The 101,761-nt window shown below is 72.7% G+C and carries 80 protein-coding genes; 33 read left to right on the forward strand and 47 right to left on the reverse strand.

What is annotated here, in order from left to right; genetic code table 11:
• Positions 1-141: 141 nt before the first annotated feature.
• Complete coding sequence (locus ACFWJB_RS21895; protein ID WP_386924156.1) at positions 142-630, reverse strand: phage holin family protein; 489 nt, start codon at positions 628-630, stop codon at positions 142-144.
• 71 nt (positions 631-701) lie between these two features.
• On the opposite strand from ACFWJB_RS21895, the gene ACFWJB_RS21900 reads away from it, so the two are divergent.
• Positions 702-1,052 (forward strand): VOC family protein, encoded by a 351-nt coding sequence (locus tag ACFWJB_RS21900; protein ID WP_385458663.1) that lies wholly within the window; start codon positions 702-704, stop codon positions 1,050-1,052.
• A gap of 30 nt (positions 1,053-1,082) precedes the next feature.
• Here ACFWJB_RS21900 and ACFWJB_RS21905 read toward each other — a convergent pair whose 3' ends face one another.
• Positions 1,083-3,071 (reverse strand): DUF5107 domain-containing protein, encoded by a 1,989-nt coding sequence (locus tag ACFWJB_RS21905; protein WP_386924158.1) that lies wholly within the window; start codon positions 3,069-3,071, stop codon positions 1,083-1,085.
• Between the two features lie 147 nt (positions 3,072-3,218).
• Between ACFWJB_RS21905 and ACFWJB_RS21910 the strand changes: the two genes are divergently transcribed.
• Entirely contained in the window at positions 3,219-3,566 is a 348-nt protein-coding gene (locus ACFWJB_RS21910) for a DUF6204 family protein (protein WP_385458667.1), read from the forward strand.
• Here the strand turns inward: ACFWJB_RS21910 and ACFWJB_RS21915 are convergent.
• The 5 genes from ACFWJB_RS21915 to ACFWJB_RS21935 are packed head-to-tail and all read right to left on the reverse strand — an operon-like array spanning position 3,538 to position 9,220.
• A complete protein-coding gene (locus tag ACFWJB_RS21915; protein WP_385458669.1) occupies positions 3,538-4,089 on the reverse strand; it encodes a GNAT family N-acetyltransferase in 552 nt (183 codons plus the stop codon). The genes ACFWJB_RS21910 and ACFWJB_RS21915 overlap by 29 nt on opposite strands.
• Before the next feature lie 37 nt (positions 4,090-4,126).
• Positions 4,127-5,053: an LD-carboxypeptidase gene (locus ACFWJB_RS21920; protein WP_386924161.1), complete on the reverse strand. Its 927-nt coding sequence runs from the start codon at positions 5,051-5,053 to the stop codon at positions 4,127-4,129.
• Complete coding sequence (locus tag ACFWJB_RS21925) at positions 5,050-7,005, reverse strand: prolyl oligopeptidase family serine peptidase (RefSeq protein WP_386924163.1); 1,956 nt, start codon at positions 7,003-7,005, stop codon at positions 5,050-5,052. Before ACFWJB_RS21925 ends, ACFWJB_RS21920 begins: the two co-directional genes overlap by 4 nt.
• 42 nt (positions 7,006-7,047) lie before the next feature.
• Positions 7,048-8,394 (reverse strand): M20/M25/M40 family metallo-hydrolase, encoded by a 1,347-nt coding sequence (locus ACFWJB_RS21930; RefSeq protein ID WP_386924165.1) that lies wholly within the window; start codon positions 8,392-8,394, stop codon positions 7,048-7,050.
• Positions 8,387-9,220 carry a M55 family metallopeptidase gene (locus ACFWJB_RS21935; protein WP_386924167.1) on the reverse strand — a complete coding sequence of 278 codons (834 nt, stop codon included), beginning with the start codon at positions 9,218-9,220 and terminating at the stop codon, positions 8,387-8,389. The genes ACFWJB_RS21930 and ACFWJB_RS21935 overlap by 8 nt, the downstream gene beginning before the upstream one ends.
• A 273-nt stretch (positions 9,221-9,493) precedes the next feature.
• Between ACFWJB_RS21935 and ACFWJB_RS21940 the strand changes: the two genes are divergently transcribed.
• From ACFWJB_RS21940 to ACFWJB_RS21960, 5 genes are all read left to right on the forward strand, one after another.
• The gene (locus ACFWJB_RS21940) at positions 9,494-10,000 is read left to right on the forward strand and encodes a DUF2617 family protein (protein WP_386924169.1); all 507 of its coding nucleotides are present in this window, start codon (positions 9,494-9,496) and stop codon (positions 9,998-10,000) included.
• On the forward strand, positions 9,997-10,404 hold the full coding sequence (locus tag ACFWJB_RS21945; RefSeq protein WP_385458681.1) for a DUF4247 domain-containing protein: 408 nt from the start codon (positions 9,997-9,999) through the stop codon (positions 10,402-10,404). The genes ACFWJB_RS21940 and ACFWJB_RS21945 overlap by 4 nt, the downstream gene beginning before the upstream one ends.
• 58 nt (positions 10,405-10,462) lie before the next feature.
• Positions 10,463-10,900, forward strand: coding sequence for a DUF350 domain-containing protein (locus tag ACFWJB_RS21950; protein WP_386924172.1), 438 nt, complete (start codon positions 10,463-10,465; stop codon positions 10,898-10,900).
• A gap of 12 nt (positions 10,901-10,912) precedes the next feature.
• Positions 10,913-12,511 carry a polyamine aminopropyltransferase gene (locus ACFWJB_RS21955; RefSeq protein WP_386924174.1) on the forward strand — a complete coding sequence of 533 codons (1,599 nt, stop codon included), beginning with the start codon at positions 10,913-10,915 and terminating at the stop codon, positions 12,509-12,511.
• Between the two features lie 251 nt (positions 12,512-12,762).
• Entirely contained in the window at positions 12,763-13,512 is a 750-nt protein-coding gene (locus ACFWJB_RS21960; RefSeq protein ID WP_386924176.1) for a dienelactone hydrolase family protein, read from the forward strand.
• Between the two features lie 172 nt (positions 13,513-13,684).
• On the opposite strand, the gene ACFWJB_RS21965 is transcribed toward ACFWJB_RS21960, so the two are convergent.
• Together ACFWJB_RS21965 and ACFWJB_RS21970 are read right to left on the reverse strand one after the other, a co-directional pair.
• Positions 13,685-16,081, reverse strand: a complete 2,397-nt coding sequence (locus ACFWJB_RS21965) for an MFS transporter (protein ID WP_386924178.1) — start codon at positions 16,079-16,081, stop codon at positions 13,685-13,687.
• Positions 16,082-16,230: 149 nt separating this feature from the next.
• Positions 16,231-16,674 carry an SRPBCC family protein gene (locus tag ACFWJB_RS21970; protein ID WP_385458691.1) on the reverse strand — a complete coding sequence of 148 codons (444 nt, stop codon included), beginning with the start codon at positions 16,672-16,674 and terminating at the stop codon, positions 16,231-16,233.
• A gap of 159 nt (positions 16,675-16,833) precedes the next feature.
• Between ACFWJB_RS21970 and ACFWJB_RS21975 the strand changes: the two genes are divergently transcribed.
• From ACFWJB_RS21975 to ACFWJB_RS21985, 3 genes are all read left to right on the forward strand, one after another.
• Positions 16,834-17,874: an Rv2578c family radical SAM protein gene (locus ACFWJB_RS21975; protein ID WP_385458693.1), complete on the forward strand. Its 1,041-nt coding sequence runs from the start codon at positions 16,834-16,836 to the stop codon at positions 17,872-17,874.
• Between the two features lie 47 nt (positions 17,875-17,921).
• Positions 17,922-18,107, forward strand: a complete 186-nt coding sequence (locus ACFWJB_RS21980; protein WP_385458695.1) for a DUF1737 domain-containing protein — start codon at positions 17,922-17,924, stop codon at positions 18,105-18,107.
• 78 nt (positions 18,108-18,185) lie between these two features.
• On the forward strand, positions 18,186-18,791 hold the full coding sequence (locus ACFWJB_RS21985; protein ID WP_385458697.1) for a dihydrofolate reductase family protein: 606 nt from the start codon (positions 18,186-18,188) through the stop codon (positions 18,789-18,791).
• Positions 18,792-18,809: 18 nt separating this feature from the next.
• On the opposite strand, the gene ACFWJB_RS21990 is transcribed toward ACFWJB_RS21985, so the two are convergent.
• Positions 18,810-19,229: a VOC family protein gene (locus tag ACFWJB_RS21990; RefSeq protein ID WP_385458699.1), complete on the reverse strand. Its 420-nt coding sequence runs from the start codon at positions 19,227-19,229 to the stop codon at positions 18,810-18,812.
• A gap of 80 nt (positions 19,230-19,309) precedes the next feature.
• Positions 19,310-20,002 carry a DNA alkylation repair protein gene (locus tag ACFWJB_RS21995; protein ID WP_385458701.1) on the reverse strand — a complete coding sequence of 231 codons (693 nt, stop codon included), beginning with the start codon at positions 20,000-20,002 and terminating at the stop codon, positions 19,310-19,312.
• A gap of 248 nt (positions 20,003-20,250) precedes the next feature.
• Here ACFWJB_RS21995 and ACFWJB_RS22000 point away from each other — a divergent pair, with 248 nt between their 5' ends.
• Positions 20,251-21,828, forward strand: coding sequence for an alpha/beta hydrolase (locus ACFWJB_RS22000; protein WP_386924182.1), 1,578 nt, complete (start codon positions 20,251-20,253; stop codon positions 21,826-21,828).
• A 96-nt stretch (positions 21,829-21,924) separates the two neighbouring features.
• The gene (locus ACFWJB_RS22005; RefSeq protein ID WP_386924184.1) at positions 21,925-22,452 is read left to right on the forward strand and encodes a GNAT family N-acetyltransferase; all 528 of its coding nucleotides are present in this window, start codon (positions 21,925-21,927) and stop codon (positions 22,450-22,452) included.
• A 19-nt stretch (positions 22,453-22,471) separates the two neighbouring features.
• Here ACFWJB_RS22005 and ACFWJB_RS22010 read toward each other — a convergent pair whose 3' ends face one another.
• The gene (locus ACFWJB_RS22010) at positions 22,472-23,065 is read right to left on the reverse strand and encodes an adenylosuccinate lyase (RefSeq protein WP_385458707.1); all 594 of its coding nucleotides are present in this window, start codon (positions 23,063-23,065) and stop codon (positions 22,472-22,474) included.
• A 376-nt stretch (positions 23,066-23,441) separates the two neighbouring features.
• Between ACFWJB_RS22010 and ACFWJB_RS22015 the strand changes: the two genes are divergently transcribed.
• The 9 genes from ACFWJB_RS22015 (at position 23,442) to pssA (ending at position 34,255) form a co-directional block, all read left to right on the forward strand.
• Positions 23,442-25,247, forward strand: coding sequence for a 3-hydroxyacyl-CoA dehydrogenase family protein (locus ACFWJB_RS22015; RefSeq protein WP_385458709.1), 1,806 nt, complete (start codon positions 23,442-23,444; stop codon positions 25,245-25,247).
• 139 nt (positions 25,248-25,386) lie between these two features.
• A complete protein-coding gene (locus ACFWJB_RS22020; RefSeq protein ID WP_385458711.1) occupies positions 25,387-26,199 on the forward strand; it encodes a TetR family transcriptional regulator in 813 nt (270 codons plus the stop codon).
• 323 nt (positions 26,200-26,522) lie between these two features.
• The gene (ccrA, locus tag ACFWJB_RS22025) at positions 26,523-27,866 is read left to right on the forward strand and encodes a crotonyl-CoA carboxylase/reductase (protein WP_386924187.1); all 1,344 of its coding nucleotides are present in this window, start codon (positions 26,523-26,525) and stop codon (positions 27,864-27,866) included.
• Positions 27,867-27,876: 10 nt separating this feature from the next.
• A complete protein-coding gene (locus tag ACFWJB_RS22030) occupies positions 27,877-29,904 on the forward strand; it encodes a protein meaA (RefSeq protein ID WP_386924189.1) in 2,028 nt (675 codons plus the stop codon).
• Positions 29,901-30,863 carry a CoA ester lyase gene (locus tag ACFWJB_RS22035; protein ID WP_350722995.1) on the forward strand — a complete coding sequence of 321 codons (963 nt, stop codon included), beginning with the start codon at positions 29,901-29,903 and terminating at the stop codon, positions 30,861-30,863. Before ACFWJB_RS22030 ends, ACFWJB_RS22035 begins: the two co-directional genes overlap by 4 nt.
• A gap of 5 nt (positions 30,864-30,868) precedes the next feature.
• Positions 30,869-31,381: a MaoC family dehydratase gene (locus ACFWJB_RS22040; protein ID WP_385458718.1), complete on the forward strand. Its 513-nt coding sequence runs from the start codon at positions 30,869-30,871 to the stop codon at positions 31,379-31,381.
• Positions 31,382-32,587 carry an acyl-CoA dehydrogenase family protein gene (locus ACFWJB_RS22045; protein ID WP_385458720.1) on the forward strand — a complete coding sequence of 402 codons (1,206 nt, stop codon included), beginning with the start codon at positions 31,382-31,384 and terminating at the stop codon, positions 32,585-32,587.
• A gap of 170 nt (positions 32,588-32,757) precedes the next feature.
• On the forward strand, positions 32,758-33,414 hold the full coding sequence (locus ACFWJB_RS22050) for a phosphatidylserine decarboxylase (protein WP_385458787.1): 657 nt from the start codon (positions 32,758-32,760) through the stop codon (positions 33,412-33,414).
• Between the two features lie 22 nt (positions 33,415-33,436).
• On the forward strand, positions 33,437-34,255 hold the full coding sequence (gene pssA, locus ACFWJB_RS22055; RefSeq protein ID WP_189868702.1) for a CDP-diacylglycerol--serine O-phosphatidyltransferase: 819 nt from the start codon (positions 33,437-33,439) through the stop codon (positions 34,253-34,255).
• A 241-nt stretch (positions 34,256-34,496) separates the two neighbouring features.
• On the opposite strand, the gene ACFWJB_RS22060 is transcribed toward pssA, so the two are convergent.
• Positions 34,497-35,633: a glycerate kinase gene (locus tag ACFWJB_RS22060; RefSeq protein ID WP_386924250.1), complete on the reverse strand. Its 1,137-nt coding sequence runs from the start codon at positions 35,631-35,633 to the stop codon at positions 34,497-34,499.
• 152 nt (positions 35,634-35,785) lie between these two features.
• On the opposite strand from ACFWJB_RS22060, the gene ACFWJB_RS22065 reads away from it, so the two are divergent.
• Positions 35,786-36,280: an NUDIX domain-containing protein gene (locus ACFWJB_RS22065; RefSeq protein WP_386924192.1), complete on the forward strand. Its 495-nt coding sequence runs from the start codon at positions 35,786-35,788 to the stop codon at positions 36,278-36,280.
• Between the two features lie 12 nt (positions 36,281-36,292).
• Here the strand turns inward: ACFWJB_RS22065 and ACFWJB_RS22070 are convergent, their stop codons facing one another.
• The 4 genes from ACFWJB_RS22070 to ACFWJB_RS22085 all read right to left on the reverse strand — a co-directional run bounded on the left by ACFWJB_RS22070 (position 36,293) and on the right by ACFWJB_RS22085 (position 41,304).
• Positions 36,293-37,144, reverse strand: a complete 852-nt coding sequence (locus tag ACFWJB_RS22070; RefSeq protein ID WP_386924194.1) for an LLM class flavin-dependent oxidoreductase — start codon at positions 37,142-37,144, stop codon at positions 36,293-36,295.
• A 185-nt stretch (positions 37,145-37,329) separates the two neighbouring features.
• Positions 37,330-37,821 (reverse strand): methylated-DNA--[protein]-cysteine S-methyltransferase, encoded by a 492-nt coding sequence (locus ACFWJB_RS22075; protein WP_385458726.1) that lies wholly within the window; start codon positions 37,819-37,821, stop codon positions 37,330-37,332.
• Positions 37,822-37,847: 26 nt separating this feature from the next.
• On the reverse strand, positions 37,848-39,323 hold the full coding sequence (locus tag ACFWJB_RS22080) for an AlkA N-terminal domain-containing protein (protein ID WP_386924252.1): 1,476 nt from the start codon (positions 39,321-39,323) through the stop codon (positions 37,848-37,850).
• Positions 39,324-39,390: 67 nt separating this feature from the next.
• Complete coding sequence (locus ACFWJB_RS22085) at positions 39,391-41,304, reverse strand: heavy metal translocating P-type ATPase (protein ID WP_386924197.1); 1,914 nt, start codon at positions 41,302-41,304, stop codon at positions 39,391-39,393.
• Positions 41,305-41,387: 83 nt separating this feature from the next.
• Here ACFWJB_RS22085 and ACFWJB_RS22090 point away from each other — a divergent pair, with 83 nt between their 5' ends.
• The 3 genes from ACFWJB_RS22090 (at position 41,388) to ACFWJB_RS22100 (ending at position 47,299) form a co-directional block, all read left to right on the forward strand.
• Positions 41,388-41,750 (forward strand): ArsR/SmtB family transcription factor, encoded by a 363-nt coding sequence (locus ACFWJB_RS22090; protein WP_385458730.1) that lies wholly within the window; start codon positions 41,388-41,390, stop codon positions 41,748-41,750.
• 58 nt (positions 41,751-41,808) lie between these two features.
• Positions 41,809-42,354 carry a hypothetical protein gene (locus ACFWJB_RS22095; protein WP_385458732.1) on the forward strand — a complete coding sequence of 182 codons (546 nt, stop codon included), beginning with the start codon at positions 41,809-41,811 and terminating at the stop codon, positions 42,352-42,354.
• Between the two features lie 73 nt (positions 42,355-42,427).
• Complete coding sequence (locus tag ACFWJB_RS22100) at positions 42,428-47,299, forward strand: hypothetical protein (protein WP_385458734.1); 4,872 nt, start codon at positions 42,428-42,430, stop codon at positions 47,297-47,299.
• Positions 47,300-47,306: 7 nt separating this feature from the next.
• On the opposite strand, the gene ACFWJB_RS22105 is transcribed toward ACFWJB_RS22100, so the two are convergent.
• Both ACFWJB_RS22105 and ACFWJB_RS22110 read right to left on the reverse strand, forming a co-directional pair.
• Complete coding sequence (locus ACFWJB_RS22105; RefSeq protein WP_386924200.1) at positions 47,307-48,215, reverse strand: DUF72 domain-containing protein; 909 nt, start codon at positions 48,213-48,215, stop codon at positions 47,307-47,309.
• A gap of 39 nt (positions 48,216-48,254) precedes the next feature.
• Positions 48,255-52,169, reverse strand: coding sequence for a glycoside hydrolase family 2 TIM barrel-domain containing protein (locus tag ACFWJB_RS22110; protein WP_386924202.1), 3,915 nt, complete (start codon positions 52,167-52,169; stop codon positions 48,255-48,257).
• Between the two features lie 282 nt (positions 52,170-52,451).
• On the opposite strand from ACFWJB_RS22110, the gene ACFWJB_RS22115 reads away from it, so the two are divergent.
• Positions 52,452-53,837, forward strand: coding sequence for a ricin-type beta-trefoil lectin domain protein (locus ACFWJB_RS22115; protein ID WP_386924204.1), 1,386 nt, complete (start codon positions 52,452-52,454; stop codon positions 53,835-53,837).
• Positions 53,838-53,993: 156 nt separating this feature from the next.
• On the opposite strand, the gene ACFWJB_RS22120 is transcribed toward ACFWJB_RS22115, so the two are convergent.
• The 4 genes from ACFWJB_RS22120 to ACFWJB_RS22135 form a co-directional block, all read right to left on the reverse strand.
• On the reverse strand, positions 53,994-54,503 hold the full coding sequence (locus ACFWJB_RS22120) for an O-acetyl-ADP-ribose deacetylase (RefSeq protein WP_386924206.1): 510 nt from the start codon (positions 54,501-54,503) through the stop codon (positions 53,994-53,996).
• Positions 54,500-55,909, reverse strand: coding sequence for a phytoene desaturase family protein (locus tag ACFWJB_RS22125; protein ID WP_385458744.1), 1,410 nt, complete (start codon positions 55,907-55,909; stop codon positions 54,500-54,502). Before ACFWJB_RS22125 ends, ACFWJB_RS22120 begins: the two co-directional genes overlap by 4 nt.
• Before the next feature lie 138 nt (positions 55,910-56,047).
• Complete coding sequence (locus ACFWJB_RS22130) at positions 56,048-56,896, reverse strand: inositol monophosphatase family protein (protein WP_386924208.1); 849 nt, start codon at positions 56,894-56,896, stop codon at positions 56,048-56,050.
• Positions 56,897-56,979: 83 nt separating this feature from the next.
• Entirely contained in the window at positions 56,980-58,818 is a 1,839-nt protein-coding gene (locus ACFWJB_RS22135) for a gamma-glutamyltransferase family protein (protein WP_386924210.1), read from the reverse strand.
• 145 nt (positions 58,819-58,963) lie between these two features.
• On the opposite strand from ACFWJB_RS22135, the gene ACFWJB_RS22140 reads away from it, so the two are divergent.
• Together ACFWJB_RS22140 and ACFWJB_RS22145 are read left to right on the forward strand one after the other, a co-directional pair.
• Positions 58,964-60,028 carry a biotin/lipoate A/B protein ligase family protein gene (locus tag ACFWJB_RS22140; RefSeq protein ID WP_386924212.1) on the forward strand — a complete coding sequence of 355 codons (1,065 nt, stop codon included), beginning with the start codon at positions 58,964-58,966 and terminating at the stop codon, positions 60,026-60,028.
• Between the two features lie 129 nt (positions 60,029-60,157).
• Positions 60,158-60,823, forward strand: coding sequence for a hypothetical protein (locus tag ACFWJB_RS22145; protein WP_385458751.1), 666 nt, complete (start codon positions 60,158-60,160; stop codon positions 60,821-60,823).
• 16 nt (positions 60,824-60,839) lie between these two features.
• On the opposite strand, the gene ACFWJB_RS22150 is transcribed toward ACFWJB_RS22145, so the two are convergent.
• From ACFWJB_RS22150 to ACFWJB_RS22185, 8 genes are all read right to left on the reverse strand, one after another.
• The gene (locus ACFWJB_RS22150; RefSeq protein ID WP_386924215.1) at positions 60,840-62,366 is read right to left on the reverse strand and encodes an NCS1 family nucleobase:cation symporter-1; all 1,527 of its coding nucleotides are present in this window, start codon (positions 62,364-62,366) and stop codon (positions 60,840-60,842) included.
• Positions 62,367-62,479: 113 nt separating this feature from the next.
• A complete protein-coding gene (locus tag ACFWJB_RS22155) occupies positions 62,480-63,502 on the reverse strand; it encodes a TIGR03842 family LLM class F420-dependent oxidoreductase (protein WP_386924217.1) in 1,023 nt (340 codons plus the stop codon).
• Between the two features lie 11 nt (positions 63,503-63,513).
• Positions 63,514-64,920: a dihydropyrimidinase gene (gene hydA / locus ACFWJB_RS22160; protein ID WP_385458757.1), complete on the reverse strand. Its 1,407-nt coding sequence runs from the start codon at positions 64,918-64,920 to the stop codon at positions 63,514-63,516.
• A 28-nt stretch (positions 64,921-64,948) separates the two neighbouring features.
• Entirely contained in the window at positions 64,949-65,791 is an 843-nt protein-coding gene (locus tag ACFWJB_RS22165; protein WP_385458759.1) for a nitrilase-related carbon-nitrogen hydrolase, read from the reverse strand.
• A 102-nt stretch (positions 65,792-65,893) separates the two neighbouring features.
• Positions 65,894-67,459 (reverse strand): PucR family transcriptional regulator, encoded by a 1,566-nt coding sequence (locus ACFWJB_RS22170; protein ID WP_386924219.1) that lies wholly within the window; start codon positions 67,457-67,459, stop codon positions 65,894-65,896.
• Positions 67,460-67,502: 43 nt separating this feature from the next.
• On the reverse strand, positions 67,503-68,786 hold the full coding sequence (locus ACFWJB_RS22175) for an aspartate aminotransferase family protein (protein WP_385458763.1): 1,284 nt from the start codon (positions 68,784-68,786) through the stop codon (positions 67,503-67,505).
• On the reverse strand, positions 68,783-69,625 hold the full coding sequence (locus tag ACFWJB_RS22180; RefSeq protein WP_386924222.1) for a nitrilase-related carbon-nitrogen hydrolase: 843 nt from the start codon (positions 69,623-69,625) through the stop codon (positions 68,783-68,785). Before ACFWJB_RS22180 ends, ACFWJB_RS22175 begins: the two co-directional genes overlap by 4 nt.
• 201 nt (positions 69,626-69,826) lie before the next feature.
• Positions 69,827-70,078, reverse strand: coding sequence for a helix-turn-helix transcriptional regulator (locus ACFWJB_RS22185; protein ID WP_350723057.1), 252 nt, complete (start codon positions 70,076-70,078; stop codon positions 69,827-69,829).
• Between the two features lie 63 nt (positions 70,079-70,141).
• Here ACFWJB_RS22185 and map point away from each other — a divergent pair, with 63 nt between their 5' ends.
• Positions 70,142-70,918, forward strand: coding sequence for a type I methionyl aminopeptidase (gene map, locus ACFWJB_RS22190; protein WP_385458768.1), 777 nt, complete (start codon positions 70,142-70,144; stop codon positions 70,916-70,918).
• Between the two features lie 416 nt (positions 70,919-71,334).
• Entirely contained in the window at positions 71,335-73,863 is a 2,529-nt protein-coding gene (locus ACFWJB_RS22195) for an ATP-dependent Clp protease ATP-binding subunit (protein WP_385458770.1), read from the forward strand.
• A gap of 6 nt (positions 73,864-73,869) precedes the next feature.
• On the opposite strand, the gene ggt is transcribed toward ACFWJB_RS22195, so the two are convergent.
• A complete protein-coding gene (gene ggt / locus ACFWJB_RS22200) occupies positions 73,870-75,672 on the reverse strand; it encodes a gamma-glutamyltransferase (RefSeq protein ID WP_385458772.1) in 1,803 nt (600 codons plus the stop codon).
• 107 nt (positions 75,673-75,779) lie between these two features.
• Between ggt and ACFWJB_RS22205 the strand changes: the two genes are divergently transcribed.
• On the forward strand, positions 75,780-76,538 hold the full coding sequence (locus tag ACFWJB_RS22205; protein ID WP_385458774.1) for a hypothetical protein: 759 nt from the start codon (positions 75,780-75,782) through the stop codon (positions 76,536-76,538).
• 26 nt (positions 76,539-76,564) lie between these two features.
• Here ACFWJB_RS22205 and ACFWJB_RS22210 read toward each other — a convergent pair whose 3' ends face one another.
• The 15 genes from ACFWJB_RS22210 to ACFWJB_RS22280 form a co-directional block, all read right to left on the reverse strand.
• Complete coding sequence (locus ACFWJB_RS22210; protein ID WP_386924225.1) at positions 76,565-76,972, reverse strand: DUF6278 family protein; 408 nt, start codon at positions 76,970-76,972, stop codon at positions 76,565-76,567.
• Positions 76,973-77,042: 70 nt separating this feature from the next.
• Positions 77,043-77,822, reverse strand: a complete 780-nt coding sequence (locus tag ACFWJB_RS22215) for an exodeoxyribonuclease III (RefSeq protein ID WP_386924227.1) — start codon at positions 77,820-77,822, stop codon at positions 77,043-77,045.
• Between the two features lie 63 nt (positions 77,823-77,885).
• Positions 77,886-78,521, reverse strand: coding sequence for an MBL fold metallo-hydrolase (locus tag ACFWJB_RS22220; protein ID WP_385458780.1), 636 nt, complete (start codon positions 78,519-78,521; stop codon positions 77,886-77,888).
• A 52-nt stretch (positions 78,522-78,573) separates the two neighbouring features.
• Positions 78,574-80,010: an alpha/beta fold hydrolase gene (locus ACFWJB_RS22225; protein WP_386924229.1), complete on the reverse strand. Its 1,437-nt coding sequence runs from the start codon at positions 80,008-80,010 to the stop codon at positions 78,574-78,576.
• 170 nt (positions 80,011-80,180) lie between these two features.
• Positions 80,181-81,464, reverse strand: a complete 1,284-nt coding sequence (locus ACFWJB_RS22230; RefSeq protein WP_385459817.1) for an MFS transporter — start codon at positions 81,462-81,464, stop codon at positions 80,181-80,183.
• Positions 81,465-81,666: 202 nt separating this feature from the next.
• Positions 81,667-82,233, reverse strand: a complete 567-nt coding sequence (locus tag ACFWJB_RS22235) for a thiamine pyrophosphate-dependent enzyme (RefSeq protein WP_386924231.1) — start codon at positions 82,231-82,233, stop codon at positions 81,667-81,669.
• Positions 82,230-82,733: a hypothetical protein gene (locus ACFWJB_RS22240; protein WP_386924233.1), complete on the reverse strand. Its 504-nt coding sequence runs from the start codon at positions 82,731-82,733 to the stop codon at positions 82,230-82,232. Before ACFWJB_RS22240 ends, ACFWJB_RS22235 begins: the two co-directional genes overlap by 4 nt.
• Positions 82,730-83,500 carry a thioesterase II family protein gene (locus tag ACFWJB_RS22245; RefSeq protein ID WP_386924235.1) on the reverse strand — a complete coding sequence of 257 codons (771 nt, stop codon included), beginning with the start codon at positions 83,498-83,500 and terminating at the stop codon, positions 82,730-82,732. Before ACFWJB_RS22245 ends, ACFWJB_RS22240 begins: the two co-directional genes overlap by 4 nt.
• A gap of 17 nt (positions 83,501-83,517) precedes the next feature.
• Positions 83,518-84,489, reverse strand: coding sequence for an ornithine cyclodeaminase family protein (locus tag ACFWJB_RS22250; RefSeq protein ID WP_386924237.1), 972 nt, complete (start codon positions 84,487-84,489; stop codon positions 83,518-83,520).
• 71 nt (positions 84,490-84,560) lie between these two features.
• A complete protein-coding gene (locus tag ACFWJB_RS22255) occupies positions 84,561-85,730 on the reverse strand; it encodes an FAD-dependent oxidoreductase (protein ID WP_385459807.1) in 1,170 nt (389 codons plus the stop codon).
• Positions 85,731-85,759: 29 nt separating this feature from the next.
• Positions 85,760-86,983, reverse strand: coding sequence for a DegT/DnrJ/EryC1/StrS family aminotransferase (locus ACFWJB_RS22260; RefSeq protein WP_385459805.1), 1,224 nt, complete (start codon positions 86,981-86,983; stop codon positions 85,760-85,762).
• 67 nt (positions 86,984-87,050) lie between these two features.
• Complete coding sequence (locus tag ACFWJB_RS22265; RefSeq protein ID WP_386924239.1) at positions 87,051-96,596, reverse strand: amino acid adenylation domain-containing protein; 9,546 nt, start codon at positions 96,594-96,596, stop codon at positions 87,051-87,053.
• Between the two features lie 43 nt (positions 96,597-96,639).
• The gene (locus tag ACFWJB_RS22270; RefSeq protein WP_385459801.1) at positions 96,640-96,822 is read right to left on the reverse strand and encodes an MbtH family protein; all 183 of its coding nucleotides are present in this window, start codon (positions 96,820-96,822) and stop codon (positions 96,640-96,642) included.
• Between the two features lie 127 nt (positions 96,823-96,949).
• A complete protein-coding gene (locus tag ACFWJB_RS22275) occupies positions 96,950-98,410 on the reverse strand; it encodes a condensation domain-containing protein (protein WP_386924241.1) in 1,461 nt (486 codons plus the stop codon).
• Positions 98,407-98,748, reverse strand: coding sequence for a hypothetical protein (locus ACFWJB_RS22280; RefSeq protein ID WP_386924243.1), 342 nt, complete (start codon positions 98,746-98,748; stop codon positions 98,407-98,409). Before ACFWJB_RS22280 ends, ACFWJB_RS22275 begins: the two co-directional genes overlap by 4 nt.
• Before the next feature lie 399 nt (positions 98,749-99,147).
• On the opposite strand from ACFWJB_RS22280, the gene ACFWJB_RS22285 reads away from it, so the two are divergent.
• On the forward strand, positions 99,148-100,338 hold the full coding sequence (locus tag ACFWJB_RS22285; protein WP_386924245.1) for a cytochrome P450: 1,191 nt from the start codon (positions 99,148-99,150) through the stop codon (positions 100,336-100,338).
• The coding region (locus ACFWJB_RS22290) for an amino acid adenylation domain-containing protein (protein ID WP_386924247.1) at positions 100,335-101,761 on the forward strand (1,427 nt) is incomplete at its 3' end. The genes ACFWJB_RS22285 and ACFWJB_RS22290, both read left to right, overlap by 4 nt.

Consider the following 101,761-nt stretch of genomic DNA (forward strand, 5'->3'; position numbering starts at 1 on the left):
GGGGCACCGTCGCCACCAGCGGCTGGAGCAGCGTCGGCGTCGCCGGGATCCGGATCAGGTGGTCGGCGTACGGGACGACCGCGTGGTCGCCCTCCTCCGCGATCACGATCGTCCGGGGGCGCCGCCGTTGCCGTGGGTGGGTCAGCCGCGGTGGTGCGGGCCGTCCGGGCCGGCGTCGTCCCGGCGCGGCGCCGGGGAGCCGGTGCTGCCCGGGGTGCCCGCCACCTCGCCGGGGGCGACCGGCGGCATCGGCGGGTACGGCACGCCGAGTCCGTTCGGCGGTGCGGTGGGGGCGTGTCCGGCCGCGCCGTGCCCGGAGCCGGCGCCCGGCCCCGGGGTGTGCGGCCGGGCCGCTCCGCGCAGCAGGTAGGCCGCGACGCCCAGGAGAGCGGCGGTGATCAGCGCGGCGGCCCAGCCGGGCAGGCCGATGGCGAGAGCCAGGCCCACGGCGAGCGCGAGGGCCGCGCCCGCGTACAGCGCGGCGGCACCGGAGGCGGCGTAGAGCGTGGCCTTGCGGCGCTGCTTCCGCGTCTGCTCGCGCAGCTCGTCGCGCACGGTCTCGCGTGCCACCTGCGCCAGTTCGTCGACCAGTTGCCTGTCCAGGTGTTCCAAGTGATCCATGCGGTCCATGCCGTACGGGTACCCGCGACCCGACGGTCCATGGGGCCCGCGTCCCGCGACCGCCAACTAGGCTCGCCCGTATGAAGATTCTGGGAGCCACACTGCGTATCTGTGTCGACGACCTGGACCGGGCGATCCCCTTCTACGAAGGCCTGGCCGGCGCCCCGGCGCTGCGGTTCGAGCGCGGGGGCGTCGAGGTCGCCGCCGTCGGCTGCTTCCTGCTGATGAGCGGCCCCGAGTCCCAGCTCGAGGTGCTGCGCAAGGTGGCGGCGACGATCGCGGTGACGGACGTCGAGGAGACCCACCGGGTCCTGACCGGGCTGGGCGCGGACGTCATCGCGGGCCCGGTGCCCACCCCCGCGGGCCGCAACCTGATCGCCCGTCACCCCGACGGGAGCGTCTACGAGTACGTGGACCGGCAGGCCCAGTGACCGTGCGGCCGGGCGGCGGGGCGTCGGGGCTCACCCCCCGTCCGGCCGCATCCGGAAGTCGTGGCGGGCCGGGAGCGGCTCGTCGGTGAGCCGGGCCCACAGCCGGCCGATGCTCTCGTCGCCCTCCCGCAGGTCGGCGACCTCGAAGCCCTCGTCGTAGACGGCCCGGGCCTCGGCGCCCCGGCCCTCGGCGTGCAGCAGCCCGGCCTCGGCCAGCCGGAACCGGCCGCGGGTGCGCACCACTTCGGGCAGCCGCTCCCACACGGCACGGGCGTCCGCCGTGCGTCCGGCCGCGAGCAGCGCCTCGATCGCCTCGCGTCCCAGCGCGGCCGTCACCGCCTGCCACGGCCCGTCGTCGTCCCCGCCGTCCCCCTCGTCCCACCGGCCGTCCTCGCCGCGACGCCGCGCGCACAGGTCGTCGTAGGCCTCGGCGTACCGGTCGGCGGCCCGCTCGGGGTGGCCGCCCTCCCGGTCGGCCAGTGCGAGGCAGCGCAGCAACGGCCAGCGGGCGGCGGCGTCCTTCAGGCCGCGTTCCCAACTGCGCTCCGCCTGCGCCAGGTCGCCGGCGTGCCACTGGGCGATGCCGAGGTGGTATTCGGTGTCCGGCGTGGCGGGAGCCGTCTCCAGCATGTCCCGCCAGGGCCGGGCCACCAGCGTCCCGCCGGGCGGCCGGTGCCGGTCCGGCTCCGGGAGGTAGCCCGCGCGCAGCAGGTGCAGCCACGGTTCCTGCTCGTCCGCGAGGGTGCTCTCCTCGAAGGGGGTGCCGGGCAGCTTCCAGCCGGTGCGCAGCACCTCGAGCGCGCCCCAGCCCGATCCGGTGGCGAGGCGCTCCCCGGGCTCGGCGTCGGCGTACGGCTGCCAGGCCGCGTACGCGGCGTCCACCTCGGCGCGCGGCAGGGCGGTCTCCAGCCGCTCCTCCGCCCCGCGCAGCACGGTGTGCCACGCGCCCCCGGGCTCCGCGTCGAGCGGCCCGTACGCCTCCAGCCAGGACACCTCGCTCTCGGCCTCCAGTTCCACGTGCTCCAGCTGGGTGCGGGCGAGTCCGGCCTGGATCTCGCAGTAGCCGCCCGTGCCGGGCTCGGTGAGCCACTCCTGCCAGCGCCGGCCGCCGGGGCCCGTGCCCCACACGAAGAGCTTGCGGCCGCGCAGGGTGTCGGTCGAGGTCTGCGCCAGCCCGTGCCCGTCCTCGTCGAGCGCGGCGATCCAGCGGCGCCGGCCGTCGGGTACCTCGTAGAACCAGTCGGCGGCGTAGGTGCTGTTGAGCGGGTACGTCCGGTCCACGCCGTCGTACGAGGGGACCGGGACGCGGCGCAGCCGGCGCTCGTAGCCGAAGTGCCAGGCCTCGTCGGCGGGGGCAAGGACGCGGCGGTCCTCGGGGACGGCGATGTTGGACCACCAGTAGGTCGGTACCGGCCGCTCGTGCGGGTTGCGGATCCGGACGCCGACGCGCAGGAAGTCCGAGCCCTCGGGCAGCCACAGGTCGACCTGGAAGGGCAGGTCGCGCAGCCGCTCCCACTCCCACAGGCGCAGCATCTCCCCGCCGTCGGGCGCGGGCACCCGGGCGGCGTGCACGGGCGAACAGGACAGGGCGGTGTGGCCGGTGGCGCCGATGTTCCATTCGATGCCGCCGGAGAACCAGGCGCCGTTGAGGGCGAAGTCGGCGGGCTGGAACACCGGGTTGACGTAGAGGAGTTCGCGTTCGGTGGGTTTGTGGAAGAGGGAGGCGATCCGGCCGCCGAGGCCGGGCAGGACGGTGGCCCTCAGCCGGTCGTTCTCGATGACGAGGGCGTCCAGGCCGCGCGGCGCGCGGCTCCGGCCGTATCCGTCCCTGACCGGTACGGGCAGCAGGCTGCGCAGGGGTTCGTAGCCGACCTGCCGGGCCATGTCGCGCGGCAGGCCTGCCCGGTCCCGGTCGTCGATGCGGTGGGCCTCGTCCAGCGGGCGCAGCGGCGGCAGCGGGTTGTCCGGTCCCAGCGGCGCGGCGGGCAGCGTCAGTACCTCACGTCGGATCGTCGTCACGGTTCCCCATGGAAGCCGCTCACCGGCGCGGTGAACAGGGGCGCTGTCGGCCGCGTCCACGCGATGTGGCTCACGTTTAATTCGCTGGGTGCCGGGACCGCGTCGGCCTACAGTCGGGCGGTCGGCGTACGTACGAAGGAGCGGCACGTGAGTGAGCAGCACACCTACCGGGTGATCGTCCGGGGCACCTGGGCGGCGCTGACCGAGGACGCGCGTGCCCGGCTGCTCGCCGAGGCCGGCGAGCACGGGATGGCGAGCATGCGGTTCACCGAGGAGGGCTCGCTGTCGTACGAGCCGTCGCCGCTGAAGCACTTCTCGATGCGGTTCGTCGTGCTGTCGGACGCGGCGGACGGTGAGGAGATGGCCGCCGCGATCGCCGAGGACCGGGCGGAGACGGTGCTGCGCGGACTCGGCTACGGATTCGGCGACCTCAGGTCGTCGGTCACCGACCTGGACACCATGAAGATCAACCGGAAGTCGCGGTCTCGGCGGTGATCGCCCAGCGCTGGTGGTCGCGCCAGGCCCCGTCGATGTAGAGCATGCGCGGCGAGAAGCCCTCCAGGTGGAAGCCGCAGGCGCGGGCCAGGGCGATCGAGGCGGCGTTGCCCGGCTGCACGTTGATCTCCAGGCGGTGCAGCCGCAGCGGCCCGAAGGCGTACCGCACGACCAGGCCCAGTCCCTCGCGCATCAGGCCGCGGCCCGCGGCGTGCGCGAAGGCGCCGTAGCCGAGGGCCCCGCTGAGGAAGCCGCCCCCGACGATGTTGTTGATGTTGACGAATCCGGCGATGCCGCCGCCGTCCTTCTCGCACACCAGGAACCCGGCCTTGGTCGGGTCCTCGATCAGCCGGGACGCGTAGGCGGCGTAGGCCTGGGCGCTGTCCGGCGGGAAGAGCCACGGGTGGTGCAGGTCCTTGCTCTCGCGCACCCGGGCGGTGAACTCGGCGCCGTCCTCGTAGGTGAAGTGGCGTATGCCCACGCGGGGGCCCTCGGCGAGGTGGCGGGTCGCGATGTGCGGCATCCCGCCACTCTACGACGCGCCCGGGAGGGATGCCCGGTCAGCCCAGCGCCGGCTCGTCCAGCGTCAAGGTGCCCGCGTCCGCGTCGAGTTCCGCCGCCACCCCGAAGGGCACGGTCAGCGCTCCCGCGCAGTGGCCGAAGCCGAAGCCCTCGGCGACCGGCACGCCGAGCCCCGCCAGCCGGTCGGCCAGCATCGGGCGCAGCCGCTCGGCGGGCTCGCACTGCTCCCACGACCCGAGCAGGATGCCCGCGACGCCGTCGAGCCAGCCGGCCCGCAGCAGCTGGGTGAGGTAGCGGTCCAGGCGGTACGGCTCCTCCCCCACGTCCTCCAGGCACAGCAGCCCGCCGCGGGCGCCGGGGCGGGCGTGCGGGGTGCCCAGCTCGGCGGCGAGCAGGGCGAGGCAGCCGCCGAGGGTGACGCCCCGCGCGCGGCCCGGCACCATCGGCGTACCGGTGCCGGAGGCGATGACGCGGACCGTCTCCGGCGCGAACAGGGTGGCCTTCAGGTGTTCCTGCGCCCGTGCGTTCTTCAGGAAGTCGATGCCCGCGGCCATCGGGCCGTGCAGCGTGACCAGGCCCAGCCGGCGGGCGAACGCCTCGTGCAGCGCGGTGATGTCGCTGAAGCCGACGAACACCTTCGGCCCGGCCGCACGCATCGCCTCCCAGTCGAGCAGGTCGGCCATGCGCTGAACGCCGTACCCGCCGCGGGCGCACAGCACGGCGTCCACGGCCGGGTCGCACCAGGCCGACTGGAGGTCGGCGGCGCGGTCGGCGTCGGTGCCGGCGAGGTAGTCGAAGGCGGCGTGCCGGTCCAGGACGTGCGGCGCGACGACGGGGTCGAGATCCCAGCCGCGCAGCACGTCGAGGCCCGCCTGCAGCCGCTCCTCGGGCACCGGTCCGCTGGGCGCGACGACGGCGACGCGGGCGCCCGGTGCGAGCCGGGACGGGCGGGACAGGGGCTTCACCCGGTCATCTCCAGGGTCGGGACGTCGGCACGGTCGAGCTTGAAGACCTGGGCGTACAGCGAGAGTTCGGCTTCCAGGGCACGCACCATGGTGTCCGCCCGGCGGAAGCCGTGGCCCTCCCCCTCGAAGGCGATGTAGGCGTGCGGCACTCCGCGGCCCGCCATGCGGGCGAGGAACCGCTCGCACTGGACGGGCGGGCAGATCACGTCGTCCAGGCCCTGCAGCAGCAGGAACGGCGCGGTGACGCGGTCGGCGTGCTCGACGGGCGACCGTTCGGCGTACCGGTCCGGCACCTCGGCCAGGGGGCCGATCAGGCTCTCCAGGTACTGCGACTCGAAGTCGTGGGTCTCCCCCGTGCCCCAGCCGGTCAGGTCGAGGATCGGGTAGATGATCGTGCCGCACGCGTAGACGTCGGTGGCGGTGAGCGAGGCGGCCGCCGTCCAGCCGCCCGCACTGCCGCCGCGCACGGCGAGCCGTGCCGGGTCCGCGGTGCCCTCCTCGGCCAGGGCCAGGGCGACGGCCGCGCAGTCCTCGACGTCGACGACGCCCCACTGCCCGCGCAGCCGGTTGCGGTACTCCCGGCCGTGTCCCGTCGAACCGCCGTAGTTGACCTCCGCGACGCCGATGCCGCGCGAGGTGAAGTAGGCGATCTCCAGGTCCAGCACCAGGGGCGACCTGCTGGTGGGGCCGCCGTGCGCCCAGATCACGTACGGCGGCAGTTCGCCGTCGGGGGCGACGCAGCCGGGGTGCCGCGGCGGGTGGACGTACGCGTGGATGTCGCGTCCGCCGGGCCCGGTGAAGGTGCGGATCAGCGGTTCGGGGCAGTACGCGGGGTCCACGGCGTCCTCGTGCGGGGCGCCGACCACGCGGGTCCGGCCGGTGCGCGTGTCGAGTTCCACCACCTCGTAGGCGCTGCGCGGACCGGCGCCGACGGACACCACCCGCTCGCCGTGGGCGGCGAGGGTGGCCGCGAACTCGGTCCAGGGGCCGGCCGCGTCGACGACCTCGCCGGTCTCCGGGTCGAGTACGCCGAGGGCGGTGGCGCCGCGGCCGTGCAGGACGGCGATCAGGCCGTTGCCGAGCGGCGCGAACCAGCGCTGCCCGAGCTTCCACAGCGGCCCGCCGAACTCCTCCTCGCGGGTGCACAGCGCTCGCCCGTCGCGGTACAGGTTCCACCAGCCGGTGCGGTCCGAGGCGTACAGCAGGGCGCCGTCGGGGGCCCAGTCGACCTGGGCGATCGACTCCTCGGTGCCGCCGGCGACGGTCCGGGCGTCCCGGAACGTGCCCTCGGGGCCGATGTCGGCGACGATCAGCTCGGTGCCGTCCCAGGGCATGCGCGGATGGTCCCAGGCGAGCCAGGCGGCGCGCCGCCCGTCGGGCGAGACCCGCGGCCCGGTGACGAACCGGTGCCGGTCGTCGGTGAGCTCGCGCACCGCGCCCCGGTCGCCGGCCGCCGATCCGTCCAGCGGCACCGCCGCCAGGACCCGGCGCACGTCGCCCGGTCCCTCGCCGGTGAACTCCTCCAGCACGCACCACACCTCGCCCCGCTCGGGGCGCGGCTGCGGCTCCGCCCAGCGCAGCCCGCCGCCCACCGGGGACACGGGGGTCAGCGGGCGCGGCTCGGCGCCGCCCGGCTCGTAGGCGTACAGCCGCTGGTCGGCGAAGTTCACGAAGACGACCAGCGGTCCGGCGGGGGTCGTGAGCGCGGTCCAGGGGCGGCCGCCGTACTCGATGACGCGGCTGCGCACGTTCCACGGCGCGGGCAGCACCGGTTCCTCGGTGCCGTCCGGGTGCCGGCGGACCAGGGTGCGCCGGCCGCCCTCGGTCGGCCTGGGCGCGGTCCACCACACCTCGTCGCCGACGAAGCCCACGTCGTCGGGCCGTCCGTCGTGCGCGGCGGCGAGCGCCGCGTCGACCGGCGAGGGCCATGATCCGTACGCCAGAGTCTGCACTGACTCCCCCAACTTCTTCTCCAGAGCCTTGTCGAGCGGGCGCTAGGCCGTGCGCAGGAACCGGTCGAGGACACGGACACCAAAGTGCAGGGCGTCGACCGGGACGCGTTCGTCGACGCCGTGGAAGAGCGCCTGGTAGTCGAAGCCCTCCGGCAGCCTCAGCGGCGCGAAGCCGTAGCCGGTGATGCCGAGCCGCGAGAACTGCTTGGCGTCCGTGCCGCCGGACATGCAGTACGGCACGACGTGCCCCTCGGGGGCGAACTCCTCCACGGCGGCGCGCATGCCCGCGAACGTCGGCGAGTCCACGGGCGCCTGGAGGGCGACCTCGTGGTGGGCGAACTCCCAGTCCACGTCCGGTCCGGTGAGCCGGTCGAGGGTGGCGCGGAACTCGTCCTCGCAGCCGGCGAGGAACCGTCCGTCGACATGGGCGACGGCCTGGCCCGGGATGACGTTGACCTTGTACCCGGCGTCCAGCATGGTCGGATTGCTGCTGTTGCGGACGGTGGCCTCGACCAGCTTGGCGGCCGGTCCAAGCTTGTCCAGCAGACCGTCCACGTCGCTCAGGTCGGCGTCGATGCCGTACAGGGCGGCGAGTTCGGTGAGGGCGGCGCTCACGGTCGGGGTCAGCCGCAGCGGCCACTCGTGCTCGCCGATGCGGGTGATCGCCGCCGCGAGCCGGGTGACCGCGTTCTCCCGGTTCACCTTGGAGCCGTGGCCGGCCCGGCCGCGCGCGGTGAGCTTCAGCCAGCCGGTGCCGCGCTCGCCGGCGGCGATCGGGTAGATCTGCCGGCCGCCGCCGTCGTGGAAGGTGAACGCCCCGGACTCGCTGACGCCCTCGGTGCAGCCCTCGAACAGGCCGGCGTGCCGGTCGGCGAGGAACCCGGAGCCGTCCTCGGCGCTCGCCTCCTCGTCCGCGGTGAACGCGATCACCACGTCCCGCCGGGGCCGGACGCCCTGCCGGGCCCAGGTGCGCGCGACGGCGAGGATCATCGCGTCCATGTTCTTCATGTCCACCGCGCCGCGTCCCCAGACGACGCCGTCGCGGATCTCCCCGGAGAAGGGGTGCACGCTCCAGTCGGCGGCCTCCGCGGGCACCACGTCGAGGTGACCGTGCACGAGCAGCGCGTCGGCGGAGGGGTCGGTGCCCTCGATCCGGGCGACGACGTTGGTCCGTCCCTCGGTGCGCTCCAGCAGCGTGGGCTCGATGCCGGCCTCGGCGAGCCGCTCGGCGGCGTACTCGGCGGCCGGGCGTTCCCGGCAGTCGCCGCCGCCGCGGTTGGTGGTGTCCATCCGGATGAGGTCGGACGTGAACCGGACGACCTCGTCCAGCGCCTGCGCGTCCGTGCCCCCGGACGGGCCCGCGGTCCTGCCTTCGGTGTGCTCAGCCATACTGCTCCTCCACCGCGGCCGAGACGATCGTGGTGACCGCCTTGAAGGTGCGGATGGTCTCGAACATGGTGTCGTGGGTGTACGCGACCTTGCGCTCGCCGACGCGGGCCACGCCCGGCACGACGGTCGAGGCGGCCGCCAGGTGCTCGGCGTCGAACTCCACCTCGACGGTGAACGGGCCGCCGCTCACCGGCTCGTACCGCACCGCGAGCGACGCGGCGTCCTTGGCCGCGGCCCGGATGTCGGCGGCGGTCCTGGCCGGGGTGCGGCACACGGCGGCGTACCGCGAGACGTGGTCCTTGACCGCGACCTTCATGGCCTCGGGCGCGTAACCGAGCGCGTCCTCGCAGGCCAGGTCGTCCCCGGTGACCAGCACCACCGGCACGCCGTACTCGGCGACGACGTGCGCGTTGAGCAGGCCCTCGCTGGCGCGTACGCCGTTCAGCCACACACCGGTGATCTGGTTGGCGAGGTAGGTGTGCGCGAGGACGCCCTCCATGCCGGCGCCGGTGTGGTAGCCGATGAAGGCGATGCCGTCCACGTCCCCGTGCTGGACGCCCTCCACCATGGACAGCGCCTTGTGCCGCCCGGTGAGCATCTCGGTCCGCTCGTCGAGCCGCTCCAGGAGCAGGTTGCGCATGCTCCAGTGGGCCTCGTTGACGAGCACCTCGTCCGCGCCGCCGTCGAAGAAGCCCTGCACGGCGGCGTTCACGTCCGAGGTGAACATCGATCGGCACCGCTCCCACTGCGGGGTCCCCGGCAACACGTCGCCGGGCCAGGTGACGCCGGTGGCGCCCTCCATGTCGGCGCTGATGAGGATTTTCACGAGTCGCGGTCCATTCGCAGGTCAGAGGCGTGCAGTCGGGTCGGGGGGATCTTCGTCTCTTGGGAACCGTACGCGCTGCCCCGCCTCCTCGGCCAGGGCTGTGGACAACTGTCGCCGGTCCGGACCACTGGCTGCGGGACCGGCGGGCGGACCCTCACCGGCGGACGCGGCGGCACCCCGACCGCGAGGCCCGGGAACCCCGGTGTTCCGGCCCTCTGGGCCCCGTGTGTCATACTCGGCGCCGCTCGTAGCAAAATCGGACCGGGGGGCCGCGTGCACGCCGTATCTCTGCAGGCTCCCTATCTGGACACGGCCGCGGACCAGCTCTGCTTCTCGCTGGACCTGGCCGAGCGGCCGGCGCTCGCCGAGCGCGAGGTGCTCCTGGGCGGGCTCACGGTACGACTGAGGCTGCTCGGTGCCTCGCACCAGGTCTTCGCCGGACCCGTGCGGGAGACGGTGGCGTGTCTGCCGCGGGCCGTCCGCGGGCTGCCGGCCCGTCACCGGCGTCAACTCGTCGGCTGGACCTACGAGTTCGCTGCCACCACGGAGCGCCTGGACCCCGCCGGGTTCGACACGCGGGTGGCGGGGATCCTGGACCGGGCGGGCGCCGCCGAGCACAGCCTGTGCGGGGTCTTCCCCGGTTCACCGCAGGCAGTGACCGCGGTGGTCGCCGAGGAGTCCGGCACCCCGTCGCGTGCCCGGCTGGCCTGGCACACCTGGCACACCTACCCGCAGGACGGGCAGATCGTATCGACGCACACCCGGCTGGAGGCCCGATGAACAGCGCCAGACTCGCGCGGGGAGCGACGGCGGCAGCGCTGGTCGCGGTCCTGCTCTCCGCCTGCTCCAGCGGCGGGGGCGGTGACAAGGGCGTGCCGCGCTCCTGGATCAGCGACACCTACACCACCAGCGGATACCGGTGGCTGGACAGCAACAGCCCCCCGACCCGGGTCGCCGACGCCATCCATCACCACCGCAAGGCACTCGACCGGTCCTCCGGCGACGGCATGCAGTTCCTGCGCTACGGCGACGACATGGTGACCGTCTCGCCGTACCGCGGCGGCAGCCTGATCGAGATCGAGGACTACCGCAACGGCTACCGGCGCCACCAGCAGCACCTCATCAACTGGCCCAACCCGAACAGCCAGAGCTACCGCGGCGGCGGACCCGGCGAAGGCAAATGACACCGGCGGCCGCCGGCCGCCGCCTCCCCTCTCCAGACGCCCCGCAGAAAGGCAACCAGTGTCCGAGATCCTCGAGTCGGCCGGCCAGGCCCTCCTCTACGGAGTCATAGGCCTCGCCGTGATGGCCGTCGGCTTCGTCGCCCTCGACCTCGTCACGCCCGGAAAGCTCTTCCACGTCGTGTGGCGGGACCGCAACCGCGGGGCTGCGGTGCTGCTGGGCAGCCAGTCCGTCGCGGTGGGCCTGGTGATCATGGAGGCCATCCGCGCGAGCGAGTCGGAGAACGGGCTGGGCCAGGGCCTGTTCAGCACGCTCCTCTACGGCCTGGCCGGCGTGCTGGTGATGACGCTGGTCGGCATCGTGATCGGCGTGCTCACCCCGGGCCGCATGGGTGCGGTCGCCCTGGAGGACAGCGACGACCGCCCGCACCCCGCCGCCTGGGTCCAGGCCGGCATGTACCTGGGCACCGCCTTCATGGTCGGCGCGGCCCTCTCCTAGGACCGCACCGACATGAGTCCCACCACCCTGGACGACCGCGACACCGCGGCTCCGCCACGCCCCCCGGCCGACCGTCCCGGCCGCGGGGCGCGTTTCCTCCTGCTGCTCGCCGTCTTCCTCTGCGCGGCCTGCGGCCTCGTCTACGAACTGGCCCTGACCGCGCTGGGCAGTTACCTCATCGGCAACTCGGTGCTCCAGACCTCCGTGGTCATCTCCGTGATGGTCTTCGCCATGGGCGTGGGCTCGCTGGCCGCCAAACCGCTGCGCAGCCGGGCCGTCGTCGCGTTCGCGGTGCTGGAGGGCGTACTGGCCCTGGTAGGCGGCCTGTCCGTCCTGGTGCTGTACGTGGCCTTCGCCTGGCTCCAGCTCTACATGCCGGCGATGATCGTGGTGTCCCTGGTGGTCGGCCTGCTGATCGGTGCCGAGATCCCGCTGCTGATGACCCTTTTGCAGCGGATCCGCCGTCAGGAGGCGAGCAGCGCGGTCGCCGACATGTTCGCCGTCGACTACATCGGTGCCCTGGTCGGTGGCCTGTGCTTCCCGCTGTTCCTGCTGCCGACCTTCGGCCAGTTGAGGGGCGCCCTGGTGGTCGGGGCGGTCAACGCGGTCGCCGGCGTCGTCGTCGTGGTGTTCATCTTCCGCCGCGAGACCCGCCGCATGGTGCTGGCCGGCCTGCTGGCCGGCGTCACCGCGGTGCTCGCCGTGCTGGGCACGACGTACGCGCTGGCGGACGACCTCGAGGTCACCGCGCGGCAGCACATGTACGCGGACCCGATCGTGCACGCCGAGACCACGCAGTACCAGGACATCGTGATCACCCGCGCCACCGCCTTCACCGGGGATCCCGACCTCCGGCTGTTCCTCAACGGCGACCTGCAGTTCAGCTCGGTCGACGAGTACCGCTACCACGAGTCGCTCGTCCACCCCGCGCTGTCGGGCCGCCGCTCCAACGTGCTGATCATGGGCGGCGGCGACGGGCTCGCGCTGCGCGAGGTCCTGCGCTACGACGACGTCCGGCACGTCACCCTGGTCGAACTGGACCCGGCCATGACCCGGCTGGCGCGGACCTACGAACCGCTGCGCTCCCTCAACCACGGCTCGCTGGACGACCCGCGGGCCGAGGTGGTGAACGCCGACGCCTTCACCTGGCTGCGCGACGCCCGGCAGCGGTACGACGCGGTGATCATCGACTTCCCGGATCCGGATTCGGCGTCGCTGGCCAAGCTGTACTCGGTGGAGTTCTACCATCTGCTCGGCCAGGTCCTGGCGCCGCAGGGCAGGGTGATGGTGCAGAGCGGGTCGCCGTTCTTCGCGCCGAAGACGTACTGGTCGATCGCGAAGACGATCGAGACCGCGGGCTACGCGACGACGGAGTTCCAGGTCGACGTGCCGAGCTTCGGCAACTGGGGGTTCGTACTCGCCGCCCGCGGTACCGGGGCCCCGCCGCTGCGGCTCGCGGCGGACGTCCCGAAGCTGCGCTACCTGGACGACGCGGTGCTCAGGTCGGCGACCGTGTTCCCCGTGGACCGCCGCCGCACCGACGTGCGGGCGAGCACGCTGATGGACCCCGCGGTGCTCGAGTACGTCCTGGACGAGTGGCGCAACTACTGAGCACCACCCACTTGTCGACCGCCCCGGACACCCGGCCCCGCTCCGCTCGCGCCGCCACCGCGGGATAGGTTGTCGCCATGACTACCGGGACGGCCTCGCGCCACACACGGATCGGTGACCCGGTGCTCCGCTGAGCGCCGTACGGGCCGGTGCGGGCCCGCTGTGCGATCCGGGAACCCGCGCCGCCGCGCGGGCCCCGCCTCCGTCGCGTCGATCACTGGCTCGGCACATCGACGACGACAGGAGATCTCATGCCCACCAAGACATTACGGATACCCACGACGGACGGCCCGGCCGACGCGTTCGCCGCCTTCCCCGACGACGGGAAGCGGCACCCGGGGGTGCTGATGTACTCGGACGCCTTCGGCAGGCGGCCGGTACTGGAGCGGATGGCCACGGAACTGGCCGGGCACGGCTACTACGTGCTCCTTCCCAACCTCTACCACCGGCACGGCCCGGCACCGGTGACGGAACTCCCCGAGTACATCGGTGAAGAGGTCCGGCCCGCGGTCCTCGCCCGGCTGATGCCGGTACTCGAGGCGCACACCGCCGACCGGGTCCTCAGCGACGCCGACGCCTACCTCGGATTCCTCACCGCCCAGCCCGAGGTCTGCGCCGGACCGGTCGCCGTGACGGGCTACTGCATCGGCACCCTGTACGCGCTGAACACCGCGGCGGCCCGTCCCGACGCGGTGGCGGCCGTCGCCGGGTTCCATCCCGGCTTCGTGGTCACCGACGCGCCCGACAGCCCGCACCGCCTCATCCCCGGGCTCGCCGCCGAGGTCCATCTCGGCATCGCCGAGGGCGACATGACGCCCGAAATCATCGGCGAACTCACCCGGGCCCTGGACGCCGTGGGCCTCGGTCATACCTGTGAGGTCTACCCCGGCACCGTCCACGGTTTCACCATGGCCGACACCGACGCCTTCAGCGCTGCGGGGCTGAAGATCCACTGGGACCGTCTGCTCTCCCTCCTGGACCGCGCCCTGGCCCGCGACTGAGGTCCCGGACCGGCGGGCCGCGGGCCTCACCTCTCCGGGCGGGTCAGCGGGGACCCGCCCGGAGCGGCTCCACCGCCAGGTCCGGGTGGCCGGCCAGGACCGGTGCCGCGGGGCCGGACGCCCGGGTCAGGAAGCCGACGGGCCGAGCCGACCGGGCCGAGGGGCGCGGGGGTCAGTCCTCGTGGCCGAGTTGGAGGTCGCGTTCGGTGCGTCCGCCGCCGGCCACCTGGAGCACGGTGGCGACGGGCGGGTAGCCGGCGGCGATGACGGTGTACTCGCCGGACGACAGGTCGATGAAGCGGAAGGTGCCGTCGGGTCCGGTGGTCAGGGTGTCCACGACGTTCCCGGCCGCGTCGAGGAGCGTCACGCGCGCGTCCTCCACGGCCCGGCCGCCGCTGGCCCGCACCGTGCCGCGCAGGACGGCTCCGCCGGCCAGTTCGACGTCCTGCCGGGTCTCTCGGGCGGCCTGGACGCTGACCGGCAGGGCGGCCGGGCGGAAGGCGGGCGCGCTGGCGGCGAGGGTGTACTCGCCGGCCACCAGCTCGGTGATGACGTAGCCGCCCTCGCGGGCGCTGCGGGTGGTGGCCACGACCTCGCCGTGGACGTTGGTGAGGGTGACGATCGCGTCCCGGACGGGGGTGCCGTCGGCGGTGACGACGCTGCCGGCCAGGCGTCCGGCGCCGCCGAGGACCACGTCCAGCTCGACCGGACGCTCGCCCACGGTCACGGAGACCGCCTGCGGCTGGTGGCCGCCGGCGGCGGCGATCAGGACGTACGCCCCGGACCCGGGCGTGGACAGCGCGTACCGCCCGTCGTCGCCGCTGGCGCCCCGGCCGATCTGCTGTCCGCCGACGTCGATGAGGGTGAGCGCGGCACGGGGCACCACGGTACCGTCGGGGTGCTGCACCGTGCCGCAGACGGGGATGCCGGCCGCCTGGGGCGAACGGGCCTGGGGGACCTGCGCGGAGTGCCGTGCGGTCTCGGGCTCGGTGACGGGGGCGTTGTGGGACACCAGTGGTTTCTCCTTGAGGAAGAGGGCGATCAGCAGGCCGAGCACGAGCACCGGCACCAGGTACAGGAAGATGCGCGGCATCGCGTCGGCGTACGCCCGGATGTAGGCGTCGCGCAGCGCCGGGGGCAGGGTGTGGACGAGCTGCGGGGTGATGGACTCGGCTTCGGGCAGCCCGGCGCCGGCGGGGACGCGGTCGGCCAGGGCGTCGGTGAGCCGGCCCGCGAAGAGGGTGCCGAAGACGGCGGCGCCGACGCTGCCGCCGATCTGCCGGAAGTAGTTGTTGGCGCTGGTGGCGGTGCCGAGGTCGGCGGGGCGCACGGAGTTCTGCACGGCGAGGACCAGGACCGGCATCACCATGCCGATGCCGGCGCCGAGGACGGCCATCCAGATGCTGTAGTGCAGCCGGGGTGTGTCGACGTCGAGGCGGGAGAGCAGCCACATGCCGACGACGGACAGCGCCCCGCCGAGCACGGGGTGGATCCGGTAGCGCCCGGTGCGGCTGATGAGCTGCCCGGAGATGATCGAGGCGCCGACGATGCCGCCCATCATGGGGAGCATCAGCAGGCCGGACTCGGTCGCGGTGGCGCCGTCGACCATCTGCAGGTAGGTCGGCAGATAGCTGGCGGCGCCGAACAGGGCGACGCCGATGACGAGGCCGACGAGCGCGGTGACGTTGAAGACGGAGTCCCGGAACAGGCGCAGCGGGATCAGCGGTTCGGGCGCGAAGTGCTCGGCGATCAGGAAGAGGGCGGAGGCCGCGACCGCGCCGGCGGCGAGGCCGAGGATGACCGTGGAGTCCCACGCGTACTCGGTGCCGCCCCAGCTGGTGAGCAGCACCAGGCAGGTGGAGGCGGCGGCGAGCAGCAGGGCGCCGAGGTAGTCCAGGCGGGGCTTCACGCGCGGCCTGGGCAGTTCCAGGACGACGGCGACGACGGCCATGGTGACGAGGCCGAAGGGCACGTTGATGTAGAAGCACCAGCGCCAGGAGAGATGGTCGGTGAAGTAGCCGCCCAGCAGGGGCCCGGCGACCGAGGCGAGTCCGAAGGCCGCGCCGATCAGGCCCATGAAGCGGCCGCGTTCCCTGGGCGGCACGATGTCGGCGATGATCGCCTGCACGCCGATCATGAGGCCGCCGGCTCCGACACCCTGCACGGCGCGGAAGGCGATCAGCTGGTCCATGGTCTGGGCGCGCCCGGCGAGCGCCGAGCCGACGACGAAGACCAGGATGGCGAACTGGAAGACGCCCTTGCGGCCGAAGAGGTCGCCGAGCTTGCCGTAGATCGGCAGCCCCACGGTGGAGGTCAGCAGATACGCGGTGATGGCCCAGGACATCTTGTCCAGGCCGTGCAGCTCGCCGACGATCTTCGGCAGCGCCGTCGCGACGATCATCTGCTCCAGCGCGGCGAGCAGCAGCGCCAGCATCAGTCCGACGAAGACCAGCCGGACCCGGCGCGGGCTGAGCCCGGCGGGCCGCTCCGGCTCGGGAGCGGGGGCCTCGAACAACTCCGGGGGTGGCGCCGTGACCGGTTCGTCCTGCACCAGAGTGATCCCGCCCACGTACCGCTCCCCTCGTCGCACCTGCTCACTTTTGCCGCCAGAGGCGACAACTACGAGCAAGTGCGACAAGTTACGGCGTACGGCGCGATCAGCCGAGGATCACTCGAACCGGTGAGACCGCCAACACCCCTGAAGGAGAGGCCTGTTGACTACTTCTCCACCTCGGCGGCGAGCTTCACGAGCATCGCGTCGTAGATCCGGCCGAGCCCCTTGGGGGCGAAGGTCTTCTCGAAGAAGCCGCCGATGCCTCCGGCGCCCTTCCAGGTGCTGGTGACCACGACCCGGGACCTGCCCTCGCCGGCCGGGGTGACCCGCCAGGTGGTGACCATGGAGGAATTGCGGTCCTTCTCGACCAGCTCGCCGTCGCTCGGCTCGCTGACCTCCAGCAGGCAGTCGCGGACGCGCTTGCTCGTGGCCTGGAGCTTCCAGTGCACGAGGGTGCCCTCGCCGTCACCGCCCTCGCGGACCTCGTACTCGCTGAAGTGCTCGGGGAGCAGCTTCTCGCGGGCGCCGCGGTAGTCGGCGAGGGTGTCGAACACCGTCTCCGCGTCCGCGCCGACGATCCGCTCCGTCGTGGCCTCGACCTGCGCCATCGGGTTCCTCCAGGGGCTGGTTCTCGGGGTCGGGGCAAGCCAACCACCCCACCGCCCGGCCACCAAATCGGGGGGCGTGAACCGCCTCCGCGCGACACACCCGCACGATCAAGGGAACAGGTGTTCTATTCTGTGCGGAGTGCTACCGAGGAGGCGTCAATGCGCTGGGAGAACCTCACGGACTCCGACCACGCCCGGGCCGCCGATCCCGCGCTGTTCGGCGCCGACGCGGTGACCACCCGTACCTTCGACACACCCGAGTTCCGCGGCATCACCTTCCACGAGGTGCGGGCCCGTTCGATCCTCAACCGGGTGCCGGGCGCCTCGCGGATGCCGTTCGAGTGGACGGTGAACCCGTACCGGGGCTGCTCGCACGCGTGCGTCTACTGCTTCGCGCGCAAGACGCACAGCTATCTGGACCTCGACACGGGCCTCGGCTTCGACTCGCAGATCGTCGTCAAGGTGAACGCACCCGAACTGCTGCGCCGCCAGCTGGCCTCCCGCCGCTGGCAGGGCGAGCACGTGGCGATGGGCACCAACGTCGACTGCTACCAGCGCGCCGAGGGCCGCTACCGCCTGATGCCGGGCATCCTCTCGGCCCTGACCGAGCGGGCGAACCCCTTCTCGATCCTCACCAAGGGCACGCTCATCCTGCGCGACCTCGACCTGCTGACCCGGGCGGCGCGGGTCACGGACGTCGGCATCTCCGTCTCGGTGGGCTTCACCGACTCCGAGCTCTGGCGCACGGTGGAGCCGGGCACACCCGCACCGGAACGCCGGCTGGACGTCGTACGGACGCTGAGCGAGCACGGCATCGACTGCGGGGTGCTGATGGCGCCGGTCATCCCCTTCCTCGGCGACGAGCCGGCCCAGCTCCGCGCCACGGTCGGGGCCATCGCCGCGGCCGGCGCCACGTCGGTGACGCCCCTGGTCCTGCACCTGCGCCCGGGCGCCCGGGAGTGGTTCATGAGCTGGCTCGCGCAGCACCACCCGCACCTGGTGCGCCGCTACGAGCGCCTGTACGCGGACGGCGCCTACGCCCCGAAGTGGTACCAGCGGCGGATCACCGGCCAGGTGCACGCCCTGGCCCAGGAGTACGGCATCGGCCCAGCACGCCCCGGGATGCCGCGGCGCCTCGAACGCGCGGAGCCGGCGGACGCGCCTCCGGCGACGGAGCCGGTTCAGCTCTCCCTCATGTGAGGGGGAACCGCCGCCTCCGCTCGCCGTCCTCTGCGATCATGCTCCCCATGACCCCACCACCGAACGGACTGCCCGTGTACCGCGTCCTGACCGGACCGGACGACGCCGCGTTCTGCCACCGCGTGAGCGAGGCGATCGGTCTCGGCTACGAGCTGCACGGAGGCCCCGCGGTCACCTTCGACGGCGAGCGGGTCGTCGTCGCCCAGGCGCTGGTGTGGCCGGCGCGGTCGTAGGGAGCCGGGACCGCGGAGGTCTCCGCCGATGAGTTTTTGGCGGTGGTGCGGTCCACCCTTCGACGAAGGGAGCGCACCATGCGCGAGATCATCGTTTGCACGTTCCTGACGCTGGACGGCGTCATGCAGGCGCCGGGCGGTCCGGACGAGGACGCCGAGAGCGGCTTCCGGCACGGAGGCTGGCAGAAGCCGGTGGCGGACGACGAGGTCGGGGCGGCCATCGCCGGCTGGTACGAGCCCTCCGACGCGCTGCTGCTCGGCCGGAAGACGTACGAGATCTTCGCGTCGTACTGGCCGACCGCCGACCCCGGCAACCCGTTCACCCAGCGGATGAACAGCACGCGCAAGTACGTGGCGTCCCGGACCCTGACGTCCGTCGAGTGGCAGAACTCCACGCTGCTGGAGGGCGACGTCGTCGATGCCGTGCGCGAACTGAAGGCGTCCGACGGCGGCGACATCAACGTCGTCGGCAGCGGCGACCTCGCCCAGACCCTCATGCGGCACGGTCTCGTCGACGAGTACCGGCTGACCATCCATCCGGTGATCATCGGCTCCGGCAAGCGGCTGTTCGCCGACGGAGCGATCCCCACCGCCCTCGAGCCGGTCAGTGTCTCGGCGACGAAGGGCGGCACCGTCGTCGGCGTCTACCGGCCGAACGGCGAGCCCGGCCACGACAGCTACTAGACCCTGCCGACGATCCGGTCACGCGAGGGGCCGAGCGGCCTGGCCGCGCGGTGCCAGGGTGCGCAGGACGCAGAACTCGTTGCCCTCCGGGTCGGCCATGACCACCCAGCTCCGCTCCTCCGGGCCCCGGCCCACGTCCGCCCGGGTGGCGCCGAGGCCGAGCAGCCTGGTCACCTCGTCGTCCGTGCTGCGGTCGACGGGGCTGACGTCGAGGTGGAGCCGGTTCTTCACGGCCCGCCCCTCGGGCACCCGGACGAACAGCAGGGTGGGCGGCATCTGACGGGCCCGGACCGCTTCGACGGTCGGTGTCCAGGAGCCGATCTCTACCTTGCCCCCGCTCCGGTCGATCACCTCGAAGTCCAGGACCGCGCACCAGAACGCCGCGAGTCCTTCCGGATCGTGGCAGTCGACGACCAGCTCGGTGAACCGACTCGTCATGGTGCTCCCTCCCCGTGGCACGGACACGCGACCGCTCAGCGTACGGGCCCGCCCGGGAGCCGGGGCCGGTACCGGGACACCTAGGCCGACGCCTCTCGCTGCCTGCGCACCATCTCGGTGATCCACACGGGGGCGTACGGGGACGTGCAGCCCGCGGGTGTCGGATAGTCCTTCAGGACCTCCAGGCGTTCCCCGATGCCGACCGCGCGGGCGCGGTGCTCCGGGTGGTCGATGCCGATGCGGGCCAGGCAGTGGTTCATCGCCCACTGGAGGCGGTCCGGGGCCTCCTTCATCTCCGCCTCGATCGTGTCGAGCAGTCCCGCGAGGTCCAGGCCCTCCGGCTTCCTCGTCACGCGCTCGGTGGTCAGCGCCCAGCCGGCGCTCGCGACCACGGGGTCCGGATCGGCGGACCAGGCCACGCGCAGTTCCTCGGCGTGGGGACTCTTCTTCACCACGTAGTTCACGAGCCAGTCGTGCACCTTGGGTGTGCGCGCCTCGCGCGTCATCGCGTCCAGCTCGTCCCGCCCGAACGCCTTCGGGCGGCAGACCAGGGTCGCCAGCAGCCTGGCCGCGGTGTCGCCCGTCCCCCAGAGCCCGCCCGCGAGTTCGTGCCGCGTCCGCAGCCGCTTCGCGAGGGCGCGCAGCTTGCCGAGGTTCACGCCGTGGTCGTCGCCGTGTCTCTCGTTGACCGCGCGCGCCTTCGGGTCCTCGAGCGCGGCCAGCTCGGCCATCACCTCGTCGACCGTCGGTTCGGTCGGTGCCGTCCGGGCCATCTCGGCCTCCTGTTCCTCACGGGCGGGAGCCAGCCTAGCGACGCGGGCCCGGCGCGCGTGCCCCCGGCGGCCGGACCGGTGCGGCCTTAGCCCGCCGGAAGGCACTCGCCCGAGGGCATTCGAGGGCTTCCGGCGGCCCAATCGGGTCACGTACGGACCGAACGCGTTCCTTCGGCGGCGCATCCCGGGACGATGCGGCGAGGACCGTGTCCACAGCGGGCCGCGGCCTCTCCGCCCCGGGAGCCTCCATGAGACAACGCGCAGCCGTGCTGGGCGGCGCCGCCGTCATCGCGGCCGGTGCCGTCGCGGCCGTCCCCGCCGAGGCCGGCGCCCCGCCGCCCGCGGGCACCGCGCACGCCGCGGGGATCGGCTGGACGAAGTGCGGGACGGCCGACTATCCGACGCTCCAGTGCGCGACCATCACGGTGCCGCTCGACCACTCCCGCCCGGACGGCAGGCGGATCACCCTGGCGCTGTCCCGCGTCCCGCACACCGCGAAGACGTACCAGGGCCCGCTGCTGGTCAACCCCGGCGGCCCCGGCGGCAGCGGTCTGACCCTCGCCGGGTTCGTGGCGTCCTCGCTGCCGGGGAAGGTGGCCGCCCAGTACGACGTCGTCGGATTCGACCCGAGGGGCGTCGGCAGGAGCGAGCCCGCCCTGGACTGCCGGCCGGGCCACTTCGCCGCGGTGCGCCCCGACACCCTGCCGGCCTCGCCGGCCGTCGAGCGGGCCAACCTCACGCGCGCGAAGTCCTTCGCCGAGGCCTGCGGCAGGAAGTACGCCGAGGTCCTCCCCCACATGGACACGGTCAGCGCCGCCCGGGACATGGACGCGATCCGCGCGGCACTCGGCGCGGAGAGGATCAGCTACTTCGGCTACTCCTACGGCACCTACCTGGGTGCCGTCTACGCCCGGCTCCACCCGGAGCGGGTGCGGCGGCTGGTCCTGGACTCGGTCGTCGATCCGACCGACGTCTGGTACGACGCCAACCTGAACCAGGACCACGCCTTCGACGACCGACACCGCGCCTTCATGGCCTGGATCGCCAAGTACGACACGGCGTACGGGCTCGGGACCGATCCGGAGCGGGTCGGGGCCGCGTGGTACGCGATGCGGGCGGCGCTCGCGAAGAACCCGGCCGGCGGCGAGGTGGGCGCCGCGGAACTGGAGGACACCTTCCTGCCGGGCGGCTACTACAACGGCTACTGGCCCTACCTGGCCGAGGCGTTCGCGGCGTACGTGAACGACCGGGACACCGGCCCGCTCGTCGAGGCGTACGAGAACTTCGGCGCCCTGGACGCCTCCGGCGACAACGGCTACAGCGTCTACACGTCGGTGCAGTGCCGTGACGCCGGCTGGCCGCACGACTGGGCCGAGTGGCGCGAGGACTCCTGGGACATGCACGCGAAGGCACCGTTCATGACCTGGAACAACGCCTGGTACAACGCGCCGTGCGCCTTCTGGCCGACCGGCTCGCGGCAGCCGGTGGACGTCGCCAACCGGCAGGTGCCGCCGGCGCTGCTGTTCCAGGCGACGGGCGACGCCGCCACCCCGTACGAGGGCGGTGTCACCGTGCACCGGCTGCTGCGCGGCTCCAGCCTGGTCGTCGAGGAGGGCGGCGGCAACCACGGCATCACGCTGAGCGGCAACGCCTGCCTGGATGAGCACCTGGCCGCCTATCTGACCGACGGCACCGTGCCGCGCGGCGACGGTGAGGCCGACGCCGTCTGCGCGACGCCGCCCGACCCGAAGCCGCTGGAGTCCAAGGCGGCGTCGACGTCCTCGCGGGGATCCACGCTGCACGGCCTGCTCGGCTTCCGGCGCTGAGCCGGACGACCGGCGGCCCGCCCGGGGCGGCGCCGGTGCCGTGGTTCACCATGGGGGCATGAGTGAACTGGTCATGACCGCCTCGGTCGTCGCCCCGTGAGCGGGCCGCGCGTGCGGGAGATGACGCTCGCCGACTGCGACCGCGTGTCCGCGATCCGCGTCCGGGGCTGGCAGTCGGCGTACCGGGGACTGATGCCGCAGTCCTACCTCGACGGACTCTCGGTCGCCGAGGACGCCGAGCGGCGCCGTGCGCTCTTCGCCCCGCCTCCGGCCGGCCCGGTGAACCTGGTCGCGGAGGACGATGCCGGCGACGTCGTCGGCTGGGCCTGCCACGGACCGTACCGGGAGGGTGAACTCCGCACCGGCGACGCCGAGTTGTACGCCCTCTACGTCGACCCGGCGCGCCTCGGCGGCGGCGTGGGGCAGGCCCTGCTGCGCGAGTCGGTGCGCCGGTGCGCCGCCGCCGGGCACGCGCGCATGCTGCTGTGGGTGCTCGACGGCAACGCCCGCGCCCGGCGCTTCTACGAGCGGGCCGGCTTCCACGCCGACGGGGCCGCCGAGTCGTCCGACGTGGACGGAGTCGCCGTGCCCGAGGTGCGGTACGCCAGGCAGCTCACCGGCTGACGGCGCACCGGCCGACGGCTCACCGCTGCCTCGGGATCCGCGCCAGCGCCCGCACCGCCGCCTCGGCCAGGGCCGGGTGCGCGAGGGCGTCCTCCAGCACGGGAGCGGCCCGTGCGTCACCGAGCGAGCCGAGGCCCTCGACACAGGCGAGTGCCACGCGCCGGTACGGGTCGTGCGGGCGCAGCCGGCGCTCCAGGGTGGTGATCAGCGCGGGCACCGCCTCCGGGGCGCGCAGCTCGACCAGCAGACGCACCGGGTGCAGGGCGTAGGCGACGCGCAGTTCGTTGGTGGCGAGGGCGGCGGCGGCGCGGGCGGTGCGCGGGTCGCCGAGCCGGGCGAGGGCGTGCGCGGCCGAGGCGCAGCGCGGCGGGTCGCGATGGTTGAGGAGCAGCACGAGGGACTCGAAGGCCCGCCGGTCCCCCGCCAGCCCCAGCCGGAACGCGGCCAGCTCCCTGGCCCACAGCGGCTGCCCCGGCGCGGTGAGCACCGCGGCCAGTTCGTCGTGGTCCCCGGTCGCCGCGAGCCGGTCGCAGGCCGTCACGGCGTCCCGCGCGCCGGAGGCGGCCGCCTCGGACCGTAAGCGTTCCGTGAGCGATCGCAACTCTTCGTCCATGACACCGAGGTTAGGCGGGTCACACGCCGGGTGGGACCTACATCACGAACACCGGGGGCTGGCGCGCTCGTTACCCGCGAGTTAATCTCAGACGAGCGGGTCACCCACCCGCAGCAGTCCTCACGACGGTCTGGTGACGCGGCCGTCGCGGGAACGGATCAGTCGGTTCGGTGCCCAGGCACCGCAGTGCGACCCGGCCTCGGGACAGGGCCGGTCGGACCCCGCCGCCGCCCGGGCGTGTGCACGCCCTGCGGACGGCACCGGGCGTGTGCGCCAGAAGCCCGGTCGACACCCGCACTCCTCACTCCGTACGCCCCGGTGCGCCGCTCGGCGCACGCGGGCGTTCCGTCGTCACCCTCATTCCTGGAGTCCCGCGATGGCCACTCCCCAGTCCGACACCCCTCTGTCCCCGCTCCGCACCGTCGCCGTCGTCGGCCTCGGCACGATGGGCACCGGCATCGCCGAGGTCCTGGCCCGGGCCGGCCGTGACGTGGTCGGCATCGACGTCAGCGAGGCGCAGGCCGCGAAGGCCGTCGCCGCGCTGGAGGCGTCCACCGCCCGCGCCGTGGAGCGCGGACGCCTGACCGAGCGGGAGCGCGCCGACGCCCTCGCCCGGGTCCGTACCGCCACCGAGCTGCGGGCCGCGGCCGACGCCGACCTCGTCATCGAGGTGGCGCCGGAGTCGTACGAGATCAAGCAGCAGATCTTCCGGGAGCTGGACGGGATCGTCCGCCCCGGCACGATCCTGGCGACCGGCACCAACGCCCTGTCGGTGACCCGGCTCGCCGCCGACTCGGCCCGTCCCGAGCGGGTGCTGGGCCTGCACTTCTTCAACCCGGCCCCGGCGATGAAGCTGGTCGAGGTCGTCTCCTCGGTGCTGACCGCACCGGCCGCCGTCACGGCGGTCACCGATCTCGCCCTCGACCTGGGCAAGGAGCCCGTCGCGGTGGGCGACCGGCCCGGCTTCGTGGCCGACGGGCTGCTGTTCGGCTACCTGAACCAGGCCGCGGCGATGTACGAGGCGAACTACGCCTCGCGCGAGGACATCGACGCCGCGATGCGGCTCGGCTGCGGGCTGCCGATGGGGCCGCTGGCGCTGCTCGACCTGATCGGCGTGGACACCGCGCGGACGGTCCTGGAGGCCATGTACTCCGCCTCCCACGACCGTCTGCACGCCCCCGCGCCCATCCTGAAGCAGCTCAGCGAGGCCGGCCTGACGGGCCGCAAGGCGGGGCGCGGCTTCTACACCTACGAGGCGCCCGGCAGCGCGGTCGTGGTGCCGGACGCGCTGACCCCGCGCGCGAGCGACACCCCGGCCGCCGGCCGCCCCGTGCGCTCCGTGGGGGTCGCGGGCTCGGGCACCATGGCGTCCGGCATCGCGGAGGTGTTCGCCAAGGCCGGGTACCAGGTCGTCCTCGCCGCCCGCAGCGTGGAGAAGGCGCAGACGGCCAGGGCCCGCATCGGCAAGTCCCTGGCGCGCAGCGTCGACAAGGGCAGGCTCACCGCCGAGGCCGCCGCCGGGACGCTGGAGCGGATCACGGCGACGGGGACGTACGACGACTTCGCCGACGTGGACCTGGCCGTGGAGGCGGTCGCGGAGGACCTGGAGGTCAAGCGGCAGCTCTTCGCCACGCTGGACAAGGTCTGCAAGCCCGGCGCGGTGCTGGCCACCACCACCTCGTCCCTGCCCGTGGTCGCCTGCGCCCGCGCCACCTCGCGTCCGCAGGACGTGATCGGCATGCACTTCTTCAACCCCGCGCCGGCCATGAAGCTGGTCGAGGTGGTCCGTACGGTGCTGACCGCGGACGACGTGCACGCCACCGTCCGCGAGGTCTGCGCCAAGGTCCGCAAGCACGCCGTGGACTGCGGCGACCGGGCCGGCTTCATCGTGAACGCGCTGCTGTTCCCGTACCTCAACAACGCGGTCAAGATGGTGCAGGAGCACTACGCGACGCTCGACGACATCGACGCGGCGATGAAGCTGGGCGGCGGCTACCCGATGGGCCCCTTCGAGCTGCTGGACGTGGTGGGGCTCGACGTGTCGCTGGCCATCGAGAAGGTGCTGCACCGCGAGTTCCGGGACCCGGGACTCGCCCCGGCGCCGCTGCTCGAGCACCTGGTGGCCGCGGGCTGCCTCGGCCGCAAGACGGGCCGTGGCTTCCGCGAATATGCCCGCCGCTGAGCCGGGTCCCGGCGACCGGTTCCGGCCCGAGGAGGACTGGGGCGGACTGCTCGATCCGGCCGGGTCTCCCCCGCCCTGCGCGGGCGGGGGATTCCCCGGTCACGCGCACCAGTCTGCGCACATGCAGTACGTTCGGGTCATGTCCCAGCCCGCCAGGTCCTCACGCACACCAGCTACGCCCGACGCGCCGGAGAGCGCGGCCGGCAGCCGAGCCGCCGCACAACGGCTCAAAATGCGCCGGGAGCTGGCGGCCGCGGCGATGGAGCTGTTCGCGACCAAGGGCTACGAGGCGACCACCGTCGACGAGATCGCGGCCGCGGCCGGCGTCGCACGCCGCACCTTCTTCCGCCACTTCCGCTCCAAGGAAGAGGCGATCTTCCCGGACCACGACGACACCCTGGTCCGCGCCGAGGCGGTGCTCAACGCGGCGCCCGCGCACGAGCATCCGCTCGACACGGTGTGCCGCGGCATCAAGGAAGTCATGAAGATGTACGCGGCCCGGCCGGAGATCTCGGTCGCCCGCTACAAGCTCACGCGCGAGGTGCCCACCCTGCGCGAGGCGGAGATCGCGTCGGTGGCCCGCTACGAGCGCCTCTTCACCCGCTACCTGCTCGGCCACTTCGACGAGCACGCGCACGACGACGACGCCAACGACGACCCGCTGCTGGCGGAGGTCGCCGCGTCCGCCGTGGTCACCGCCCACAACCACGTCCTGCGGCGCTGGCTGCGGGCGGGCGGCCAGGGCGACGTGGAGGCGCAGCTCGACCACGCCTTCGCGATCGTGCGCCGGACGTTCGGCACGGGCATCGGCGCCGGGCGCGGGACGGCGTCCTCACGGCCGGCCGCCTCCGCGGCCTCCGTGGAGGGCGAGGTGCTGGTGACGGTCGCGCGGACCGACGCCCCGCTGCACGAGATCATGCGCACCATCGAGCAGGCGCTCAAGGAGCGCTGACCGGCTCCTGCACCCTGTGACGACGGCCACCCTCCGGGTGGCCGTTTTTGCATGTCAACGCCCCTTTTTCACCCTGCGTGAACCCCCATACGATCGATCATCGCTCATATGTTGCGTAAAGATTTCATCTGAGTGCAGTTTCTGGCACTCAGTGCCTTGCGGGGTGACACGCGGTGTCATACGTTGAAGGTGTCCGGGCTGTCCCCGCACCCATCCCCTGCGCGCCCGGCGCCTGCGTCACAGGCACTTTCACCACCCCTCTAGAGCACCGACGTAACCCTCAGCGCCCCTCCCTCAGGGCGCTCACCGCCGGAGGCAACACCGTGACCGTGAAGGACATCCTGGACGCGATCCAGTCGCCCGAATCCACGCCGGCCGACATCGCCGCGCTGCCCCTCCCCGAGTCGTACCGCGCGATCACCGTGCACAAGGACGAGACGGAGATGTTCGCGGGCATGGAGACCCGCGCCAAGGACCCGCGCAAGTCGATCCACCTGGACGAGGTGCCGCTGCCCGAGCTGGGCCCCGGCGAGGCCCTGGTGGCCGTCATGGCCTCCTCGGTCAACTACAACTCGGTGTGGACCTCGATCTTCGAGCCGCTGTCGACGTTCGGCTTCCTGGAGCGCTACGGCCGCACCAGCGACCTCGCCAAGCGCCACGACCTGCCGTACCACATCATCGGCTCCGACCTGGCCGGCGTCGTCCTGCGCACCGGCCCGGGCGTCAACGCCTGGCAGCCCGGCGACGAGGTCGTCGCGCACTGCCTCTCCGTCGAGCTGGAGTCGTCCGACGGCCACAACGACACGATGCTCGACCCCGAGCAGCGCATCTGGGGCTTCGAGACCAACTTCGGCGGCCTCGCCGAGATCGCCCTGGTCAAGTCCAACCAGCTGATGCCCAAGCCGGGCCACCTCAGCTGGGAGGAGGCCGCGGCCCCGGGTCTGGTGAACTCCACCGCCTACCGCCAGCTGGTCTCCCGCAACGGCGCCGGCATGAAGCAGGGCGACAACGTGCTCATCTGGGGCGCGAGCGGCGGCCTCGGCTCCTACGCCACCCAGTTCGCCCTGGCCGGCGGCGCCAACCCGATCTGCGTCGTCTCCAGCGACCAGAAGGCGGACATCTGCCGCTCGATGGGCGCCGAGGCGATCATCGACCGCAACGCCGAGGGCTACAAGTTCTGGAAGGACGAGAACACCCAGGACCCGAAGGAGTGGAAGCGCTTCGGCAAGCGCATCCGCGAACTCACCGGCGGCGAGGACATCGACATCGTCTTCGAGCACCCCGGCCGCGAGACCTTCGGCGCCTCGGTCTTCGTCACCCGCAAGGGCGGCACCATCACCACCTGCGCCTCGACCTCGGGCTACATGCACGAGTACGACAACCGCTACCTGTGGATGTCGCTGAAGCGCATCATCGGCTCCCACTTCGCCAACTACCGCGAGGCATGGGAGGCCAACCGCCTCCTCGCCAAGGGCAAGATCCACCCGACCCTCTCCAGGGTGTACTCCCTCGAGGACACCGGCCAGGCCGCGTTCGACGTCCACCGCAACCTCCACCAGGGCAAGGTCGGCGTGCTGTGCCTGGCGCCCGAGGAGGGCCTGGGCGTGCGCGACGAGGAGCTGCGCGCGCGGCACGTCGACGCCATCAACCGCTTCCGGAACATCTGAGGAGCGCCGCATGACTGAGCGTCAGAAGGACCGGCCGTGGCTCATGCGCACGTACGCCGGTCACTCCACGGCCGAGGCGTCCAACGAGCTGTACCGGCGCAACCTCGCCAAGGGGCAGACGGGCCTGTCGGTCGCCTTCGACCTGCCGACCCAGACCGGCTACGACTCCGACCACGTCCTCGCCCGCGGCGAGGTGGGCCGGGTCGGCGTGCCGGTCGCGCACCTCGGTGACATGCGCCGGCTGTTCCAGGACATCCCCCTGGAGCAGATGAACACCTCGATGACCATCAATGCCACGGCCATGTGGCTGCTGGCGCTCTACCAGGTCGTCGCCGAGGAGCAGGGTGCGGACATCACCCGGCTCCAGGGCACGACCCAGAACGACATCGTCAAGGAGTACCTGTCCCGGGGGACGCACGTCTTCCCGCCGGGGCCGTCCCTCCGCCTGACGACGGACATGATCGCGTACACGGTCTCCCACATCCCGAAGTGGAACCCGATCAACATCTGCAGCTACCACCTGCAGGAGGCGGGCGCCACGCCGGTCCAGGAGATCGCGTACGCCATGTCCACCGCGATCGCCGTGCTCGACGCGGTGCGCGACAGCGGTCAGGTGCCCGAGGAGCGCATGGGCGACGTCGTCGGCCGCATCTCCTTCTTCGTGAACGCGGGCGTCCGCTTCGTCGAGGAGATGTGCAAGATGCGGGCCTTCGGGCGGATCTGGGACCGCGTCACCCGCGAGCGGTACGGCATCGAGAACCCCAAGCACCGCCGCTTCCGCTACGGCGTCCAGGTCAACTCCCTCGGCCTGACGGAGGCCCAGCCGGAGAACAACGTCCAGCGGATCGTGCTGGAGATGCTGGCGGTCACCCTCTCCAAGGACGCCCGCGCACGGGCCGTGCAGCTGCCCGCCTGGAACGAGGCCCTCGGCCTGCCCCGCCCGTGGGACCAGCAGTGGTCGCTGCGCATCCAGCAGGTGCTGGCGTACGAGAGCGACCTGCTGGAGTACGGCGACCTCTTCGACGGTTCGAAGGTGGTCGAGGCGAAGGTCGACGAGCTGGTCCGGGATTCGCTCGCCGAGATGGAGCGCATCGAGGAGATGGGCGGCGCGATGGCCGCCGTCGAGTCCGGCTACCTCAAGTCGCAGCTGGTCGCCTCGCACGCCGAGCGCCGGGCCCGGATCGAGTCCGGCGAGGAGAAGATCATCGGTGTCAACGCCTTCGAGGGCACCGAGCCGAACCCGCTGACCGCAGACCTGGACACCGCGATACAGACGGTCGACCCGGCCGTGGAGGCCCGCGTCATCGCCTCGCTCCAGCACTGGCGGGACACGCGCTACCAGCCGCCCTTCAACCACCCGCGTCCCTGCAAGGCGCTGGAGAAGCTGAAGGAGGCCGCCAAGGGCACCGACAACCTCATGGAGGCCACCCTGGAGTGCGCCCGCGCCGGCGTCACGACCGGTGAGTGGGCCGGGGCGCTGCGCGAGGTGTTCGGCGAGTTCCGGGCGCCGACCGGGGTGTCCTCGGCGCCGGTCGCGGTCGCCGCGGAGGAGGGCTCGGCCCTGTCCCTGGTGCGCCGCAAGGTCGACCTGACGGCCAAGGACCTCGGCGTCGGCAAGCTGCGGTTCCTGGTCGGCAAGCCGGGCCTCGACGGCCACTCCAACGGCGCCGAGCAGATCGCCGTGCGGGCCCGCGACGCCGGCTTCGAGGTGGTCTACCAGGGCATCCGGCTCACGCCGGAGCAGATCGTGGACGCCGCCCTCGCCGAGGACGTGCACGCGGTGGGCCTGTCCATCCTCTCCGGCTCGCACGCCCAGCTGGTGCCGGACGTGCTCGAACGGCTCCGTGTGGCCGGTGCCACGGATATACCGGTGATCGCCGGTGGCATCATCCCGAACGGTGACGCCGAGGACCTGCGGGCCGCGGGAGTGGCCGCGGTCTTCACCCCGAAGGACTTCGACATCACCGGCATCATCGGCCGGATCGTCGACGAGATCCGGAACGCGAACAAGCTCGACCCCCTGGAGGTCCCCGCATGACCACGGTCAACCGCCTTCGCCCCCGGCGTTCCTGCCTGGCTGTACCGGGCTCGAACCCCCGCTTCCTGGAGAAGGCCCAGGGCCTCCCGGCCGACCAGGTCTTCCTGGACCTGGAGGACGCCTGCGCCCCGCTGGCCAAGCCCGAGGCGCGGCACACCATCGTGAAGTTCCTCAACGAGGGCGACTGGACCGGCAAGACCCGCGTCGTGCGCGTCAACGACTGGACCACCGAGTGGACGTACCGCGACGTCGTGACGGTCGTCGAGGGCGCCGGCCCGAACCTGGACTGCATCATGCTGCCGAAGGTCCAGGACGCCCAGCAGGTCGTGGCCCTTGACCTGCTGCTCACCCAGATCGAGAAGACGATGGGCTTCGAGGTCGGCCGGATCGGCATCGAGGCGCAGATCGAGAACGCCCAGGGCCTGAACAACGTCAACGAGATCGCGCAGGCGAGCCCGCGGGTCGAGACCATCATCTTCGGCCCGGCCGACTTCATGGCGTCCATCAACATGAAGTCCCTGGTCGTGGGCGAGCAGCCGCCCGGCTACCCGGCGGACGCCTACCACTACATCCTGATGAAGATCCTGATGGCCGCCCGCGCCAACAACCTCCAGGCGATCGACGGCCCCTACCTCCAGATCCGCAACGTGGACGGCTACCGCGCGGTCGCCCAGCGCGCCGCGGCGCTCGGTTTCGACGGCAAGTGGGTGCTGCACCCGGGCCAGGTCGAGGCGTCCAACGAGATCTTCTCGCCGTCGCAGGAGGACTACGACCACGCCGAGCTGATCCTGGACGCGTACGACTACTACACGTCCGAGGCGGGCGGCAAGAAGGGCTCCGCGATGCTCGGCGACGAGATGATCGACGAGGCCAGCCGCAAGATGGCGCTGGTCGTCTCCGGCAAGGGCCGTGCCGCCGGCATGCAGCGCACGTCGAAGTTCGAGATCCCGGAGGCCTGAGGACCATGCAGTTCGGACGCACCTACGAGGAGTTCGAGGTCGGGGCGACGTACAAGCACTGGCCCGGCAAGACGGTCACCGAGTACGACGACCACCTGTTCTGTCTCCTCACCATGAACCACCACCCGCTCCACATGGACACGAACTACGCCGAGAAGACGACGGACTTCGGCAGGAACGTCGTGGTGGGCAACTACGTCTACTCGCTGCTGCTCGGCATGTCCGTGCCGGACATCTCCGGCAAGGCGATCGCCAACCTGGAGATCGAGTCGCTCAAGCACGTGGCGCCCACCTTCCACGGGGACACGATCTACGGCCAGACCACCGTGCTCGACAAGTGGCCCTCGAAGTCGAAGAACGACCGGGGCATCGTCCACGTCGAGACCAAGGGCTACAAGCAGGACGGCACGCTGGTCTGTGTCTTCCGCCGCAAGGTGATGGTGCCCACCGAGACGTACATCAAGGAGCGCGGCGGCGAGCAGCCGGGCCGCCCCGACCTGAAGGAACAGGGGAAGTAGATGAGCCGCCTCGCCCAGACCCACGGGCTCACGGACGTCCAGCGGGAGATCCTCTCCACCGTCCGGGACTTCGTGGACAAGGAGATCATCCCGGTCGCGACCGGGCTGGAGCACCGGGACGAGTACCCGCAGGACATCGTCGACGGGCTGAAGGAGCTGGGCCTGTTCGGCCTGATGATCCCGGAGGAGTACGGGGGTCTGGGCGAGTCGCTCCTGACCTACGCCCTGTGCGTGGAGGAGATCGCCCGCGGCTGGATGTCGGTGTCCGGCATCATCAACACGCACTTCATCGTGGCGTACATGCTCAAGCAGCACGGCACGCAGGAGCAGAAGGACCACTTCCTGCCCCGCATGGCGGCGGGCGACATCCGGGGCGCCTTCTCGATGTCCGAGCCGGCGCTGGGCTCCGACGTCTCGGCGATCTCCTCGAAGGCGGTGAAGGACGGCGAGGAGTACGTCCTGAACGGCCAGAAGATGTGGCTGACCAACGGCGGCACGTCGTCGCTCGTGGCCGTCCTGGTGAAGAGTGACGAGGGTCACCCCGAGGGCACCGCCCCCCACAAGTCGATGACGACCTTCCTGGTGGAGAAGGAGCCGGGCTTCGGCGAGGTCCGACCCGGCCTCACCATCCCCGGCAAGATCGACAAGATGGGCTACAAGGGCGTCGACACGACCGAGCTCATCATGGACGGCCTGCGGATTCCCGCCGACCGGGTGCTCGGCGGCGTCACCGGCCGAGGTTTTTACCAAATGATGGACGGCGTCGAGGTGGGCCGCGTGAATGTGGCGGCGCGTGGTTGCGGCGTCGCTCAGCGTGCCTTCGAGCTGGGTGTCCAGTACGCCCAGCAGCGCCACACTTTCGGCAAGCAGATCGCCCAGCACCAGGCCATCCAGTTCAAGCTGGCCGAGATGGCTACCAAGGTGGAGGCGGCGCATGCGATGATGGTGAACGCTGCACGCAAAAAGGACTCGGGCGAACGAAACGACCTGGAAGCGGGGATGGCCAAGTACCTCGCCTCCGAGTACTGCAAGGAGGTCGTGGAGGACGCCTTCCGGATCCACGGCGGCTACGGCTTCTCCAAGGAGTACGAGATCGAGCGGCTCTACCGCGAGGCTCCGATGCTGCTGATCGGTGAAGGCACCGCCGAGATCCAGAAAATGATCATCGGTCGCAGGCTGCTCGAAGAGTATCGGTTCCAGGGTTAGATGTCCGGATACGGGGTGTTTTCTTGGAGAAGAAGGTCACACCCCGTAGGCACTCTTCGGCCGCCGACTCGGCTTCCTGGCTTACCCAGTTGCGGCTGATAGCCGCTACGATCGCCGGAAAGCCGCCGTCCCCCGTCAATGCGCGGCATCATCCGCTACGAAGGTCATCCATGCCCCACAGCCAAACCTCTGCACCTCGCGACAGCCTCGCCGGCGTACGCCTCGCGCGCGGAGCATCGCCGTGGCTTCTGCCGACCGTCGCCACCGCAGCCGTCAGCCTGGTCCGCGCCCGCCGCTCGGGCGTGGCCAAGGCCGTCGCCGTTCCCGCCACCGCGCTCGCGGCGGGGATGCTGTGGTTCTTCCGCGACCCCGAGCGCGAGATCACCCGGGGCCGGGTCATCTCGCCCGCCGACGGTGTGGTGCAGAGCATCATGCCGTGGAAGGACGGCCGCACCCGCGTCGCGATCTTCATGAGCCCGCTCAACGTCCACGTCAACCGCGCTCCGCTGTCGGGCACGGTCACGTCGGTCGAGCACATCCCCGGTGGCTTCGTTCCCGCCTTCAACAAGGAGAGCGAGAACAACGAGCGGGTGGTGTGGCACTTCGACACCGAGCTCGGCGACATCGAGATGATCCAGATCGCCGGCGCGGTGGCCCGCCGCATCGTCCCTTACGTGCCGCGCGGCACGAAGGTCGAGCAGGGCGACCGGGTCGGCCTCATCCGCTTCGGCTCGCGTGTCGACCTGTACCTGCCGGAAGGCGTGGAGGTCGCGGTCGAGGTGGGGCAGAAGACGGTGGCTGGGGTGACTCGCATTGACCGTGATTGATCCACAGACCCAGGCCGGCTGGGTGCCCGAGGCCGACGAGGTGGACGACGAGGAGGAGATGCCTCTCTCGCTGCGCCTGTCGATAGCGGACACCCTCACGCTCGGCAACGCCACGTGCGGCTTCATGGCGGTGTACTTCACCACCACCGGCATCCTGATCCCGCACCTGACGGGCAGCGAGGAGTCGGGCATGGCCCGGCACAGCGCGGCCACCGCGGTCATCCTGATGCTCTGCGCGGCGATCTTCGACCTGTTCGACGGGCTCGTGGCGCGCAAGCTGCGCAGCTCGCCGATGGGCGCCGAGCTGGACAACCTGTCCGACCTGATCAGCTTCGGGCTGGCGCCCGCGTACTTCGTCCTGGTCTACGGGATGGTCGCGCACGACGCCTACCAGCGGGTCGCCGCGGTGGGCGCGATCGTGGTGCTGCTGGCGGTGGTGCTGCGGCTCGCGAGATTCTCCTGCGTCACCGTGAAGGACGGCACCTTCCAGGGCATGCCCTCGCCGTTCGGTGCGCTGACGGTCGTCTCGATCGTGCTGCTCGAGCTGCCCTTCGTGGCGACGCTCCTGGCCATCATCGGTACGGCCTGGCTGATGGTGAGCCGGGTCGAGTACCCGAAGCCGCGGGGGCGCCTCGCGGTGGCGATGCTGTCGTGGATCGTCCTGTCGATGGGCCTCCTGGCCGCCTGGGCGTTCGACGCGCCGAGCGGGCAGCTGCTGCTGCAGACGGGATGTGCGCTGCAGCTGGTGATGGGCGCGGTGATCCCGCTGTTCGCCACGGCACGGCGGGTGAACAACTTCCGCGACAACCGGCGGGAGGCACGGGCGGCACAGCTGCCGTAGCGGCGCGTTGGGAGGGCCCCGGACCTGGTTGGGTTCGGGGCCCTTTCGTTTGCCCGGTGCCCGGTGTCGGTGCGGGCCTCGCTGGGGGCTCCGCCCCCAGACCCCCGGGCCTGTGCCCACCCACCACCCGACTCGGTCGGGGTACAGGTGAGACACTCAGCCCGTCCGGCGATTGAGGACGAGGCCCGTTAAGGGCCGAAAGCGGGGGTCCGGGGCGGCAGCCCCGGGGGGCGGGACTCGCCTACGTCAGGAAGTCCCCGGCAATCCGCTCCGCGACCCGCTCCAAAATGGGCCCCGCGTCCGCGATGCACTTCGCCACGTCCGGCTCCACGTCCGTCAGCGGGTACGCCCGCCGGATCCCGGCCCGCCCCAGCGCCTCCGCCGGCAGCGCCAGCCGCCCGCACACCGCGACGACGTCCTTGCCCGCGGCGCGGGCCGCCGCCGCGACACCGGCCGGCGCCTTCCCGTGCAGGGTCTGCTCGTCCAGCGAGCCCTCCCCCGTGATCACGAGATCGGCCCGCTCCAGCGCCGGCGCGAAGCCCAGCACGTCCAGCATCACCTCGATGCCGGCCCGGAACCGCGCCCCGAGCAGCAGCGCGCCGTAGCCGATGCCGCCCGCGGCCCCCGCTCCCGGTGAGGCCGCGTACTCGGCGGCCCGCGCCCCGACCGTGCCCTCCAGCACCTTCGCGAAGTGCGCGAGGGCCGCGTCCAGCGTCTCCACGTCCTGCGGGGAGGCACCCTTCTGCGGGCCGTAGACGGCCGCGGCGCCCTTGGGGCCGGTCAGCGGATTGTCCACGTCGCTCGCGAGCACCAACTCGACCTCCGCGAGCCGCGGGTCCAGGCCGGACAGATCGGCCGAGGCGACGTCGGCCAGACCTCCGCCGCCCGGCGCCACCGGCTCGCCGTCCGCGCGCAGGAACCGCGCGCCCAGCGCGGACAGCATGCCCGCGCCGCCGTCCGTGGTGGCGCTGCCGCCGACCCCGAACACGATCGTCCGCGCGCCCGCGTCCAGCGCGGCTCGCAGCAGCTCGCCCGAACCGTACGTGGAGGCGGTCAGCGGGGCCGGGACGCCGGCCGGCAGCCGCGCCAGCCCGCTCGCCTCGGCCATCTCCACCACCGCGGTGTCGCCGCGGAGCGCGAACGCCGCCGTCACCTCGTCACCGAGGGGTCCGGCGACCCGCGCCTCCAGGCGCTCGAACCCGGCCGCGACCGCCGCGGCCACGGTGCCGTCGCCGCCGTCGGCGACCGGAAGCGCCTCGACGGCGATGTCCGGCACGACACGGCGCAGCCCGGCCCCGACCCGCTCGGCGACCTCGACGGCCGTCAGCGAACCCTTGAACTTGTCCGCGGCGACGAGCACCCGGCGGGCCCCGTCCACTCCAGCGTCAGCCACCTTGCTCTCCCCTTGCTCTCCGAGCCTTGCGCACGTCAAGGCAGTCGCGCCGCTGCGACCATAACCGGAGCACGCCGTCGCCGTCATGCCCCGCCCGCACCGTGGAACGCCCCGCCGGACGGACATACCCTGCCAGGATGACGACGCTCGACTACGCCACGTACATCGCCGGACTCCCCCGGGTGCTCGCCGGTGCCGCCGTGCTGTTCCGGGACGCCGCGGGCAGCGTGCTGCTCGTGGAGCCGAACTACCGGGACGGCTGGACCCTGCCGGGCGGCACGATCGAGTCGGACGACGGTGAGACCCCGCGCCAGGGCGCCCGGCGCGAGACCCTGGAGGAGATCGGGCTGGACGTCGTCCCCGGCCGGCTGCTCGCGGTGGACTGGGTGCCGGGTGTCGGCCGGCCGCCGCTGGTGTCGTACATCTACGACGGCGGGGTCCTCGGCGTCGACCTCCTGAAGACGGTCCGCCTCCAGGAGGAGGAACTGCTGTCCTGGCGCCTGGTGCCGCGCGCCGGCCTGGCCGACCACCTCCTCGGCTCGCTGCACGGACGGGTCCTGGCCGCCCTGGACGTACTGGAGGACGGCACGGGCACCGCCGAGCTGGAGAACGGGGTACGGGTCGGCCGGTAGGCGGCCGACGGGTCAGAACAGGGCGCCGGCGAGCCGGTCGACCTGGTCGGCGTCCGGGGCCCAGCAGTAGAGGACGACCTCGTCGGCGCCTATGCCGTGGAAGGCGTCGACGGCCGCGCGGATCTCCCGGGCGGTGGTGAGCAGGCCCTTCGTCATGTACTCGGCGCGGCCGGTGAAGGCGTAGTAGTCGCCCAGGGCGCGCCGGGCCCGGTCCGCCGTGTCCTCGGGGCCGAGGGCGACGCTCGCCTGGGCCACCAGCCGCGGCCGGCCGGGACGGCCGTGCCTGCGCCAGACCGCCTCGACGTCGCGGAACAGGCCGTCCATGTGCGCGGGGGGCAGCGCGGCGCCGAGGAAGCCGTCGCCGAAGCGGCCGACCCTCTCGAGGGCGGCCGGGGCGAAGCCGCCGAACAGGACCTCGGGGCCGCCGGGCGTGACGGGGCACGGGCCGATGGTGCCCACCTCCTCGCTGTACGGCTCGCCCGCCCAGAGGCGGCGGAGCGTGGCCATCTGCTCGTCGAGGCGGCGGCCGCGGCGGCGGATGTCGATGCCGGCGGCGAGGCAGTCGTCCGCCCGGCCGCCGACGCCGATGCCGAGGGTGAAGCGGCCGCCCGACAGCCGGTCGAGGGTGGCGGTCTGCTTGGCGAGGAGCGCGGTGCCGTGCACCGGCGCGATCAGCACCTCGGTCTGCACGCGGACGCGGGAGGTGGCGCCCGCGAGGGCCGCGAGGGTCACCAGGGGCTCCGGGTTGCCGTAGACGAGGCGGTCGAGCAGGCCGAGCGTGCTGAACGGGCCCGCGTCGGCGCGCCGGGCCCAGGTCAGCAGCAGGGCGGGATCGTCGATGGGGAGGCCGAGGCCGATCTTCATGGGAGAGTCCTTCGGAGAGGGCATGCCTGACAGTGGCGCCGCCCCTCCTGGCTCCGCAGTGCTGTGCGCGGGCCTGCTCCCGTTCTGCGGCATCGTTCGAGAGAGCGTGATCCTTGAAGTGCCGCGAGGCTAACCCGCCCCGCCGGGCACCGGCAACGCCTTTTCCAGCCGTGCCCGGCCCGTCCCTAGAACAGTGCCGACCCCGCCTTCCCGCGCTCGAAGTCCAGCAGCCGCTGCTTGCGTTCCAGGCCGCCGCCGTAGCCGGTGAGGCTGCCGCTCGCGCCGATGACGCGGTGGCAGGGGACGACGATGCCGATCGGGTTGCGGCCGTTGGCGAGGCCGACGGCGCGGGAGGCGGTGGGGTTGCCGAGGGCGGCGGCGAGTTCGCCGTAGGTGCGGGTCTCGCCGTAGGGGATCCTGCGGAGCTGGTCCCAGACCGTGCGCTGGAAGGGGGTGCCGTTCAGGCGCAGGTCGAGGGTGAAGTCCGACAGGCCGCCCGCGAAGTAGGCCTCGAGCTGTTCCTCGGCCGCGGCGAAGGGCCGTTCGTCACGGGTGCCGAACGTCTCCTCCGGCGGGCGGTGGCGCTGGTCGGTCATGTAGAGGCCGCACAGGACGCCGTCCTCGGCGACCAGGGTGAGCGGGCCGTACGGGCTGTCGATCACGGTGTGCTGTTTCACGGGCGTTCCTCGGGCGCCGGCGGGGCTCATACGGGCAGGAAGTTGATCGGGTGGCTGTCGGTCGCCCACAGGTACTGGACCGCGTACGCCCGCCAGGGCCGCCAGGCCGCCGCGCGGGCGGTGAGCGCCGCCGGGGTGGAGGGCAGCCCGAGGTCGCGGGCGGCACGGCGGATGCCGAGGTCGGTGGGGAGGAAGGCGTCGGGGTCGCCGAGGGCGCGCATCGCGATGACGTCGGCGGTCCACGGGCCGAAGCCGGGGAGGGCGAGGAGGCGGGCGCGGGCCTCCGCCCGGTCGGCCTCGACGCCGAGGCCCAGCGAGCCGGCGGCGAGGTGGCGGACGAGGGTGGTGAAGGTGGCGCGACGGGTGCGGGGCATCGCCAGCGTGTCCGGGTCCACCTCCGCCAGGGCCGGTGTCGACGGGAAGAGGTGGGTCAGGCCGCCCTCGGGGTCGTCCACCGGGTCGCCGTGTGCCGTGACCAGGCGGGCGGCGTGGGTGCGGGCGGCGGCGGTGGAGACCTGCTGGCCCAGGACGGCCCGTACGGCGAACTCCGCCTCGTCGACCGTGCGCGGGACGCGGCGGCCCGGGGCCTTGTCGACGAGCGGCGCGAGCAGCGGGTCGGCGCGCAGCCGGTCGTCGACGGCCGTCGGGTCGGCGTCCAGGTCGAGCAGGCGGCGGCACCGGCTGATGGCGACGGTCAGGTCGCGCAGGTCGGTGAGGGTGAGGCGGCAGGCGATGTGGTCGGGGGTGGGGGTGAGGGTCACGACGCCGTGCCCGTGGGGCAGGCGCAGGGTGCGGCGGTACGCGCCCGCCCGCCACTCCTCCACGCCGGGTACGGCGGTGGCGGCGAGGTGGCCGAAGAGGTTGTCGGGGTTGAGGGGTGCCCGGAAGGGGAGGCGGAGGGTCAGCGCGCCGCCGGGGGGCCCGGCCGGCCGGTCCCTGGGGGCGCGGCGGGCGCGCAGTTCGCCCGGGGCGAGCGCGAAGACCTCGCGGACGGTGTCGTTGAAGGTGCGGACGGAGGAGAAGCCGGCCGCGAAGGCGACGTCCGCCATCGGCAGCGAGGTCGTCTCGATGAGCAGCCGGGCGGTCTGGGCGCGCTGCGCGCGGGCGAGGGCGAGGGGGCCGGCGCCCAGCTCGGCGAGCAGCTGGCGTTCGATCTGCCGGGTGCTGTAGCCGAGCCGGGCGGCGAGGCCGGGGACGCCCTCGCGGTCCACGACGCCGTCGGCGATCAGACGCATGGCGCGGGCGGTGAGGTCGGCACGCTGGTTCCACTCCGGGCTGCCGGGGCTGGTGTCCGGGCGGCAGCGTTTGCACGCCCGGAAGCCGGCCTGCTGGCAGGCCGCGGCGCTCGGGTAGAAGGTCATGTTCGCGGGCTTGGGCGGCACCACGGGGCAGCTGGGCCGGCAGTAGATGCGGGTGGTCAGGACGGCGGTGAAGAACCAGCCGTCGAAGCGCGCGTCCTTGGACTGGACGGCGCGCACGCAGCGCTCGGTGTCGGTGTGCATTCCCGTCTGCATGGGTCCAGGATGGTCCACCGGGCGGGCCGGGGCTGGCGAGAATCCGACATGGACCTCACGCTCGCTGGACTTCTCCGGTTCGCCAGGCGGACTCGCGCAGCAGCCGGAGCCCGTTGAGGCCGACCAGCACGGTCGAGCCCTCGTGCCCGGCGACGCCGAGCGGCAGCGGGAGGTGGCCGGCCAGGTCCCACAGGACCAGCGCGGTGATGAAGGTGCCCGCGATCACCAGGTTCTGCCGTACCAGTGCGCGGGCGCGCCGGGACAGGGCGACGACCGCGGGCACGGCGGTCAGCTCGTCGCGGACCACGACCGCGTCCGCCGTCTCCAGGGCCAGGTCGTTGCCGGCGCGGCCCATGGCGATCCCGGCGTGGGCCGCGGCGAGGGCGGGCGCGTCGTTGACCCCGTCGCCGACGAAGAGCACCTTGCGGCCGGCCCGCTCCCGCTCCCGTACGGCCTCGACCTTGCCGTCGGGCAGCAGGCCGGCGCGGACGTCGGTGATGCCGGTCGCGCCGGCCACGCGGGCGGCGGCCTGCGCGTTGTCGCCGGTGAGCAGGGCGGGGGCGGTGCCGGTGAGGGCGGTGAGCGCGGCGGTGGCCGCGGCGGCGTCGGCGCGCAGGCGGTCGGTGAGGGCGAGGGTGCCGAGCGGGGTGCCGTCGCGGGTGACGCGGACGGTGGTCTCCGCGCCCTGGGGTGCCTCGGCGCGGCCGACGTGCACCTCGTGGCCGTCGACGACCGCCGTGACGCCGAGCCCCGGGGCCGCGGTGAAGTCCTGGGCGGGTGCGACGCGCAGGCCGCGGGTGCGGGCGGCGGCGACGATCGCGCGGGCCAGCGGGTGCTCGCTGGGGTGCTCGGCGGCGGCGGCCAGCGCGAGGAGCGCGTCCTCGTCGAGGCCGGAGCCGGGCAGGGGGCGCACGGCGGTCACCTCGGGGGTGCCCTCGGTGAGGGTGCCGGTCTTGTCGAGGGCGGCGGCGTCGATCTCGCCGAGGCGTTCCATCGCGACCGCCGACTTCACGAGGACGCCGTGGCGGCCGGCGTTGGCGATGGCGGACAGCAGGGGCGGCATCGTGGCGAGGACGACCGCGCAGGGCGAAGCGACGATCATGAAGGTCATGGCGCGCAGCAGGGCGTCCGTGAGCCCGGCGCCGAAGGCGAGGGGGACGCCGAAGACCGCGAGGGTGGCGGCGACCACGCCGACCGCGTAGCGCTGCTCGATCCTCTCGACGAAGAGCTGCGTGGGCGCCTTGGTGCGGGACGCCTCCTCGACCAGGGTGACGATCCGGGCGATCACCGAGTCGGCGGGGTCGCGGCCGACGCGGACGCGCAGGGCGCCGGTGCCGTTCAGGGTGCCGGCGAAGACGTCGTCGCCGGGGCGCTTGAGGACCGGGAGGGACTCGCCGGTGACGGTGGCCTGGTCGACCTCGCCGGTGCCGTCGGCCACCGAACCGTCGGCGCCGATCCGCTCGCCGGGCCGGACCAGGATCAGGTCACCGACGGCGAGCGCGGCGGCCGGGACGGTCTCCTCGCGGTCCCCGGTGAGCCGGGTCGCGGTGGTGGGCGCGAGGTCGAGCAGGCCGCGCACGGAGTCGGCGGTACGGACGGTGGCCAGGGCCTCCAGGGCGCCGGAGGTGGCGAAGATGACGATCAGCAAGGCGCCGTCGAGGACCTGCCCGATGGCCGCGGCGCCGAGTGCCGCGACGATCATGAGCAGGTCGACGTCCAGGGTCTTCTCGCGCAGGGCCCGCAGGCCCTCCCGTGCGGGCTCCCAGCCACCGGCGGCGTAGGCGACGGCGTACAGCGGGCCGTGCGTCCAGGCGGGGGCGCCGCCGAGGTCCGCGGCGAGCGCCGCGAGGAACGCGAGCAGCGACGCGAGGGCCCAGCGCGCCTCGGGCAGGGCGAGGACGCGGGTGCGGCGGGCGGGCGCCGGCCGGGCGGGCGCGGAGACGGGAGTGGGAGCCAGGGCGGTGGACACGCGGCCACCATACAGGAACACATGAAGACTCGTTCATTCTTTCATCCGTTCGGACGTACGGGTGGGTGCGTAGGATGACCGGCATGGGTCATGGAGCCGCCACCACCGCGCAGGACGCAGCCGAGCGCGTGCGCCTGGACGCGGACAACGTCGCCAAGGTCGCCACCACGCTCCAGGCCCTGTCCACGCCCTCCCGGCTGCTGATCCTCGCCCGGCTGCGCGAAGGGCCGCTGCCCGCCACCGAGTTGGCGGCGGAGGTCGGCATGGAGCAGTCGGCCTGCTCCCACCAGCTGCGCCTGCTGCGGAACCTGGGACTCGTGGTGGGTGAGCGGCGCGGCCGGTCGGTGGTGTACGCGCTGCACGACCACCACGTCGCCGAGCTGCTGGACCAGGCCGTCTACCACGTGGAGCACCTGCGGCTCGGGATCAGCGACGCCGCGGAGTGACACCCGGCGCACGGGGGACCCTCCGATCCCCGGCGCCCCGACCCGAAGGTAGGCCGGCATGTCCACCAACGCCCTGCTCATCGCGGTGATTGGCGTCAGCGGAACGCTCGCTGCCACGTGGCTCACACAGTGGAGCAACGACCGTACGCGGCAGCGGGAATTGACCCACGCGGAGCAGCAACGCCGGGCCACCCACGACGAACAGGCCCACCTCGCGATGCTGACCGCCCGGCGCACGGCCTACGTCGCGCTGAACGCGGCGGCCCGGCAGTACCTCACGGCTCTACGCGACCGTGCTCACGCGTGGGAATCAGCGCCCGGCTCCACTCAGGGCGCCGACTTGCTGGAAGAGCGGCGCGCCTCTTACCGGAACTGCTACGCCGAGGCGCAGATGATCGTCCCGGACGCAGTAATGGCCGCCGCGCGTGCGACGAACGCCGAGCTCAACCAGATCTACGGCATCCTGAAGCGGCTCGAGCAGGGCTCGGTCCGTGACGGCGAGTCTCTTTCGTCGCTCCGGTCGCACGTCGAAACTGCACGGGTCCTGCTCCACGGTCTACGCGACACCATGCGCGCCGACCTCAAGGTCACCGAGACCTCCTGACGAACCGGTCACGCCGCGCACCAGCCCTTCGATAGCCCTCCCTCGACTTCGTCTGCCCGCTAATCTGGCCTGCGTGACGTACACCACCGAGCACGGCGACGATGCCGTCAACTCGCTCACGCTCACGGTGCAGGAGCGTGTCAGGAAACTCATCCACTCGCGACTGGGACCAGGCGCGTCGATCGAGTTCATGGAGGACCTGGCAGGGGGTTACACGGAGGCGTCGGTCGCCAAGTGCGATGTTGCGGGCGGCGGGAGCGCTGGCCTCGACGGACAGTACATCGTGAAAACTACCCCTCTGAGGGGCATCGAGCGGCAGAGTACTGCACACGAACATTTCCTCAACTCTCTGGACGTCTTCGCCGAGCAGCACGTCCCGAAGCTGGTGTTGAGCGCTGAGGACGACCTTTTCGCCATCGACCTGTACGAGATCGCCGGCGGCGGTCTGCGGGGAGTGCATGCCGCCGAGGTTGCGGGCAGCGCACAGTTCCGGGCAGCGTGTGAAACCGTCAGCCACGACCTCCTCGCTGCGCAGCTCGTGAGTTCGACGGGGCGGAAGGTGATGACAGCCCTGGAGGTCCTGGAAGCGTGGCTCGGTGCCGGTTTCCTCAGCAGCGGGCGGGGCAGGGCCTTGCGAGAGGCCCGTCAACTGGCCGGGGCCGACGGCCCCTGGTTCCACTTCTCGGGCCAGGTGCTGCCCGACCCGCTGTCCCTCCTCGCAGAGGAGAACGAGCTGACCCGGCGGGACGACATCGCCCTGCTGGGGGTCTGTCACGGTGACCTGCACTTGCGCAACATCCTGCTCGACCGCACCCGGCAACACCGGGGAAACTACTGGCTCATCGACGTCAACTGGTCCTCGCCCACTCCCTTGCTGTACGACCAGGCGTACCTCGAGACCGCCGCCCTGCTCACTGTCCAGGCACGCCGCAACCGCCGGATGTCCTCGCAGGTGCTTTTGGAGCTGGACGAAGTCGACGCGAACGGCATCCTCGAGGTCGACGACGAGCTGTTCGTGGAAGTCGCGAGGAGTATCCGGCGTGGGGCGGAGAGCGCCATGCGGGAACACCAGCCGAATCGCAAGGACTCCCTGGACTATCAGTACTTACTGGCTCGGCTCGGCGCGGCACTGAACTACGCCTCAAAGGCCATGGCGGACCCGGAGCGGATCACTGCGTACAACCTGGCTGCCTGGACGGCCAAACTCATCCTGACCGAGTATCACGAGGCCATGTGGTTCGAGGTGCTGGAGCAGCGCCCCGCTCGGCAGGCATCCTCCGTACCGGCCCGAGCCCCCTCATCGGTGCAGGGAGCGCCGCTGTCGTCGCCGAATGCTCCGGTCCCCGCCGAGCTGGTCCAGCGACTGAAACTCTTCACCGCCTCGGGCGCGGCCAACGGCTTCGACCGGTTCCTCGTAGTGGAGAACGATGTCCTGCACCCCGCCATGGCTCACCTGGCCGCGCAGCGCTGGTCAGCGGTCGTCGACCTGAACCCGGAGAGCGAGATCAGCGGTCTGGCCGGACTGGCGCACCCTGAGGCCGTCGACCACCAGATCCTCCGGTTCGGTCTCAACGACGTGGCGGTGACACCCGGCCGAGGGGTGGTGCCCTGGCTTATGGCCGACGGCTGGGGACGGCTCGGGGAGCAGCGGGCGGACACGTTCCGGGACTGGCGCCGACAGCACCTTCCCCTGATCCGCCGGCTCTTCGACAGGCAGAGCGAACTCAGTCCGAACCGGGCCGCCTCCGTCCTGTGTCTGACCGCGGCCGAGAATTCGGATGAAAGGGCCGATCGGGTCCTCGAAGTGATCGAGGAGGCCTACGAGCAGGTGGACCGGATGGTGGTGGCCGTGGACGGCCCCGGGTTCGCCGCCCTCGTCTCGGCCCTCGGAGACGCTCGCACCATCGCACGCGTGCTCCCGCCGGCGACCATGCCGGGCAAGGACGGCCCCGTCTCCTTCGAGCGTGACGAGCTGGCCCGGCTCTCTGTCGACCTGGAGATGCTGCACTCGCAGACGCTCAGCGCTCAGCTCAAGGACGAGCCGGTCGACGAGTTCTGGCGCGGCCGCCCGGCGAACTGGCTGGACCTCGATCAAGGGCTGGACGTACCGCGGGACATCCAGGCGGAACTCTCTACGGACATCACAGCCGTCCTGCAAAAACAGGGTTCGGCCACACTCGAGCTGTTCCACTCGCCGGGAGCGGGTGGCACGACGCTGGCGCGGCGGATCGCATGGGGCCTGCACCGTGACTACCCGGTCGTCCTGGTACGCCGGTACAGCCAGGACACGGTGGAACGGATCGACGACATCTACCGCCGCACCGGACGCTCGGTGCTCGTGGTCACGGAGACCGCCGACCTCACGCAGAGCGAGCGCGAGAACCTCTACCACCGTCTGCACCAGTGGAACACTCCCGCCGTCGTGCTCTGGGTGACGCGCACGAATCGTCGGGTCCCCGGCCACCACAAGTATCATTTGATGGATCCCATGTCGCCCGGAGAGGCGTCGGAGTTCCGGCAGAGTTTCATCGTCCGTGCGAGGGACGACCGCGCCCGGGCGGCCGTCAACGGCCTCCGGCCGGGCAACGTGCCCAGCCAGCAGTTGTCGCCCTTCTTCTTCGGGCTCTCCGCCTTCGCCACCGACTTCGCCGGTACACGGGGGTACGTCGAGAGTCATCTGCACCATCTCGACGAGCGCCGCCTCCGCGTAGCCAAGTACCTCGCCCTTGTCACCCGTTACGCCCAGAACGGCCTGCCCTACCCTCTCGTGCGTCGATGGCTCACCGGCAAGTGGGGGGATCTCGCCGCCTCGAACGCCGACTACCAGGAAGACCTGCGGACGGTGCTCGGCGAGGACCTGCGGCACCTCGTCGTGGACGATCACGGTGAATTGCGACTCCTGCACCCTTTCGTCGCCGAGCATGTGCTGGCAGCCGCTCTGGAGCCCGAGGGCGAGCGGCGCTGGGAGTCACGACTCGCCGACACCGCTGTCGAGTTCATCGGCAAAGTGTGCGGGCACCTCGGTTCCGACAACGCACAGACCCGACGCATCCTCCAGGACCTCTTCATCCGGCGCAATCAGTGGTCGGGGGGCTCGTCGCCCTCGGCCGCACGCTTCGCGGAACTCATCCACCAGGTGCCGGTGCGTGACGAGGCATACCGCATCTTCAAGGAACTGACCCGTAAGTGCCCCTCTGAGCCGCATTTCTGGAACCACATGGGCCGGTACCACATCCACGAGATGAAGTACGGCTATCCGGACGCCCAGGAGTACCTCCTGAAGGCCATCGAACTGTCCGGGCGCAAGGACTCCCTCCACTTCCACTCCCTCGGCATGGTGCGCCGTCTGTGGGTCAAGCACCTACTCGCCCAGGAGGCGTCCGACACGGGACGGACACAGGAAGCCCTTGATACCACCCACGACATCTACCAAGGCGCACTCGATGCCTTCGCCGACGGCCGCCGGCTCGACTCGGAGGACGAACACTCCTACGTGACGCCGGTCCAGATGATCGTCGACGTGCTGAACCACATGGTCCGCATCTCGCCGTACGAAAACTTTCTGGACCTGGTGCGCCAAGGCGGAGACGTCGGCGGATGGGCGGACGAACAACTCCGCACCGCTGAGGGGTTGCTGGACCAGCTCGACATGGCCTTGCCCGGGCACCGAAGGAGCAGCTACCACAACACCTGCGAGCGTCAACTCCAGACCCTGCATGGCAACATCGCGAGCCTGGTCAGCCAGTGGCGCTCCCTGGTCACCGAATCGCGCAGCCACTCGGGCGCCGCACTCGTCCTAGCCCGCGCGTTCTTCCGAGAGCAACAGCAGGAACTGAACTCGACGGCATCCGAGGCCTTCCGGTCGGTGGTGGAGTTGTACGACTCCGTCTTCGACAACCGTGGCGACCTGAGCGACAGTGACATGCGGACCTGGTTCCGCTGCTACCGGAAACTGGAGGAGTACGACGAGCTGGAGGCACTGCAGCGCTTCGCCGTGCTCGCTGACTACCGCAGCACCAGCCAAGAGGCTCACTACTACCTGTATGTGCTGCGCTTCATGCGCTGGTTGCGCAATGAGGAGCAGAACCAGCAGGAGGTCGAACGCTACCTCACCGACTCCAAACGACTGGCGAGGGACGGGCGTCGCCAGTACAGCTACGAGTGGGTGGGTGTCGGTGCTCCCACGGAGGACGGCAGGCTTTCGCCTCCTCGTCTGGTGCATTTCACTGAGTTGGGTGAGCGCAGGCCGGAGCCGGAGCTGTGGGAGCACTCCGACAAGTTGCTGCGTATGACGGGCGTCATTAAGGAGATCGAGGGCCCACAGTCCGGCTGGATCACGGTCGGGGACGGGCGTATGGCCGCGTTCTTCGTCCCCAAGGACAAGTTCCGGCGCCACAGCGACATCAACCAGCTGGTCGAGTTTTATCTGGGCTTCAGCTACGAGGGATTGCGAGCTTGGTCGGTGGACTTCGCTTCGCCCGCCGCCGTGAGCCACCGCCCGGTTCCGGCGCCCCGCTCGAACTCCGTTTCGGCCGCGCCGACACCGGCGGCACGAGCCACCGTGGTGCCCCAGCGCCCCGACATGACCCGCCCGCAGTCACCACAACCCCGGGCCGAGCACTCCGCCCCCGTGCGGACGTCGGTGTCGGCGGCGTCCGCCGGCATTCTCAGCCGTGCCAAGGAGATGGCTCGCCATGACGAGGAAGATGCATACCGTTTCCTGATCCGCTCCATGCTCTTGGAGGACCCCGACGGTGACGCGATCACCTCGCTCCGCCTGGGAGCTCTGTTGCAGGAGACGTTCGGGCGTCAGAGCTACGCCAGAGTTCTGGCCGGTGGCAAGTTGCGTGGCCTGCTGCTGCGTCTTGGCTTCCGTCTCGAGAGCGCCGCGAACGGGCAGTTCGCGGTGGTGAGTGAAGGAGTCAAGGAACACCCCGGCCCGTAAGGCCCGGTCAGTCCCGGCCGGCCTCGACGCCGGCTGGGGCGACCAGCAGTCGCCGCATGTCCTCGGCGGCGCGTACGGCGGCGTCCGCACAGCAGTTGTTGAACAGCACGTGCAGCTCGTCCGTCTGCCGGGCCGCGCGCCGCAACCGGGGTACCCAGGCGGCGAGTTCGGCCACGTCGTAGTCGTGCCGGAAGCGGTCCTCCTTGCTGCCCCTCCCCCAGGCCGGGCTGCGGCCGTGGAACCGCACGACGGCGAGCGCCCGGCGGGTGACCGGCACGACGGGAGGCAGGGAGCCGGACAGGCCCTGGGCCGTGTCCACCCCGACGGCGGTGGCGCCGAGGGCGGTGAGCAGCGCGGCCGTGGCGTCCGCCCGGTGCGGCGCCCACCAGTCCGGGTGCCGGAACTCCACGGCGAGCGGCCGCTCCCCCGCGCGCCGCGCGCAGTCGCGGAGCGTGTCCTCGGCCTCCGGGCCCGGCCCGAACCAGGGCGGGAACTGGAACAGCAGGGTGCCCAGCCGCCCGGCCGCCCGCAGCGGTTCCACGGCGTCGAGGAACCGTCCCCACACCTCGTCGAGGAGGGCGGCGCACGCCCGCCCGCGCCGCAGCGCGGCCCGCTCCTCGCCGCCGAGGCCGTCCCGCAGGCCGGCCGGGAGGGCCTCGGCGCGGGTGGGGTGCCCGGTCAGCAGCGAGAAGGCCTTCACGTCGAAGCGGAAGCCGTCCGGCGTGCGCTCCACCCACAGCTCGCTGTTGCGGCGGCTCGGCAACGCGTAGTACCCGGCGTCCACTTCGACGACGGGCAGCCGTGAGGCGTAGTGCCGCAGCCGCCCCTCGGCGTCCCGCCGTCCGCGGGGATACCAGCCGCTGGCGACGAGTTGCCGGTCCGTCCACGAGCATGCCCCGACCAGTACGTCACCCATGGGAGCCCGGTTACCCCGGGCTCCCGGTTCGATCCCGGTCTACTCGGCCGCGGTGGGCCGCCGCGAGGCCGCCGTCGCGTCGCGCACGTCGGTGAGCGGGCGCAGCCGGTAGGTGTACGTGTAGTCCCGGTCGGCGAACAGCTTGAACTCGTCGTGGGTGTGGGCGCCCCAGCTGTTGTCGCCGCCGACGCCCATCTGGCGGTGGTTCAGGCGCAGCACCACCTCGTCGCGCGGGGTGAGCTGGTAGTCGTGGCGTACGCCCGACGACAGGTCCTCCGGGGTGAAGTGGGACGCGTTGGCCTCCAGCAGGGGTTCGCCGGTGGCGAGCAGGCCGGTGCCGCGGGAGTCGGTCAGCGCGATCCAGCGGACGTCGGTCCTGTTGCCGTTCTCCTGCGGGCGGATGTAGGGGGTCCACTGCTCGGCGACGGTCCCGGAGTAGAGGCCGACGTCGGAGCCGGTGTTGCGGTCCCAGTAGTTCTCGTCGGGGCCGCGGCCGTAGTAGTGCAGCCGGTCCAGGCGGCCGGGCAGGAACAGCAGGGTGCCGACCTCCGGGATGTACGGCAGGTCGGCGGCGCCCGGGTGCAGGGTGTTGTCGACCTTGATCTCGGCGTTGCCGAACACCGTGTAGGTGGTGGAGTACGCCGACTCGGTCGTGGTCGGCAGGGTGCCGCTGACCTTGATCTCGACGGCCCGGTCGCCCAGGGTCCGCACGGCCACGTCCGTCACCGTGCGGCGGGCGCCGGCGTCGCGCCAGGTCTGGTTGCGGGTGTGCTGGCCGTTGCCCTTGTCGTTGTCGGTGGGCGCACGCCAGAAGTTGGGCACGGGTCCGGAGGTGATCAGACGGGTGCCGTTCGCCTCGTAGGACGTGATGGTGCCGGTGCGCTTGTCGACGGTGACGGAGAACCCCTCGCCGCGCACGGTGACGTCCTGGTCGCGGTCCTCGTAGCGCAGGACGGGGACGCTCGCCAGGCGTACGGGTGCGACCGCCGGGCTGCCGGCGTCCAGCGGGAGCTGCTGCCGGGCCACCTCGAAGCCCGCCTCGGCCCACGGCGTGGCGTCCTTGGTGGTGAAGGAGAGCCGGAGGAAGTACTCGGTGCCCGGCTCGGGGTCGTGCGGCAGGCGGACGGGGACGGTGATGTCCTTGCTGGACAGCGGTGGGACGTTCAGCTGGTCGCGGGTCAGCTTCCCGCGGCCCACGGCCCTGCCGTCGGCGACGAGTTCCCACCGGCCGTCGAACTCGCGGAGGTCGGTGAACAGGAACTCGTTGGTGAGGGTGACGGCTCCCGGGGCGCCGCCGGGGGCCGGGGCTGCGTTGATCGCCTGGTAGACGTGCTTGACCTCGGTGGCCTTGGCGGTGTGGCGGCGGTCGGCGGTGATGATGCCGTCCGCGACGAAGGCGCCGTCGTTGGGGTTGTCCCCCCAGTCGCCGCCGTAGGCGAGGAAGGTCTTGTCCTTCGGCCGCTTCGTCTCGGTCCTCACGGTGGCCGCGTCGAACCAGAAGCGCACGCCGTCGTCGCCGGGGCCGCGCCCCTCGGAGGCCAGTTCGGCGCCGGCGAGGGCACGGGCGTAGACGCGGGCGCGGCGGACGGTACCGCTGAACTCGCGGGTCTGGGCGTCGGCGTCGGTGGCCAGGGAGAGCGGCGCGGTGTTGCTGCTGGGGCGCCGGTCGGTGGTGCGGGTGGCCTTCACCGCGCCGTCGACGTACAGGGTCAGGGTGCCGGCGTCCGCGTCGAAGACGCCCGCGACGTGGTGCTCGCGGCCGGTCCAGTCGTCCGGCACGGTCCAGCTCGCGGTGATCCACTGGCCGGCCGAGTGGATGAAGAACTCCAGCCTGCGGTCGGTCTGCTTCAGCGCGTACTGGGTGTCGCCCTTGGCCAGGATGGGCTGGTGGAAGCCGGTGACGTGCGGGGTGACCCAGGCTTCCAGGGTGAGGGAGCCGGTGAGGTCGAGGCTGTCGTGGCGCTCGAAGACGGTGATGCCGGACAGGCCCTTGTCGCGGTCCAGGGTGCCGCGGGTGGCGAGGATCTCGCCGCGCAGCCCGGCCGGGCCCGACTCGGTCAGCAGGGTGCGGGGCGGGACGGGCGTGTACAGGGACTGGTCCACGAAGTCCCAGATCCAGCCGCCCTGGAGGACGTCGTACCGCCGGACGATGTCCCAGTACTTCTTGAAGTTGCCGGTGGAGTTCCCCATCGAGTGGGCGTACTCGATCATGACGTAGGGCCGGGTGTCGGAGGTGTCCTTGGCCCGCTGCTCCACGCGCTGCGGGCTGTCGTACATCTCCGAGCGGATGTCGCTGATGCCGGGGCGGTCGTCGCCCTCGTACTGGATGACGCGGGTGTCGTCGTAGGAGCGGATCCAGTCGTGCATGGCGGTGAAGGTGCTGCCCCCGCCGGCCTCGTTGCCGAGGGACCAGATGACGACGGACGCGTGGTTCTTGTCGCGGTGGACCATGTTCTGGGCGCGGGCGACGCAGGCGGCGGTCCAGTCCGGGTGGTCGCCCGGGTACTCGCCGCGGATGCCGTGGGTCTCGAGGTTGGTCTCGTCGACGAGGTAGAGGCCGTACTCGTCGGCGAGTTCGAGCCAGTACGGGTTGTTGGGGTAGTGCGAGGTGCGGACGCTGTTGATGTTCATCCGCTTGATGATTCCGATGTCCTCGACCAGGTCCTCGCGGGTCAGCGCCGTGCCGCGGACCGGGTGCATCTCGTGACGGTTGGTGCCGCGGAAGGAGACGGGCCTGCCGTTGATCCGCATGAGGCCGTCCTTGAGGGCGAACTCACGGAAGCCGACCCGGTGGGAGAGGGTCTCCACGACCTTGCCGGACGGGTCGCGCAGGCGCAGGACGGCGGTGTAGAGGTTCGGGTGCTCGGCCGACCAGAGCTTCGGCGCCGCCACGGCCCTGGCCGCGCGTACGGTGACGTCCTCGCCGGCGCGGACCGTGCCGAGGTCGGCGGACTGCTCCAGCGGCCGGGACCAGACGGCGTGGCCGCGGGCGTCGTACAGCTGGGTCTCCACCGTGTACCGCCCGGCGCCGGCGCCGCCGTACGCGCGCACGCTCGCGGTGACCTTGAGCTCGGCGCCGGTGTAGGTGTCGTTCAGCGGGGTGTCCAGCTTGAAGTCGCGCAGGTGCACGGCCGGCGTGGAGTAGAGGTGGACCGAGCGGAAGATGCCGCTCAGCCGGATCATGTCCTGGTCCTCCAGCCAGTCGCCGTCGGAGTAGCGGTAGACCTCCACCGCGATCTGGTTGGCGCCCGGCTTGAGGTGGTCGGTGATGTCGTACTCGGAGGGGGTGTAGGAGTCCTCGTCGTAGCCGACCGGTTCGCCGTTGATCCACACGTAGTGCGCGGACTTGACGCCCTCGAAGTGCAGGAAGGTGCGGCGGCCCGTCCAGTCGCGGGGGACGGTGAAGGTGCGCCGGTACTGGCCGACCGGGTTGTAGCGGGTGGGCGCGGCGGGCGGCTGCGGATCCTCGCCGAGGCCGTTGGGGCCCGAGTACGGGTAGGTGATGTTCAGGTAGATCGGGAAGTCGTACCCGTGCGTCTGCCAGACGGAGGGGACCGGGATGGTGTCCCAGCCGCTGTCGTCGGTGTCGGTGCGGTGGAAGTCGGCGTCCCGGTCGTCGGGCCGGTCGGCGTAGGCGAACTTCCAGGTGCCGTCGAGGCTGAGCCGGTAGGGCGAGCGGGTGCGGTCGCCGGCCAGGGCCTGTCGCACGTTCGCGTACGGCATGAGGGTGGTGTGCGGCGGTTCGGTGCCGAGCCGGAAGACGCCGAAGTCGTTCCACTCGGGGGGCTCTTCGGCGGCGGCGCGGCGGCCGGCCGCGAGCGCGGTGCCGGGAGACGCGGACAGGGCGAGCGCCCCGAGGAGGGCGCCGCCGCCCTCCAGGAGGCGGCGGCGGCTGACGACCGAACGGGGGCGGGGGGCCGGGGTACCGGCGGGTGACACGGGCGAGTGCGGCATGACCGTGGCCTTCCGTGTGGCTTCGGGGGCGGCTCAACGCACGGTGCTGCACCGGCCGTCGGCGATGGTGCGGACGCCAACTGCCGGTGATGGAGCGGCTACTGGATCAGGGTCACCCTAGGACTCGAACACAACCGAATCAATTACCCCGTCTGACTTTGTTGGTTCCTGATGGACAGGAGCGGCCTCGGGACGACCGGTCAGGGAACCCGGGCCCTCGGGGCACCCGGGACTGCCCCGAAGGCTCCTGACGCGGCCTCGGTCCCCGCGTAACGTCCTCGCGTGAACCTGTGGACCTCCCTGGAGCCCGCCTCCGCGACCGTGGACCCCGGCAGCAGTACGCGTGTACGGCTACGGGTACGCAACACCGGTGACGTGGTGGACGAGTACCGCTTCGAACCCGTGGGGGACGTAGCGCCCTGGACGACGGTCGAGCCACAGACCCTGCGCCTGTATCCGGGCACCACCGGCACCGTGGAGCTGACGTTCGCCCCGCCGCGCACGCCGGACGCGGTGGCGGGGCCGAATCCGTACGCGGTGCGGATCACGCCGACGGAACATCCCGACGCGGTGACCGTCCCCGAGGGGAACCTCACGATCACGCCGTTCTCCGAGGTGCGGGCCGAGTTGGTGCCGCCCACGGTGAAGGGCCGGTTCCGGGGCCGGCCGCGGCTCGCGGTGGACAACCTGGGTAATACGAAGGTGACGGCCTCGATCGCGGGCAGCGACCAGGGGGATCACCTGTCGTACGAGGTGCGTCCGGGGAACGTTCAGATCGAGCCGGGCCGTGCCGCGTTCGTGGAGACGACCCTGAAGCCGAAGCGGATGATCTGGTTCGGTGCGAAGGAGGAGCGGCCGTACACGTTGACGGTGCGCCGCTCCGGGGTCGATCCGACCAAGGTCGAGGGCACCTACGTCCAGCGGGGATTCCTGCCGCGCTGGCTCGCCACCTTCCTGGGGATCTTCCTCGCGGTCGCGATCGCGTTCGTGATGATCTGGATCGCGTACAAGCCGCAGGTCCGCACCAGTGCCACCGAGCAGACGCAGCAGGCGGGCGCCGCCCTCGCCCCCAGCCCCGGAGCCGGCCCGGAGCTCCTGCCCAGTGCCGCCGGGTCCGCGCCCGCCGATCGGCCTCAGGCGCAGGGGCCGCCCACGCGGGAGCCGCGGGACGACGGGGGCGACGGCGGCGGCGAGGAGGCGCCGGCGCCCGGGAAGTCCGAGAAGGAGACCCCCGGCGGGGGCGAGGAGGACGAGCCGGACGCCGAGGCCCCGGAGACCGTCGCCCCCGGCACGACCATCTACGGCCACGCCTCGAACCGCTGCATCGAGGTGGCCGGCCACGAGTGGCGGGACGGTGCGCCGCTGCAGATCGCGGACTGCAACGGCAAGAACTGGCAGAAGTGGGACTTCCGTCCCGACGGCACGATCCGGTCGCTGGGCCTGTGCATGGACGCGACCTGGGGCGGGACGGCCAACGGCACGGTGGTCCAGGTGGCGGTGTGCAGCGGCAACCCGGCGCAGCAGTTCATCCTGGCCGGCCCACGGGACCTGGTCAACGTGCAGGCCAACAAGTGCGTGGACGTCGTCGACGAGAAGACCGGCAACGGCGCGAGGCTCCAGCTCTGGGAGTGCAGCGGCCGGGACAACCAGAAGTGGAGCACCCGCTGAGCCGGCCCCGTGAGCGGCTCGGCGGGAAGGGGCCGGCGCTCCGGCGCCGGGATGGGGGACCCGGTCGACGGTGCGGTCGCGCCGGCGGTCCGTGACGGGGGCAGACGCCTCGGGAGCCCATCGAGCGAACCCGGGCGAGTGGCCCGGATCCGGGCGTCAGCCGGCCCGTGCCGCGAACGCCTCGTAGGCGCGGGCGTCGAACAGGACGAAGCGGGCCTCGGTCACGGACGTCGGCGTGGTGCGCACCGTCTCGACGGCGATGCGGGCCGCGTCGTCCACGGGCCAGCGGTAGACGCCGGCGGAGATCGCCGGGAAGGCGACCGTGCGGGCGCCCAGTTCGTCCGCGACCCGGAGGGACTCGCGGTAGCAGGAGGCGAGCAGGCCGGAGCGGTCCTCGGTGGCCGACCAGACCGGGCCGACCGTGTGGATGACCCAGCGCGCGTCCAGGTCGCCCGCGGTGGTGGCGACGGCTCGGCCGGTGGGCAGGCCCTTGCCGAGGTGCCCGGCGCGCAGCCGGCGGCAGGCCTCCAGGATCGCCGGGCCGCCTCGCCGGTGGATGGCGCCGTCGACGCCGCCCCCGCCGAGCAGGGAGGAGTTGGCCGCGTTGACGATCGCGTCGGCGCTCTGGCGCGTGATGTCGCCCTGGACCAGCGTGAGGGTGGTCATGTCTGCCTCAGCCTCCGCCACACGGCCTTCGCCGCGTTGTGTCCGGACATGCCGTGCACCCCCGGGCCCGGCGGCGTGGCCGACGAGCAGATGAACACGGCCGGGTGCGGGGTGGCGTACGGGAACAGGGAGAGCTTGGGGCGCAGCAGGAGCTGGAGACCTGAGACCGCGCCGGAGGCGATGTCCCCGCCGACGTAGTTGGCGTTGCGGGCGGCGATCTCGGGCGGGCCGGCGGTCGCGCGGGCGAGGACGCGGTCACGGAACCCGGGGGCGAAACGCTCCAGTTGGCGCTCGACCGCGTCCGTGAGGTCGCCGGTCCAGCCGTGCGGCACGTGCCCGTACGCCCAGAAGACGTGCTTGCCGGCCGGGGCCCGGGTGGGGTCCACGACTCCGGGCTGCACGGTGATGAGGAACGGCCGGTGGGGTGCGCGGTCCGTGCGCGAGGCGGCGTGCAGGGCTGCGCCGATCTCCGCGCTGTCGGCGCCGACCTGCACCGTGCCGGCGGTGCGGGGCGCCTCGGCCGTCCACGGGACCGGCCCGTCCAGCGCATAGTCGATCTTGAAGACGCCGGGGCCGTACCGGTAGTTGTCGTAGTAGCCGCCGAGGCCGGCGATGCGGGCCAGGGCCGTGGGCGAGGTGTCGAAGACGTACGCGCGCGCCGGCGGCAGGTCGTCGAGGCGCTTGACCTCGTAGTCGGTGTGGATCGTGCCGCCGAGGTCGGTGAGGTACGCGGCCAGCGCGTCGGAGATGGCCTGGGAACCGCCTCGGGCCACCGGCCAGCCGCGGGCGTGGGCGGCGAGGGCGAAGACCAGGCCGATGGCGCCGGTGGCGAAGCCGCCGAGCGGGGCCATGACGTGCGCCACGAGACCGGCGAAGAGGGTGCGGGCCCTCTCGTCGCGGAAGCGGCGCATCAGCCACGTCGACGGCGGCAGTCCGACCAGGCCGAAGCGGGCGAGGGCGACCGGGTCGCGGGGCAGCGCGGTGGCCGGCAGGGACATGAAGTCCCGGGCCAGCGTGTCCCACCCGGGGAGGAAGCGCTCGACCAGCCTGCGGTACGTGCCCGCGTCGCGCGGGCCGAAGGAGGCGGCGGTCTCGCCGACTGACCGGGACAGCACGGCGGCCGACCCGTCGGGGAACGGATGCGCCATGGGCAGCTCGGGGTGCAGCCAGCGCAGGCCGTACCGCTCCAGGGGCAGGGCGCGGAACGCGGGCGAGTTGATCCCGAGCGGGTGCGCGGCCGAGCACGGGTCGTGGCGGAAGCCGGGGAGGGTCAGCTCCTCCGTGCGGGCCCCGCCGCCCACGGTGTCCCGCGCCTCGAAGACGGCGACGGAGAAGCCGCGGCGGGCCAGCTCCACGGCAGCCGTCAGTCCGTTCGGTCCCGCACCCACCACGACCGCATCGAGCATCGACGGCACCTTCGGACTCCTTCGTCAGCCGATGGCCACTCGGGCTCAGGATATGCCGGGGCGCCGGCACGCCGCGGTCGCGGGTGACGGCCGGGCGGCCGGGCGGCGGGGCGGCGGGGCCGCCGCGAGCCCCGGGGGTCAGGCGGTCTCCCCCGAGAGCAGTGCCACCACCTGCCGGGCCGTGGCCGCGTCCCGGGCCGCGGTGAACGGGAGGTCGTTGCCGCCGGTGATGCGGAAGGGCTCGCCCGCGCGGGTCAGATGGGTGCCGCCCGCCTCCTCGACCAGGAGGATCCCCGCCGCGTGGTCCCAGGCCGCCTCCCAGGAGAACGCCGTGGCGTCGGACTCGCCGCGCGCGACGGCGAGGTACTCGAGGCCCGCCGAGCCGCAGGCGCGGGGTGCCACGCCGGGGGTGCGCAGGCTGAGCAGGGCGCGCTTCTGCTCGTCCGTCGTGTAGTCCGGGTGGGAGGTGGCGACCCGCAGGTTGCGCCCGGGCTCGGGCGGCCCGGCGTACAGCCGCTCGCCGTCCAGGAAGGCGCCCCGGCCCCGTACGGCCGTGGCGAGTTGGTCGAGGGCGGGCGCGTAGGTCCATGAGGCGTGCACCACCCCGTGCCGGGCCAGGGCGACCAGCGTGCAGAACCCGGAGTCGCCGTGCACGAACTGCCGTGTCCCGTCGACGGGGTCGACGATCCACACCGGTGCCTCGCCCCGGATCGCCTCGTACGAGGACGGGTTGGCGTGCACCGCCTCCTCGCCGACCACCACCGAGCCGGGCAGCAGGGCGCGCAGTGCCTCGGTCAGGAACCGCTCGGCCTTGCGGTCGGCGTCCGTCACCAGGTCGTGCGGGCCGGACTTCTGGTCGACCTCGTGGTCCGCGAGCCGGCGCCAGCGCGGCATGATCTCCTGGGCGGCCGCCTTGCGGACGGCCTCCTCCACCTCTTCGGCGTGCCGGGCGAGAAACTCGTCGATGGTTTCGTTGTTCTCGATCATGACTCCATGAGAGCACGCGCCACTGACAACTCCCACCCGGGTGGTGTATTCCGGATGGAACCGGCGTGAACACGGGGCCGCCCTCAGCGCCCCACCGCGTACCCCTGCGCGCCGCGCGGGTTCGCCGCCGCGGACAGGATTCCGGTCCTCAGGTCCCGGGCGACGGCACACAAGCGTCCCTCCGACCAGGGCCCGCCGACGGTGACGTCGTGCCCGCGGCGCCGCAGCTCAGCGACGGCCTCCTCGGGCGTCCTGGACTCCACGGTGAGGCTTCCCGCCCGCATGCCGCGCGGGAAGAACGAGCCGGGGAAGCCGTCGTTGTGCCAGTTCGGGGCGTCGACGGCGCCCTGGAGGTCGAGTCCGCCGCGCACCCGGGCGCGCAGGACGACCGCGAGGAAGAAGTGCAGCTGCCACTGGTCCTGCTGGTCGCCGCCGGGCGTGCCGAAGGCCAGGACGGGCTCGCCGTCGCGCAGGGCGAGGGACGGGGAGAGGGTGGTGCGCGGCCGGCGGCCCGGGGTGAGCGAGTTCGGCAGGCCCTCCTCCAGCCAGGTCATCTGCAGGCGGGTGCCGAGCGGGAAGCCGAGTCCGGGCACGACGGGGTTGGACTGGAGCCAGCCGCCGCTGGGGGTGGCCGAGACCATGTTGCCCCAGCGGTCCACGACGTCGAGGTGGCAGGTGTCGCCGCGGGTGCCCCCGTCGGCGTCGACGGCCGGCTCGCCGGGTACCGGGGAGGCCGGGCCCTTGGCGACGGTCGGCTCGCCGACTCCGAGGGCGTCCAGGCCCTCCCCCTCGACGGCCGCCACGCACGCGTGGGCGCTGAGCCGCGGGACGCGTCCGCCCGGGGCGCCCGGCCGCAGCTCGAAGGACGCCTTGTCCCCCACCAGCTCGCGCCGGGCCGCGTTGTACGACGGCGACAGCAGGTCGGCGAGCGGCACCCCGGCCGTGCCGCCGGCGTCGCCGTACCAGGCCTCCCGGTCGGCCATGGCGAGCTTGCATCCCTCGACCAGCAGGTGGACGTAGTCGGCGGAGCCGTACCGGGGCAGTTCGGGCGGGAGCAGCGCCAGTTGCTGGAGCAGGACGGGACCCTGGCTCCAGGGACCGGGCTTGCACACGGTCCAGCCGTTCCAGTCGTACGTGGCCGGCGTCTCGTAGGACGCGGACCAGCCGGCGAGGTCGGCGGCCGACAGGGTGCCGGTGTGACGCCGCCCGCTGGTGTCCATGGTGGGCCGTGCGGCCTGCCGCACGAGCGCCTCGGCGACGAACCCGGTGCGCCACACGTCCCGGGCCGCCTCGATCTGCGCCTCCCGGTCGCCCGCCCCGGCGACCTCGGCGAGCAGCCGCCGCCACGTGGCGGCCAGGGCGGGGTTGCGGAACGGCTCGCCCGGGCGGGGCGGCCGCCCGCCGGGCAGGTAGATCTCCGCCGAGGACGTCCACTCCGTCTCGAACAGCTCGCGGACGGTGCCGACGGTCTCCGCGAAGCGCTCCACGGGCGGGTGCCCGTGCTCGGCGTAGCCGATGGCGTACTTCAGCACGTCGGCGAGGTGCCTCGTGCCGTGGTCGCGCAGCAGGAGCATCCAGGCGTCGAAGGCCCCGGGCACGGCGGCGGCGAGCGGGCCGGTGCCCGGCACGAGGTCCAGGCCGAGCCCCCGGTAGTGCGCGACCGTGGCACCGGCCGGGGCGACGCCCTGACCGCACAGCACCCGCACCTCGCCGCCGGCCGGCGCGAGCAGGATCGGCACCTCCCCGGCGGGCCCGTTGAGGTGCGGTTCGACGACGTGCAGCACGAACGCGCCGGCCACGGCGGCGTCATAGGCGTTGCCGCCGTCCTCCAGGACCGCCATCGCCGACTGCGACGCCAGCCAGTGGGTGGACGCCACCATGCCGAAGGATCCCTGAAGCGTGGGCCGTGTGGTGAACTGCATGTCCCACCTCGGTGTTCGGGTACGCCGGACGACCCCTACGTGTACTACACATCCGCGTCCCGCGGGGCCGGTGCGTCCGGCGGGGGGGGGAACACCGCCGCGGCCGGCGCTGTTGCCGACCATGTGCGGAAACGGAGGCGGAACGGTGCACGGTGAGTACAAGGTCCCCGGCGGCAAGCTGGTCGTCGTGGACGTGGAGGCCGAGGACGGTGTGCTGCGGCACGTGCGCGTGGCGGGCGACTTCTTCCTCGAGCCGGACGAGGCGCTCGACGCCGTGAACCGTGCGCTGGAGGGCGCCCCGGCCGACACCGACGCCGCGGGACTGGCCGCGCGGATCGACGCGGCGCTGCCCGAGGACACCGTGATGTACGGGCTGACCTCGGAGGGCGTCGGCATCGCCGTGCGCCGGGCCCTCGCGCACGCCACGGACTGGACGGACTACGACTGGCAGCTCATCCACGAGGCTCCGCAGTCGCCCGCCCTGCACATGGCCCTGGACGAGGTGCTGACCGCCGAGGTCGCCGCCGGCCGCCGCCCGCCGACGCTGCGGGTGTGGGAGTGGGGCTCGCCCGCGGTGATCATCGGCAGTTTCCAGTCGCTGCGCAACGAGGTCGACGCCGGCGCGGCCGAGCGCCTCGGCGTCGAGGTGGTGCGCCGGATCTCCGGCGGCGGGGCGATGTTCGTGGAGCCCGGCAACACCATCACGTACTCGCTGTCCGTGCCGGAGGCCCTGGTGAAGGGCCTGTCCTTCCAGGACAGCTACGCCTACCTCGACGACTGGGTGCTCGGCGCCCTCGGCGACATGGGCGTCCGCGCCTGGTACCAGCCGCTGAACGACATCGCCACCGACCAGGGCAAGATCGCGGGCGCCGCCCAGAAGCGGATCGTGGGGCACGACGGCAGGCCCGGCGCGGTCCTGCACCACGTGACCATGTCGTACGACATCGACGCCGGCAAGATGCTGGAGGTGCTGCGCATCGGGCGGGAGAAGCTCAGCGACAAGGGCATCAGGAGTGCCAAGAAGCGGGTGGACCCGCTGCGCCGGCAGACCGGTCTGCCGCGCGAGGCCGTGATCGAGCGGATGATCGCCTCCTTCGGTGCCCGGTACGGGCTCACCCGGGGCAAGGTGACCGACGAGGAGCTGGCGCGGGCGCGGGAACTGGCGGGCACCAAGTTCTCCGGGCCGGCGTGGACCGCCAGGGTGCCCTGAGGTCCGTCTCCGTCACCGGCCGGGCACGCAGCGAGTTCGCCCTTCCGCCCCACAGGTACTCGTGTGAGACTGGCGTCCCCCGTCCGCAGTGCGGGCCCCTTCCGCACCGTCCCCCACGAGAAGTGCGCCGTGCGTTCTCTTCCCCTGCCGCTCGCCCTGACCGCGCGCCTGGTTCCGGTCGCCGTGCTCGCCACGGCGGGCTGGGTGATGTCGTCCGGCCCGGACTCCGCACCGGCCGCCGAGGACGGCACGCCGCCCGACGGCGGGCGCCCGTCCGCCTCGGCCCCGGCGACGCAGGCGGTGACGAAGACGTACGCCGCCGCCCCGGCGCCCTGCGGGGCCCTGGCCGCGAAGACGATCACGTCGCTGGTGCCGGGGGTCAAGACGGCGGGCAAGGAGATCCCGTCGACGGACACGCAGGTGCGCCGCACCTGCTCGTGGAACGCGCTCAAGGGGTACGACTACCGCTGGCTGGACGTCTCCTACGAGGTGATGTCCTCGGACGAGGCGGCGAGGAAGTCGTACAAGGAGCGGGTCGCCGACCGCAGCGGCGGCGGGGCCGTCCCGGGGCTGGGCGACGAGGCGTACTCCGTCGTGAACCTCACGACGGAGGACAAGCAGCAGACCCGGGAGGGCACCGTGCTGGTCCGGGCGGCCAACGCCCTGGTGACGATCACGTACAACGGCAGTGACTTCGAGACGAAGAAGGCCCCCGGCACCGACGAGATCAACAAGGGGGCCATCAAGGCGGCCAAGGAGGCGGTGGCCGCGCTCCAGGGCGGTCAGGCGGGCTGACCGCCCCGACGGTGTCTCAGCGGGCGGCCCGGCCGCGGGCGCCGGGCAGCATCAGCAGCAGGTACAGCAGCATCGAGGTGCCGAGGCCCACCGCCCAGCCGTAGTCGGCCAGCGGTTCGAGGAACGGCACGGGCCGGCCGTCGATCAGGGGGTGGAAGTCGGCGCCGCCGACGGCCAGGACACCGCCGCTGACGAAGGCGGCGACCGCCCGCCAGTTCCAGCCGCCGGTGTACCAGTACCGTCCGCCCTTGCGGTACAGGTCGACGAGGTCGAGGCGGGCGCGGCGCAGGACCCAGTAGTCGGCGATGAGGATGCCGGCGACCGTGCCGAGCAGCCCGCCGACCAGGCCGAGCCAGGTGAAGATGTAGCCCTGCGGGTCGGAGTACAGCCTCCACGGGAGGATCAGCACCGCGAGGACGCAGGTGATGAGGGCGCCGGCCCGGAAACTCACCCTGCGCGGCGCGACGTTGGAGAAGTCGAAGGCCGGTGAGACCAGGTTGGCCGCGATGTTCACGGACAGGGTCGCCACCAGGACGGTGACGAGGGCGAAGAGCAGGCCGGCCACGTTGTCCGTCCTGGCGGCGAGCTGCACCGGGTCCCAGATCGGTTCCCCGTAGACGGCCTGGGAGCCGGAGGTGACCATCACGGACAGGAAGGCGAACAGGGTCATGGTGGTGGGCAGGCCGAGGGCCTGGCCGCGGGTCTGGGCCTTCTGGCTCCTGCCGTAGCGGGTGAAGTCGGGGATGTTCAGGGACAGCGTGGACCAGAAGCCGATCATGCCCATGAGGGAGGGCCAGAAGAGCTTCCAGAAGTCGCCGCCCCAGCCCAGCTTCGACGGCTGGTCGAAGAGCGGGCCGAAGCCTCCCGCCTTGTCGCTCATCCACCACAGCATCACGAACGCGCCGACCAGGACGAAGGGCGCCGCCCAGTTCTCGAAGCGTCGGACGGTCTCCATGCCGCGGTGGATGATGACCACCTGGATCGCCCAGAAGAGCGCGAACGACAGCCACATGGTCCAGGCGTGGCCGCCGACCGCGGCGGCGTCCGTCCACCCGTCGCCGATCAGCTTGCCGGCCAGGAAGTAGATGGCCTCGCCGCCGATCCAGGTCTGGATGCCGAACCAGCCGCACGCCACCAACGCCCGTACGACGGCGGGCAGGTTGGCGCCGCGGACGCCGAAGGATGCGCGGGCGAAGACGGGGAAGGGGATGCCGTACCGGGGTCCCGCGTGTCCGGTGAGCAGCATCGGGACGAGCACGATCAGGTTGGCCAGGGCGATGGTGAACACCGCCTGCTTCCAGTCCATGCCGACGGCGATCAGGCCGGACGCCAGTGTCCAGGAGGCCGTGTTGTGGGCCATGCCGACCCACAGGGCGGAGAAGTTGTACGTGGTCCAGGTGCGCTTGCCGACGGGGACCGGCAGCAGGTCCTCGTTGGCGTACGGACCGCTCGGCGGCGGGGAGCCCGGGGCGAGCTCCACGCGCCCGTCGGGGAGGGTGACTTGGGCGGACGGCGCTGGGGCCGTGGGCGCGGTGTCGGTCATGGGCAGGCCAATCGTGCGGTGGGTCGGGAAAGGCCGTGCGGGCGGTGCCGAGGGGGGTGCGCGGGTGCGCCCTGGGCCCCCCTGCCCCGGGAGGGCGGGGGGCGTGCCGGGAGTCAGCCGTTGAGGGCCGGGATGATGTGGGTGCCGTACGCGTCGATGACGGCTTCCTGGGCGTCGTGCATGTCGTACACGGCGAACTGGTCGACGCCGAGGGCGCGCAGGGCGGTCAGCTTCTCGATGTGCTTCTCGACCGGTCCGATCAGGCAGAACCGGTCGACGATCTCGTCGGGCACGAACCGCGTGTCCGGGTTGCCGCTGCGTCCGTGGTGGGCGTAGTCGTAGCCCTCGCGGGCCTTGATGTAGTCGGTGAGTTCGTCGGGGACGGCGGCGGAGTGCTCGCCGTACTTGGCGACCAGGTCGGCGACGTGGTTGCCGACCATGCCGCCGAACCAGCGGCACTGCTCGCGGGCGTGGGCGAGCGCCTCGGGCGAGTCGTCGGCGGTGACGTAGGCGGGGGCGGCGACGCAGACCGTCACGTCGGACGGGTCGCGGCCGGCCCCCGCCGCGGCGTCCTTGACGGCCCGGACCATGTACTCGGTGAGGTAGGGGTCGGCGAGCTGGAGGATGAAGCCGTCGGCCTCCTCCCCGGTCATCCTTAGGGCCTTGGGTCCGTACGCGGCCATCCACACGGGGAGTTCGGCACCGGGTTTGATCCAGGGGAATCTGACGACGGTCCCGCCGCCGAGGTCGGCCTCCTCTCCCCTGCCGAGCGCCCGGACGACCCTCATGGCCTCGCTGATGCGGGCCAGGGTGTTGGGCTTGCGGCCGGCTACGCGCATCGCGGAGTCGCCGCGGCCGATGCCGCAGACGGTGCGGTTGCCGTACATGTCGTTGAGGGTGGCGAAGGTGGACGCGGTCACCTCCCAGGTGCGGGTGCCCGGGTTGGTGACCATCGTGCCGACCTTCAGCCTGGTGGTGTGGGCCAGGATCTGGCTGTAGATGACGAACGGTTCCTGCCAGAGCACGGCGGAGTCGAAGGTCCAGCCGTGCGTGAACCCGTTGCGTTCGGCCCGTTGCATCAGGCTGACGACGCGGGAGGCCGGCGGGTCGGTCTGCAGGACGAGTCCGAAGTCCATGGGCACCGCTCCTAGTTCAGGTACTGGCAGGTGGAGCGCGGGGTGTAGACGCCGTGGCCCTTGCGCCCGGTGTACTCCCGCTCGGTGATCACCGGCTCGCCGCGCGAGAGCACGGTCTCCACGCGGCCGGTGACGCGCTTGCCCTCGTACGCCGAGTAGTCGACGTTCATGTGGTGGGTCGCGGCGGACATGACCTGCTCGGCGTGCGGGTCGTAGACGACGATGTCGGCGTCGGCGCCGGGCGCGACGGTGCCCTTCTTCGGGTACAGGCCGAACATGCGGGCCGGGGTGGCGCAGGCGATCTCGATCCAGCGGCGCCGGCTGATGTGTCCGTCGACGACGGCCTGGTGGAGCAGGTCCATGCGGTTCTCGACGCCGGGCATGCCGTTGGGGATCCTGGAGAAGTCGCCGCGGCCCAGCTCCTTCTGCCCGGTGAAGCAGAAGGGGCAGTGGTCGGTGGAGACCACCTGGAGGTCGTTGGTCCGCAGGCCCCTCCACAGCGCCGCCTGGTGCTCGCGCGGGCGCAACGGCGTGCTGCACACGTACTTGGCGCCCTCGAAGTCCGGCTCGGCGAGGTTGTCGGTGGACAGGAACAGGTACTGCGGGCAGGTCTCGCCGAAGACGTTCAGGCCGTCGTCGCGCGCCCGGGTCAGCTCGGCGACCGCCTCCTGGGCCGACACGTGCACGACGTACAGCGGCGCGCCGGCGACCTGGGCGAGCCGGATGGCGCGGTGCGTGGCCTCGGCCTCCAGCAGGGCCTTGCGCACCTCGCCGTGGTGGCGGGGGTCGGTCTCGCCGCGGGCGAGGGCCTGTTCGACCAGGACGTCGATGGCGATGCCGTTCTCGGCGTGCATCATGATCAGTCCGCCGTTGCCTGCGGCGCGCTGCATGGCCCGCAGGATCTGGCCGTCGTCGGAGTAGAAGACGCCCGGGTAGGCCATGAACTGCTTGAAGGAGGTGACCCCCTCCTCCACCAGCAGGTCCATCTCCTTGAGCGTCTTCTCGTTCACATCGGAGACGATCATGTGGAAGCCGTAGTCGATCGCGCAGTTGCCCTCGGCCTTGGCGTGCCAGGCGTCCAGGCCTTCGCGCAGGGAGTGGCCCACGCTCTGGACGGCGAAGTCGACGATCGTGGTCGTACCGCCCCAGGCGGCGGCCCGGGTGCCCGTCTCGAAGGTGTCCGCGGCGTAGGTGCCGCCGAAGGGCATCTCCATGTGGGTGTGGCCGTCGACGCCGCCCGGGATGACGTACCTGCCGGTGGCGTCGATCGTCCGCTCGGCCGAGAACGCCTCGGCGGCCGGGGTGCCGGACGCGGCGAGGGCGGCGACGCGGCCGTCCTCGATCAGCACGTCGGCGTGCATCTCGTCGGACGCGGTGATGACGAGGCCACCGCGGATGACGGTACGACTGCTGGTCATGCTGGTCCCTCCTGTCGGGAGCGGTCGGTCAGGGCGCGGTCAGCGGCGCGTACGCGCCCGGCGCCCGGTCGCGGTAGAACTGCCAGCGGTCGCGGACCTCGCGCAGCTTGGCCATGTCGAGGTCCCGGACGACGAGTTCGGTCTCCTTGTCGCTCGCGACCTCGCCGACGAACCGCGCTTCGGGGTCGACGAAGTACGAGGTGCCGTAGAAGTCGTTGTCGCCCAGCTCCTCGACGCCGACGCGGTTGATGGCGCCGACGAAGTACTCGTTGGCGACGGCCGCGGCCGGCTGCTCCAGCTGCCACAGGTAGCCGGACAGGCCCCGCGAGGTGGCCGACGGGTTGAAGACGATCTCGGCGCCCTGGAGGCCGAGGGCCCGCCAGCCCTCCGGGAAGTGCCGGTCGTAGCAGATGTAGACGCCGATGCGGCCCACGGCCGTGTCGAAGACGGGCCAGCCGGAGTTGCCGGGGCGGAAGTAGAACTTCTCCCAGAAGCCCTCGACCTGCGGGATGTGGGTCTTGCGGTACTTGCCGAGGTAGGAGCCGTCGGCGTCGATCACGGCGGCGGTGTTGTAGAGGACGCCCGGCTGCTCCTCCTCGTACATCGGCAGCACCAGGACGATGCCGTGCTCGGCGGCGAGTCGCCGGAAGCGCTCGACCACGGGGCCGTCGGGGACGCGCTCGGCGTAGGCGTAGAACCCGGGGTCCTGCACCTGGCAGAAGTAGGGCCCGTAGAACAGCTCCTGGAAGCAGAGGACCTGGGCTCCCTGGGCGGCGGCGTCGCGGACCGCCTGCTCGTGGACCCGGATCATCGATTCCCTGTCGCCCGTCCAGGCGGTCTGGAAGAGCGCGGCACGGATCACTCGGCTCATCGTCAGCCTCCACTCGCTCGGTGTGCTGCGAGCGTAGGGACGGCGGGCGGGTGGTTCGACTGGCACGGTGTCACGTCTGCGGGTGTCGGGCATTGCACGGTGTCACCCCTGTTGTGCGTCGTGGGCGAGGAGCGCGATGTGAACGGACGCGGCCTGCTCGAAGTCGTCGAGGTCCACGCCGAGCCGGGCCTGTATGGCCTCCAGCCGTCGGTACAGGGCGGGCCGCGAGACGTGGTGGAGCTGGGCGGTGCGGGACTTGTTGCGGCCGGTGGCGAGGTAGGTGCGAAGGACGGGGAGCAGGTCCTCCTCGGGGCCGCGCAGCAGCCCGTCCAGCTCCCGTTCGGCGAAGGACTGCACGTGCGGATCGTCGCGCAGCAGCCGCACCAGACCGCGCAGGTGGATGTCCCGCAGCCGGACGACGGGCGGCAGGCCGAGGGCCGCCGCGGAGTCGGTGACGGCGTCGGCGACGTGCCGCGCCTCGCGCAGGCCGGCCGGTACGTCGTCCCAGGCGGTGCGGGCGTCGGCCGCGGCGACCACGGTGCCGGCGGCGCCGGGTTCCGTGCGCAGCCGGGCCGCGAAGTGGTCGGTCAGCGCCCTGGCGTCCTGGTCGAGGGCGAGACTGAGCAGTACGGCGGTCGCTGCGCCGGTGAGCCGCGCGGCGAGGCCCGGCAGGCCCAGCAGCCTCAGCACCCGGCCGGCCCGGACCGGGTCCGGGCCGCGGACGACGAGCGGGACGAACACGCGCCGGTTGACCGGCAGTCCGGCCGCCCGTGCCCTGGGCAGCAGCTGCCGGGCCGGTACGGCCCCGCCCGCGAGGTCGGTGAGCAGGCTCCGTGCGGACTGCTCCTCCCAGGAAGGCGTGGTGGGGCCGCCGAGCATGCGGTGCAGGACGAGGGCCTCGGCGGCGCGGTCGGCCAGCAGCCGTCCGGCGGCCCGGTCGCCGCGGTGGCCGCACAGCACCAGCCGCCCCCAGCGCTCCCCGCGGCAGGTCAGCTCGGCGCGGATCCAGCCGTCGCCGGCGCCTGCCCCGGCCTGCCGGGCGATGCGTTCCCAGTCGCGCAGCACGTCGTCGACGGCGGCCCGCTCCCCCGCCGTGGCGAGGACGCGGTGGGCGAGGTTGGTGACGACGACCGGGCAGCCGGCGTGCCGGGCCACCTCGTCGAGCAGACGCTGCCCGGGGGCGCCCGCGGTGATCAGTGCGGTCAGTTCGGTGCGCACGGCCTCGGAGAGGCTCACGGCCGCGTACTTGCGGCGCAGCAGCCGGGACTGGACCTCCTCGGTCAGTTCGGCGAAGGGGAAGGGGCGGTGCAGGACGACCATGGGGAGCCCGCACCGCTCGGCCGTCCGGCGCATCCCGTCCGGCGGGGCGGGGAAGGCGCGGCCGAGCCCGAGGACGACGGCCGAGGCCTCCGCGCGGTGCAGGGAGCGGATGTACTCGCTCTGCCGGTCCTCGTCGCCGGCGAGCAGCACTCCGGTGGTGAGGACCATCTCGCCGCCGCTGAGCATCACGCCGACGTCGGCGGCCTCGGCGACGTGCACCCAGCGCACCGGCCGGTCGAGCAGGCCGGCGCCGGCCACCACCTCGGGCTGCCCGGCGAGCACCCGCTCCAGGGCGAGGACCTGACGTACCGACAGGGCGGGTTCCCAGAACTCCCGGGTGGTGGTCATGGCGGCGGTACCTCCGCTCGGGGCACGGTTCGGCGCAGGGCCGTCACAGGCTCCGCAGGGCGCGTTCGAGGATCGCGGCGCCCTCCTCGGCCTCCGCGACGGTGAGGGACATCGGCGGGGCGACGCGCAGGGCGCTGGTGTCGTGGCCGCCGCCCTTGCCGATGAGCAGCCCGCCCGCACGGGCCTCCTCCAGCACGGCGGAGGCGGCCCGGGGGTCGGCCTCGTCGGTGCCGGGCCGGGTCAGCTCGATGCCGATCATCAGTCCGCGTCCGCGCACCTCGCGGACGTGCGGCACCTGCGCGGCGACGGCCCGCAGCCGTTCGATGAGCAGTCCGCCGACGCGCCGGGCGTTGCCCTGGAGGTCGTGCTCCAGCAGGTAGGCCAGGTTGGCGAGACCGGCGGCCATGGTGACCTGGGTGCCGCCGAAGGTGGAGATGCTGTTGGAGTCCAGGCAGTTCATGATCTCGGCGCGCGCGACGACGCCGCCGATCGACATGCCGTTGCCGATGCCCTTGGCGAAGGTCACGATGTCCGGCGGGCCGCTGCGTCCGTGCGCCTGCCAGCCCCAGAAGTGCTCGCCGGTGCGTCCCCAGCCGGTCTGCACCTCGTCGGCGATCCACAGGATGCCCCGCTCGTGCAGCACCTCGCGGAAGGCGGCGTACAGGCCGTCCGGCGGGGAGGTGAAGCCGCCGACGCCCTGGACGGGCTCCGCGATCAGCGCGGCGGGCGGGCGGGTATGGCCGAGGAGGTCCTTCAGGTCGGCGACGCAGGCGTCGACGAAGTCGCGGTCGTCCAGGTGCGCGTAGGGCCCGCGGGTGCGCACGCCGCCGTGCACGTACAGCGTCTGGAGCGGGGACAGCGAGGTCGGGGACCAGCCTCGGTTGCCGGTGATGCCGACGGCGCCGAAGGAGCGGCCGTGGTAGCTGTTGCGCATCGCGAGGATCGTGTTGCTGCGCCGGTGGGCGGTGGCGAGGAGCAGGGCGGTGTCGTTGGCCTCGGTGCCGGAGGTGGTGAAGAAGACGCGCGCGTCGGGGATGCCGGAGAGCTGGGCGATGCGCTCGGCGAGTTCGATCATCGGCCGGTCGAGGTAGAGCGTCGAGGAGTGGATGATCCGCCCGGCCTGCTCGCTCACCGCCTTGGTCACCTCGGGCAGGGCGTGCGCGGTCATCGTGGTGAGGATGCCGCCGAAGAAGTCGAGGTACTTGTTGCCGGCGGAGTCCCATACGTGCCGGCCCTCGCCGTGGGTGAGCTCCAGCGGGTCCTCGTAGTAGAGGGCGAGCCAGTCGGGCAGGACGGCGCGGTGCCGGGTGAACAGGTCCTTGGTCACGGCTGCACCAGCCCTTCGTAGGCGTCGGGACGGCGGTCGCGGTAGAAGGCCCACTGCTGCCGCACCTGCTCGATGAGGTCGAAGTCCAGGTCGCGGACGACGAGTTCCTCCTTGGTGTCGCTGGCGACGTCGCCGACGATCCGGCCGCGCGGGTCGACGAAGTACGACGTGCCGTAGAAGTCGTTGTCGCCGTACTCCTCCTGGCCGACCCGGTTGATCGCGGCGACGAAGTACTCGTTGGCGACGGCCGCCGCGGGCTGCTCCAGCTGCCACAGGTGGGCGGACAGGCCCCGATGGGTGGCGGACGGGTTGTAGACGAGCTGGGCGCCGCCGAGACCGAGCTGCCGCCAGCCCTCCGGGAAGTGCCGGTCGTAGCAGATGTAGACGCCGACCTTGCCGACGGCGGTGTCGAAGACGGGCCAGCCGCGGTTGCCGGGGCGGAAGTAGAACTTCTCCCAGAAGCCCTCGACCTGCGGGATGTGGTGCTTGCGGTACGTGCCGAGGACGGTGCCGTCGGCGTCGATCACGGCCGCGGTGTTGTAGTAGAAGCCGGACTGCTCGACCTCGAAGACGGGGACGACGATCACCATGCCGGTCTCGCGCGCGAGGGCCTGCATGCGGCGGGTGGTGGGCCCGTCGGGCACGGGCTCGGCCCAGCGGTAGTGCTCGGGGTCCTGGACCTGGCAGAAGTAGGGGGCGTTGAAGACTTCCTGGAACCCGATGACCTTCGCCCCCTGCCGGGCGGCCTCGCGGGCGTGCTCCTCGTGTTTCGCCACCATGGACTCGGTGTCGCCGGTCCAGGTGGCCTGGACGAGAGCGGCACGTACGACGTTGGCCATGAGCTGCTCCTTCGACACGACGTCAGAGCCTCTACGCCCGTAGAGCAGGCCGTAGAGGCACGAACGTAAGCCCCTCGGACGGGCTTGCCAAGACCATCGTCGTCAAGCCGGGGTGTCGATCACGTTTCGCACCCCTGCGGGTGAGTGGTGGGGCGAGTGGGGCTCGTGTGTCGGCGTCGGGCGGGCAGCGCGCCCCGGTCGTCAGGCGCCCACGAGCGCGCACTGCCCCACGAGCTCGTCCATGGACACGCCGAGGGCGGCGGCCAGCGCGGCCACCGTGAAGAACGCCGGTGTCGGCGCCCGCCCGGTTTCGATCTTGCGCAGGGTCTCGGCGGAGACGCCCGCCTGCGCGGCGACCTCCGTCATGGTGCGGTCGCCGCGGGCCGAGCGGAGCAGCCGCCCGAGCCGCTCGCCGCGTTCGCGTTCTTCCGGGGTCAGGGGGGTGCGCACCATGCCGTCATTCTAATACCGGCCCGGCGCGAGGGACCCAATTCAAATACCGGTATAGTAATTGGCATGGTGGAACTGAAGACGGACACATCGATCGATGCCATGCACGCGGCCGGCCGGGTCGTCGCCCGCGCCCTGACCGCCGCGCGGGAGGCCGCGGACGTGGGCGTGTCCCTGCTGGAGCTGGACGCCGTGGCCCGAGAGGTGCTGCGGGAGGCCGGCGCGACCTCACCCTTCCTCGGCTACCGGCCCTCCTTCGCGCCGACGCCCTTCCCGGCGGTCGTCTGCGCCTCGGTGAACGACGCGATCGTGCACGGCATCCCGGACGGCTACCGGCTGCGGGACGGCGACCTCGTCTCCCTCGACTGCGGGGCGACGCTGGACGGCTGGGCCGGCGACTCGGCGATCAGCTTCACCGTGGGAACCCCGCGCCCGGCGGACCTGGCCCTGATCGACGCCGCCGAGCGTGCCCTCGCGGCGGCCGTCGGCCAGGCCGTCGTGGGCAACCGCATCGGGGACATCGCGCACGCCGTCGGCTCGGTGTGCCGGGCCGCGGGGTACGGCGTCCCGGACGGATTCGGCGGTCACGGCATCGGCCGGCGCATGCACGAGGACCCGGAGGTCCCCAACGAGGGCCGGCCGGGACGGGGGCTCCCGCTGCGTCACGGCATGGTGCTCGCCATCGAGCCGATGCTGATCGGCAGCGGGCGGGACGAGTGGCACGCCGCCGCGGACGGCTGGACCCTGCGCACGAACGACGGCTCCCGGGCGGCGCACGTGGAACACACGGTGGCGATCACGGACGCGGGGCCGCGCGTCCTGACGTCGCGGGAGGGCCTGTGACGCACGGTTCCTGACGGAGGACGCCGTGCCGGGGAGCGGCCCCCGCCTCGCGACCGGGAAACGGACGCGGGCCACACACCGAGGATCGGGCGCCGGGCGGGGAACGGGCGCGGGCCTCACGCCGGAGAGCGGGCGCACCCCGGGGAACGACCCGCCGCCACGGCCCCGCGCCCCCGGGGACCCGCCCGCGGCGCTCGTCGCGCGGGGCGGCTCCCGGCGCACGCGTCCCCACCTCGGGAAACGGCCCTAGCCGTCACGTGCCCCCCGGCCCGGAACCGGCCCCGTCCCCCTCCGCCGGCCCGGAGGTCCGGACATGCCCGCCGGAACAGAACGTGTCATGTTGGGCATGACCGCGCCCCGGCCGGGTTACCCGGCACCGGCACGTCGATCAGCGATGCAGCGGAGGTCCGTACACGATGAGCAGCGGCTACATGGGACCGGAGGGCGACCCGTTCGCGGAATTCCTGGCGCGTTTCTTCGGCGGGCCCAGGCCGAGGCAGATCGACATCGGGCGGCTGCTCAGCCAGCCCGCCCGGGAGCTGGTGCGCGGCGCCGCCCAGTACGCCGCCGAGCACGGCAGCCGGGACCTGGACACCGAGCACCTGCTGCGGGCCGCGCTCGCCACCGAGCCGACCCGCGGCCTGCTGAGCCGGGCCGGCGCCGACCCCGACGCGCTGGCGTCGCAGATCGACGAGCGGACCGGCCCGGTGCAGCACCCGCCGGGCGAGGTACCGCCGCCCACCTCGCTCTCCCTGACCCCGGCCGTCAAGCGCGCCCTGCTGGACGCGCACGAGCTGGCCCGGTCGACCGGCACCGGGTACATCGGCCCGGAGCACGTGCTCAGCGCCCTGGCCGCCAACCCCGACTCGGCCGCCGGGCACATCCTGAACGCGGCCCGGTTCGCCCCCTCGGGTCTGCCGGCGGAGACGCCGGAGGCGGCCAAGAGCCGCGCGGAGACCCCCCGGTCCACGAACACGCCGACGCTGGACAAGTACGGCCGCGACCTCACCGACCTGGCCCAGCAGGGCCGGATCGACCCGGTGATCGGGCGTGAGGAGGAGATCGAGCAGACCGTCGAGGTGCTCTCCCGCCGCGGCAAGAACAACCCGGTGCTGATCGGTGACGCGGGCGTCGGCAAGACCGCCATCGTCGAGGGCCTCGCCCAGCGCATCACCGACGGCGACGTGCCCGACGTGCTGCTCGGGCGCCGGGTGGTCGCGCTGGACCTGACGGGCGTGGTCGCGGGCACCCGCTACCGGGGCGACTTCGAGGAACGGATGAACAACATCGTGGGCGAGATCCGCGCCCACTCGGAACAGCTGATCATCTTCATCGACGAGCTGCACACGGTCGTCGGCGCCGGTGGCGGCGGCGAGAGCGGCTCGATGGACGCCGGCAACATCCTCAAGCCGGCCCTGGCCCGCGGCGAACTGCACATCGTGGGCGCCACCACCCTGGAGGAGTACCGCCGGATCGAGAAGGACGCGGCCCTCGCCCGCCGCTTCCAGCCGATCCTGGTGCCCGAGCCCACCACCGCGGACGCCATCGAGATCCTGCGCGGCCTGCGCGACCGCTACGAGGCGCACCACCAGGTCCGCTACACCGACGAGGCCCTGGTGGCGGCCGTGGAGATGTCCGACCGCTACCTCACCGACCGGCGGCTGCCGGACAAGGCGATCGACCTGATCGACCAGGCCGGCGCCCGGGTCCGGTTGCAGGCGCGCACCAAGGGCACGGACGTGCGGGCCATGGAGCGCGAGGTCGACCAGCTGGTCCGGGACAAGGACCAGGCCGTCGCGGACGAGCAGTACGAGCAGGCCATGCAGCTGCGCGACCGGATCACCGAGCTGAAGCAGCGGATCACCGAGGCGGACGGCGGCGGCGAGGCCGACGAGGGCCTGAGCCTGGTGGTCGGCACCGAGTCCATCGCCGAGGTGGTGTCCCGGCAGACCGGCATCCCGGTCAGCGCCCTCACCCAGGAGGAGAAGGACCGCCTGCTCGGTCTGGAGTCGCACCTGCACGAACGCGTGGTCGGCCAGGAGGAGGCGGTCCGTGTCGTCTCCGACGCCGTGCTGCGCTCCCGCGCGGGGCTCGCCAGCCCCGGCCGGCCCATCGGCAGCTTCCTCTTCCTCGGCCCGACCGGCGTCGGCAAGACCGAGCTGGCCCGGGCGCTGGCGGAGGCCCTGTTCGGCAGCGAGGACCGCATGGTGCGCCTCGACATGAGCGAGTACCAGGAGCGGCACACCGTCAGCCGCCTGGTCGGCGCCCCGCCCGGCTACGTGGGGCACGAGGAGGCCGGCCAGCTCACCGAGGTGGTGCGCCGGCACCCGTACTCGCTGCTCCTGCTGGACGAGGTGGAGAAGGCGCACCCGGACGTCTTCAACATCCTGCTCCAGGTCCTGGACGACGGCCGGCTGACCGACTCGCAGGGCCGGACGGTGGACTTCACGAACACGGTCGTCGTGATGACCAGCAACCTCGGCTCCGACGTGATCACCCGGCGCGGCGCCGGCATCGGCTTCGGGGCCGGCGGGTCCGAGGCGGACGAGGAGGCCCGGCGCGAGCAGGTGCTGCGTCCGCTGCGCGAGCACTTCCGGCCGGAGTTCCTCAACCGCATCGACGAGATCGTCGTCTTCCGCCAGCTCAGCGGCGAGCAGCTGCGGCAGATCACCAGCCTGCTGCTGGAGCAGACCCGGCGCATGGTGCGGGCGCAGGACATCACCGTCGACTTCACCGACGCGGCCGTGGACTGGCTCGCCGAGCGCGGCTACCAGCCCGAGTACGGTGCCAGGCCGCTGCGGCGCACCATCCAGCGCGAGGTGGACAACCAGCTCTCCCGGCTGCTGCTCGACGGCCGCGTCGAGGAGGGCGGCCGGGTCACGGTCGACGTCGAGGACGGGCGGCTGGCGTTCCGTACGCCGGAGCGGCCCGTCCCCGAGCTGTGACGCGCGCTACCGCGCGGGCCTGACCACCATGGCCGAGCCGCCGCCGCGCCGTACCTTCTCGGCGGCGGCCAGCCACCTGCCGTCCGGCAGCCGCTGCACACCGGTCGCCGCGCCGATCTCCGGGTTGGGCTTGAACGAGTGCCCGAGGGCTTCCAGCTCGGCCCGCAACCCGCTGTCGTACAAACCGGGTTCGAGCTCGGTCTGGGCGGCGTTGCGCTGGCTGGCGCGGGGCGCGGCGATCGCGTCCACCAGCGGCAGTCCGCGGTCGATGAAGCCGGTCAGGGTCTGCAGCACGGTGGTGATGATGGTCGCGCCGCCGGGCGAACCGACCGCCACGACCGGCCGGTGGTGCCGGTCCAGCACGATCGTCGGCGCGATCGACGAGCGGGGCCGCTTGCCGGGGCCGGGCAGGTTCGGGTCGTGGACGGCCGGGTTGGCGGGGGCGAAGGAGAAGTCGGTCAGCTCGTTGTTGAGCAGGAAGCCGCGGCCGGGCACGGTGATGCCGCTGCCGCCGGTCTGCTCGATGGTGAGCGTGTAGGCGACGACGTTGCCCCACTTGTCGGCGACCGTCAGGTGGGTGGTGTTCTCGCCCTCGTACGTCGTCGGCGCCGCCGTGCCCCGGCCCGCGCAGGAGGCCGGGTGGCGGGGGTCGCCGGGGGCGAGCGGGCTGGTGAGCACCGCGTCGTCCCGGATCAGGCACTCCCGCGAGTCGGCGTACCGCTGCGACAGCAGTTCCTTCGCCGGTACGTCCTCGAAGGCCGGGTCGCCGACCCAGCGTCCGCGGTCGGCGAAGGCGATGCGGCTCGCCTCGATGAAGCGGTGCAGGTAGCGCGCCTTGCTCGCCTTCGACAGGTCGGTGCGCTCGAGGATGTTCAGGGCCTCGCCGACCGTGGTGCCGCCGGACGAGGACGGGGCGATGGAGTAGACGTCGAGGCCGCGGTACGTGGTCCTGGTGGGGGCCTGGAGCTTGGCCTCGTAGGCCGCGAGGTCCTTGGCGGACAGGTCGCCGGGGCGGGCGTTCCAGCCGGAGGCCGGGTCCACGGGCGGCTTGTTGACGGTGGCGACGATGTCCTCGCCGAGCTCGCCGTGGTAGACGGCGTCCACGCCTTCCCGGCCCAGTTCCTTGTAGGTGCGGGCCAGGTCGGGGTTCTTGAAGGTGGAGCCCACGACCGGGAGTTCGCCGCCCGGCAGGAACAGCTCGGCGGTGTCCGGGAAGTGCCGGAACCGCTGTTCGTTGGCGGCGGTCTGGGAGCGGAAGGTGTCGTCGACGGTGAAGCCGTCGCGGGCCAGGCGCTCGGCGGGCCGGAGCACCGAGGACAGCTTCCGGCTGCCCCACCGGTCCAGGGCGGTCTGCCAGGTGGCGGGCGTGCCCGGGGTGCCGACGGCGAGGCCGCTGGTGACGGCGTCGGCGAAGGCGAGCGGCTTGCCGTTCTCGGTGAACAGGGTCTCGTCGGCGGTCAGCGGCGCGGTCTCGCGGCCGTCGATGGTGCGCACCGTGCGGGACTTGGCGTCGTAGTAGACGAAGTAGCCGCCCCCGCCGATGCCGGCGGAGTAGGGCTCGGTGACACCGAGCGCGGCGGCGGTGGCGACGGCCGCGTCCACGGCGTTGCCGCCGCCGCGCAGGACCTCGATGCCGGCGGCCGAGGCGTCCTGGTCGACACTGGCGACCGCCCCGCCGTAGCCGACGGCGACCGGCGTCTTCGGGGTGGCGGGTCTGTGCTGCGCGGAGGGTGGCGCCGCCGCCCCCACCGACACCACGGCGGCCGAGACCGCCAGGACCGTCAGATTCCGTGCGACAGGGCGACGCATCCGCACCTCCAGTGAAAGGCCGTTCGGGCAGCTTAAATCATCGTCATGGCCGCGTCAGGGACTCGTGGGGAACACCAGTACCCCGTCGACCGCTAGCATGCGCGCCCATGACCGATGACGTACGCAACATCGTCCTGGGTGTGATCGCGGCCGGCATCAGCGCCGCGCTGGGCTGGCTCGCCCGCACGTATCTCTGGAAGCGGAGACTCCGACGCAAGCAGGCGTTCTTCGGGCTGCCGGAGAACGCCGAGTCGCTGCTCGTCGTCAACCGGGACCCCGCCACCTCCGAGCCGGCCGTCCACCGCTTCGACGTGTTCGCGCTGCTGGAGCTGTCCGCGCTGATCAAGGACTGCGGCGCGCACGTGCAGGTGGTCACCCAGGACACGGTCCATCAGGGCTTCGGCGAGCGCACGGAGTTCTGCGTGGGCGGCCCCGGGTCGAACCGGCGGATGGTGGCCCACATGGCGGCCATGCTGCCCGGGGTGCGGATCAACGTCGACCCGGAACCGGGCCCGGACCGGGCAGCCTTCCAGATCGGCGGCGAGCGCTACCGCATGGACCCGGGTGTCACGGAGTACGTCATGCTCGCCCGGCTCACCGCCGGCGACCGGCACGAGGCCCGCCCGGCGTTCCTCTTCTGCGGCCAGCGCGCGATCACCAACCAGGCCGCCACGCGCTACCTCGCCCGGCACCACGAGCGCCTGGCGCGCAAGCACGGCAGGAACTCCTTCGTCCTGCTGCTGAAGGTCGTCAACTCGCAGGCGTACGGCCCGGACGTCGTCGAGCTCGTCGGGGACGTGACCCGGGCGGCGACGAGCCCGCTGCCGGCGCCGGCACCCTCGCCCCGCACCTCGCACCGGGCCTGAGCCACCGGTTCGGCCGTGTCCCCGCGTCAGGGCTCCGCGACCTCGGCGTACAGCTGCGACAGCTCGGGGACGCCGTCCGCCGCCCAGGCGCAGCCGGACGCCACCACGTCGAACTCGCGGCCCGAGCCGAGCCGGACGACCGGCTGCCCGTCCGCCCGGATGGCCCAGGCGGCACCGGGCACCGTGCGCACGATCACGGTCCCGAGGTACAGACCGGCGTCGTTGCCCAGCCAGACCATGATCTCCTCGTCGGCGCGCCAGCGCGGGAGCATCTGGTCGAGCCGGGCCAGCGAGGCTTCTGAGTCGTCCAGCCCGATCCCCTCCCGCAACGCCTGCGAGCGGAGCAGATCACAGTCGGCGAGCAGCTCGGCGATGCCGGCCGGGTCGTGGACCGGGGCGGGTTCGCGCCGCTTGCCCAGGAAGGGGATGCGCATCCCCCCAGACTGACATTCGTACCGCCGTGCGCACCACAGGGCACGCGGGCCGGACGAGGTGCGGAGCCTGCTACACGTCCAGGTCGACGACGACCGGCGCGTGGTCCGAGGCGCCCTTGCCCTTGCGCTCCTCGCGGTCGACGTAGGAGTCGGTGACGGCCTTGGCGAACGGCTCGTTGCCGTAGACCAGGTCGATGCGCATGCCGCGGTTCTTGGGGAAGCAGAGCTGGCGGTAGTCCCAGTAGGTGTAGGGGTGGTCGTACTTCAGCGGGCGCGGCACCACGTCGGTCAGGCCGACCTCGCGCAGGGAGGCGAGGGCGGCGCGCTCGGAGGGGGTGACGTGGGTGGAGCCCTCGAAGGCGGCGCGGTCGTAGACGTCGTCGTCGGTCGGTGCCACGTTGTAGTCGCCCATCACGGCGAACGGCCGGGCGCCGGCCGCGTCGCCCTCGACGGCCGCGCGCAGCGCCTCGAACCACTGGAGCTTGTAGGCGTAGTGGGCGTGCTCCACCTCGCGGCCGTTCGGCACGTAGACCGACCAGACGCGGACCGGGCCGCAGGTGGCCGAGATCGCGCGGGGCTCCTGCACGCCCTCGTAGCCCGGGTCGCCGGGCAGGCCCTTGACGACGTCCGTCAGACCCACCCGGGAGAGCACCGCCACGCCGTTCCACCGACCGGTGGCGTGCACGGCGGCCTCGTAGCCCTTCTCGCGCAGCGCGTCGAACGGGAACTGCTCCTCGGCGACCTTGGCCTCCTGGAGGCACAGCACGTCGGTGCCGCTGCTCTCCAGCCAGGCCAGCAGCCTCGGCAGGCGGGCGGTGATCGAGTTCACGTTCCAGGTGGCGATGCGCATGGCTCCCAACCTACCGGGCGGGACCGACAACCCGGTCCCGGCCGGTGCCGGGCGTCCGGCCGCTCACAGCGGCACCGACTCCCCCGGGGTCAGCCGCAGGTGCTCGGAGCCGCCGAGCTGCCCGATCTGGCGGTCGTAGATGGGGCGGGCGAGGTCGGTGAGGAGGGCGTCGTGGATGTCGTAGGCGCGCCGCGGCCTCACCTCCCGGACGTAGTCGATGACCTCGGAGATCTTGTTCCAGGGGGCCATGACGGGCAGCATCAGCGTCTCGACGGGGTGGCCGGGGACGGTGAGGGCGTCGCCGGGGTGGAAGACCGCGCCCCCGTCGACGAGGAACCCGATGTTGGTGACGCGCGGGATGTCCGGGTGGATCACCGCGTGCAGCTCGCCGTGGACCTGGACGTCGAAGCCGGCGGCGGTGAAGGTGTCGCCGTGGCCGACGGTGTGCACGCGGCCCGGGAACGCCGCGGAGATCCTCTCCGCGACGGACTTCAGGGTCCAGATACCGGCGGCCGGGTTGCTCTCCATCGCGGCGCGCAGCCGCGCCTCGTCGAAGTGGTCGGGGTGCTCGTGGGTGACGAGGAGGGCGTCCGCGCCGAGGGCGGCGTCCTCCTCGCTGAATCCGCCGGGGTCGAGGACGAGCGTCCGCCCGTCCTTCTCGAGGCGGACGCAGGAGTGCGACTTCTTGGTGAACCTCATGTCCCCATCCTGCCGCCGCGCCTCACGGTCGCGCGAACGGCCCCGGGCCCGCTCACTCCGGCGGCGTGGTCTCCTCCCGGACGACCCGCTGCGCCACCCGGAAGGCGCTGTTCGCGGCCGGCAGGCCGCAGTAGACGGCGGCCTGGAGCAGCACTTCGGCGATCTCGCCCGGGGTGAGGCCGTTGCGCAGGGCGGCCCGGACGTGGAAGGCGAGTTCGTCCAGGTGACCGCCGGCGACCAGGGCGGTGAGGGTGACGCAGCTGCGGGTGCGGCGGTCCAGTCCGGGCCGGTCCCAGACCTCGCCCCAGGCGTACCGGGTGAGGAGCTCCTGGAAGTCCCCGGAGAACTCGTCCGCCTGTGCCAGTTCCTGGTCGACGTGCGCGTCGCCGAGGACCTCGCGGCGGACCTTGAGCCCCGCGTCGTACGGGTCCGGCCGCCCTTGCGCGTGCGTCTGCGGCGGTACGAGGGCCGGGGCGATCTCGGCGACGGGCACGGTCCTCGGCGGCACGGGCGCGGCCTGCGGCGGCACCGGGACGGCCTGCGGCGGCACGGGCACGGCCTGTGCCGGTACGGGGGCGGCCTGCACCGGTACGGGAGCGGCGGCCAGCGCGGGCTGGACGGGGGCCGCGGAGCCGGCGGGCGCGGCGTGGGCGGCGGCGTGGACGGCGGGCGGGACGGGGATCTGGCCCGTGGAGGCGTCGTGGGCGGCCTGCCAGGCGGTGGCGAAGTGCCGCACCAGCAGGTCGGTGACGGCCGCGGGCTGCTCGACCGGGACCAGGTGGGAGGCGCCGGGGACGACGGCGAGGCGGGCGTCGGGGATGCCGGCGACCAGGGTGCGGGCCTCGGCGGGGCCGGTGACCTGGTCGTCGGAGCCGACGAGGACCAGGGTCGGCACGCCGACGTGCCCGAGTTCGCCCCGCACGTCGAACGCGGCGAGCGCCTCGCACGCGGCGATGTAGCAGCCGGGGTCGGTGGTCCGCACCATCTGCACGGCCCACTCGGTGATCGCGGGCTGGGCCGCGGCGAACCCTCCGGTGAACCATCTCTCGGGAGCGCTGCGGGCGATCGGGTCCAGCCCGTTCGTCCGGACGATCACGCCGCGCTGCCGGAACTCGTCGGCCGTGCCGAAGCGCGGCGAGGCGGCGATCAGCGCGAGGGAGGCCAGGCGCTCGGGATGCCGCAGGGCCAGCTCGATGCCGACGGCGCCGCCGAACGCGCAGCCCGCGTAGCCGAAGCGCTGCACACCGAGTCCGTCGAGGGTGGCCAGCAGGCGCGCGGTGAGGTCGGCGACGGAGCCCGCCGCGTGGGCCGGGGCACCCCCGTGTCCGGGCAGATCGAAACGGAAGACCCGCCACTGCTGCGCCAGCTCGGGAACCTGCCGGTCCCACATGTGCCAGGTGGTGCCCAGCGAGGGCCCCAGGATCAGGACAGGTGCGTCTTCTGGCCCGTCGAAACGGTATTGCAGGGTGTTCGGTGGTGTCTCGCTCACCCGTCAGACCCTCTCATCCCTCACGAGATCTCACACGGCCGGTCCCAACCTAACGGCTCCCGTCCCTCCCGCTCCAACGGGCGGCGCCGCCGGAACTCCCGGCGGCCCGGGAGCGGCCCCTCGTCGCCCGGTCCGGAGCGCGGCCGGCGACGAGGGCACGGCCGCGGGTGTCACTCGGACGGGGGCCGGTCGCCGTCGCCCGGCGCCTTGACCGCCTCGACGGACTCGAGGTCCGTGGCGCGTTCCGGCTCGGGCTCCGCACCGCCGTCCCGGGCGCCGCCGGCCAGGAGGCCGAGTGCGGCGCCGACCGCCACGAGGCCCGCGGCGACGACGAGGATCCGGTGGTCGACGAAGGCGAGCAGGCCGGAACCCACCGCCAGGGTGATGGCGTTGGGCGCGAGGAGCAGCGTGTTGGCGGTGGCCGCCACCCGTCCCAGGAGCTCGCTCGGGGTCTCGCGCTGGACGGCGGTCATGGCGGCGATGAGCACGCACGGCAGGCCCGCGCCGATCATGACGCTCGCGGCCAGGACCACGGGCGTGGAGGACACCGCACGCAGTGCGACGCCGAGTGCGAACAGGGCGATGCCGGCGGCGGTGAAGACGCGTTCGGGGATGCGGCGCAGCAGGGTGCCGGTGACCATGCCGCTCAGGACGGAGCCCGCGCCCTGCACGGCGTAGAGCACGCCGGCGAAGGCGGGCTCGCGGTGCAGACCGGAATCCACCACGGCGTACACCGAGGCACCGTTGATGCCGGCCATGCCCATGGTGACGGCGCCGGCCAGGACCAGGCGCCACAGGACGGGGTGCCGGCGCAGGAAGCGGACGCCCTCGGAGATCTGGGCGCTCCACGGCTGCTCCCGCGAGCGCGTGGGCCGGGGTTCGCGGACCCGCATCAGGGTGAACGTGAGGGCCGCCAGGGCGAACGTCACCGCGTCGAGCAGGGCCACGGCCGGACCGCCGAACTGGACGAACAGGCCCGCGCCCAGCAGCGGGGCGAGGAGCTTCATGCCCTCGTTGGCCGTCAGGCGCAGGCCGTTGAAGTCGCCGCGTAACTCCTCGGGCACCGCGGAAGCGACCATCGCGGCCTCGGCGGCGTCCATCAGCACGGTACTGACGCCGTACACGATCAGGACGGTGAACAGGATCCACACCCGGTCCTCGGAGTCGACCACGACGAGGGCGGGCAGCAGGGCGGCCATGGCCAGGTGCGACCAGATCAGCAGCGGCCGCCTGCGGAACCTGTCGGCGATCGTGCCGATGACCGGGCCGAACAGCATCGGGGCCCACACGCAGAACGTCGTCAGGGCGGCCAGACTGTCCGACCCCGTCAGCGCCTTGGCCCATACGCCGGCCGCGAGGGCCATCGCCGAGCTGCCGAAGCTCGAGATCACCACGCCACTGAAGTAGAACGCGACGTTGCGGTCGCGCAGCACGCGACCTGGACCCCAACTCATGTGTTCCCCTTGCTCGTTGTGCGGGTGCAAGCGCCAACACACGCCCTGTGCGAGGCGGTTCGTGCGGCGGGCGGCACCCCGGATGCGCGCAAGGATACGGATCACACCGTGCGCACAGGAGTGTGCCGGTGGACGGTTTCGGTCAGGTGTCTCCACCGTGCGGGCGCGTCCCCGGCGGCGAGCGGCACACGCGGCCGCCCGCTCAGCCGCGCGGCGCCAGATGGCGGCCGAAGCGGCGGGCGTGCTCCGCCAGATCCTCCTCGACCCGCCCGGGCACGGGCTGGTCGGCCGACGTCAGCCGGGCCAGCACCAGCACCGGCGCCGTGCACCCCGCGACCGCGGCGCGCACCAGGCCGGCGAACCGCGCCGCGTCGTCGGTCCCGACCGCCCGGGCGTAGCCGCACGCCATGGCCCAGGCGCGCAGATCGGCACGCCGGGACGGCACGGCCTGTCCGCCGGTGGAGGCGTAGCACCCGTCGTCCAGGACGATGTGCGCCAACGGAAGGTCGGGCAGCGCGCCCGCGGTCGCCAGGCCGACCGGATTCATCAGCACGCTGCCGTCCCCGTCGACCACGACGGTCGTACGGCGGGTCCGGCGCGCGATGCCGATGCCGATGGACGAGGCCAGGCCCATGGAGCCCGTCATGTAGAAGTGACTGGGCCGGTCGTCGAGATGCCGTGCGATGCGGCAGGCGTACCCGGTGGTGTAGACGATCGGCTCCGTCGTGGTCGCCGCCAGTACGGCGGCGACGGCCTCGGTCTTGTTCATGCCCGCCACCCGAAGGCCGGCGGGGGGACGAGAAGGGCCGCTGCCCGGCGTTCGACGTGCACGACGTGCCGCAGCCGGCCCAGTTCGACCGGGTCGGTCAGCGTCGAGCACTCGATGCCGAGCGAGGCCAGCAGCGGTTCGGTGAGGCGTCCCATCGCGGTGTTCTCCGGGGTCGGGTCGGGGTCCACCCCGCGCAGGCTCACGACCAGCAGCATGGGAATCCCGTACGGGACGACGAGCGAGGCCAGGGCGTTGACCGACTGCCCCAGCCCGGAGTTCTGCATCAGCACCACCGGGGAGGCCCCGGCCAGCGCGGCCCCCGCCGCCACCCCGACGGCGTTGTCCTCGCGCGCCACGGTGAGCAGCCCCGGCCGTTCCTCCAGAGCCCGGTAGAGGGGGGCGAGGATGCCGCACGGTGTGCCGTGGAACGGCCCGAAGTCGGTGGCCAGATCGTGCGCCAGCCGCCGCGCGAGCGATCCCGTCGCGGTCGCGGCCGTCATCCGTCCACCTCGATCATGTGCTCGTAAAGCCGGTTGCTCAGGTCCATGACGAGACCCTCGGGCCACCGGCGGAAGTAGAAGTGGTCACCGGGGAAGACGCGGGAGGTGAACGGGCCGGTGGTGCGGGCCCGCCACGCCTCCAGGGACTCCCCGTCCAGATCGACGTCCTCCTTGGATCCGTAGGCGACGACGGGGCAGGACAACGGTTCGGCCTGACGGTGCGTGTAGTGGTCGCTCATGATCAGATCCGCGCGGATGACCGGCTCGACCAGGTGCCACAGCTCCGGGTCGGCGAGCACCTCGGGATCCGTGCCGCCCATGGCCTCGAGCGCCGCGCGCAGCGTCCCGTCGTCCATCCGCGAGTACTGCCGGCCCGTGACCAGCCGGTCCGGCGGCCGGCTGCCGGAGACGAACAGGCAGTGCGGGGAAAGGCCGAACCGGGCCCGCAGGTGCTGGGCGAGTTCGTAGGCCAGGATCGCGCCCATGCTGTGCCCGAACAGGGCGAACGGCCCGTTGAGGTGGGGGCCGAGTTCGTCGGCGATCTCCCCCGCGAGGGCGCGCAGATCGCCGGGCACCGGATCGGCGGCCCGGCTCTCGCGCCCGGGCAGCCGCAGCGTCTGCGCGTCCACGGCCTGCGGCAGCAGATGCTGCCAGCTGTCGTACGACCGGCTTCCGCCGCCCGCGTACGGCAGGCACAGCAAGGGTCTGCGGCGGGCACCGGAGCGGGGCGCGCGGGGAAGCAGGGAGAGAGTGCGCGGTGGTGTCATGGGAATGCCTTTCGGGCTCAGGGGAAGCGGAGCACGTCCCCGGCGTCGCGTTCGACGGCACGTCGGTAGATCTCCGCGCAGGCCACCACGTCCTCGATCGGCAGGCCCAGCGACTTGAAGACGGTCAGTTCGTCGCCGATCCGTCCCGCGGCCCCCGCGAGCACTTCGCCGAGCTCGCCCTGGACGGCCTTCTCGTCGATGACGCCCTCCTGGATGGGGATCATCAGGTCACCGGCCTCGGCCAGCGCGGCCTGCCGGCTGTCGACGAAGATCCGGGCGCGGGTGACGAGTTCGGAGGGCAGCTCGCGGCAGGTCGGCCCGAACGCCCCGACGGCGTTGATGTGGACGCCCTCGCCGGAGACGTCGGCGTCGGCCAGCACCGGTGCGCACGCGGAGGTGACGGTGCAGATCACCTCGGCGCCCTCGGTCGCGGCGGAGGCGGAGTCCACCACCTCGGTGGGCAGTCCCGTGCCGCGCGCCCAGTCGACCAGCTCACGCGCGCGCCCGGCGGTACGGCTGTAGAGGCGCACCCGCTTCCACGGCCGCACCTCGGCCAGGGCCTGCAGATGTCCGCGGGCCTGCACGCCGGCGCCGATCACGCCGAGCGTCGTGGCGTCCTCCCGGGCCAGCCGGTCGGTGGCCAGGGCGGTCACGGCCGCGGTCCGGATCTCGGTGACCGAGATGCCGTCGATCAGTGCCAGCGGCTCACCGTGCACGGCGTCCACCAGGATGACCAGGCCCTGGACGTTGGCGAGGCCCTTCTCGGCCGCCCGGGGGAACATGCTGAGCAGCTTCAGTCCGAGGGTGTCCCCGGACGCGGCGGGCATCAGCAGCGCCATGCCCCCGTGGCCGGGCGGCTCGATGGTGATCCGCGGGTGCTGGTAGGCCGAGCCGTCGCTGAACGCGGTCAACGCGCGCTCCATGGCGGGCAGCGCGTCGGCGCCCGAGTAGAGCGACCGGACGGTCTCGCCGTTGATGACACGCAACATTGCCGTGGGTCCTTTCGCGGAGCGGGGGGAGCGGAGGGTGGGGTTCGGGGCAGGGGCCCGGAACGGGAGCCTCAGAAGGCGAAGCGGGAGAGGTCGTAGCCGGTGCGTCCGTCGAGCGCGAGCTCCACGCAGGCCCGGCCCAGCAGCGGGATGTACTTGAAGCCCCAGCCGGCGCCGTGCACGACCAGGCGCCGGGCGCCGGGAACGGTGTCGGGCGCGTGGCCGAAATAGAACTGGCGGGCCGGGTCCTTCGGCAGGGCGATCAGACAGGTGTCCGGGTGCAGTGGAGTCGGGTCGAGCGCCGGCATGTGCTCGGCGACCCAGTCCGCGGTGCGCTTCACGTGACCGGGATCGGCCGTGCGGCCGGCCGCGTACGCGTCCTCGAACGCGTCGACCTCGAAGTCGGGCGCCACCCTGACCAGGTCGCCCGTCGCCCACGGCAGCCGGCCGAAGCCGTAGAAGAGGTTGGTGTCCTCCTCGGTGGGCCGCTGGAAGGCGAACCAGGTCGGGTAGTCGAAGTCCGGGTCGACGCTGCGGAAGTACGCCGTGGACATCTCGTACAGCTCGACGTCGAAGTGCATGCCGAGCGGTCGCAGCAGGGGCGCGGAGAAGGCGCCGGCGGCGACGATCACGTGGTCGGCGCGGTAGACGCCGTGCTCACCGCGCACGGTGACGCCGTCGTCGTCGGGGGCGAGTTCCAGGACCGGCTCCCGGTCCCGGACGTGGGCGCCGGCCGCGCGTGCCTGCTCGTACAGCAGCCACAGGGTGGCCCGCACGTCGACCATGCCGCCGTCCGGCTGGAAGAACCCCTCGTAGTGCCCCGGCAGCCGGGCGAACCGGTAGCGCCGCTCGATCTCCTTGGCCGTCAGCCACTCGTACGGCACGCCGATCCGCTCGAGGACCTCCACGGCCGCCTTCACCTGTCCCTCGTTGGTGGAGGTGGCCGTGTCGCCGAACCACAGGCTGCCGGTGCGGTGCACCAGCCGGCGTCCGCCGGCCTGCTCCAGCCGCGTCCACAGCGGGAGGGTCTCCAGGGTGAGCCGCGCCAGGTCCTCCTGCGCGTACTGCAGCCGCCACTGCCGTTCGGCGCCGCCGGAGCTGCCGTGCTCGTGCAGGATGTCGTACTGCTCCAGGACCAGCACCGTGTGCCCCCGGCGGGCACCGGCCTCGGCCGCGGCGAGCCCGACCGGGCCGCCGCCGACGACCACGATGTCGTAGTGGACGGGTGTGGATGCTGCCATGGCATGTCCCTTCGTCGGTCCTCGGTGTGTCACCTGCGGGTGACCTTGGTGAGGGCGCAGCCGAGCGCGGTCGCCAGCAACTCGACCTGGGTGTCGGACAGCCCGGGGTGGCAGGGCAGGTTCATGTGCTCCAGGAACCAGGACCGTTCGGCCGCCGGGCACTCGCCGTAGCCGTGTCCTCGGGCCCGCCACTCCGGTAACAGGTGCAGCGGGAAGTACCGCAGATACGTTTCGACGCCCTGGGCGGCGAGGCAGCGGACCAGCTCGTCCCGGTCGACGCGCGCGGGATCGACCGAGAAGGTGAACAGGTGGAAGGCGTGCTCGACGCCGGCCGGCACGGCCGGGACGCGCACCGGGTCGGACTCGGCCAGCTCCGCCGTCAACCGCGCGGCGACGGCCTGCCGGCGCGCGACCAGCCCGGGCAGTTTCCCCAGCTGCACGAGGCCCACGGCCGCGGCGGCCTCGCTCAGGGTCGCGTTGGTGCCGGCGCGCCGGAAACGCAGGCAGTCGTGCGTGTACGCCTCGCCCGGGTAGAGCGCGCCGGGCGGCGGACCGCTCCTCCCGGCGAATCCTCCGTGCCGGGGCGTCAGCACCATGTCGGCCTCGTTGCCCCGCACGCGCCTCAACCGCTCGGCCCAGTCGTCCCGGTCGGTGGTGATCATCCCGCCCTCGCCGAGGGTGGTGATGTTCTTGCTGGAGTGGAAGCTGAAGCAGCCGAGGTGGCCGATGCCGCCGGGTCTGCGGCCGTGCAGGACGCTGCCCAGCGCGTGGGCGGCGTCCTCCACGACGACCAGGTCGTGCTCGCGCGCCACGTTCATCAGCGTGTCCATGTCGGCGGGCAGACCGCCGTAGTGCACCAGGACGATCGCCCGGGTGCGGGGCGTGACCAGCTCGGCGACGCGCTGCGGGTCGATGTTCGCCGTCGCCGGGTCGATGTCGGCGAACCGGACCCGCACGTCGCGGTCGAGCAGCGGCTGGACGGTGGCCTGGTAGGTCTGCGGGGTGGTGATCACCTCGTCGCCCGGCATCAGGTCCAGCAGGTGGATCGCCAGCTCCAGGGCGACCGTGCCGCTGGTCACCGACAGCGCGTGCCGCACTCCGATGTGCTCGGCGAACGCCGCCTCGAACCGCTCCCGGACCAGCCCCTGGGACAGGGTGGACTCCGAGAGCATCACCTCGCGCACGGCCGCGACGTCGCTCTCGTCCAGCCTGCTTCCGACGGGTGAGTACGGTACTGCGTAGCGTTGCGGCATCGCCGCGAATGTCGTCTCCATCAATGACCCCAGTTCCGGGCAGCGGACGGGCTGGTCGGTCGGACGCTCACCGCAGTTCCTCGGCGACCTCCTCCTCCGACATGGCGTCGATCTCGGCGCGCACGGCCGCCTCGACCACGTCGGAGAGCTCGGCGACGGTGCGGTGCTCGAACAGCGCCCGGAGCGGGAGCCGCACGCCGAAGGCTTCGTCGATCCGGGTGATCACCTTGGTGGCCAGCAGCGAGTGCCCGCCCCGGTCGAAGAAGTCGTCGTGGACGCCGACGTCGTGGACGGCGAGCACTTCGGCCCAGATGCCGGCGACGGCCTCCTCGGTCGCGGTGCGCGGACGGACCGCCTCGCCGCCCGTCCACTCCGGCTCGGGCAGGGCCCGCCGGTCGACCTTGTCGCTCACCGTCAGGGGGAGTTCCGCGAGGAACACGAAGGCCGACGGCACCATGTGACGGGGCAGCACGGCGGCGAGGTGGGCGCGCAGTTCGCCGGGACTGGGCGTCTCGCCGGCCGGGACGACGTATCCCACGAGTTGCCGTCCGTTCGGCGACTGCGCGGCGGCCACCGCCGCTCCGCCCACCCGGGGATGGGCGAGCAGCGCGGCCTCGATCTCGCCGGGTTCGACGCGGTAGCCGCGGATCGCGATCTGGTCGTCGGCCCGGCCGAGGAACCGCAGGCCGCCGTCCTCCAGCCACAGCGCCACGTCTCCCGTCCGGTACAGCCGGGCGCCCGGCTCCCCGCCGAACGGGTCCGGCACGAACCGTTCCGCGGTGAGGGCCGGGTTGCCGGCGTAGCCCCGGGCGACGCCCGCGCCCCCCAGGTACAGCTCGCCGGGCACGCCGACGCCCACCGGGCACAGGGCCTCGTCCAGCACGTACGCGGTGACGCCGGCGATGGGCGATCCGATGGGCGGCAGCTCCCAGGGCGCGGTGAGCGGCCCGGTCGCCGTCGCCACCACCGTGTTCTCGGTGGGTCCGTAGTGGTTGACCACCGGGAGGCCGTCGTCCGCGCCCGGCCGGGGCCGCAGCACGTCGCCGCCGGTCAGCAGCGCCCGCAGGGCGGTGCCGTGCGCCGCCGGCAGGTCCAGGAGGGCCTCCGCGAGCGGGGTGGGGGCGAAGGCGATCGTCGTCCCCGCTCGGGCGAAGTGGCCGGCGAGGGCTTCCGGCGAGCCCACGGTCTCGTCGTCCGGGACGTCCAGACAGGCTCCGGACAGCAGGGCCGGCCAGATCTCCCAGCCCGCCGCGTCGAAGGACGGGCTCGCGGTCTGGCTGACCGTGTCGCCGGGCCCGAGGGCGTAGGTGCCGAGGTGCCACCGGACGAGGTTGAGCAGCGAGGCGTGGGTCACCACGACGCCCTTGGGACGCCCGGTCGAGCCGGACGTGTACAGGACGTACGCCGCGTGGAGACCGCCGGCCGCCCGGCGCGCCGGGTTCGCCGCCGGCCCGTCCGGCCGCAGCAGCGTCGTGGGCCGCGTGCCGGGCACCAGGTGCGCCAGTCCGGGAACGGTCAGCACCGTCACCGCGCCGGCGTCCGCGAGCATGAAGCCGATGCGCTCCGCCGGCAGGTCCGGGTCCACGGGGAGGTAGGCCGCACCGGTCTTCAGCACTCCCAGCAGCGACACCACCAGGTCCGCGCCCCGGGGCAGCAGCACCGCGACGACCTCTCCGGGGCCGTGGGGCGCGAGCAGCCCGGCGACCCGGCCGGCGCGCTCGTCGAGCCGTGCGTACGTCAGCCGCTCGGCGCCGTGCACCAGGGCGGGCGCGTCCGGGGTGCGTGCCGCCTGCCGTTCGAACGCCTCGGCGATCGTCGCGCCCAGGGCCTCCGCGTCCGCCGGGCCCCCGGTACGGGTCCGGTTCCGTGTGCGCACGACCAGGTCGCGTTCGGCGGCACCGGCCATCGGCAGGGAGCGGACGCGCGCCTCGGGCGTGCGCACGACCGCGGTCAGCAGGGTCGTGTAGTGCTCGGCCAGCCGTCGCATCGTGGCGTCGTCGAACAGGGACGTCGCGTAGACGAGTTCTCCGGCCAGCGTGCCGTCCTCGCGTGCGGTCAGGTGCATCTCGAGGTCGAACCGGGTGACCGTGCCCGGGCCGTCGAACGGCGAGACGGTCAGACCCGGCAGGGCGAGCCCGTCGGGTGCCTCCCCGTCGAACAGCTGGAAGCACACCTGGACGATCGGGTTGCGGCCGAGGTCGCGGGGCGGTGCCAGTTCCTCCACGAGCTGCTCGAACGGCAGGTCCTGGTGGACGAACGCCTCCAGAGTGTCCTCGCGGACCCTGTCCAGCAGTTCGCCGAAGCCCGGGTCGGCCGACAGGTCGGCACGCAGCGGCAGCAGGTTCACGAAGAAGCCGATGAGCCGGTCCGTGCCCGGTCGGTGGCGGCCGGCCACGGGGCAGCCGACCACGACGTCGTCCACACCGGCGGAGCGGCCCAGCACCACCTGGAAGGCGGCGAGCGCCGTCATGAACGGCGTGGCCCCGCGGGACCGGGCCAGCTCGCGCAGGCCCCGCGCGGTCTCGCGCCCCACGGTGAACCCGACCACGGAGCCGCGGTAGGACGGCACGGGCGGGCGCGGCCGGGCGGTGGGCAGTTCCAGCGCCGGGGGCGCGTCCGCCAGGGCCTTGCGCCAGTGGGCGGCGTGCTCGGCGTAGGCGTCCCCGGCGAGGTCCTCGTGCTGCCGGGCCGCGACGTCGGCGTACCGCACGGGCAGTCCGGGCAGTTCGTGCCCCTGGTAGGCGGCCGCCAGCTCACGGGCGAAGATCTGCCGGGACAGGCCGTCGAACACCGCGTGGTGCACGACCACCGACAGGACGTGGTCGTCCGGGGCCAGCCGCAGGAGCGTCGCCCGGACCAGCGGGCCGCCGGCCAGGTCGAACGGCGTGACCGCGTCGCGGGACACGTGCTCCTCGGCCGCCCGCACCGGATCGGCGGCGCCGTCCAGGCCGACGACCTCGAGGGGCACCGCCGGCCCGGGCACCACGACCGGTTCGCCGTCGTCCTCGTGGAAGCGGCCGCGCAGCGCCTCGTGCCGTTCCAGGACGCCGGAGAAGGCCCGGCGCAGCGCGTCGACGTCGAGCGGCCCACGCAGCCGGTGGGCGAAGGGCACCAGGTAGGCCGGCAGTCCCGGCTGGAGCCGCTCCAGGAACCACAGGCGCCGCTGGGCGAACGAGGGCACCTGGGTCCCGCCGGAGCGCCCCGCGGCCGGCGCGGCGCGGTGCGAGGCCCTGGCCGCCGCCACGGCGTCCGCGAGCCGGGCCACCGTGCGGTGGGTGAACATCACGCGCAGCGCCAGGTCGACGTCGAAGAGACGGCCGACGCGATGGAGCACCTCGACGCACAGCAGCGAGTGGCCGCCCAGGGCGAAGAAGTCGTCGTGGATCCCGAAGTCCCGGTGGCCGAGCAGCTCCCCCCAGATCCCGGCGATCCGCTCGTCGACGTCGTGGCGCGGCGCGGTGTCCGACGGGCTCCGCTCCGGCGCGGGAAGCGCACCCCGGTCGATCTTGCCGGTGGCCGTGGTCGGGAGCGCGTCGAGCACGACGAAGTCCTGCGGCGTCAGGTGCGCGGGCAGCCGCTCCCCCAGCCAGTCCCGCAGCGCCCCGACGTCGACGCCCGGTGCCTGAAGGTGTGCCACGAGCCGGGTGCCGGTGCCGTCGGAGGGGGCGCTGACGGCGGCGCGGGCGACCTGGGGATGGGCTTCCAGGGCGGTCTCGATCTCCCCGGGTTCCACGCGGTAGCCGTGCACCTTCAGCTGGAAGTCGGCACGGCCGAGGAACTCCAGGGTGCCGTCGGGCCGCCACCGGCCCCGGTCGCCCGTCCGGTACATGCGCGCGCCCGGCTCGTTCGCGAACGGGTCGGGCAGGAAGGACGCGGCGGTCAGGCCGGGGCGTCCGAGGTAGCCCCGGGCCAGGGGCGGACCACCGACGTACAGATGGCCGGGCACCCGGGTGGGCACGGGACGCATCCGGTCGTCCAGCACGTAGATCCGCGCCTCGGAGACGGGGGCGCCGATGCCGGGCAGGGTGGGCCAGTCCGCCGCCGGCGGGCTCAGCCGGCCCGCGGTGACCACGTTCACCTCGGTGGAACCCCACTGGTTGTCCACGCGCACGCCCAGGGCGCGGATCGCGTCGGTGACGACCAGCCGGTCGCCGGTGGTGACGACCTCCGTCAGGGTCCCGAGGCGCTCGGGGTGGTGCGCGGCCAGCTCGTTCAGCACCGTGCCGGGCACCAGGACGGTGGTGATCCGGTGGGTCTCGATCAGCGCGGCCAGCCGGGCGGCGTCGAACCGGTCGCGCTCGTCGGCGAGCACCACCGTGCCCCCGGTCCACCAGGTCGACCACAGCTCGTAGCTGCACACGTCCGAGGTGACCGGGAAGTACTGGAGGGCGACGGGCGCGGACGCGTACCGCTGCGCGGCCCAGTGCATCAGGCGCGCCGTGGGACCGTGGTGCATCACCACGCCCTTGGGCCGTCCGGTCGACCCCGAGGTGTGGACGACGTACAGCGCGTTCGCCGGGCCCACGACGTGCGGCCCGGCGTGCGCCTCGGCCGGGGCGTGCGGGTGCGCTGTGTCGGCCGGCGCGTCGAGGTCGGCCACGGTCACGACGGGCGCCGGCCAGTCGGTGCCGGAGGTGCGCGAGGTGACGACCAGCGCGGCGCCGGAGTCCGCCGCGAGCAGCCGCAGCCGCTGTGCCGGGTGCTCGGGGTCGAGCGGGACGTAGGCCGCGCCCGCCCTGGCGACCGCGAGGAGGGTGACGGGGAGGTCCGCCGTGCGCGGCAGGCAGACCGCGACCCGGGACTCCACGCCGATGCCGCGCCCGCGCAGCGCGGCGGCCATGCGCTCGGCCCGCTCGTCGATCTCGCGGTACGTCCACCGGCTGCCGTGGGCGATCAACGCCGGCGCGTCCGGGGTGCGGCGCGCCTGTTCGGCGAACCGGCCGACCACGGTGGCCCGGGGATCGACGCCGGTCAGCGCACTGCCGTTGAAGTCGGTCAGCAGCCGCTCGCGCTCCCCCGGAGCGACCGCGGCGAGCTCGCTCACCGGCAGACCGGGGGCCTCGGCGACCGAGGCGACCAGGGCCGCGTACTGCTCCGCGAACACCTCCATGGTCGAGCGTTCGAACAGGTCGCTCGCGTAGACCAGTTCGCCCGACAGGCCGCCGTCGTCCTCCTCGGCGAGGCGCAGTTCGACGTCGAACCTGGTCGTGGTCCAGTCGGGGACGAGCCGTTCGGTCGCGGCTCCCTCGACGCGCAGCCGGCACCCCGGGGTGAACAGGTCGAACCACGCCTGCACGATCGGGTTGCGCCCGATGTCGCGCGGCGGGGCCACCTCCTCGACCAGCCGCTCGAACGGCAGGTCCTGGTGAGCGAACGCGTCCAGGGTGGTCTCGCGCACCCGGTCCAGCAGTTCCCCGAAGGCCGGCGCGCCCGTGAGGTCGGTGCGCAGGGGCAGCGAGTTGACGAACAGACCGATCAGGGGCTCCAGTTCGGGCCGGTTCCGCCCGGTCGCCGGGCAGCCGATCACCACGTCGTCGCTGCCGGTGTGGCGGCCGAGCAGCAGTTGGTACGCCGCCGCCGTGACCATGAACAGCGTGGCCTCGCGGGCCCGGGCGATCTCCCTCAGCCGGCTGACGACCTCCTCCGGGAGGGCGAACCGGATGGTGCCCGCCCGGTACGTCGGCTGCAACGGACGCGGGAAGTCGGTGGGCAGCTCCAGCGCGGGCGGAGCGCCGTCCAGTTTCCGCCGCCAGTACGCCGCGTGCGCGTCGGCCACCTCGTCCGTCAGGGCCCGGCGCTGCCAGGCGGCGAAGTCGGCGTAGTCCACCTGGAGCGGTGCCGGGGCCGGCGCGCCGTCCGTCGTCGCCGCCCGGTACGCACGAGTGAGCTCCTCCTCGAACAGGTGGATGGAGACACCGTCGAAGACCGAGTGGTGCACGGTCACCTGGAGTACGTGGTCGCCCTCCCCCAGCCGCAGCACGGTCGGGCGGACGAGCGGGCCGCGGGCCAGGTCGAACGGCGTGTGCGCGCTGCGCTCGGTGAACTCCAGCGCGGCCCGCAGCGGATCGGCCGCGCCGCTCAGGTCCAGTCGCCCGACGGCGATGTCCGCGCTGTCGGCGTAGGCGATCCGGGGCTTGCCGTCCGCGTCCTCGAAGCGGGCGCGCAGCACCGCGTGCCGGTCCAGCACCGACCGCAGCGCCCGCTCCAGCGCCTGGACGTCCAGGGGACCCCGGATCCGGTACGTGGTGTCCGGCATGACGTACGCGATCGAGTGCGGCTGCAGCCGGTCCAGGAACCACAGCCGCTGCTGGGCGAAGGAGAGTCGCGGCTCCTCGCCGGGCGGACGCGGCACCGGGGCGCTCCGGGTGAACGGCACGGCGCCGCCGAGCGCGGCGGTCAGCCGCGCGACCGTGCGATGGGTGAAGATCGCGCGCAGCGGCAGGGCGACCCCGAACACCTTGCTCACCCGGGCCGTGACCCGGGTGGCCAGCAGCGAGTGACCGCCCAGGTCGAAGAAGTCGTCGTGCACCCCGATCCGCTCCAGGCCGGTCGCCTCGGCCCAGATCCGGGCCATGGCGGCCTCCCGTTCGTCACGGGGCGCGGCGTAGTTCTCCGCCACGCCGGACTCCCGGTCCGGCAGCGGAAGGGCCTTGCGGTCGAGCTTGCCGGGGCCGGTCAGCGGCAGCTTCGGCAGCGTCACCACATAGCTGGGCACCATGTAGTCGGGGAGCGACCCCTCCAGGTGGGCGCGGAGTCTCGTCACGTCGGGCCGCGCCCCGGCCGCGGGCACCACGTAGGCCGCCAGCCGCAGGTCACCGCGTACCAGTTCGATCGGCACCACGGCGGCCTCGGCGACCTCGGGGTGTTCGCCGAGCAGGGCGGCGATCTCCCCCGGCTCGATCCGGTAACCGCGGATCTTGACCTGGTCGTCGGCCCGGCCGAGGAACCGCAGCGTGCCGTCCTCCAGCCGGCGGGCCAGGTCGCCGGTGCGGTAGAGGCGCTCGCCCGGGACGCTCGCGAAGGGGTCCGGGAGGAACCGGTCCGCGGTGAGACCGGGCCGGTTGAGATACCCGCGGGCCAGGCAGGCGCCGCCCACGTACACCTCGCCCGGGATGCCGACCGGCACGGGACGCATGCGCTCGTCGAGGACGTGGACGCGGGTGTTGGCGATCGGGTCGCCCACGGGCGGGTCCGCCGGCCAGTCCAGCGGGTCGCCCGTCAGCAGGTGCGCCGTGATGACGTGTGCCTCGGTGGGTCCGTACTGGTTGTCCAGCCGCACGTCCGGCAGCCGGTCGAGCAGGTCCGTGATCTCGGCGCTGAGGTGGAGCTGCTCGCCCGCCGTGTGCACGTCGGTGAGGGGCGGCAGCTGCTCGCGCCCGCCCGCGGCCTGCGCAATCTGCTCCAGGACCATCGGGGGGCAGAACAGCCGGCGCACGCCTCCGTGCAGCATGGTGTCGAGGAGCCGGTCCGGGTCGCGCCGGTCGTCCTCGGCGAGGAGGACGACCGAACCGCCGGCCAGCCAGGTGGAGAACAGCTCCTGGAACGAGATGTCGAAGTTGATGGCCGAGAACTGCAGCGTCGGGCCGGCCACCCGGGCCCGGTCGAGCTGCCAGTGCAGCAGGTTCAGCAGGGGGCGGTGCGTCATGGCCACGCCCTTCGGCCTGCCCGTGGACCCCGAGGTGTAGATGACGTAGATCAGGTTGTCGGCCGTGGTGCCGCGCGGTGGGTCGGTGCGCGGACGGCCGTCCGGGGCGGGCGGCTCGACGGCGGTGACGTCCGGCGGGAGGCGGTCCACGAGTCCGGGGGCGACGACGGCCTGCCGGGCCCCGGCGTCGCCGAGCATGAAGGCGATGCGGTCCTGCGGGGCCTGGGGGTCCAGCGGCAGGTACGCGCCGCCCGCCTTGAGCACCCCGAGCAGGGCGGCGATCAGCTCGACGCCGCGGGGCAGCAGCAGGCCGACCACCGTCTCCGGGCCGACGCCCCCCTCCCGCAGGTGCCAGGCGATCTGGTTGGCCCTCGAGTTGAGCTGCCAGTAGGTGAGGCTCTCGTCCCCCCACACCAGCGCGGTCGCGTCGGGGGTCCTGGCTACCTGCTTCTCGAACTCGTCGACGACCGTGGTGCCGGTGTCGACGTCCACGGAGGTGTCCTGCCAGCCGCGCAGCAGCAGGTCCAGCTCGGCCGGAGGGGACATGGTCAGTTCGCCCAGCGGGCGCAGCGGGTCGCCGGCGACGGCGGACAGGAGCGTGACGTAGTGCTCGGCCATGCGCTCGGCGGTGGTGTGGTCGAACAGGTCGACCGCGTGGACCAGGTGGCCGCCGAGGCTGCCGTCGTCGTGCTCGACCATGTGCAGTTCGAGATCGAAACGGGTGGAGTACCACTGCGCCGGGAACTTCTCGGCGACGGTCTCGCCGAGCGCGAGCCGGCAACCGGGGGTGAACAGGTCGAACCAGATCTGGGTGATGGGGTTGCGGCCGGTCTCGCGCGGCGGGCCGATCTCCTCGACGATCCGGTCGAACGGCAGCTCCTGGTGGGCGAACGCGTCGAGGACGGTGTCCCGCACTTCGTCCAGCAACTCGGCGAAGGGCCGTGCCGGGTCCACGGTGGTGCGCAGCGGGAGGGAGTTGACGAAGAAGCCGACCAGGGCCTCCAGCTCCGGCCGGTCCCGCCCGCTGGTGGGGCAGCCGATCACGATGTCGTCGGTGCGGGCGTACCGGCCGAGAAGCACCTGGTAGGCCGCGAGCGTGGTCATGAACAGGGTGGCACGCCCGCGCCGGGAGATGTGGCGCAGTGCGTCGGCGACGGGGGCCGGCACGGTGAAGGAGACGGTCCGGCCGCGGTGGGACGGCACCGGCGGCCTCGGGCGGTCGGTGGGCAGTTCCAGCGCCGGAGGGGCGCCCGCCAGCCGCTCCCGCCAGTAGGCGAGGTGGTCCGCGGTCGCCTCCTTCGACAGCGACTCGCGCTGCCATGCCGCGAAGTCCGCGTAGTCCACGCTCAGTTCGGGCCACCCCGGGGCGGCACCCGACAGGGCCGAACGGTAGGCCGTGCTCAGGTCGGCCTCGAACACCCCGATGGACAGCCCGTCGAAGACGCTGTGGTGCACGGTCACCTGGAGCACGTGGTCGTCGGGTCCGAGTCTCAGCAGCGTGGGGCGCAGCAGCGGGCCGGTGTCGAGGTCGAACGGGGTGCGGGCGGCGTCACGGACGAAGGCCCGCACCGCGGCGTGGGGATCCGGCGCGCCGGAGACGTCCAGCACGTCGAGCCCGATCCGCCCGGGCTCGTCGAACAGCACGCGGGGCTGCCCGTCGACGGTCTCGAAGCGGCTGCGCAGCACCGCGTGCCGGGCGGTCACGGCGTGCAGCGCCTCCTCCAGCGCGTCGGTGTCGAGCGGGCCGCGCAGCCGGTAGGTGGTGTCGGGCATGACGTAGGCGATGGCGCCGGGCTGGAGCTGGTCCAGGAACCACAGCCGCATCTGGGCGAGGGACGGCTCGGTGGGGGTCCCCGGCGGCCTGGGGGCGAGTTCCGGTCCGGCGCCCTGGGTGCGTTGCCCACCCCGCAGGCGCCGGGCGAGCAGCGCGGCCTGCTCCGGAGAGAGCCGGGGGCGTTCGGCGGTCATGCGGCCTCCAGGTTCGTGTGCACTGCGGGGGGGGGACAGCGGGTCAGCGGCCGAGGGCCCGGCGCACGCTGAGCGGAGTGATGTCGGTCCACACCTCGCCGATGTGGGCGAGACATTCGTCCCTGGAGCCCGAGAAGCCGACGTCGGTCCAGCCGGCCGGCAGCTCCTGGTCCACGGGCCAGATCGAGTACTGCTCCTCGTGGTTCACCACGACACGCTGATCCATCTGTCCTCCGATGTGTTCGTCCGGAAGGGGGGCGCTCCGGGGGTGGTCAGAAATCCGTCGGGAGAGGTTCGTTTCGGGACGCCGTACGCGAGGTCGTAGGGGGTGGGAGCGGCGACCGGCCCGGGCCTCACACGAGGTCGCTCCGGGCGTTCCACCGCGCCATCAGTTCCAGTTCGTCGTCCGTGACGAGCGGAACGTCGAAGATGCGGACCGATGGATCCGCCGCCACCGCGGTGACGAAGTTCAGCAGGTGTTCGGCGAACCAGACCATCGTGGTGCGGTCGAACAGGTCGGTCGGGTAGATGATCCTGGCCGTGAGCCGGGCGCCCTCGTCGTGGACGTGGAACTCCAGGTCGAACCGGGTACTGACCGCCTCTCCGGCGAACTCGGTGACGTCCAGCCCCGCGAGCCGCAGGGCGTCGGACGCCACCCCCGTCTCCGGCGTCAGCAGGTTGAACAGCACCTGGACCAGCGGGTTGCGGCCGAGTTCCCGGGCCGGCACCAGGTGCTCGACCAGCTGCTCGAAGGGCAGTTCCTGGTGGGACATCGCCTCCAGGACCGTTTCGCGGACCCGGGCGACCAGGTCGGAGAACGCGGGGTCGTCGTCGAGGCGGGCCCGCAGCGGCAGCGTGTGGGCGAAGAACCCGATCAGGTTCTCCGACTCCCGGCGGTCGCGCCCGGCCACGGGCACGCCGACCAGCAGGTCGGTCATCGAGGTGTGACGGCTCAGCACCGCCTGGTAGGCGGCCAGCATCACCACGAACAGGCTGGCCGACCGAGCGCGGGCCACCTCCCGCAGTCGTTCCGCGATCCCGGCGGGCACCACGAGGGGCACCGCGCCGGCGTGGTGGGACGGCGCCCCGGGCCGAGGGCGGTCACCGGGCAGTTCCAGCACGGTCGGTGCTCCGTCGAGCTCCGTGCGCCAATGCTCCAGATGGCCCCGTAGCCGTTCGGGGGTGAGGTGTGCGTGCTGCCAGGCGGCGAAGTCCGCGTACTGCACGGGCAGTTCCGGGAGGTCCGGGGTCAGGCCGGCGCGCAGCGCCGAGTAGCACGCGGACAACTCGCCGGTGAACACGCTCAGCGACCACCCGTCGAAGACGATGTGGTGGACGGTGACCAGCAGGACGTGGTCGGCCGGCCCCAGGCGCAGCAGCCGGGCCCGCAGCAGCGGACCGGCGGCGAGGTCGAAGGCGCTGTCCGCCTCGGCGGCGACCATGTCCCGGGCCCGCGTCTCGGGATCGCCGCATTCGCTCAGGTCCTCGAACCGCAGGACGGGATCCGTTTCCTCGACGAGTTGGTACGGCTCCCCCTCCGCGGCCGGGAAACGGGTGCGCAGTGCCTCGTGACGCCGGACCACCGCGGTGAGCGCCTTCTCCAGTGACCGGCGGTCCAGCTCACCCCGCAGCCGGTGGGCCAGCGGGACGGTGTAGGCCGCACTGCTGGGCTGGAGCCGGTCGATGAACCAGATCCTGCGCTGCCCGAAGGAGAGTGCGGGGCGCTGTGCTCGCCGGGCCGTCGCCATGGAGCCGGCCCGGCCCGCCCGCCCGGCCAGGCGGCGGCGCAGAAGCTCCTCTCGGTTGTCCTTCATGTCCTCTCCCCGGCGCGCGACGCGTCACGGGACAGGCCGTTCGGGCAGCGCTTTCTCAGCAAGGTGGAAAACTCCCAGAAAGATGATTCCGAACCTCTCGAAAATGGCACGCCAAGGCCGCGGGGCGAAGAATGGAAATAGCACTCGCCTGCCGTGAACTCGACTGAAGACTCGCGCTTCTCAGTTTCGGGGCGGAATGGCGTCGGGCCGTCTTGTACGGAAATCGCCGAGCGGCCGATGCGGCCGGCTTCCTGCCGTCGACTGCCATCGATCGGCTCGGGCGAGTATGGGGTTCTGACGACCTCGGAAGTCTGGTCAGTTTGCAGCAGCAGCGTCAACAGCGTGTCCGCATGTTGTCTAAAAAGTTCCGCCGTCCTCCGACGACTGTCGTGCACGCTTTCGCAGTTCAGACCGCTTCGCCGGAAGATGGATCACCGTCCCCGCCGGCGCCTGCGGTCGGGATCATGACTTGTTCCCGCCATCCCGGTTAAGCGTCGGGTAAGCGTGCTCCGGTAATACCTTGACAACCCTTCAGGCACTGATCCACACTCTCGGGGTCGGTGATCAATAAACAGTTGACGTGCAGGGTCAGGAATCCGAGCACCCCACGTCACCACGCCTCTGACGTACTTCGATCCGCTGGACAGGCGCGACGTTTCGGCACCCCGCAGCCCCCCGATGAATTCGGCGGAGCGCGGGATGCGCAGAGAGCCCGAACCGACGAGGAGGGCGTTCCGATGAAGGGCTATCCCGCTGACCCGGATCCGTATCCCAACTACCGATGGCTGCGGGCGAACGCGCCGGCCTGCCCGATGGGCGGCGACACGGCCGAGGAGTCCACCTGCTTCGTCACCTCCTACGAGCTCGTGCGCGCCGGACTGCTCGACTCCCGGCTCAGCTCCGACCCGCGCAACGCCGCGGGCGCCGATCCCTCGGCACCTGCCGAACGCAGCGTCCTGGACTCCGACCCGCCGGACCACGGCCGGATGCGCCGGGTGGTCAACCCCGCCTTCAGCCTCACCGCCGTCGACGCGCTGCGCCCCACGATCGCCCGGATCTGCCGGGAGGCGATCGCCGGCCTGGCCGGGCACGGACGGGCCGATCTCATGGCCGAGTACGGTCTGGTCGTGCCCGTGGCCGTGATCCACGAGATCCTCGGCGTCCCCCCGGAACAGCGCGTCGACCCCGTCCTGTTCATGGACCGGTTCTGGTGGGCCGCCGCGGCCCGGGAGCCGGATCCCGAAGCCGCCGAGTTCATCGACGCGTACGTCACCCGCATCCTGGAGTACAAGCGCGCCCACCCCGGTGACGATGTGACCACCGCGCTCCTGCGCGCCCTCGAGGACGGAGGGCTGCGTGACGAGTCCGAACTGCGCGGCATGGTCACCGCCGTGCTGGGAGCCGGGCACACCACGACCGTTCCGCTGGTCTCGGCCGGCATCGTCCGGATGCTCCAGCACCCCGCACAGCGGGCGAAGGCCATGGCGGATTCCGCACGCTGGGCCGACGTGGTCGAGGAACTGCTGCGCCACGACTCGGTCATCCAGGTGTCGACCAACCGCTACGCCGTCGAGGATCTCGTCATCGGGGACGTGCCCGTGCCCAGGGGCGGCACGGTCCTGATGTCCTTCGCCGCCGCCAACCGCGATCCGGCCCGCTTCGACGACCCGGACGTCTTCGACATGGACCGGCCCCGGGGCGGCCACCTCGCCTTCGGGCACGGCACCCACTTCTGTCTGGGAGCGCACCTGGGCCGTGCCGAGGCGGAGATCGCCCTCCGGCTGCTCTTCGAGACGCTCGGTGACGTGCGGCTGACCGTGCCGGTGGAGGACGTCGTGTGGAGCTTCGGCCCGATGCTGCGCGGCCCGGCCGCGATCCCGGTGACGTTCACCCCGGTCGGGGGCGCACGGCAGGGAGCACGCGCGTGACGGCCGCCGCCGGCCACCACCGCGCCGAACCGACCGTCGTCGAGCGGTTCGAGGACCGCGCGCGCCGGCACCCCGACGCCCTCGCCGTGGTCTGCGGTGGCGAGCGGCTGACGTACGGGGAGCTCAACGCACGGGCCAACGGCGTCGCCGAGGGCCTGCGGGCCCGGGGTATCGGCGTCGAGTCCCGCGTCGGCCTGTGTCTGGGCCGCACCGCGGACCTGCCCCTGGCGCTGCTCGGCATCGCCAAGTCCGGTGCCGCGTACGTGACCCTGGACCCGCAGCAGCCCGCGGACCGCCTGGCCTTCCTCGCCGAGGACGCCGGAGCGGCGTGCGTCGTGGTGGAGCCGGACGCCCCGACGGGCCGGCCCGTGCCCGCACTGACCGTCAAGCAGCTGTCGGGTGCCTCCGCCGCGGATCCGCCTCTCGCCGCCGGCCCCGGCAACGCCCTGTACGTCGTCCACACCTCCGGTTCCACCGGACGGCCCAAGGCAGTGGTGATGGACCACGGCCCGACGGCCCGGCTGATGCGCTGGACGGAGCGCCGTTACCGGCTCGACGGCCGCGTGCTCCAGTACTTCCCGGTCACCTCGGACGTGTGCAGCTACGAGTTCCTCTCCACCTGGTGGGCCGGCGGCTGCGCGGTGATGGCCGAGGAGTCCGACCGCTTCGACGTGTCCGCACTGGCCGAACTCATCCGGCGCCATGCCGTCGGCACGGTGCTGCTGCCCGGCGCCGTCCTCGAGGAACTCGCCCGGCACGCCCGGCGCCGTCCCCGGGACGTCGCCAGCGTCAGGGAAGTCGTCACGACCGGCGACCGGCTGACGGTGAGCGACCACCTGCGCGCCATGTGCGCGGCCCTGGGCGACGGCGTGGTCCTGGACAACCAGTGGGGGTCCACCGAGGTCAACGTGGTGACGGCGCTGCGCCTGACCGCACCGCAGGACCGCTGGCCGACCACGCCGTCCATCGGCTCCCCGGTCTCCGGGGGGAAGATCCACGTGCTCGACGAGCGGCTGCGGAGGGTCCCCGTCAACGTCCCCGGCGACCTGTACGTCGGCGGCGGGCAGCTCGCGCGCGGCTACCTCGGCCGGCCCGGGGCGACGGCCGCCTCGTTCCTGCCCGACCCGTTCACGGACCGGCCGGGCGGGCGGATGTACCGGACGGGGGACCGGGGGCGGTGGCGCCCGGACGGGACCCTGGAGTTCCTGGGCCGCGCCGACTTCCAGATCAAGATCCACGGCTACCGCGTCGAACCGGGCGAGATCGAGGGCGCCCTGCGCGACCACCCGTCCGGGGGGGGGGGGGCGCGCCGCCGCGGGCGGTGGGGGGCCGCCGCCCCCCCCCGCCCCGGGGCCGGACCGGGGGGGGGGGGGGGCCGGCCGGCCCGCCATCGCAGCGCACGCCGCGGTCCTCTACCTGATGC

The sequence above is a fragment of the Streptomyces sp. NPDC127100 genome, from assembly GCF_042724095.1.
Classification (GTDB): domain Bacteria; phylum Actinomycetota; class Actinomycetes; order Streptomycetales; family Streptomycetaceae; genus Streptomyces.

Coding starts and splice junctions, on each gene's coding strand:
- ACFWJB_RS22205 (WP_385458774.1), top strand. CDS start 75,780: ATGACCGATGACGTACGCAACATCGTCCTGGGTGTGATCGCGGCCGGC.
- ACFWJB_RS21945 (WP_385458681.1), top strand. CDS start 9,997: ATGAACAGCGCCAGACTCGCGCGGGGAGCGACGGCGGCAGCGCTGGTC.
- ACFWJB_RS22080 (WP_386924252.1), bottom strand. CDS start 39,323: ATGCACACCGACACCGAGCGCTGCGTGCGCGCCGTCCAGTCCAAGGAC.
- ggt (WP_385458772.1), bottom strand. CDS start 75,672: ATGCGTCGCCCTGTCGCACGGAATCTGACGGTCCTGGCGGTCTCGGCC.
- ACFWJB_RS22150 (WP_386924215.1), bottom strand. CDS start 62,366: ATGACCGACACCGCGCCCACGGCCCCAGCGCCGTCCGCCCAAGTCACC.
- ACFWJB_RS22270 (WP_385459801.1), bottom strand. CDS start 96,822: ATGGATCAGCGTGTCGTGGTGAACCACGAGGAGCAGTACTCGATCTGG.
- ACFWJB_RS22045 (WP_385458720.1), top strand. CDS start 31,382: ATGAGCCGCCTCGCCCAGACCCACGGGCTCACGGACGTCCAGCGGGAG.
- ACFWJB_RS22195 (WP_385458770.1), top strand. CDS start 71,335: ATGAGCAGCGGCTACATGGGACCGGAGGGCGACCCGTTCGCGGAATTC.
- ACFWJB_RS22125 (WP_385458744.1), bottom strand. CDS start 55,909: ATGCTCGATGCGGTCGTGGTGGGTGCGGGACCGAACGGACTGACGGCT.
- ACFWJB_RS22275 (WP_386924241.1), bottom strand. CDS start 98,410: ATGAAGGACAACCGAGAGGAGCTTCTGCGCCGCCGCCTGGCCGGGCGG.
- ACFWJB_RS22095 (WP_385458732.1), top strand. CDS start 41,809: ATGTCCACCAACGCCCTGCTCATCGCGGTGATTGGCGTCAGCGGAACG.
- ACFWJB_RS22255 (WP_385459807.1), bottom strand. CDS start 85,730: ATGGCAGCATCCACACCCGTCCACTACGACATCGTGGTCGTCGGCGGC.
- ACFWJB_RS22155 (WP_386924217.1), bottom strand. CDS start 63,502: ATGGACTTCGGACTCGTCCTGCAGACCGACCCGCCGGCCTCCCGCGTC.
- ACFWJB_RS22120 (WP_386924206.1), bottom strand. CDS start 54,503: ATGACCACCCTCACGCTGGTCCAGGGCGACATCACGCGCCAGAGCGCC.
- map (WP_385458768.1), top strand. CDS start 70,142: ATGGTGGAACTGAAGACGGACACATCGATCGATGCCATGCACGCGGCC.
- ACFWJB_RS21975 (WP_385458693.1), top strand. CDS start 16,834: ATGCGCTGGGAGAACCTCACGGACTCCGACCACGCCCGGGCCGCCGAT.
- ACFWJB_RS22070 (WP_386924194.1), bottom strand. CDS start 37,144: ATGAAGATCGGCCTCGGCCTCCCCATCGACGATCCCGCCCTGCTGCTG.
- ACFWJB_RS22230 (WP_385459817.1), bottom strand. CDS start 81,464: ATGAGTTGGGGTCCAGGTCGCGTGCTGCGCGACCGCAACGTCGCGTTC.
- ACFWJB_RS22220 (WP_385458780.1), bottom strand. CDS start 78,521: ATGAGGTTCACCAAGAAGTCGCACTCCTGCGTCCGCCTCGAGAAGGAC.
- ACFWJB_RS22170 (WP_386924219.1), bottom strand. CDS start 67,459: ATGACCACCACCCGGGAGTTCTGGGAACCCGCCCTGTCGGTACGTCAG.
- ACFWJB_RS22050 (WP_385458787.1), top strand. CDS start 32,758: ATGCCCCACAGCCAAACCTCTGCACCTCGCGACAGCCTCGCCGGCGTA.
- ACFWJB_RS21980 (WP_385458695.1), top strand. CDS start 17,922: ATGACCCCACCACCGAACGGACTGCCCGTGTACCGCGTCCTGACCGGA.
- ACFWJB_RS22110 (WP_386924202.1), bottom strand. CDS start 52,169: ATGCCGCACTCGCCCGTGTCACCCGCCGGTACCCCGGCCCCCCGCCCC.
- ACFWJB_RS21915 (WP_385458669.1), bottom strand. CDS start 4,089: ATGCCGCACATCGCGACCCGCCACCTCGCCGAGGGCCCCCGCGTGGGC.
- ACFWJB_RS21970 (WP_385458691.1), bottom strand. CDS start 16,674: ATGGCGCAGGTCGAGGCCACGACGGAGCGGATCGTCGGCGCGGACGCG.
- ACFWJB_RS22215 (WP_386924227.1), bottom strand. CDS start 77,822: ATGCGCATCGCCACCTGGAACGTGAACTCGATCACCGCCCGCCTGCCG.
- ACFWJB_RS22265 (WP_386924239.1), bottom strand. CDS start 96,596: ATGACCGCCGAACGCCCCCGGCTCTCTCCGGAGCAGGCCGCGCTGCTC.
- ACFWJB_RS22130 (WP_386924208.1), bottom strand. CDS start 56,896: ATGATCGAGAACAACGAAACCATCGACGAGTTTCTCGCCCGGCACGCC.
- ACFWJB_RS22015 (WP_385458709.1), top strand. CDS start 23,442: ATGGCCACTCCCCAGTCCGACACCCCTCTGTCCCCGCTCCGCACCGTC.
- ACFWJB_RS21930 (WP_386924165.1), bottom strand. CDS start 8,394: ATGGCTGAGCACACCGAAGGCAGGACCGCGGGCCCGTCCGGGGGCACG.
- ACFWJB_RS22245 (WP_386924235.1), bottom strand. CDS start 83,500: ATGACACCACCGCGCACTCTCTCCCTGCTTCCCCGCGCGCCCCGCTCC.
- ACFWJB_RS22035 (WP_350722995.1), top strand. CDS start 29,901: ATGACCACGGTCAACCGCCTTCGCCCCCGGCGTTCCTGCCTGGCTGTA.
- ACFWJB_RS21990 (WP_385458699.1), bottom strand. CDS start 19,229: ATGACGAGTCGGTTCACCGAGCTGGTCGTCGACTGCCACGATCCGGAA.
- ACFWJB_RS21985 (WP_385458697.1), top strand. CDS start 18,186: ATGCGCGAGATCATCGTTTGCACGTTCCTGACGCTGGACGGCGTCATG.
- ACFWJB_RS21900 (WP_385458663.1), top strand. CDS start 702: ATGAAGATTCTGGGAGCCACACTGCGTATCTGTGTCGACGACCTGGAC.
- ACFWJB_RS22165 (WP_385458759.1), bottom strand. CDS start 65,791: ATGAGCCGAGTGATCCGTGCCGCGCTCTTCCAGACCGCCTGGACGGGC.
- ACFWJB_RS22135 (WP_386924210.1), bottom strand. CDS start 58,818: ATGCAGTTCACCACACGGCCCACGCTTCAGGGATCCTTCGGCATGGTG.
- ACFWJB_RS22250 (WP_386924237.1), bottom strand. CDS start 84,489: ATGTTGCGTGTCATCAACGGCGAGACCGTCCGGTCGCTCTACTCGGGC.
- ACFWJB_RS21955 (WP_386924174.1), top strand. CDS start 10,913: ATGAGTCCCACCACCCTGGACGACCGCGACACCGCGGCTCCGCCACGC.
- ACFWJB_RS21995 (WP_385458701.1), bottom strand. CDS start 20,002: ATGGCCCGGACGGCACCGACCGAACCGACGGTCGACGAGGTGATGGCC.
- ACFWJB_RS22260 (WP_385459805.1), bottom strand. CDS start 86,983: ATGCCGCAACGCTACGCAGTACCGTACTCACCCGTCGGAAGCAGGCTG.
- ACFWJB_RS22180 (WP_386924222.1), bottom strand. CDS start 69,625: ATGGCCAACGTCGTACGTGCCGCTCTCGTCCAGGCCACCTGGACCGGC.
- ACFWJB_RS22040 (WP_385458718.1), top strand. CDS start 30,869: ATGCAGTTCGGACGCACCTACGAGGAGTTCGAGGTCGGGGCGACGTAC.
- ACFWJB_RS22210 (WP_386924225.1), bottom strand. CDS start 76,972: ATGCGCATCCCCTTCCTGGGCAAGCGGCGCGAACCCGCCCCGGTCCAC.
- hydA (WP_385458757.1), bottom strand. CDS start 64,920: ATGACCAGCAGTCGTACCGTCATCCGCGGTGGCCTCGTCATCACCGCG.
- ACFWJB_RS22020 (WP_385458711.1), top strand. CDS start 25,387: ATGTCCCAGCCCGCCAGGTCCTCACGCACACCAGCTACGCCCGACGCG.
- ACFWJB_RS22000 (WP_386924182.1), top strand. CDS start 20,251: ATGAGACAACGCGCAGCCGTGCTGGGCGGCGCCGCCGTCATCGCGGCC.
- ACFWJB_RS22185 (WP_350723057.1), bottom strand. CDS start 70,078: ATGGTGCGCACCCCCCTGACCCCGGAAGAACGCGAACGCGGCGAGCGG.
- ACFWJB_RS22285 (WP_386924245.1), top strand. CDS start 99,148: ATGAAGGGCTATCCCGCTGACCCGGATCCGTATCCCAACTACCGATGG.
- ACFWJB_RS22240 (WP_386924233.1), bottom strand. CDS start 82,733: ATGACGGCCGCGACCGCGACGGGATCGCTCGCGCGGCGGCTGGCGCAC.
- ACFWJB_RS21960 (WP_386924176.1), top strand. CDS start 12,763: ATGCCCACCAAGACATTACGGATACCCACGACGGACGGCCCGGCCGAC.
- ACFWJB_RS22065 (WP_386924192.1), top strand. CDS start 35,786: ATGACGACGCTCGACTACGCCACGTACATCGCCGGACTCCCCCGGGTG.
- ACFWJB_RS22010 (WP_385458707.1), bottom strand. CDS start 23,065: ATGGACGAAGAGTTGCGATCGCTCACGGAACGCTTACGGTCCGAGGCG.
- ACFWJB_RS22235 (WP_386924231.1), bottom strand. CDS start 82,233: ATGAACAAGACCGAGGCCGTCGCCGCCGTACTGGCGGCGACCACGACG.
- ACFWJB_RS22105 (WP_386924200.1), bottom strand. CDS start 48,215: ATGGGTGACGTACTGGTCGGGGCATGCTCGTGGACGGACCGGCAACTC.
- ACFWJB_RS22090 (WP_385458730.1), top strand. CDS start 41,388: ATGGGTCATGGAGCCGCCACCACCGCGCAGGACGCAGCCGAGCGCGTG.
- ACFWJB_RS22030 (WP_386924189.1), top strand. CDS start 27,877: ATGACTGAGCGTCAGAAGGACCGGCCGTGGCTCATGCGCACGTACGCC.
- ACFWJB_RS21895 (WP_386924156.1), bottom strand. CDS start 630: ATGGACCGCATGGATCACTTGGAACACCTGGACAGGCAACTGGTCGAC.